Raw genomic sequence first — 82,976 nt, forward strand, 5'->3', positions numbered from 1 at the left:
GACGGTGTCACCGAGGTACTCGGCGGGGTAGTCGCGCGCGAACAGCGCGATCGCCCGGGAGTTCGCGCCGCGGAACCCGGACGTGGTGTCCGTGAGGCGGGTGGCCGCGGTCCGCGACAGCACGGCCGACAGCAGGCCCATCGCCCAGCGCCGCGGGCCGCGGACGCGGTAGTCACCCTCGCCGGCGAATCGCGCGCCGATCGCGACGTCCGCGCCCTCGTCGAGCAGGGCGACGACGCGCGCGACGTCGGCGGGGTTGTGCTGCCCGTCCGCGTCGAGCTGCACGACCCGGTCGTAGCCGTGGCGCTGCGCGAACCGGAAGCCGGCGCGCATGGCCCCGCCCACGCCGAGGTTGAGGGGCAGGTCCAGCAGCATCGCCCCGGGGTGCGCGCGCACGGCCGCCGCGGTGCCGTCGGTGGAGCCGTCGTTGACCACGAGGACGTCGGCCTCGGGGACGTGCGCGGTCAGCTCGTCCAGGACCTGCGGCAGGACGGCCTCCTCGTTCCATGCCGGCACGACGACGAGGAGACGCGGGTGGACGGGTGCGGTCACGGCCGCCCAGCCTAACGGCCCGCGGCCCCGCACCGGCCGCACACGGCTAGCCTTCCCCCGTGCCGCTCGACATCCTCGTCCCGTACTGGGGTGACCCGCGCCTGCTGCAGGAGACCGTGCGCAGCGTGCTGGCCCAGGACAGCCCGGACTGGCTGCTCACCGTGGTCGACGACGCCTACCCCGACCGGACCGTCGAGCAGTGGATGGCGACGATCGACGACCCCCGGGTGCGCTACGTCCGCAAGGACGGCAACGAGGGGATCACGGCGACGTTCCGCACGTGCGCGGAGCTGGCCACGCAGGAGCGCGTCGTGCTCCCGGGCTGCGACGACGTGCTGCTGCCGGGGTACGTGCGCACCGTGCTCGCGGCGCACGCGGCCCACCCGGACGTGGCGGTGATCCAGCCGGGCGTCCGGGTGATCGACGCCTCGGGGGCGCCCGCGACGCCGCTCGCCGACCGGGTCAAGGCCGTGCTGCGGCCGCGGGGCACGGGGCGGCTGCTGTCCGGCGAGGATCTCGCGGTGAGCCTGCTGCACGGCGACTGGATGTACTTCCCGTCGCTCGCGTTCCGGCGCGAGACGCTGCTCGCCACGCCGTTCCAGGAGGGGCGTGCCGTCATCCAGGACCTCGCGCTCGTCATCGACATGGTCGCGGCGGGCGAGGGCCTGCTGCTGGAGTCGGAGGTCTGCTTCCTGTACCGCCGGCACGCGAGCGCGTCGTCGCCCGGGACGGACCGGTTCGACGGCGAGGTGGCCTACTTCCGCCACGCGGCCGCCCAGATGCGGGCCCTCGGGTGGCGGCGTGCGGAGCGCGCGGCGCGCTGGCGGCTGACGTCGCGGCTGCACGCGCTGGCGACGCTGGCCGCGCCGCGGGCGGTCGACCGCCGTGCGCTGTGGCGGCTCGCCGTCTCACGCGGGTGAGGCGGCGTCCGTCAACCGGTCGTCGGTGACCTGCTCGGACCCGAGCACCCGGGCGCGACGGGCGGGGTCGGCCCGCAGCTCGTCGGCCGTGGTGCGGTCGACGAGCACGACGGAGCCGTCGGCGGCCCAGACCTGCAGGGCGGCGCGCAGCAGCGTCGGCAGGTCGTCGGCGACGAGCGCGGCCCGGACCGCGGGGCCGCCCGGGTCGGTGACGAGCCCGGCGTGGCCCACCGTCGCGCCTGCGGTGACCAGGGCGGGGGAGCCCGGGTCGGTCGGTGGCGCCCAGGTGACCACGTCCGCGTAGGACAGCACCGCCGCGCCGTCGACGACGTCGGGGGGCAGCGGCGCGTCGAAGGAGCGCGCGAGCGCCGGCAGCGCGACGGCGACGACCAGCGGCGCGCGCTCGGTCGCCGGCGCCGGGCGGTCGGTCACGACGACGTCGACCGGTACGCCGTCGGGGGCGGCGCCGTCCGCGTCCAGCACCACGCACGCACCGGCGCGCCACGACGCGAGCGCCCACACGAGCGCGCGCCAGTGCGGCGGCAGGTCCAGCAGGACGCGCACCCCCGGTGCGGCGTCGACCTCCTCGACCAGGAGGTTGGTGGACTTGCTCACCCAGTTCGCCAGGACGGCGCCGGAGAGCTCGACGCGCTCCCCGCCGGTGCCGTACCACGTGATCCGCGGTCGTCCCGGGTCGCGCTGCAGGAGCTCCAGGAGGCTGCTGACGTCGGTCGGCGGGCGGTGCGTCGGAGTCCCCATGGGGCCCAAGGCTAGACTCGCGGGCACGCCACGCCGACGTCACGGAACTTTCACCCGGACAACTCGGGCATCTAGCACGTCCCCGGTTGACGAGCGCGAACGACACGCGTGTAATTCCTGAGAAGTGGTTCATCGACGCGTTGCACGTCGCGGCCTCCGCGCCGCACACGCCGGGTCGGACGCCATCAGCAGGACGACGCACCTGGCACCACCCGGCCGGCACGAGCACCACCGAGCACGACTTCCCGCGGAGGCACGTATGTGGCACCTGCTCGACGACGAGAGCTTCCCCAACGACGTCGCCACACCCGCACCCGTCCAGGCCGCGTCCAACGTGCTGCCGATCTTCGGCACCCCCGACGACGACGGCCCCATGGGGTGGCAGGAGCGCGCGCTGTGCGCCCAGACCGACCCCGAGGCCTTCTTCCCGGAGAAGGGCGGCTCGACCCGGGAGGCCAAGAAGGTCTGCACGCAGTGCGACGTGCGCTCCGAGTGCCTCGAGTACGCGCTGGAGAACGACGAGCGCTTCGGGATCTGGGGCGGGCTGTCCGAGCGCGAGCGGCGCAAGCTGAAGCGACGCGTGGTCTGACGGTGCTCGCTGCGTCGCCGCGGCGCGCCACGACCGGGCGGCCTGCCGCTCGTCGTGGCCCCACGACGGCATGATGGCGCGAGCATGACTGAGACGCTGTCCCCCGTGGACCCCATCACGACCGCCGCGGTACCGGTGACGACGCCGGTGACCGCGGTCGTGGTGACGCGCGGTGCCACGACGTACCTCCCGGTGACGCTGCGGGCGCTCGCCGAGCAGTCCCGGCGTCCGCTGCGCGTCCTCGTCGTCGACGTCGCGCCGGACGACGAGCACGTCGGTGCCCTGCTCGACGCGGCGTTCGTCGGCGTCTCCGCCCCCACGCCGCGGCTGTCGACGGTCCGCGTGCCGCAGGCCCGCACGTTCGGTGAGGCGGTGCGGGCCGGTCTGGAGATCCTCGCGCAGGCCCTCGACGAGCGTCCGACGCCGTGGCTGTGGCTCCTGCACGACGACAGCGCGCCGGCACCCGCGGCGCTCGCGCGCCTCGTGCGCACCGTCTCGAACGCGCCGTCCGTCGCGGTCGCCGGGTGCAAGCAGCGCACGTGGACCGACCCCGAACGGCTGCTCGAGGTCGGGGTCCGCACGACGCGCTCGGGCCGCCGCATGACGGACGTGGAGCCGGGCGAGCTGGACCAGGGCCAGCACGACGGCCGCACGGACGTGCTCGGTGTCGGTCTGGCCGGTGCGCTCGTGCGGCGCGACGTGTGGGACGCCCTCGGCGGCACCGATCCCGCGCTGGGCCCCTACGGCGACGGGCTCGACCTGTCGCGCCGGGCGCGGCTGGCCGGTCACCGGGTGGTCGTGGTGCCGACCGCGGTCGTGCGGCACGCCCAGGCGGCGTACCACGGCCTGCGCCCCGCCCGCGGGGGCGCGGCCCGCGCGGACCGGGTACCCGGACGTGAGGTGGACCTCGACGGTGACGGCGAGCCCGACACCGCCGACCCCACCCGCTCCTTCGCGGGCCGCCGGCGCTCGCTGCTGCACCAGCGGCTCGTCGGTGCCCCCCTGCCCTTCGTGCCCGTGGTCGTGGCGCTCACCGTCGTCGCCGCGGTGCTGCGCAGCCTGGGCCAGGTCGCCGCCAAGCACCCGCAGCTCGCGGTCGCGGAGCTGCGGGTGGCGCTGGTGGTGCTCCTGCGCCCGCGCGACGTCGTGCGGTCCCGGCGCACGGCGCGCGCCACGCGCGTCCTGTCCCGGCGCACGCTGCGCCCGCTGCAGGCCACGTGGCGCGACGTGTGGCGCCAGTCCCGCGACCGCAGGCTCGCACGCCTCGAGGCCCGGCGGGTGGTCCGCGCGCCCAGCGAGCTCGAGCTGCGGGAGCTGGCGGGCGTCGCGACACGGCGCCGCGTCACGCTGGCCGTGCTCGTGGGTGCGCTCGCGCTGCTGTCCGTCACGGCCGTGGGACGGCTCGTGGGACCGGTCGCCGCCGGCGCCCCGCTGGTGGGGGACGCCCTTGCCCGGACGACCACCGACTGGCAGGACCTGTGGGCGGCGGCCACGTCCGGCTGGGTCGCGGGCGGACTCGGTGCACCGGGCCCGGCCGATCCGTTCCTCGTCGTCCTGGCCGCGCTCGCGCTGCCGGTCGGCGGGTCGCCGGGTGCGGCCGTCGGCGTCCTCGTCCTCGGCGGCGTGGTCGTCGCGGGTGCGGGCGCGTGGGCCGCCGCGGGCGCGGCCACGCGCTCCGCGGGCGTGCGCGCGTGGGCGGCGGTGGTCTGGGCGACCGCGCCCGCGCTGCTGCTCGCGATCGGCGACGGGCGGGTCGGCGCCGTCGTCGCGCACGCCGCCCTGCCGTGGGTCGCCCTGGGTCTCGCGCGCGCCGTCGGGGTCCAGCGCGTCGACCAGGTGCAGTCCGCGGTCGCGACAGCGCGCCGCGACGACGGTGCCCCCGACGCGGACGCCGCGGCGGAGGAGCGCGCCGCCCAGGCGGCGGCACGCGCCGCCGGCCGGCGGTGGATCGATGCGGCCGTCGTCGACGGCTCCGGTCCGGTGCCCGCGGACGACGCCGACGGCGAGATCGACGTCGTGACACCGGTGCGCGGGGTGCCGGCCGTCGCCGCCGTCCCGTCGCCGCGTGCGCCGGTCTCCGGTGTCGTGCCGGTGGCGTCGACCCGTGCCACGGTCGCGCAGGTGCCGCAGGACGTGCCGGCGCTCGTCGGCGCACCCGACCCGACGGGCTCCGTCGCGGCGGCCGCCGGTGCGGCCCTCGCGCTCGCGGTGGCGGTGGCGGCGGCCCCGGTGCTGCTCGTCCCCGCGGTCGTGCTGCTCGCGGTCGTCGCGTGCGCCGTGCCCCGCTCCCGGGTGCGTGTCGTCGGCGTCCTGGTCCCCGCCCTGGTCCTGCTCGCACCCCTGCTCGCGGAGGCCGGGGTCCGCGGCGTCGCCGGGGTGCGCCTGCTCCTGGCCGACCCCGGACCGACCGCGGCGGTGCCGCCGGCGCCCGCGCTCGCGCGCGTCCTCGGGGTGCCCGCCGACCCGTCGGCGCTCGTCCCCGACGTGCTCCCCGACGCGCTCGCGGCGGCCTGGCCGTACCTGACGGGTGCCGTGCTCCTGGCGCTCGCGGCCGCGGCGCTGCTCCGGGGGCGCAGCGTCGCCCGCGGAGTGCGCGTGTGCTGGGCGGTCGCCGCCGCCGGGGTCGCGTCCGGGGCCGCGGTGGCGGTCCTGCCCGCGTCGGTGACCTCGGACGCGGTCGTCCCCGCGTGGACCGGTGCCACCGTCTCGCTGACGACCCTCGGGCTCCTCGGGGCCGCGGTCCTCGGCAGCGACCGCCTCACCGCCACGCTCGCCGAGCGCTCCTTCGGCTGGCGGCAGCCCGTGGTGGCGCTCGCCACCGCGGTCGCCGTGGCCGCCGTCACGACCGCGACCGTCGGGTGGGCGTGGACCGCCCGCACGGGCGACGCCGTCCCGCTGCGGGCCTCGGCCACCCCCGTCGTGCCCGTCGTGGGCCAGCAGGGAGCCGGCTCCGCGGCCTCGTCGCGGGTGCTCGCGCTCGGCGTCGGGGCCGACGGCGCGGTCGACTGGTCCCTGCTGCGCGCCGACGGCGACCAGCTGGTCGACCACGCCGCGAGCGTCGCCACGCGCACCCTGCGCGGCACGCTCTCCGCCCCGCTGCCCGAGGGGCCGGACGCCGCGAGCGACGAGGTCGGTGCGCTCGCCGCCCGTCTCGTGCAGGGCGCCGCCGGCGACGTCGCGCCCGACCTCACGGCGCTCGGGGTCGGCGACCTGCTCGTGCCCGCGGCGGGCGACGACGCACCGGCGAGCCGCGACGCCCGCGCCCGCCTCGTCGGGGTCCTCGACGCGACCGCGGGGCTCGAGCGCGTCACCCACGAGGGATCCGGCACGCTGTGGCGCGTCCGCGCCGCGCAGGACGGGCCGGACGCGTCCTGGGCCCGCGTGCTGGCGGACGGCGCGGACCCGGGCGCCGCCGACGTGGCGGCTGCTGACGCGTCGGCCGTCGCGGCCGACCGCCGCACCGTCGACACGGTCGTGCCGGCGGGTGACGGCCCCCGCGTGCTCGTGCTCGCGGAGCGTGCCGACGCCGGCTGGCAGGCCCGGCTCGACGGCCGCCGCCTCGCGCCGGTGGACGCCGGGTGGCGGCAGGCGTTCGAGCTGGGTCCGGACGGCGGCGCGCTCGAGGTGCGGTACGTCGTGCCCTACCGGACCGCCTGGCTCGCCGCCCTGGGGCTGACCACGCTCGTGACGGTGCTGCTGGCCGTCCCGCTGCGGCGCCGGCGGGGGGTGCGGACGTGACCGGACCGACGAGTCCCACGGCGACGCCCGCAGCGCCGGCGCGCGAGCGGGTCGTGGCGCGCGTGCTGCGTGCCGCGTCCGGGCTGCTGGTGCTCGGCCTGACCGGAGGTGCCCTCGCGGGTGCCGCGCACCTCGGTGCCGCCGACCCGGTCCCGCGGCCCGCGGCCGAGGTGGACGTCGCACCGACCCCGGCGACCCTGCAGTGCCCGGGACCCGTGCTGCTGTCGCAGCGGACCGAGCGGGGCGACGCAGCCTTCGACCCGGCACCGGTGGCTCCCGAGGTGGGCCTCGACGCGGTCACCACCCCGGGATCGGGCTCGCTCGCGGTCCTGCCCCTCGGCGGCGCCGACGCCGTGGGCGACCTGGCGGCGGGGGGCGGTGCCCTGCACCTCGACGGTGTCGCCGCGCCCCTCGTGGTCCGCGCGCAACCGCAGGACGCACCGCCGGTCGTCGCGGCCACCAGCACGTCGGTCGTCTCCGCCGGCGACGCCCGCGGCCTGGCGGCGGCGTCGTGCCGCGCGCCCGCGAGCGACGACTGGTTCGTCGGGGGGTCGACGGCCGTCGGGGCGACCGCGACCCTCGTGCTCGCCAACCCCGGCCTGACGGCCGCCCAGGTCGAGCTCGAGCTCTTCGGTCCCAACGGGCGGGTCGAGCCGACCACGACGCAGCACGTCGTCGCCCCCGGGGCCACCAAGACCGTCGACCTGGGCGGCGCCGCGGCCGACCAGGCCGCGCTGGTCGTGCACGTCACGGTCACCGGCGGCATGGTGTCCGCCCACGTGCAGGACACGGCCGTGCGCGGGTTCACGCCCGCGGGCACGGACCTCGTCGTGCCCGGCGCGCCGCCGGCGACACGCCAGGTGGTCACGGGCCTCGTCGCGGCGGAGTCCGAGGTCGGCGGCCCGGACGCGCCCATGCTGCGTCTGCTGGCACCCGGCGACGCGAGCACCACCGCGAGCCTCGTGCTCCTCGGCGCCGACGGCCCGGTGGACCTGCCGGGCGCGCAGCGCGTGCCGCTCACCGCCGGCGAGGTCACCGACGTCCCGCTCGGGGGGCTGCCGGCCGGTGCCTACACCGTCGTCGTCGACGCGGACGTGCCCGTCGTCGCCGGTGGCGTGGTGTCCGCGACGGGGGCACCCGGCGTGCTCGACGACGCCCCGCGGGTCGAGCGGGCGTGGTCCCCGGCCACCGTGGTGGGGGAGCACGGGACCGTCGCCCTGCCGCGGGACGTGCAGGCGCGCGTCGTCGTCGGTGCCGTCGGCGGGTCGGCGGACGAGGACGGCGAGGGGTCCGCGACGCTGCGTGTGCTGGGCCGCGACGGGCGCGTGCTGTCCGAGCACCGGGTGCGGGTCGACGCGGGCACGACCGGGGCGTGGGACGTCGCGGACCTCGCGCCCGACGCCGCCGCCGTGGAGCTGGAGCCGGACGGCGGTGTCCCGCTCGCGTGGGCCGTCGCGCTGACGGTGCAGCAGGAGGACGGCCCCCTGCTCGCGACGCTGAACCCGGTGACGGTGCCGCGCACGTCGCCCGCCCTCGCGGTCCGGGAGGACGCGCGGCTCGCCCGCGGCTGACACCACGCGGGAGCCGGCCGGGGCTCAGCCGGCGGCGTCGCGCATCTGCAGCCGCTCGCGCACCCCGAGGCCGGTGCGCAGGGCCCAGCGCACCGGCGCCTGGTACCAGCGGCCGTACCGCCGCTCGAGGTACTGGCGTGCGCTGGCGTGGTGCGCACGGATCATCGGCGCGGGCCGCTCGCGCCACGACGTGCCGCCCACGTGCGTGACACGCACGTCCGGCACGTAGAGGTTCTCCCACCCGGCGCGGCCGAGGCGCTCGCCCAGGTCCACGTCCTCGAAGAACATGAAGTACGACTCGTCGAAGCCGCCGACCTGCTCGAACGCCTCGCGTCGCAGCAGCAGGCACGCGCCGGACAGCCAGCCGGCCTCGCGCAGGTAGCCGCCGGTCGACTCCTGCCGTGCGTGGTAGGCGCGCGTCCACGGGTTGCCGGGCCAGATGCGCGCGAACAGCGCGTGGCCGGCGCCCTGCCGCAGCGACGGCAGGGCCCGCGCCGACGGGTAGGTGGTGCCGTCCGTGTTGAGCAGCATCGGGCCCAGGGCGCCGGCGCTCGGCTGCTCGTCCCCGGCGGCGACGAGCCGCTCGAGCGCGCCGGGCGTCCACTCGATGTCCGAGTTCGCCACGACGATCCAGGGCGTCCGAGCCCCCGCGGCCCCGAAGTTGGCGGCGGCGCCGTAGCCGACGTTGGTGCCGGGCACCACGAGGCGTCCCCCGACCCGGTCGACGACGGTCCGGGCGACGTCGTGGTCGGTGCCGTTGTCGACGACGACGAGCTCGACCGGCGCGCTCGACGCTGTGGCCAGGGTCGTCGTGAAGCGGTCGAGCTCGTCGCCCGGGTGGTACACGACGCAGACGACCCGCACGAGCGGGGCAGCCGTGTCACGCGCGGGGGTGCGCACGTCGACCGGCTCGGGGGAGGGGGGCGTGGTCATCGACGGTCACCTTAGTGCGCGCACGTCAGTGCCCGTCGTCGTAGCCCGGGTCGACCTCCTCCGGGCTACGGCCGAGGAGGTGCGCGACCTGCTCGACGACGACGTCGCGCACGAGGTCCGCCAGGTCCGCGGGGTCGGACGCGCGCGCCTCCACGGGCCGTCGGTACACGACGACGCGGTGCGGCAGGCCGGCGTCGGCGGGGAAGTAGCGGCCCAGCGGGACACCGCCGTGCTCCCACGGGGCGGGGTTGGACGGGGGGACGTCCTCGACCGCGAACTCCGCACCGTCGATCTGGCGCGCCCACCGCCGCTCCAGGTCCTCGACGGCGTCGAGGACGAGCTCGTCGAAGCGCTCGGCACGGGTCCGGTAGCCGGGCGTGCTCATCGGCAGGACGGGGCCGCGCAGGCCGCGCCCACGACGGTCGCGCCGGCGCACGGGGGCCGCCGCGACGACCGGCGGCGCGACGCCCGTGGAGCGGCGCCGCAGCGCGGGCGTGCGGCCGCCCTCACCGGGTGCGGACGGGCGACGGGGGCCGAGCGGACTCACCCCGTCACTGTAGCCACGGGCCCCGCCGGCGCGCGCGCGTCCGACACGCGGCACGTGCGCGTGACGCCCGACGGGCAGTCAGGGGTACCGTCTGCTCGTGAGATCCGTCCGGCAGTGCTCGCGCACGGCGTGCCCGCACGCTGCGGTCGCGACGCTCACCTACGTCTACGCCGACTCGACGGCCGTGCTGGGCCCGCTCGCGCAGCTCGCCGAGCCGCACTCCTACGACCTGTGCGTCGAGCACGCCGACCGGCTGACGGCACCGCGCGGGTGGGAGGTCGTGCGGCTGCTGCCCGACCTGCAGGCCGCGGCACCGAGCCACGACGACCTCGTGGCGCTCGCCGAGGCGGTGCGGGAGGCCGGACGGCGCCGTGCGCCCGAGCCGGCGCCGACGCTGGCGCCCGTGAGCACCCCGGCGGCCGAGACGTCGCGCCGGCGCGGCCACCTGCGGGTCGTGCCCGGGTCGGCCCAGGGCGAGCAGCCGTGAGCGCCCCGCGCGACCGGCGGCCCCCGGCGGACGAGCCCCTCGGCTCGATCACCCGGCCCGTGGTCGACGACTCCGCGACCGCGCCGGCGTGCTACGCGTGCGGCGCACGGGACCTGACCCGGCTGCGCCTCGCGCTGCCGGACGGGCGACCCGCCGTGTTCGCGTCCTGCCCGGACTGCGAGGCGACCGCGTGGTTCGTCGTCGACGGCGACGGCACCGCCCTCGGCCCCGACGGTGCCCCGCGCCGCTGACGCACCCCGGCCGGCCCCTCGCGGCCGCAGGACCACCCCGACCCTGGAGATCGCATGACGTCGACCGACCGCCCCGCGACCGACCTCGAGCCGTGGGCGCGCGCCCTGCTGCGGTGCCCCGTCTCGGGCGCCGAGCTCGTCGACGGCGTGGCCGCGGACGGGTCGCCCGTCCTCGTCTCGACCGATCCGGAGCGTCCGCTGCAGTACCCGGTCGTCGACGGCATCCCGGTGCTGCTCGTGGACGAGGCGCGCCCGGCCTCCTGAGCGGGTGACGGGCCGCCGCGCGCGGTCAGACGTCCGGGTCGGGCACGCCGTGCGGCAGCCGTCGCAGCAGCACGGCCTCGACCTGCTCGCGGCGGACGCGCTCCAGCTCGACGACCGTCTCGCGGCGACCTCGCTCGGCCAGCACCGCGGACAGGAACGCCTCCGGGTGGGTGCCGGCCGGTGGGGGCGGGCTCACGTACGGGCGCAGGTCGGCGGCGAGACGGGTGCCGAGCTCCGCCCGCGAGCCGGGGTGCAGGAGCGCGGCCCGCCCGAGGAACTGCCGGACCGCGAGCGCGAGCCCGTCCGGCAGCCGTGCCACGTCGGCGTGCGCCGCCCAGCCGGCCAGCTGCGGCGGCATGACGGCCGAGGTGCGGACCGGCGCGGCGGCGCGCACCCGCGAGCCGTACGTGCCCGCCAGGACGTCACCGACGCGCTTGCCCCGGGGGTGGGCGATCGAGCAGATCACCGCGACGGACCCGAGCGAGAGCCACAGCTCGCCGACCCCGGTCAGGGCCCGCACGAAGGCCTGGCGGAAGGTGATCGCGCCGCCGTCGTCCCGGACGATCCGCACGCCCGCCGCCAGCTTGCCGAGCGACCGGCCGCGCGTGAGGGTCTCGACCGTCGTCGGCAGCACGACCGTGATCGTGACGAGCGTCACGATCGCCAGGATGCGGCTCGTGTACTCGTCGAGGCGGATCGCCAGGTTGTCGGCGACGACCAGGGCCACCACGCCGAGGACGAGCAGCACGAGCACGTCGAGGATCGCGGCCAGGAGCCGCGAGGCCACCGACGCCGGCCGGGTGTCCAGTACGACGCCCTCGCCGATCACGACGCCGTCCTGCAGCTGCGTGGGACGTGGGGTCGCGGCGGTCACCCGCGCAGACTATCCGGCGTCGCACGGACACGGTCGGACGTCGGCGCAGGGCGCGGACGGTGGCAGGCTGGGGGCGTGGACCTCGATGCCTACACCCGCGCGCGGACCCCGACGTGGCAGCGTCTCGACGAGCTCGCACGTCGCCGCGACCTCACCGGCGCCGAGGCCGACGAGCTCGTCGCGCTGTACCAGGCGACCGCCACCGACCTGTCGGCGGTGCGGTCGGCGGCACCCGACCCCGAGACCGTGGCGCGGTTGTCGCAGGTGCTGGTCCGTGCGCGCAGCCGGCTGTCCGGGACGCACGCCCCGTCGTGGTCCGAGGTCACGTCCTTCGTCGTGCTGCGCCTGCCCGCGGCGCTCTACCGGATCCGCTGGTGGACGGTCGCGGTCATGGCGGCGTTCCTGGCGGTCGGCGTCGCGACGGGCGTGCTCGTGGCGACGTCCCCGGAGGCGCTCGCGCTCATGGGGACGCCCAGCGAGCAGCAGCAGTACGTCGAGCACGCCTTCGAGGAGTACTACGCCCCCGGCGCCGGGTTCGCCGCGATGGTCTGGACCAACAACGCGTGGATCGCGGCGATGTGCGTAGGGACGGGCATCACGGGGTTCCTGCCGGTCTACGTGCTGTTCACCAACGCGGTGGGCGTCGGCGCCGCCGGCGGTCTCATGGCGTCGCACGGCCGGCTGGACGTGTTCCTCCAGCTCATCGCCCCGCACGGGCTGCTGGAGCTCACCGCGATCTTCGTGGCGGGAGCCGCGGGGCTCCGGGTGTTCTGGACGTGGGTCGACCCCGGGGGCCGGACCCGCGGACGCGCCCTCGCGCAGGAGGGACGCGCGCTCTTCACGGTCGCGATCGGCCTGGTCGGGGTGCTCGCCGTCTCCGGCCTCGTGGAGGGCTTCGTCACCGGGTCCGCGCTGCCGTGGCCCGTCAAGGTCGCCGTGGGCGTCGTCGTCCTCGCTGCGTTCTGGGTGTACGTGCTGGTACTGGGCCGGCGGGCCGTGGCCGCGGGCCACACCGGCGACCTCGACGCCGACCGCGCGGGGTACACGGTGGCGACCGCCGGGTGAGGACGCCGCCGGTCCGCGGTCAGTCCGCGAGCCGGACCACGTGCGCGTCCGCGTCGTCGGCGACGAACCGCACCGCCGGCTCCGCCGCGGCGAGCACGTCGCGCCGCTGCGCCGCCGACAGGGGCTCGAGCGGTGTCAGGGTCAGCGTCGCCGTGCCGCGGCGGCCGGCCCGGCCGGTTCCCGTGCGTGCGCGGTCGACCGCCCACGTGGCGCGCACGCGCCCGTCGACGAGGACGACGGCGGGCAGCCGGCCGTTGCGCGTCTGCAGGCGGCGGCGGTGCTCGTCGTCGATGACGCGGGTGCGCTGGGCGTGGGCCAGCCAGAGGTTGTCGAAGTCCGGCAGGAGGCGCACCGGCGCGGGCACCTCGGGGTCGGGGCGCGGCGCGTCCGGCAGGTCGAGCAGCACCCGCGGGCGGCCACCGGGGCGGACCGGCGCCGCTGGCACCTCGACGAGCCGGTCGCGGAGCCCGGCGACGACGTCGCGCAGGCCGGTCAGACCCGACCAGGCCTGCACGTCCGCCACGCTCGCCGGACCGAACGCGCCGAGGTAGCGCAGCACGAGGCGCTCGAGGGCCCGCCGCCGGTCGTCGTCGCACGGGAGAACCTCGTCCTCGCGGACCGCACCTGGGACCCAGGCGTCGAGCAGCGTCCACGCTGTGGCGGCCGGCCGTCGCCACAGACCGCGCGGGGTCACCTGGACCAGGGGCAGCAGCGCACGTGCGAACGCCGACAGGTCCTGCGGGTGCGCCGCCGGCCACTCCTGGGCGAGCAGCGCCCCGAGGTCGGTCGTCAGGCGGGGCCCCGCGCGCAGGTGCGCCGCCGCCAGGCTCGTGAGGCGGTCGACGTCCACGGCCGCCAGGGACGCCCGCCGCCGCTCGTTGGCGGCCGGCTCGCGGGCGAGGACCGGTCGGGTCAGGGCCGCGAGCACCGGGGCGTCGCGCGCCGTCACCAGGTGCACGGTCGAACGCATCACCGCGATCCGCACGACGGTGCGGTCCGTCAGCGCCGCGTCGAGGTCACCCGTCGTGAAGCCGGCGACCCGGCTCCACAGCCCCAGGAACGGCGACCACGGGTGCTGCGCCTGCAGCCCGACGAGGTGCTCGAGCACGGTCGGCACGTCGTCGCGGGTGCGTGCGAGCAGGTGCTGGCGCGCCAGCAGGGCACGGTTGAGGGCGCGGTCGTCCAGCACGTCCCGACCGTAGACCCCGGCACCGACACCACGGGCCCGCGCCCCTACAGGCGTCCGGCGGCCTTCAGCGCGAGGTACGTGTCGGCGAGCCGTGGCGCGAGCTCGTCGGGGGTGGCCTCGACCACCTCGACCCCCCGCTGCCGCAGCCGCATGCCGACCGCGGCCCGCTCGAGCGACGTGCGCTCCGCGGCGGCGGCGTCGAACACCTCGTCGACGGTCCGCCGCGACGCGCGCAGCTGCTCCAGCTCGGGGTCGGCGACCGACGCCAGGACGACCTGGTGGCGCCGCGTCAGCCCACCGACGACGTCGAGCAGGCCCTGCTCCACGGACGCGGGGTCCAGCGACGTCAGCAGGACCACGAGCGCCCGCCGGCTCAGGCGCGAGCGCACCTGCCCCACGAGCCCCGGCCAGTCCGTCTCCACGAGGGCGGGCTGGACGCCGGCCAGGGCCTCCGCCAGCGCCGGGAGCACGCGGGAGGAGTGGGAGTCGGCGGCGCGGGCGCGCACGCGACGGTCGTAGGCGAGCAGCTCGACGCGGTCGCCCGCGTGCGCGGCGAGCACCCCGAGGAGCAGCGCCGCCTCGACCGACGCCTCGAGCCGCGTCCCGTCGAGCACGCGCGCCGCGCTCGTGCGGGAGGTGTCGACCACGAGCATGACGTGGCGGTCCCGCTCGGGGCGCCACGTGCGCACGACGACCTCGCGCCGGCGGGCGGTCGCGCGCCAGTCGATCGACCGGACGTCGTCACCGTCGACGTACTCGCGCAGCGAGTCGAACTCGGTGCCGGCGCCCCGCACCTGGACCGCGGCGCGTCCGTCGAGCTCACGCAGGCGCGCGAGGCGCGACGGCAGGTGCCGGCGGGAGGCGAACTCGGGCAGGACCCGCAGCCGCCCCGGCACGTCGAGCGACGCCTGCCGCCCGGCGACCCCCAGCGGGCCGAGCGTGCGGACCGTCACGCGGTCCGCCACGGCGTCACCCCGCCGGGTCGGCACCAGCCGCGTGGTGACGCGCCGCAGCTCGCCGGGGGGCACGTCGACCCGGTGGCGCGGCGTGCGGACGCCCGCGGGGTCGTCCCCGCCCGGCAGCGTCGACGGCGGCCACGCGTCGCGGACCACCGCGCGCGCCGTGCGGCGTCCCGCGTTGCGCAGCGTGAGCACGGCGTCGACCGTGCCGGACAGGCGCACCGAGGTCGGCAGGCGCCGTGCGACGGCCAGCTCGCGCGGCGAGGCCGCCAGTGCGACGTCGACGCCGCACAGGACCACCACGACGAGCGCCCACACCAGCACGGTCAGGGGAGCGGGCAGCAGGGCCACCGGCACGAGGCCGGCGAGCGCGACCAGCACCGCGCGGGACGTCAGCGCCACGGGCTCAGCGGGGGACCGGGACGGAGGCGAGCACCGTGTCGAGCACCGACTCGGCCGTGACGCCCTCGATCTCGGCCTCCGGGCGCAGCTGCACGCGGTGGCGCAGCGTGGGGTGGGCAAGCGCCTGCACGTCGTCCGGGGTGACGTAGTCGCGGCCCGAGAGCCACGCCCACGCGCGTGACGTCGCCAGGAGCGCCGTGGCCCCGCGCGGCGAGACGCCCAGGCTCAGGGACGGGGACGTCCGGGTCGCGCGGCACACGTCGACGACGTAGCCGAGGACCTCGGGCGAGAGCTGGACGCGGGCGACCTGCGCCCGGGCACGGGCCAGGTCGTCGGCGCCCGCCACCGGCCGCAGGCCCGCAGCGCCGAGGTCGCGCGGGTCGAACCCCGCCGCGTGCCGTGCCAGCACCTCGACCTCGTCGGTGCGCTCGGGCAGCGGCAGCAGCAGCTTGAGCAGGAAGCGGTCGAGCTGGGCCTCGGGCAGCGGGTAGGTGCCCTCGTACTCGACGGGGTTCTGCGTCGCCACCACGACGAACGGGTCCGGCAGGTGCCGCGGCTCGCCGTCGACCGTGACCTGCCGCTCCTCCATGGCCTCGAGCAGGGACGCCTGGGTCTTGGGGGGAGTGCGGTTGATCTCGTCCGCCAGCAGCAGGTTCGTGAAGACCGGGCCCTCGCGGAACGAGAACTGGGCGGTGCGGGCGTCGTACACGAGCGAGCCGGTGACGTCGCCCGGCATGAGGTCCGGGGTGAACTGGACGCGCTTGGTCCCCAGCGACAGGGCACCGGACAGCGCCCGCACGAGCAGGGTCTTCGCGACTCCGGGGACGCCCTCGAGGAGCACGTGCCCGCGGCACAGCAGGGCGATGATCAGGCCGGTGACCGCGGCGTCCTGCCCGACGACCGCCTTGGCGACCTCCGTCCGCACGGCGGCGAGCGACGCCCGCAGGTCCCCGCCCGCGGCCATGGCCGGGGGTGCAGCGAGGGAGGACGACGGCGCCGGGTGGCCCGCCGCCGACGCGGGCGGGCCCGCGGGGGTCGCCGGGGGTGCGGCAGGCGTGCCCTGCGGCACGCCCCAGGTGCCGGGGGGTCGCGGCGTCTCGTCGGTCACGGTCGGTGTACCTCGCTCTCCAGGTGGTGCAGGTCGTCGGCGAGCCGCAGCAGGCCCGCGTCGTCAATGGGGGGCGGCCCGTAGAGCAGCGACTCGACGTCGACCGCCCGTCGCCCGGTCGCCCGGGCCAGCGCGTCGACGAGCGACGGCGCGTCGGCGGACCGCGGCAGGCCCAGCCGGTGCGCGACCCGTGCGGCCGTGCCGGCGCGCAGCGCGGCCGCGGCGTGCCCGTGGGCGCGTGCCCGCCGGTACAGGCGCCCGCGCCCGCGGGTCGCCTCCGCGGAGCGCACGACCACCGGCAGGGGCTCGGCGACGACCGGTCCGAGCCGGCGGCCGCGCCACACGACGGTGACCAGCAGCACCAGCACCAGCCAGGCTGCGACCGGGCGCACCCACGGCACGAGGTCCGGCAGCGACGTGCCGGACCCGGGCTCGCCGACGACGCCCATGTCGTCGAGGCTCGGCACGTACCACACGAGGTGGTCGTGCCGGCCGAGCGCCCGCAGCGCGAGCGCCGCGTGGCCGTCCTCGTCGACCGCGTCGTTCGTCAGCGGGTGCAGGTCGGACAGCGCGGTGATCCGCCGGCCGTCCCGCTCCAGCACCAGGTACGCCCCGCCCCCGCCGCCGGCGGGGAAGCACGTGGTGGCGGCGCCGCTGAGGTCCTCGTACCCGCCGGCCGCGGTGAGGGTGCCGGCCGCGACGGCGTCGGGGTCGTCGCAGGACGCCTCGCGCCGCGTGCGCGGCACGGCCTCACCGCTCGTCGCGACGTCCGGCGCGAGGCGGGACAGGGCCCATCCCGCGTCGACCAGCACGAGGTCGTCGTCGAGCGCGGCGAGCGCGTCGACCTGCTCCTCGACGAGCCACTGGTCGCCGACGACGAGCACGGTGCCGTCGCCCCGGGCGGCCGCGAGCGCGGCGGCCGTCGTCGTCACGTGGTCGACGGTGACGCCCTGGCGCTCCAGGACGCGTGCGACGGCGCGGGCGCCCGAGGCCCCGGGGTTGTCCGGGGCCCCCGGCGTGCTGCTGACCGGCGGCGCGGGCAGCGTCAGGACCAGACCGCCCACCAGCACGACACCCAGCACGACGAGCCACGGACGGCCACGCCGCCACCGGTCGGCCGCCCGGGAGCGCCCGGTCGACCCGTCACCGAGGACCTCGCCGACGGTTGCGGTCGTGGCGCTCACGCGGGGACCGCCGTGGGGCGCGCGGCGCGCACGGCCTCGTCGAGGGCACGCAGGGCCGCGTCGTCCTCGGAGGTGGCCGACCGCTCGCCGTAGACGACGTCGTCGAACAGGTCGCCCCCGCGTGCCAGCTGGTCGGCGTGCGCGGGCAGGGCGGCGCCGGCGACCCGGGCCGCCTCGTGCGCGGTGCGACCCGGTCGCTCGTCGAGCAGCCCACGGTCCTCCAGGTCGCGGACCACGGCCCGGTACCGCTCGGCGACGGCCAGGGACCACGTGCCGGCGCGTGCCGCCGCGTCGGCGGCGTCGCGCAGCTGGGCGGCGGTGCGGCGGTCGTCCGCGTGCAGCACCCCGGAGCGTCGCCGGCGCGCGGTGGCGCGGACGGGCCCGGCCACGCGCAGCGCGACGACGACGACCAGCACGACCACGGCGACCACCACCAGCAGCGCGGCGCCGTGGGACATGCCGATCCCCGGCATGGTCTCGAGCTGCTCGACCACCCACGCCAGCGCACGCTGCAGCAGGGACTCCTGGCGGTGGTAGACGGGGTCGAGCAGCTCCTCCTGCAGCCACCGGCGCGCCTGCGCGGGGTCGGGCTCCAGGGGCACCCGGGCGAGGCCGATCACGTCACCACCGCCCGGCGCCCTGCGGGCAGGTCATGCGCCACCGGTCGCCGCGCGGGCGAGCTCGAGGTCGAGCCCCTCGCGACGGATGCGGACGTCGACGTACAGCAGCGCGACGACCGCGGCGAGGAACGTCGTGGACAGCGTGAGGCCGACGACCTGACCCAGGGCCGACACCAGGATCGTCAGGCTCTCCGAGCCCGAGGTCGCGGTGACGAGCCCGGCCACGACGGCGGCCGGCACGAGGAAGAGGTACATGAGCACGGAGACCAGCAGGTTCGACAGCAGGTAGATGCCGAGCAGGCGCCAGAAGCTCCCGCGCGTCAGCCGCCACGCACGCGCCACCGTGGGCCAGAAGCGCTTGCCCTCGAGCATGAGCGCCGGCGGCACGAGCAGCGTGCGGGCGGTCACCCACACGACGGCGGCCAGCAGCCCCAGACCGCCCAGGAGGGCGACGCCGAACGCCTCCCAGTCGGCACCCGCGGCGGCGAGCCCGACGACCGCGCCGATCCACAGGGCGAAGGCCAGCACGGACGCGAGCAGCTGCAGCAGGCCGAACCCCACGAGCAGCCAGACGCGGCGGGTGCGCCACACCTCGCGCAGCGCGACCTTCTCACCGATCACGGACCGGCTCACGGAGACGATGAGCAGACCGGTCAGCACCGACGTGACGGGGACGAGCAGCGGGATCGTCAGCACCTGCCCGCCGCTCGTCGAGAGCATCTCGGAGATCATGGCCGAGTCGGCGGCCGTCATGGCGCCGTCGAGCGTGGCGTCGCCCAGGGCGGCGCCGATCAGGCTCGTCACGTACAGCTGGACCAGGGTCTGCAGCGCGACGGCCACGGTCACCACGACGGCCGAGAGGCCGAACATCACCGCGGGGTTCGCCCGCACGGCGCGGACGGCGCCGTCGAGGATCTCGCCGAGCCCCAGCGGGCGCAGCGGGATGATGCCGGGCTGCACGGCCGGCAGGTGCCACGCGGGGGGACCCGCGGCCGGTGCCGGCGCGCCCCAGCCCGGCGGCGGCGCCGGCTGGCCCCAGCCCTCCGGCAGCGGCGCGGCGGGCGGCGGGCCGCCCCAGGCCGGTGGCGCGGGAGGGGCACCCCATCCGGCGCCGGGCGGCGCCGGCGCGGGCGGGTGGGGCGCGGCGGGCGGGCCGGTGCGCGACGGGTCCGCGGCGGGGCCGGCGGGGCTCGTCCACGGCGCGGGCCCCGGGCCGTCGTCCTGCGGGGAGGTCATGCGTCCGGCTCCTCGTCCTGTCGCGTGCGGCGGCCCGACCGCGTCGGCGGATCGGCGGTCCCATCGTGCCACGGTGCAGGTCGTCGACGGCCGAGGATCCACCGGTCACCCGGCTGCGCGGCGCGGCCGCCCCTGCGGAGCCCCGGACGATGAGAGGATCGGCGGCATGAAGGGACGCGTCCTGGTGGTCGACGACGACACCGCCCTGGCCGAGATGATCGGCATCGTGCTGCGCTCCGAGGGTTTCGACCCCGTCTTCTGCGAGGACGGCGACGAGGCGCTGGGGGTGTTCCGCGCGACACAACCCGATCTGGTGCTGCTCGACCTCATGCTGCCCGGCAAGGACGGCAACGAGGTGTGCCGGCAGATCCGCGGCGAGTCGGGCGTCCCCATCGTCATGCTCACGGCCAAGAGCGACACGGTCGACGTGGTGCTCGGGCTGGAGTCCGGGGCCGACGACTACATCTCGAAGCCGTTCAAGCCCAAGGAGCTGGTCGCCCGCGTGCGGGCCCGTCTGCGCCGCAGCGACGAGCCCGCGCCCGAGCACCTGGCGATCGGCGACCTCACGATCGACGTGCCCGGTCACCGCGTCGAGCGGGCCGGCCGGTCGATCTCGTTGACGCCGCTCGAGTTCGACCTGCTCGTCGCGCTCGCGCGCAAGCCGTGGCAGGTGTTCACCCGTGAGGTCCTGCTCGAGAAGGTCTGGGGCTACCGGCACGCCGCCGACACCCGGCTCGTCAACGTCCACGTCCAGCGGCTGCGCTCGAAGATCGAGACGGACCCGGAGCGTCCGGAGATCGTCGTGACGGTGCGGGGCGTCGGCTACAAGGCAGGCGTCGCGGGGACGTGAGGGCCGTGCACGCACCGGCGCGCGGGGGTTCGCCGTGCCCCGGCTGACGTCCTGGGGGCGGCTGGGCAGGGCCCGGGCACGACGTCGCGTCCGCGGCATGGTCCGGCGGTGGCGGTCGTCGCTGCAGCTGCGCGTGCTGGCGTCCACGCTGACGATCGGGCTCGTGGCGCTCGTCGCCATCGGGGGGTACGTCGGGGAGCGCACCCGGGCGGGGCTGTTCGACCAGCGGCTGCAGCAGATCCTCAGCGAGACGTGGCGGGGCACCGAGCAGACGCAGGAGTCGCTCTCGGCGTCGGCGGCGAACACCTACAGCGAGGTGGCGCTCCTGCTGGAGGACGTGACGACCGCCCAGCGCAACGGCGGCTCGGGCGAGCGGGACGTCTTCCTGCTGCGGGCGCCCGGGCAGACGGGCATCGCACTGGGGGCGACGGCGACCAACGAGGCGCTCGTCACGCTCGTGAGCCGCGAGCTCAAGCGGGCCGTCGTCGACGGGGGCCAGCACTGGCAGTCCGTCGCGATCCCGACCGCCGACGGGCGGGTCGAGCCCGGCATCGTCGTGGGGCAGGACGTCGACGTGCCCATGGCGGGCACCTACCAGATGTTCTTCCTGTACAGCCTGCAGGCCGAGCAGGCCCGGCTGGACTTCCTGCTGCGCACCCTGACCTTCGCGGCCGTCGCGGTGGTGGCTCTGCTCGGGGCGATGACCTGGCTGGTGACCCGCCGCACGGTCCACCCCGTCCGGCGGGCGGCGCACGTCGCCGAGCGGCTCGCCGACGGTCACCTCTCGGAGCGGATGACCGTGCGCGGCCAGGACGAGATGGCGACGCTGGCCCGCACGTTCAACGAGATGGCGGAGAGCCTGCAGGACCAGATCCGCCGCATGGAGGAGCTCTCGACGCTGCAGCGCCGGTTCGTCTCGGACGTGTCCCACGAGCTGCGCACGCCGTTGACGACGATCCGCATGGCGGGTGAGGTCATCCACGGCGCGCGCGAGGACTTCGACCCCGCCATCAAAAGGTCGGCGGAGCTGCTGGCCACGCAGCTCGACCGGTTCGAGGACCTGCTGGCGGACCTGCTGGAGATCAGCCGGTTCGACGCCGGGGCGGCCGTGCTCGACGCCGAGGGCCGCGACCTGCGGGACATCGTGGTGCAGGCCGTCGACAACGCGACGCCGCTCGCGGAGCGCCGGGGGTCGTGGCTGCAGGTCGAGCTGCCGGACGTGCGAGCGGACGCGGACGTGGACCCGCGGCGCGTCGAGCGCGTCCTGCGCAACCTCCTGGTCAACGCGGTCGAGCACGCCGACGGCTCGGCGGTCGAGGTGCGGGTGGGCGTCGACGCGACCGCCGTGGCCGTGACGGTCCGTGACCACGGTGTGGGCATGACGGCGGACGAGGCGCTGCACGTCTTCGACCGGTTCTGGCGGGCGGACCCGGCGCGGGCCCGGACCACGGGCGGGACGGGGCTGGGGCTGGCCATCTCGCTCGAGGACGCCCACCTGCACGGCGGCTGGCTGGAGGCGTGGGGCCGTCCCGGACGGGGAGCGTGCTTCCGCCTCACGCTGCCACGGCGGGCCGGCATCCGGCTGGACGGGTCGCCCCTGCCGCTCGTGCCCGTGCAGGACGTCACGCCCGCAGCCGACGAGCCGCGCCGCAGCACGGACCCGGCGGCGCTGCCCGACCTGCCGCCCATGACGGGGGAGATCGCGATCGTGAGCAACCCGACCGACCCGGTGCGCACCGACGTGCGGCTCGACGACCCCGCCCCGGCGGGTGCCGACGCCCGGCGGCGGGTGTGAGCGCCGTGGGTCGCGCCCGGGCCGCGGCGTGCGCCGCCCTGGTGGCCGGCGCGCTCGCGGGGTGCGTCGCGATCCCGACGGGTGGTCCGGTGACCGCGGGCGGCGACGGGGAGGTCCGCGAGCAGGACGGCGTCGTCGTCCTCGCCCAGGGCCCCCAGTCCGACGCCGACCCGACGGGCATCGTCGAGGGGTTCCTGTTCGCCGCCGACACCGAGGTCACCGGGGAGTTCGACGTGACCCGGCAGTTCCTCGCGGCCGGCGAGCGCACCGAGTGGGACCCGGGCGCGGAGACGATCGTCGTGAGCGCCACCAAGGTCGAGCAGACGGGCGAGGCCCAGGTGACGGTGTCGTTGTCGGTCACCGCGAAGGTCGATCGCGACGGTCGCTACCTCGAGGCGCCCGCGGAGGCGGTCGAGACGCTGCGGTACGAGCTGGTGCAGGACGCCCGCGGGGACTGGCGCATCTCGCACGCCCCGGACGTCGTCGTGGTGAACTCCCGCCGGTTCCTGCAGCAGTTCCGTGCCACGTCGCTGTATTTCCTCACGCCGGACTCGCAGATGCTGGTGCCGGAGGTGCGGTGGTTCCGCAACCGCAACGTGCCCACGGCGGCCGTGCGGGCGCTGCTGGCCGGACCGTCGCCGTGGCTGCAGGACGCCGTCACGACGGCGCTGCCCCCCGGGACTGAGCTCAAGCCGGAGGCCGTCTCGTTCGAGCGCGGCGGTGTGGCCGAGATGACCCTCGAGCCCGCCCTCGCGGTCCAGGACGCGGATCGCGGGCTGCTGCTCGCGCAGCTCGACGCGTCGCTGCGTCCGCTGGGGGTGACGACCCTCAACGTGCGTGCCGGGGCGGGTGGTGCCCTGCTCAAGGGCGCCCCCGACACGCTGTCCGTGCCGGACCCCGGCGACCTGGAGATCCTCGTCGGTGGCCAGACGTGGGAGCTCGTCGACGGTGTCCCGGGAGCGGTCGAGGGCGTCCGCACGGTCGACGGCGCCCAGCCGGGCAGCCCGGCCCGGTCGGCGGACGGCCGGGTGCGCGTCGCGCTGGCGGACCCGACGACGCTCGTGGCGGTGCCGTCCGGGGACGCCGAGCAGCGGACCCTGCTCACCGGCAGTGCGCTCGCCGCGCCGTCGGTCGACCGGTACGGGTGGGTCTGGACGGCGCGCGCCTCCGCGCCGGGCCGGTTGGACGCCGTCCGGCTCGAGGGCACGGCGGTCGAGGTGACCGCGGACTGGCTGACGGGGCGCTGGGTGCGGGCGGTGCGGGTGTCCCGCGACGGGACGCGCGCCGCCATCGTGTCGAGCGGACCGGACGGCGTGACGCTCGACGTCGCGGGCGTCGTGCGCGACGAGGGCGGGGTGCCCCTGACGATCGGACCGGGCGTGCGCGCGGGTGCACCGCTCACCCCGACGGCCTCGGTCGTGTGGGTCGACGACGTGACCCTCGGCGTGCTGTCGGGCGGCGACGCAGGACCCACCCCGTACCTCGTGCCGGTCTCCGGCAGCAGCACGCCGCTGCCGGCCGTCGCGGACGCCATCGAGCTGGCCGTCGAGCGGGGGACGCGCACGCTGTACGTCGTGACCGCCGCCGGTGACCTGCTGCGCTACGAGGGCGGCACGTGGGTCGCGGTGCCGGGGGTGACCGGGGTGCTCGAGGTGACCGGGGCGGCGTTCCCGGGCTGAGCCCGGGCGCTCTGCGTGCTCGAGCCGACCACAGCCCCTCGCCCCGCGACCGCGCTCCACGGACCGCGACGGCCACGCCACGCCCGGGGGACCGCCCCGACAGCGTGGGACCGTGCCGTCACCCCCCTCGCACCCGGCCGCGTCGACGTCCCCGCCGCGACCCGCGCCGTCGGGTCCGCCGTCGTCCCGGGTGATCGCCGCGCGCGCGGCGGCGGTGACGGTCGCCGCGTGGCACGACCTCGTGGGCCTCGTGGTGCCCGTCGCGTGCGGCGGCTGCGGAAGGCCCGACGTCGCCTGGTGCCCGCGGTGCGCCGAGGCGCTGACCGGGCCGGTCGTGCGCCGCGACCACGGAGCGGGCCGGCTGGACCTCCTCGAGGGTCGGACCCTGCTGCCCGTGTGGGCGCCCGCCGCCTACGCCGGCCCGGTGCGGCACGCCGTGTCCGCGTGGAAGGACGCGGGCCGGGCGGACCTCGACCGACCCTTCGGCGCGGCGGTCCGGCGCGTCGGTGACGTGGTGGCGGGGCACCTCGTGCACGGCTCGTCCGGGCCGGTCCTCGTGGTCCCGGTGCCCTCGACGGGACGGGCGCGACGACGGCGCGGCCGTGCCCCGGTCGACGTCCTCGCGGCCGCCGTGGTCGCGGGGCTGCGCGACGCCGGGGTGCCGGCGGCCCGTGCCCGCGTGCTGCGCAGGACGGGCGGACCCGACCTGGCGGGACTGACGGCCCGTGCCCGGTCCGCGGCCCTCGTCGGCCGGGTGCGCGTGCGACGGGGCGCTGCGGTCCGCGGGCGCGACGTGCTCCTCGTGGACGACGTGCTGACGACCGGTGCGACCCTCGTGGCGTGCCACCGTGCGCTGGTCGCGGCCGGTGCGCGCGTGCGCGGGGCCGCCGCGCTGGCGGCCACCGCGCCCCCCGCGGGCGCGGTCACCGACGGGTTCGTCCGTCCGGACCAGCGCGTCGTGCGCACGAGCGGCGAAGAGGGTTAGCGTGGGGCCCTGGGAACGTCGCCGTGACCACCGGCAGCAGTCAGGCAGGTGGGCGCGGCGGAGGAGGTGATGCCGCCCGCCCCCCTCGTGGGGCCGCAGACGTACGTCTCATCCGGGCGGGCACGGCCCGCCCCCGACCTCCCAGGAGGCCCACATGGAGATCGTGGTTGCCGGCCGGCACACCGAGGTGTCCCCGCGGTATCGCGCCCACCTCGAGAGCAAGCTCGCGAAGATCGAGCAGCTGGCCCCGCGCGCCCAGCGCGTCGACGTCCTCGTGTCGCACGAACCGAACCCGCGCCAGTCCGGAAGCAGCGAGAAGGTCGAGCTGACGGTGGTCGACAAGGGTCCCGTCATCCGGGCGGAGGCGTGCGCCGACGACGCGTACGCGGCCCTGGACGTCGCCCTCGGCCGTCTGCTCGAGCGCCTGCGCCGCGCGCGCGACCGGCGCAAGGACCACCGCAACCACACTCCGCTGGCGCCCGTGGACGTGCGTCCCCCGGCCCCGACGCCACCGCCGCCGGTCGAGGTCCCCAGCGAGGACGGCGTCACCGAGACGGTGCTGGGAGACTCCCCGGTCCTCATCCGCGAGAAGGTGCACCGAGCCGAGCCGATGACGGTCGACGACGCGCTCTACGAGATGGAGCTCGTCGGGCACGACTTCTTCCTGTTCGTCGACGCGGAGACGGCCCAGCCGGCGGTGGCCTACCGCCGTCGTGGCTGGAGCTACGGCGTCATCAAGCTGGACGCACCGGTCGTGACCGGGGGCACGGGGCGCGCGGTCGGCTGATCGCGCGGTCGTGGACGGGGCGGCGGGCCGACGGGCTCGTCGCCCCGTGGCGTGAGGCGACACGGCCGCCTGCCCGTGGAGCCCCGGTGCCGGACGGCGCGGTCCGTCCGGCACCGGGAGAGCGGGGGAGCGCCGCACCTGGTGTGCCCGGGCTGCGGCTCCGGGGCACGACGTTCGCCCGCGGCGGGCGGGTGCGTCAAGGCCTGCGAGGAAGTTTCGGAAATGTTTCGAGATGCCGCTCGCCATCATGAAGCGATTCGCGCCCCTCTGGAGATGAGGGAGGGCGAGCGGGGATGGTGCTGCAGCGCACTGAGCAGGGCGCGCGTCGCGGCTGGTCGGCCGAGCCTCTCGTCCGAGCAGCACGCCCGCGCGTGGGGGACGTCGAAACTTGCGGACGGTGCGAGGTGATGTCGGAGGTGCCGGGCAGGATCGAGCCATGGTCCACGGTCCCGAGCACCTGACCCTCTCGCAGGCCCGTCGCGCGGTCCTGCACGCGTCCGGGCTGGACCGACCGCGGCAGGCCCGCGCACGCCCGGCCGCCGACCGCGCCCTGCAGCAGGTGGTCGACAGGCTCGGCCTGCTGCAGGTCGACTCGGTGAACGTCCTGGCGCGCGCCCACCTCGTCCCGGTGTACTCCCGGGCCGGCGCGTGGGACGTCGGGGCGCTGGAGCGTGCCACCGCCCGGTCCCCGCGCCGGCTGGTCGAGACCTGGGCCCACGAGGCGTCCCTCGTCACCCCGGCCACGTTCCGGCACCTGGCCTTCAAGCACGCGGACAACCGTGCCCGCGTCGAGCGGCGTGGCGACGCCCTGCACGGCGTGCCGATCGGGCGCTCGCCGGAGGTCGCGGCCGTCCGTCGCGTCATCCACGAGCAGGGGGCGATGACGGCCCGCGAGGTGCAGGAGGAGCTGGGGGGCTCGGGTCGGCGCGCCGAGGCGTGGGGGTGGGCGTGGACCGATGCCAAGCGCGCGCTCGAGCACCTGTTCCTCGTGGGCGAGCTGACGACCGCCGGCCGCAACGCGCAGTTCGAGCGGCGCTACGACCTGCCCGACCGTGTGCTGCCGCCCGACGTGCTGCTCGCCCCACCGCTCGACGAGGCGGCCGCGCGGCGTCACCTGGTCGAGCTCGCGGCCCGGGCGCACGGCGTGGCCTCCGTGCGGTGCCTGGCCGACCACTGGCGCACGGCGGTCGCCCCCACGCGCACCGCCGTGGCCGAGCTCGTCGCCGAGGGCGTCCTGGCCCCCGTCGAGGTCGACGGGTGGCGCGGACCGCTGTTCCGGCACCGCGACGCGCGGATCCCGCGCCAGGCACGGGGTCGGGCGCTGCTCAGCCCCTTCGACCCGCTGGTGTGGGAACGCACGCGGACCGAGAGCCTGTTCGGGCTGCGCTACCGCATCGAGATCTACGTCCCGCAGGCCGCACGCGTCTGGGGGTACTACGTGCTGCCGTTCCTGCTCGGGGAGCGGCTGGTGGCCCTGGTCGACCTCAAGGCGGATCGTCGAGCCGGCGTGCTCCGCGTGCCGGCGGCGCACCGCGCCCCGGGCGCCGGGTCCGACGTCGACGCCGGAGCCCCGCCGGACGTCGAGGTCGCCCGGGAGCTCGCCGCGGAGCTGAGAGCCGTGGCCGCGTGGCTCGGCCTGTCCGACGTCCACGTGGGGCCGGACGTCGTCGGCGACCTCGCCGCCGCGCTGGCGCGCGAGCTCGCGCCGGCCGTTCGCTGAACGGCGACACCGCAGGTCCTGCGCCTCGCCTACGATGGTCGGGCCCGGCCGAGCGGTCGGGCGACACGCACCGCCCCGACGCCGCACGCGGACGGGCGCCAACGACGTCGGGAGAGTTGCGTGACGGCGATCCTCGAGAAGGTCCTCCGGCTGGGCGAGGGGCGGATCCTCAAGAAGCTGTCCGGCATCGCGGCCCAGGTCAACGCGCTGGAGGACAGCTTCACGGCGCTGTCCGACGCGGAGCTGCGCGAGGAGACGGACCGGTTCAAGGCGCGTCTCGCCGAGGGGGAGAAGCTCGACGACCTCCTCCCCGAGGCGTTCGCCGCGGTGCGGGAGGCGTCCCGTCGCACGCTCGGCCAGCGGCACTTCGACGTGCAGCTCATGGGCGGGGCCGCCCTGCACCTGGGCAACATCGCCGAGATGAAGACCGGTGAGGGCAAGACGCTGGTCGCGACCGCGCCCGCCTACCTCAACGCGCTCACGGGCCAGGGCGTCCACGTCGTCACCGTCAACGACTACCTCGCCGGCTACCAGGCCGACCTCATGGGACGCGTGTTCCGGTTCCTCGGGATGTCCACCGGCACGATCCTGTCGCAGATGACCCCGGCCGAGCGCCGCGAGCAGTACGCCGCCGACATCACGTACGGCACCAACAACGAGTTCGGCTTCGACTACCTGCGCGACAACATGGCGTGGAGCGTCGAGGACCTCGTCCAGCGCGGGCACCACTTCGCGATCGTCGACGAGGTCGACTCGATCCTCATCGACGAGGCCCGCACGCCGCTCATCATCTCGGGTCCGGCGTCCGGTGACACCAACCGCTGGTACGGCGAGTTCGCCAAGGTGGTCCGGCGTCTGCAGGCGGAGCGCGACTACGAGGTCGACGAGAAGAAGCGCACCGTCGGCGTGCTGGAGCCGGGCATCGCACGCGTCGAGGACTACCTGGGCATCGACAACCTCTACGAGTCGCTCAACACGCCGCTCATCGGGTTCCTCAACAACGCCATCAAGGCCAAGGAGCTGTTCAAGCGCGACAAGGACTACGTCGTCATGAACGGCGAGGTCCTCATCGTCGACGAGCACACGGGGCGCATCCTGGCGGGCCGGCGCTACAACGAGGGCATGCACCAGGCGATCGAGGCCAAGGAGGGCGTGGCGATCAAGGCCGAGAACCAGACGCTCGCCACGATCACCCTGCAGAACTACTTCCGCCTGTACGACAAGCTCGCCGGCATGACCGGCACGGCCGAGACCGAGGCCGCCGAGTTCCAGGGCACGTACAAGCTGGGCGTCGTGCCGATCCCGACCAACCGGCCGATGCTGCGCCTGGACCAGAAGGACCTCGTCTACAAGTCCGAGGAGGGCAAGTTCGACGCCGTCGTGGCGGACATCGTCGAGCGGCACGCCAAGGGCCAGCCCGTGCTGGTGGGCACGACGAGCGTTGAGAAGTCCGAGCTGCTGTCGTCCAAGCTGAAGAAGCAGGGCGTCCCGCACGAGGTGCTCAACGCCAAGCAGCACGCGCGTGAGGCGTCGATCGTGGCGCAGGCCGGCCGCAAGGGCGCCGTGACCGTCGCGACCAACATGGCCGGCCGTGGCACGGACATCATGCTCGGCGGCAACGCCGAGTTCATGGCCGTGAACGAGATGGCCGAGCGCGGGCTCGACCCGGCGGAGCACGCCGACGAGTACGAGGCCGCGTGGCCCGAGGTGCTGGAGAAGGCCAAGCTGGCCGTGGCCTCCGAGCACGACGAGGTGACCGAGCTCGGTGGTCTCTACGTGCTCGGCACCGAGCGCCACGAGTCGCGCCGCATCGACAACCAGCTGCGCGGCCGGTCCGGCCGCCAGGGGGACCCGGGCGAGTCCCGGTTCTACCTGTCGATGCAGGACGACCTCATGCGCCTGTTCAACTCCGGGCTCGCCGAGTCGATGATGACGCGCGCCGGGTTCCCGGAGGACATGCCGCTGGAGTCGAAGATCGTGACGCGCGGCATCCAGTCCGCGCAGTCGCAGGTCGAGGCCCGCAACTTCGAGATCCGCAAGAACGTCCTCAAGTACGACGACGTGATGTCCCGCCAGCGCGAGGTCATCTACGACCAGCGCCGCCGGGTGCTGCACGGCGAGGACCTGCAGGAGCAGGTCACGCACTTCCGCACCGACGTCCTCACCGAGTACGTGGCGCTCGCGACCGCCGAGGGCCGTCCCGAGGACTGGGACCTCGAGGCACTGTGGACGGCGCTGCGCGCGGTGTACCCGGTGTCGATCACGCCGGACGAGGTGGTCGAGGAGGCGGGCGGCCCGACCCGGCTGTCGTCCGAGCTCATCACGCGCGAGGTGCTGTCCGACGCCGAGCACGCCTACGCGGAGCGTGAGGAGAAGCTGGGCGAGGCGAACATGCGCCAGCTGGAGCGCCGTGTGGTGCTCTCGGTCCTCGACCGCAAGTGGCGCGAGCACCTCTACGAGATGGACTACCTCAAGGAGGGGATCGGCCTGCGCGCGATGGCGCAGCGCGACCCGCTCATCGAGTACCAGCGCGAGGGCTTCCAGCTCTTCACCGCCATGACCGACGCCATCAAGGAGGAGTCGGTCCAGTACCTGTTCAACCTCGAGGTGCAGGTGGCCCAGCCCACCGACGGCCAGCCCACGGACGCGCCCCTCGTCAGCGCGGACTCCGCTGCGGCGGCGGCCGGCTCGGCCGGTGCGTCTGCCGCGTCGCGCCGCCCCGCCGACGCGCCCGCAGCGGCCGGTGCCCTGGTGGCCAAGGGCCTCGACGGCCCGGCTGAGCGTGCTCCGCTGCAGTACTCGGCGCCGTCGGCGGACGGCGACGGCGCGGTCGTCACCCGTGCGGACGACGGGACGGGCGCCCCGCGCCCCGAGTCGTCGGGTGCGGGCGGTGCGAACCGCGCCGACCGCCGCAAGCAGGCCAAGCAGCGCAAGCGCTGAGGCTCCCTCCGGTCGCGGCCGTGGCACGACGCCACCGCCGCGACCGGCGGCGTGCCACGGGTCAGCCGATCTCGAGCGTGGCCACGCGCCACGCGCCGCGGTGCGCCTCCAGCCGCAGGGCCACCGCGCGCACCCGGACACCGTCGTCCACGACGAGGCACGCCTCGGCGGTGTGGCCGTCGACCGGGCACACCCGGACCCGTCGCGCCGTCGGCACCCGGGAGTGGGTGAGCACACCGCTGCGCCGGACCAGGTCCGCACGCTCCTGGAGCGACTCGAGGACCGCGGGCACGACCCAGCGTGCGAGCTGCGCCGCCGGCCGGCGACCCAGCGCGACCTCGACGCACGCCAGCCCGACCCCGTGCGCGAACCGGCCGGCGTCGGTGACCGGCTCGGCACCACGGTCGTCGTCGTCGTCGACCGGCGTCCGCAGCCGGGTGGCGGCGACCAGCCGGGCCCGGTCGCGCAGCAGGGGCGGGGGCGCCGAGGGACCGGTCGGGTGCGGTGCGGGGGTGACGGGCAGCGTCGGCACCAGCCGCAGTCGGGGCGGGCGTCGGCGCGTCGCGGCCGCCGCACCGACGGGCTGCGCCGGTGGCAGGGTGCGGTCGGCGTCGAGGCGCGCCACCGCGTCCTCCACGGCCGTGGGGACGTCGTCGTGCTGCATCGTGCTCATCGCGCACCCCCGTCGGTCGTCGTCGGGACGGTGAGCACCTGGCCGGGCTGCAGGACGTCGGGATCGGCGCCGATCGTCGCCGCGTTCGCGGCGTACCAGCGCGGCCACTCCGCGGCGATGGCGGCGTCCGACGCGTCCGGTCCCAGGGCGCGGGCGGCCAGGCCCCACAGCGTGTCACCCGGTCGGACCGTGACCGTCCCGGTGGGTGCGGACACCGGGGCGGACGGTGGAGCGCCGGGCGTCGTGCCGCCGACCGCCGGCAGCGGGGCGGCGACCGGGACCGCTCCCGTCGCGCCGCCGTCGTGGGTGGTCGCTCCCGCCGCGGGGGCGTCCGCCGGCGCAGGGGAGTCGAGCCGGGCGTCCGCGTCGTCCGCCACGCCGGTCTCGGCACGGGCGGGATCGGCCGGGGAGTCGGGGACGGCTGCCGCGTCGACGGTCGTGGGGGTGTCGATCGACGGCGTGCCGAGCGTGGTGCTCGTCGGCGTCCAGCCGAGGTCGGCGGCGGCGACGGTCGCCGGAGGCGGTGCCGGGGTGCTGGCGGTGGCCCCCACGGCACCGCCGAGCCCCACCCCGGCCGCGAGGGCGACGACGAGAGCGCGGCGCACGAGCCCCGGGGCCCAGCGCTGGACGGCGACCTCGCCGAGCCGCCACGCCCCGCCGGCGGCGCGGACGGCGGCACAGGCCCCCGCGACCGACGCCGAGACGCCGACCCACGCCGCGGCGAGCGCGCCGACGGCGACGACGAGGGGCGCCACGACCGACTCGACGCGCCACAGGCGCGTCGCCCCGACCTGGTCGGCGACCCAGAGCCCGAGCCCGGCGGCGACGAGGAGCGCCACCGCGCCGACCAGCACCAGACCGAGGGCGGCGGCGGCGGGCCGCGGCGGACGCGGGAGGCGGGACTGCGGCTGGTCGGTCACGATGCTCCTCGATGATGCAGTTTGATGTCGTTTGATGAAGTCTGGTGGGGACAGGTGTAGTCGAAGCGTGCCGGGTATGTCCAGTAGGGTCCGATCCGTGACGGGCGAGACGACGGGATCCCGACCTCCGGGCGGCACGCACCGCTGGGAGCAGCTGTTCACCGACCTCGAGGCGCAGCTCGCCGCCGGGCGCGCGGACGAGGCCCGGTGGGACGTGGCGGAGCTCACGCGCGCGGAGAGGTCCCGGGTGACCCTGACGGACCGGCTACGGGCCGCCACCGGGTCGCGCCTGCGCCTGGTGACGGCGCTCGGCGAGCGGCTCGAGGGGATCGTCACCGACGCTGCCGAGCAGTGGGTCCTGCTCGACCTGGGGGCCGGGAGCCGGGCGGTGGTCCCGACCGCCGCCGTCCGCACCGTGGAGGGCCTGGGCGCACGGGTTGCTCCGCCTGCGGGCAGGCTCGAGTCGGCACTCGGCCTCGGTCACGTGCTCCGGGCGCTCGCGCGGGACCGCGAGCGGGTGTCGCTGCACACGGACGCGGGCGTCCACACGGGACGCCTCGACCGCGTCGGCGCGGACCACGTCGACCTCGCCCTCGAGTCACCGCCCGGGCGCGGGATCAGCGTGCCGTTCCACGCCCTGCTCGCGGTGGTGTCGCGGTGAGCGCGACCTGTCAGACCGTGCCCTCGGACGTCGCGCCGTGGGCGTTGCGCGCGCGGGTCTCCGCGTACATGCGCGCGATGTACGACTCCAGCTCGCTGGACTCGACGCGCCACTGCATGCGCCCGCCGATCTGGATCGCGGGCAGCTCTCCGGAGCGGACGAGCGCGTACGCCTGCGGCGCCGAGATGTTGAGGATCTCGGACACGTCGGCGAGCGTCAGGAACCTCGGTGCCATGCCCGAAGTCTCGCACGGCGTCACCCGGTCGGACGGTTGTCCACAGGCTCGTCCCGACCCGCCCCACGAGCCCCCCGGCGCACGCCACACTCGTCCTGCCGCCCCTGCCGGGCGCCCGCCGCGGTGAGCGGCCCGCACCGCACCCGGCCCCGGCGCCACCGCCGTCCCCGCTGACCAGGAGCCCCCGTGGACACGTCCGTGCTCGACCTCCCCGCCCCCACGGCCGCACGCCTGCGGCGACCCGGCTGGCGCGACCCCCGGCTGCTCGTCGGGCTCGCGCTCATCGCGGCGTCCGTCGCGCTCGGCAGCTGGGCCGTGACCACCGCCCAGCGCACCGTCCCGGTGTACGTCGCGCGGGACGTGCTCGTGCCGGGCGCTGCGCTGAGCACCGCCACGCTCGTGGTCGCGGACGTGCGCCTCGCGGACCACGTCGACGGCTACCTGCGCGCCGACGAGCCGCTGCCCGAGGCGTCGGTGCTCCTGCGCACGGTCGGCGCCGGCGAGCTCGTCCCGGCCGCGGCCGTCGGGTCCGCCGCGGACCTCGACGTCCGTGCCGTCCCCGTCACCCTGTCCGGTCCCGCCCCCGGCGGCCTGGTCGCCGGCTCGCGCGTCGACCTGTGGTTCACCCCGGCGGCCCCGACGAGCGCGCTGGCCCAGGAGCCGGCCGGCGACACGACGCCCCGCGAGCTGGCCGCAGCCCTCACCGTCGCCGAGCTGAGCAGCTCCGACGGGGCGTTCGCGAGCGGAGGCGCCCGGACGGTGCACGTGCTCGTGCCCGTCGAGGACCTGCCCACGGTGCTCGGTGCGCTGGCGGGCGGGGGCACGGTCGACGTCGTCCCCGTGCCGGGGGCCTGACGTGGGCGTCGGGGTGCTGTGCGCGGTCCAGGGAGCCGCCGAGTCGGCGATCGTCCAGGCGGTGGAGGGGTCCGGTGGTCGGCTGTCGGTGACGCGGAGGTGCGCCGACCTCACCGAGCTGCTCGCGGCCGCCGAGGCGGGCCTGGGTGGTCTGGCGGTCGTCTCGGGCGACCTCGAGCGGCTCGACCGGGAGGCGGTCGCGGTCCTGCACCGGTGCGGGGTGCGGGTCGTCGGCCTGGGTGACCCGACCCGGCCGTGGCTCGCGGAGCGGCTGGCGGCGAACGGCGCCGACCTGGTCGTCGACATGACGGGCGACGGCGACGTCCCCGACGTCGTGCGCGAGGCGCTCGCCGTGCTCGGCGACGGACCGCTGGCGCCCGTCGCGGCACCGGCCCCCGTGACGCCCACGCGACGCGGGACGACGGTCGCGGTGTGGGGGCCCACGGGGGCGCCGGGGCGCACCCTGGTGGCCGTCAACCTCGCCGCGGAGCTCGCGGCGCTGGGTCGCTCGACGCTGCTGGTCGACGCCGACACCTACGGCGGCGTGGTCGCGCAGGTCCTCGGGGTGCTCGACGAGGCGCCGGGCGTCGCCGCGGCCGCCCGCGCCGCGGGGCAGGGCGCGCTGGACCTGACAACGCTCGCCCGCCTGGCGCCGGTCGTGCTGCCGGACCTGCGTCTGCTCTCGGGCATCTCGCGCGCCGACCGCTGGCCGGAGCTGCCCGCGAGCTCGCTCGAGGTGGTGCTCTCGCAGGCGCGGGCGCTCGCGGACGTCACGGTCCTCGACACGGGCTTCTGCCTGGAGCAGGACGAGATGCTCAGCTACGACACCCGCGCTCCGGCTCGCAACGCGGCGACCCTGACGGCGCTGGAGCAGGCCGACCTCGTCGTCGTCGTGGGGGCCGGCGACCCCGTGGGCGTCCAGCGCCTCGTGCGCGCGCTGGCCGACCTCTCGGACCGCGGGCTGGCCCCGGCGCGCCGCGTGGTCGTCAACCGCGTGCGACCGACCGTCGCGGGCGTGCGCCCGGGGGAGGCGGTCGCCGCGGCGCTGGCGCGGTACGCGGGCGTCGAGGACGTCCTGCTCGTCCCCGAGGACCGTTCCGCCGTCGACACCGCGATGCTCGAGGGGCGCGCGCTGCGGGAGGTGGCGCCGGGCTCGCCCGCGCGCCGGAGCCTGGCCGCGCTCGCGGCCGACGTGGCGGCCATGGTGCGGGCCGACGCGCCGGGGGTGCGGGTGCCGGTCGGCTGAGGCGCCCGGTGCGGGCACACTGGTCGCGTGCGCGTCTACCTGCCCGTGACCCTGGCCGAGCTCCAGCGCGTCGACCCGGTGCTGCCGGCACCGCGCGTCGCCCACGCCGTCACACCCGCGCTGCGCGCGCTGTGGCCCGAGGAGGACGACGAGGGCTGGGAGTACGCGGCCCAGGCCGGCGCCGCCGACGGGTCCCTCGTGCTGCTCGCCGGTGCTCCGGAGGCGCCCGCGCTGCGCGTCGTCGTCGCGGCCGACGTTCCCGACGCGTACGTCCGCGCCCTCGACGACGCGCCCGTGCCGTCGGCCGTCGAGGTGGTGGGCGACGTCGACCTGGGCCAGGTCGTGAGCGTGCACGTGGACGAGCCCGCGGCCGCGCCCGACGTCGCGGCTGCCGCTGCCGGTGACGAGGCGGCGCTCGAGCGCCTCGACGAGCGCGACCTGCTCTGGTACGACGTCTCCGAGATCGCGCAGATCCCCGTCCCCTGACGGTGACGCCCCGAGGGCCGGGGGTGGGGGCCGAGGGCCGGTTGGACCGAGCGGCCCTCGCTCGGGTAGTGTTCACCGCCGGTACGGGGCCGCAAGGCGCCGACCGGATGGTGCTGTGCTCGGGCCCCCGTGGCCTGTCACAGCCCGTGGGGTATGGTGTAATTGGCAGCACGACTGATTCTGGTTCAGTTAGTCTAGGTTCGAGTCCTGGTACCCCAGCGCCGTCCATCGGGTGAGAACCTGGTGGCAGCACGGACGCGTCCGCCCTGGTGGCGGGCCCGCGGACGCCGCGAGTTGTCAGCTCACGGTGATCGTCGGGTAGAGTATCCACTCGGCACACGACTTACGGGTCGTGCGCAAGGCCCCCGTTGTGTAGCGGCCTAGCACGCCGCCCTCTCACGGCGGTAGCGCCGGTTCGAATCCGGTCGGGGGTACGGTCGAAGGCCCGGTCACCACAGGTGACCGGGCCTTCTTCGTGCGTGGCCGAGGCCTGCAGCGCCTGACCCCTCCTGCTCCTCCGGGAGCGACCCGGAGCCTGCGGCGAGGCCCCGGGTCGCTCCCGACGCTCAGTCGGCAGTCCGCCGCAGGACCTCGGTGAGGCGGTTCGCCGCCGAGGCCACGGCGGCCGCGTGCAGGCGGCCCGGCTGCCGGGAGAGCCGCTCCAGCGGTCCCGAGACGGAGACGGCGGCCACGACGCGCCCCGAGGGCCCCCGCACCGGCGCGGAGACGGAGGCGACACCGACCTCGCGCTCCGACACGGACTGGGCCCAGCCGCGGCGGCGGACGCCGGACAGGATCGTCGCGGTGAACTTGGCGCCCTGCAGCCCGCGGTGCAGACGGTCGGGCTCCTCCCAGGCCAGCAGCACCTGGGCGGCCGACCCCGCCTGCATCGTGAGCGTCGCTCCGACGGGGATCGAGTCGCGCAGCCCGATGGGTCGCTCGGCCGCGGCGACGCAGATGCGCTGGTCGCCCTGCCGGCGGTACAGCTGCGCGCTCTCCCCGGTGTGGTCGCGCAGCAGCGTGAGCACCGGACCGGCCGCGGCCAGCAGCCGGTCCTCACCGGCGGCCGTCGCGAGCTCCGAGAGCCGCGGCCCGAGGACGAACCTGCCCTGCAGGTCGCGCGCCACGAGGCGGTGGTGCTCGAGCGCCACGGCGAGGCGATGGGCCGTCGGGCGGGCAAGATGGGTGGCGGCGACCAGCTGTGCGAGGGTCGCGGGTCCGGCCTCCAGGGCGCTCAGCACCGACGCGGCCTTGTCCAGGACGCCGACTCCGCTAGAGTTGTCCATAGGTCGATATTGGCGTCTCGCAGGCTGAGATGCAAGCCGGGGGACACACGCCCCCCGGCAGACAGTCATCGGCACGGTGACCCGGGAGACCCCCGCCCGGACGAGAGGAACGACGAACATGGCCGGCACGCTGGCGGAGAAGGTCTGGGAGGCGCACGTCGTGCGCCGCGGCACGGACGGTGCCCCGGACCTGCTGTACATCGACCTGCACCTCGTGCACGAGGTCACGAGCCCGCAGGCCTTCGAGGGGCTGCGGCTCGCCCACCGGCCGGTACGTCGTCCCGATCTCACGCTGGCGACGGAGGACCACAACACCCCGACGCTCGACATCGACCGCCCCATCGCCGACCTGACGAGCCGCACGCAGATCGACACGCTGCGCAACAACGCCGCGGAGTTCGGCGTGCGGATCCACTCCCTCGGCGACGCGGACCAGGGGATCGTCCACCAGGTCGGTCCGCAGCTCGGCCTGACGCAGCCGGGGCTGACCGTCGTCTGCGGCGACTCGCACACCTCGACGCACGGCGCCTTCGGTGCGCTCGCGTTCGGCATCGGCACCAGCGAGGTCGAGCACGTGCTGGCCACGCAGACGCTGCCCCTCGCCCCGTTCAGGACCATGGCGGTCACGGTGAACGGCGAGCTCCCGATCGGGGCGAGCGCCAAGGACATCATCCTGGCCATCATCGCCAAGATCGGCACCGGCGGCGGTCAGGGCTACGTCCTGGAGTACCGCGGCGAGGCGATCCGTCGGCTCTCCATGGAGGGGCGCATGACGATCTGCAACATGTCGATCGAGGCCGGCGCCCGCGCGGGCATGATCGCACCCGACGAGACCACGTTCGAGTACCTCAAGGGACGCCCGCACGCGCCCGAGGGCGCCGACTGGGACGCCGCCGTGGAGTACTGGCGGACGCTGCGGACCGACGACGACGCCGTCTTCGACGCCGAGGTCGTGCTCGAGGCCGCGGACCTGGAGCCCTTCGTCACGTGGGGGACCAACCCCGGCCAGGGGCTGCCGCTCTCCGGCAACGTCCCGGTCCCCGAGCAGATCGCCGACGCCAACGAGCGGGTCGCCGCCGAGCGCGCGATCGAGTACATGGGCCTGACCCCGGGCCAGCCGCTGCGTGACATCAAGGTGGACACCGTCTTCATCGGCTCGTGCACCAACGGCCGCATCGAGGACCTGCGCGCCGTGGCCAAGCTCGTCAAGGACCGCAAGAAGGCGCAGGACGTGCGCGTCCTGGTCGTGCCCGCCTCGGCGCGCGTGCGGCTGCAGGCCGAGGCCGAGGGGCTCGACCGGATCTTCCTCGACTTCGGTGCCGAGTGGCGCAACGCCGGCTGCTCGATGTGCCTCGGCATGAACCCCGACCAGCTGGCCCCGCAGGAGCGGTCGGCGTCGACCTCCAACCGCAACTTCGAGGGTCGGCAGGGCAAGGGCGGGCGCACCCACCTCGTCTCGCCGCTCGTCGCGGCCGCCACCGCGATCCGCGGCACGCTCTCCTCGGTCGCCGACCTCGGCGCCGACGTGCCCGTGCCGGACGGCAGCCCGCTCGACCCCGACGACGCGCTGCAGTCCGTCTGACGCCCCCTCGAGACCCCAGGTAGGACCATCATGGAGAAGTTCACCCAGCACACCGGGGTCGGCGTCCCGCTGCGACGCAGCAACGTCGACACCGACCAGATCATCCCCGCCGTGTACCTCAAGCGGGTCACGCGCACCGGCTTCGAGGACGCCCTGTTCGCCGCGTGGCGCGGCGACCCGGGGTTCCTGCTCAACCAGGACGCCTACAAGGCCGGCTCGGTCCTCGTCGCCGGCCCCGACTTCGGCACGGGGTCCTCGCGCGAGCACGCCGTGTGGGCGCTGAAGGACTACGGCTTCCGGGTCGTGATCTCGGCGCGCTTCGCCGACATCTTCCGTGGCAACTCGGGAAAGCAGGGGCTCCTCGCCGCGCAGGTCGCCCAGGAGGACGTCGAGCTGCTGTGGAAGATCCTCGAGACGCGCCCCGGCACGGAGGTCACGGTCGACCTCGCGTCGCGCACCGTGACGTGCGACGACGTGGTCGTGCCCTTCCAGGTCGACGACTACACGCGCTGGCGGCTCATGGAGGGCCTCGACGACATCGGCCTGACGCTGCAGCACGCCGACGAGATCACGGCGTTCGAGCAGCGCCGGGAGCCGTGGCGGCCCGCCACGCTGCCCGCGAAGCACCTGCCGCCGGTCGAGGTGCGCCCGGCCCGCCCGGTCGTGACGCTCGACCTGGGCCCCACGCGCGGCGTCTGACCTGCGCCATCACCCGGACGGGCACGCGGAGGACCCGCGTGCCCGTCCGCGCGCGTTGTGAGGGTTCTGCGAGAACCGCCGACCGGTGCCCGCGGATGACGCGCGCACCCCCCGAGGTGGGGGACGATGTGTCCATGAGCGACCTGCTGTACGTCGACGGTGGCAACCCGCTGCGCGGCGAGATCACCGTCCGAGGAGCCAAGAACTTCGTCTCCAAGGCGATGGTCGCGGCCCTGCTCGGCGAGACGCCGAGCGAGCTGCGCAACGTCCCGGCGATCCGCGACGTCGCCGTCGTGTCCGGCCTGCTGCGCCTGCACGGCGTGCGCGTCGACATCGACGACGCGGCCGGCACGATCAGCCTCGACCCGACGGACGTCGAGTCCGCCCACGTGGCCGACATCGACGCGCACGCGGGCTCCAGCCGCATCCCGATCCTCTTCTGCGGCCCGCTGCTGCACCGGCTCGGCGAGGCGTTCATCCCCGACCTCGGCGGGTGCCGCATCGGGGACCGTCCGATCAACTTCCACCTCGACATCCTGCGGCAGTTCGGTGCGGTGGTCGACAAGACCGACAACGGCATCCACATCCGCGCGCCGCACCGCCTGCAGGGCACCAAGATCGCGCTGCCGTACCCCAGCGTGGGAGCCACCGAACAGCTGCTCCTGACGGCCGTGCGCGCCGAGGGCATCACCGAGCTGGCGAACGCCGCCATCGAGCCCGAGATCATGGACCTCATCAACGTCCTGCAGAAGATGGGCGCGATCATCTCGGTGGACACCGACCGCGTCATCCGCATCGAGGGCGTCGACCGGCTCATCGGCTTCCAGCACACGGCGCTGTCCGACCGCATCGAGGCGGCGTCCTGGGCCTCCGCGGCGCTGGCGACGGGCGGTGACGTCTACGTGCGGGGCGCGACGCAGCCCGAGATGACGACGTTCCTCAACACGTTCCGCAAGGTGGGCGGCGAGTTCACCATCGACGACCACGGGATCCGGTTCTTCCACCCCGGCGGCGACCTGCGCTCGATCCAGCTCGAGACGGACGTGCACCCCGGGTTCATGACCGACTGGCAGCAGCCGCTGGTCGTCGCGCTGACGCAGGCGCGTGGCCTGTCGATCGTGCACGAGACGGTCTACGAGAACCGGTTCGGGTTCGTCGACGCGCTCGTCGGCATGGGCGCCACGATCCAGGTCTACAAGGAGTGCCTCGGGGGTCGGCCGTGCCGCTTCGGCCAGCGCAACTTCTACCACTCCGCCGTGATCTCCGGCCCGACGCCCCTGTCGGCCGCCGAGATCGAGGTCCCCGACCTGCGCGGCGGGTTCAGCCACCTCATCGCGGCGCTCGCCGCCAAGGGCACCTCGGCCGTGCGCGGGATCAGCCTCATCGACCGGGGCTACGAGCGCTTCGCCGAGAAGCTGGAGGCCCTGGGCGCCCAGTTCAGCCGTGAGGAGGACGCGCGGCGCTGACCCGGACGGCGGACGGATCGTCCCGCCGCCGCGGCTACCATCGGTTCCCGTGCCGTCGCCGCCGCGTTCCAACCTCGCCTACCGCAACGTCGCACGGATCGTGCGCACGTTCCTGTTCGCGACGACCCGCCCCGACTGGCACGGTGCCGAGCACCTGCCGGCCGACGGCGGGTTCATCGCCGTCGCCAACCACCTCACCGAGGTGGACCCGCTGACGTTCGCCCACTACCTCTGGGACCACGGGCACGTGCCGCGAGTCCTGGCCAAGGCCTCCCTGTTCCGGGTGCCGGTCGTCGGGCCGGTCCTGCGCGCGACCGGCCAGATCCCGGTCCACCGGGAGACGGCAGCCGCCGGCGACTCCCTGCGGTCGGCCGTGACGGCCGTCGAGCAGGGCGAGTGCGTCGCCGTCTTCCCCGAGGGCACGCTGACGCGCGACCCGGACCTGTGGCCGATGGTCGGGCGCACGGGCGTGGCGCGGCTCGCCCTCACCACCCGGGCGCCCGTCGTGCCCGTCGCGCAGTGGGGCATGCAGGACCTCCTCGCGCGCTACGGCAAGGTGCTCAGGCCCGTCCCGCGCAAGAAGGTCGTGGTCGTCGCCGGCCCTCCGGTCGACCTGTCCGACCTGTACGACCGCCCGCACGACACCGCGACGCTGCGCGAGGCGACCGAGCGCGTCATGGCGGCCATCACGGAGCTGCTCGAGCAGGTCCGGGGCGAGCAGGCACCCGCCGAGCCGTTCGACATGCGCCGGCGGCGCGCGACCGGCGAGGGGAGCGCGACGTGACGCCGGCGGACGCGCCGCTGCGCGCGACCGTGCTCGGGTCGGGCAGCTGGGGGACGACGTTCGCTGCGGTGCTCGCGGACGCGGGCTGCGCCGTCACCGTCTGGGGCCGCGACGCCGCGACGGTCGAGGAGATCGCCCGCGACGGCCGCAACTCGCGCTACCTGCCCGGCATCGACCTGCCGGCCGGCGTCACGGCGACGGGCGACGCGCGGGCTGCCGTGGCCGACGCCGACGTCGTGGCGGTCGCCGTGCCATCGCAGCGGGCGCGCGACGTGCTCGTGCCGCTGGCGGACGCCGTCCCCGGGCACGCGGTGGTCGTCTCGCTCATGAAGGGCGTCGAGCTCGACACCGACCAGCGGATGAGCGAGGTGGTCGCCCAGAGCCTGGGCATCGACGCGGACCGCGTCGCCGTGCTGTCGGGCCCCAACCTCGCGCGCGAGATCGCGCAGCGGCAGCCCACGGCCACCGTGGTCGCCTCGACGAGCGACGCGACCGCCCGGCTCGTGGCGCAGGCGTGCGCCTCGTCCTACTTCCGCCCGTACACGAACCCGGACGTCGTCGGCGTCGAGCTGTGCGGTGCGGTGAAGAACGTCATCGCGCTGGCCGTCGGCATCTCCCAGGGCCGCGGCATGGGGTACAACACGATGGCCACGGTCATCACCCGGGGCCTGGTGGAGATCACCCGGCTGGGCCTCGCGCTGGGCGCCGACGCGGACACCTTCCCCGGGCTCGCCGGCATGGGCGACCTCATGGCCACGTGCGCGTCGCCCGACTCGCGCAACCACACCCTCGGGGTGCACATCGGCCGGGGGATGAGCCTCGACCAGGCCGTCGTGGCGACCGGAGGCACGGCCGAGGGGGTCAAGTCCTGCCGCTCGGTGCTCGAGCTGGCGACGTCGCTCGGCGTGGAGATGCCCATCACCTCCGCCGTGGTGCAGGTGCTGCACGAGGACCTGCCGGTCGACCGCCTGGCAGGTCTGCTCCTGGCGCGGCCCCACCGGGCCGAGGGCGTCTGACGCCCCGCCGCCGACGACCTGACCGCGTCGGGCGGACCCGCCGCGGTCAGCTCCCCGCCGCGGCGCTCAGCGCACGGTCGAGGTCCGCCCACAGGTCCTCGACGTCCTCGATGCCGACGGACAGCCGCACGAGGTCCTGCGGGACGGTCGCGGACTCGGTCGCGAAGCGGCGGCGACGCTCGAGCGTCGACTCCACCCCGCCGAGGCTCGTGGCCGGCACCCACAGGTCGACGGCGGCGACGAGCGCGTCGGCCCCGGCAGGACCGCCGACGGGTCGCAGCCCGATGATGGCACCGAAGCCGTCCATCTGGGCCGCCGCCCGAGCGTGCCCCGGGTCGTGCGGCAGCCCGGGGTAGCGGACCTCGACGACGTGCGCGTGCTCCGCGAGCCTGCGGGCCAGCTCGCCGGCGTTGGCCTGGGCGCGCTCGACCCGCAGCGCGAGCGTGCGCAGGCCCCGCAGCGCGAGCCACACCTCGAACGGTCCGGCGATCGCGCCGTGCGTCGTGCGGTGCGCCACCAGCCGCGCGTGCAGCGCCGGGTCGTCGGTGACCGTGGCGCCGAGGACGACGTCCGAGTGCCCCGCCAGGTACTTGGTGACGGAGTGCACGACGACGTCCGCGCCGTGCGCGAGGGGGCGCTGCACGAGCGGCGTCGCGAACGTGCTGTCGACGACGACGAGGCATCCCGCGTCGTGCGCCGCGGCGACGAGCGCCGGCACGTCGGCCACCTCGAGCATCGGGTTGGTCGGCGACTCCAGCCACAGCATCGCCGCGGGCTCGCCGTCACCGCGTACCGCCGCGACGACGGCGTCGGTGTCCGCGACGTCGACGGCGTCCACCCGCAGCAGGCCGCGCTCGGCCTGCTCGCGCAGGAGCACGAGCGTGACCTGGTAGGCGTGGCGCGGCACCACGACGCGACCGCCCACGGGGACGAGCGCGAGGGCGGCGTCGATGGCCGCCATCCCGGAGGCGAAGACGGTGGCCGGGGGACCGCCGCCCGGTCGCCCCGTCGCCGCGTGGTCGGTCCGCTCGAGCGCCGCCAGGGCCTCCTCGAAGGGCTCCCAGGCGGGGGTGCCGATCCGCCCGTACAGGTGCTCCCCGGCCGGCGGCGTGCCCTGCGAGACGAACGTCGACGTCAGCACGACCGGCGGGTTGAGCGACCCGCCCGGCGCGCGCGGGGGGCGTCCCGCGCTGACCGCGAGCGTGCGCGGTGACGGGCCGCCCGCCGGGGAGCGGTGCGGGCTCGGGGGCGTGGGTGCCGGGGTCGTCACGCGTCGCAGGGTACGCCGGACGGCGGTGGTGCGTGCGCGGCACCCGGGCGCGGTCGGGAGGGTAGGGTCTGTGCGCGATGGACGCCACGAGGATCGCCCCGACCGACGACGGCAGCCCCACCGCGAGCGGCGGTACCTCGGGAGGTCGGCGCCCCCGGGTCATGGTGCTGTTCGGCGGCCGGTCCGGCGAGCACGCGATCAGCTGCGCGACCGCGGGCGGCGTGCTGCGGGCGATCGACCGCGACCGGTACGACGTCGTCGCGGTCGGCATCACGCGGGCGGGCCAGTGGGTCCTGGCGGACGACGACCCGGACCGCTGGGTCATCCGCGACGGGCGTCTGCCCGAGGTCGAGGACACGGCCACCCACGTGCTGCTGCCGCAGGGCACCGCGGACCGCGAGGTCCGGGTGGTGCGCGACGGCGAGCTGGCCGCGCCCCTGGGTGCCGTGGACGTGGTCTTCCCCCTGCTGCACGGCCCGTTCGGGGAGGACGGCACCCTGCAGGGACTGCTCGAGCTGGCCGACGTCCGCTACGTGGGGTCGGGCGTGCTGGCCTCGGCGGTCGGCATGGACAAGCACATGATGAAGCTCGTGCTGGCCGGCTCGGGGCTCACCGTGGGCCCGTTCCGCGTCCTGCCCGCCGGTCGCGAGGTCGACGCCGCGACGTACGGCGCGGTCGTCGCCGACCTCGGTCTGCCGCTGTTCGTCAAGCCGGCCCGCGCGGGATCGAGCCTGGGCATCTCCCGCGTCGACGACGCGGCGGACCTGCCGGCCGCCGTCGCCGCCGCGCGGGAGCACGACCCCAAGGTGATCGTCGAGGCCGCCCTCGTCGGCCGGGAGATCGAGTGCGGCGTGCTCGGCGGGCGCGCAGGTGCCTCGCCGCGCGCCTCGCTGCCGGGCGAGATCCTCGTGACCGACACGCGGCACGCGTTCTACGACTTCGAGGCGAAGTACCTCGACGAGGCGGGCGTGACCCTGGCGTGCCCGGCCGACCTGCCGGCCGACGTCGTCGCGCGCGTGCAGGACGTCGCCGTGCGGGCCTTCGAGGCCGTGGGGTGCGAGGGCCTGGCACGCGTGGACGTGTTCGTGGCGGACGACGGCAACGTCGTGGTCAACGAGATCAACACGATGCCCGGCTTCACGCCGTACTCGATGTACCCGCGGATGTGGGACGTCACGGGCGTCGACTACGCGACGCTCGTCGACGAGCTCGTCGGGCTGGCCCTCGAGCGTCCGACGGGTCTGCGCTGACCTCACCCGCGCCGTGCTCGCGCCGGCGCGGGCACGTCACAGGCACCGGCGCTCCTGCTCCGTGAGCGCGACGGCCGGTCCCAGCAGGTCGACGAACGACGTCGAGCGCGTCGTCGCGACCGCCTGCGGCACGACCAGCTCGACGGCCGGCACCCGCCCGTAGGTGGTGAACGTCCACCGCCCGTCGTCCTCGACCACCACCCAGTCGACCGTCGGGCCCTGCGGTGTCGTGACGGACTGGCACCGCTCGGTCGTCGGCCCCAGCGGCTCGACGCCGCACCGCAGGACCACGGCCGCCCGGGGGTCGCCCCACGCCGCGGTCGCCTGCGCGTCGGTGTCGACCCGGTCCAGGCCGTCCCCGAGCGAGGCGGGCAGCGCGAGCACGACGGACGCGCAGACGGGGTCGGTCGCGTGGGGGGCGACGGTGACGTGCGCCGTGGACGCGCACGCCGACAGGGCCAGGAGCGCACCGCACGCGGCAGCCGTCGTGGTGGTGGGACGGTGGGGCACGCCGCCACGCTACCCGCCGCCGCGGTGCGCGGACCGCCCCGCGCGTCGGGCGCCGCTGCGGCCGGGCGCGCGGAGCGTCTAGCGTGGGCGCGTGCCTGCCGAGAGCCCCGTCGTCGCCGATCTCGCCGAGCAGGACCTGCTCGACCGCATCTTCCCGCACCTGCCCGTCGGGTCGCGGACCCTCGTGCCGCCGGGGGACGACGCCGCGGTCGTCGTCGCACCCGACGGGCGGTACGTCGTGACGTGCGACGTCCTCGTCGAGGACGTGCACTTCCGTCGCCGCTGGTCCAGCGGCGAGGACGTGGGGCGCCGGGCGGCGATGCAGAACCTCGCGGACGTGGCCGCGATGGGCGCCCGGCCCGTCGCGCTGGTGGTGGGGCTCGTCACGCCGGGGAGCACGCCGGTGGCCTGGGTCGAGGGGCTCGCCCGCGGTCTGGGCGACGCGTGCCGTCCGCTGGACGTCGGGGTCGTCGGGGGTGACCTGTCGTCGGGACCGGTCCTGGTCGTGGCGGTCACGGCGCACGGCGACCTCGAGGGGCGGGCGGCGGTGCGGCGCAGCGGGGCGCAGGTCGGTGACGTGGTCGCCCACGCCGGGCGCCGGGGGTGGTCGGCGGCCGGGCTCGCGCTCCTGACGGCCTCCCGCGCCGAGCTGGACCCCGGCCTCGTCGCCGCCTACCGGTCGCCCGAGCCGCACCTGGCCGCCGGGCCGGCCGCCGCGCTCGCCGGGGCGACCGCGATGCTCGACGTGTCGGACGGTCTGCTGCGGGACGGCCGCCGTCTCGCGCGTGCCAGCGGGGTCACCCTCGACCTCGACGAGCCGACTCGAGCGTTCGCGGCGGACGCCGAGCGCCTCGCGTCCGCCGCCGGGACGCTGGGCGTCGACGTGACGGAGTGGCTGCTCACGGGCGGGGAGGACCACGGGCTCCTGGCGACGTTCCCGCCGGACGTGCCGCTGCCGGACCCGTTCGGCGCGATCGGGACGGTGACCGCGAGGACGTCCGACCTCGTGCTGGTCGGCGGGCGTCCGCCCCGCGGCGGCACGACGGGGTGGGACCACTTCGGCAGCTGACGACGCCGGTCAGCCGCGGCGGTACCGCACCTCGAGCAGGTCCGCCCCGCCGAGCGTCTCCAGGCGCTCGACGCCGTCGGGGGAGAAGCCGTGCCGGCGGTAGAAGTGCCGGGCGCGGGTGTTGTCGGACAGCACCCACAGCGACATCGGGGTGTGCTCGCCCGCCTCGGCCAGGACGGTGCGGATCAGGTCGCGTGCGACGCCGTGGCCCCACGTCCCGGGGTCGAGGTAGATCGAGTAGATCTCCCGCTCACCACGGCGCGCGTCCTCGTCGCGGCTCGGCCCGTACGACGCGAAGCCCAGCAGGCGCCCCGCGGACTCGGCGACGAAGGTCCGCACGTGGTCGGTGGGTCCCTGGGCGAGGTGCTCCGCCCACCGGCCGGCGCGTTCGTCGACGTCGAGGGCGCGCAGGTGCTCGTCGGGGACGATGCCCGCGTACGCCTCCTGCCACGACCGGACGTGCACGCCGGCGATGGCGGCCGCGTCGTCGGTGGTCGCGGGACGGATGGTGACCTCGTCGATGTGCTCGACCATGGCGCCCACCCTGCCACAGGACACCGGCAGCACGAAGGCCCGCGAGCGGATGCTCGCGGGCCCTCGGCGTGTCGTCCGTGTCCCCGTGGTGTGCCGCCGCCGTGCGGCGGGGTGCGACGGGGCGGTGCGGTCGTGTCAGACCGCGCGCTGCACCTTGCCGGCCTTCAGGCACGAGGTGCACACGTTGAGGCGCTTGGGGGTGCCGGCGACGACCACCCGCACCCGCTGGATGTTGGGGTTCCAACGCCGCTTCGTACGCACGTGGGAGTGCGAGATGCTGTGCCCGAAGCTCGGGCGCTTGGCGCAGACGTCGCAGTTGGCAGCCACGGTCTTCTCCTGGTTCTGTCCTGTCGCGGGCCGACGGGCGGCCCGGGGGGTCGTGCACGTGTCCCGCGCTCCTGCGCGTCGACCCGGCCCGGGGGCCGGGACCGCACGACGGTGCGTCGGAAGGTCTGGGGGGGTCCCGGACGCAGGTCCGGGCAACCGGGCAAGACTAGCCCATCGCCGCGGTAGCGCCCAAATGTCGGCGCGGTGCGGCACAGTAGCGGCACAGTGGGCGCGGACGGGAGCGGGTGGACACGAGGAGGACACGGGTGGAGGTCGCGGCGCGGCAGGGCGTGCTCGACGTCGGCGCCGTGCGTGCCTGGGCCCACGGGGCCCTGACCGCGAGCCGGGCGGCGCGTGAGCGCATCGACGCGGTCAACGTCTTCCCCGTTCCTGACGCGGACACCGGGTCCAACGTCGTGCAGACCGTCGCGGGAGGCGTCGCGGCGGTGGAGGCGGACCTCGGCGGCGGCGGGGCGGCGGCCCTCCTCGCGGTCTTCGCGCGCGGCGCCGCGCGGTCCGCCCGTGGCAACTCCGGGATCATCCTCAGCCAGTGGCTCGTCGGGCTCGCCGGCGGTCTCGCCGACGAGGGGGCGACGCGGGCCGACGGCCCGTCGGCGCTGGTCCACGCGCTCGAGCGCGCCGCGCTCGCCGCCCGTGCCGCGGTGCCCGACCCGCAGGAGGGCACGGTCCTGACGGTGGCCCGCGAGGTCGCGGGGCACGCGCGGCGCGCGGCGGCCGGGGTGCCCGGGCCCCCGGCGGACGTCCTGGCGGTCGCGGTCGACGCGGCGCGGCGCGACCTGGGGCGGCTGAGCGCGAGCCACGACGTGCTGCGCGCCGCCCACGTCGTCGACGCCGGGGCGTGCGCGCTGATCGTCGTGCTCGACGCCCTCGTGCACACCCTGCGCACCGGTCGGCCGCTCACCGGGTCCGAGGTCGACCTGGGCTGGTTGCCGCAGGCGGGACCGGGCGTGGTCGCCGGGTGCGCGCCCGCCGCCGGAGGCGCGTTCGAGGTGATGATGCTGGTCCGTCCCACGTGGCCCGGCGCGGACCACCTAGCTGCGTCGTTGGCGCAGGTGGGCGACGCGGTGGCCGTCGTGGACGACGGGTCGTCGCGCCACGCGCACGTGCACTGCGACGACCCCGCAGCGGCGATCGCCCTGGTGCCCGCGGACGCACGGGAGCAGGTCGTGGTCCGGCGGGTCGACGAGCCCGCCCCGGCCGCGCGCGGCCTGGTCGTCCTCACGTCGTCCCCCGGCCTGGCGGCCTGGTACGCGACGTGCGGCGCCGTCACCCTCGTCGGCACGCGGCCCACCGCCCCGCAGGTCGCGCGCGCCGCGGCCGACACCCGTGCCGGGCGCGCCGTCGTGGTCGACGCGGGCCTGGGGCTCGCGGCCTCGGCAGTGCCCCCGGACGGGTGCGACCTGCTGACCGCGGCGGGGGACGGCCCCGCCGTCGTCGCCTGCCTCGCGCTGGTCGCCGACCCGGACGTGTCGCCGGACGCGGGTCGCGAGGCGCTGCAGCGGGTCCGCGGCGCAGGCGCCCTGCAGGCGGAGCCCGAGGTGGTGCACGCGCTGCTCGCGGAGCTGCTGCCCGGCGCGCACGCGGCCCAGGGCGTCACCCTCGTGCACGGGCGCGACGTCGCAGCCGGCCCGGCGCGCGCCGTGGGCGACGTCGTCGCGGCCGCCCACCCGCAGCTCGAGGTCGTCGTCGCCGGGCCGTCGGCCGGTGCCGCGTGGTGGGTGGGGGTGGACTGACGTGCTCGCCTCCGACCCGCTCGACGTCCCGCTGACGCGCCTCAACGCCCGCACCGCGAAGGCGCTCGGCAAGCTCGGTCTGACGACGTCCGGCGACCTGCTGCGGCACTACCCGCGACGCTACGCCGAGCCCGGCACGCTCACCGACATGGCCAGCCTGCGGGTGGGCGAGCACGTCACGGTCGTGGCCGAGGTCGTCCGCACGTCGCTGCGCCCGACCGGCCAGGGACGCGGCCTGCTGCAGTCGACCATCACCGACGGTCGCAGCCGGATCGAGCTCACGTTCTTCGCGTCGCACGTCAAGAAGCTCGAGTGGCGTCAGGGGCAGCTGCGTCCCGGGCGGCGTGGGCTGTTCACGGGCGAGGTCTCGGTGTACCGCGACACGCTGCAGCTCATGCACCCCGAGTGCCGGCTGTTCGGCGGCGACGACGACGCGCAGGACGAGGACGAGGCCCTGGTCGAGGCGGGCCGGCCGATCCCTGTCTACCCCGCGGTCGCGGGCTTCGAGTCGTGGAAGATCGCGCAGGCCGTGCGCACCGTGCTGGACCCGCTGCGCGAGGAGGAGGTGCCGGACCCGGTGCCGCCGCACCTGCGGGAGCGCGACGCGCTCCCCACCCTCGTCGAGGCGCTGCGGCTGGTGCACGTGCCGCACGACGAGGCGGACTGGCAGCGGGGACGCGCCCGGCTGCGGTACGAGGAGGCGCTCGTCCTGCAGGCCGAGCTCGCGCGGCGACGCGCCCGCGTCGCCCGCGAGGAGGCGGTGGCGCGTCCGCCCCTGACCGGTGGACTGCTCGACGCGTTCGACGCCCGGCTGCCCTTCACCCTCACGACGGGGCAGCGCACCGTGGGCGACGAGGTGGCCGGAGAGCTGGCCGCCCCCCGGCCCATGCAGCGGCTGCTGCAGGGCGAGGTCGGGTCGGGCAAGACCGTGGTGGCGCTGCGCGCCATGCTGCAGGTGGTCGACGCGGGCGGGCAGGCCGCGCTGCTCGCGCCCACCGAGGTGCTCGCCGCCCAGCACGCCCGCACGCTGCGCGGCCTGCTGGGGGACCTCGCCGAGGGCGGGTTCCTCGGCGGTGCGGCCCTGGCCACGCGCGTCGCGCTGCTCACCGGCTCCCTGCCGACCGCGGCACGCCGCGCGGCGATGCTCGACGCGGCCAGCGGGGCGGCCGGCATCGTGGTCGGCACCCACGCCCTGCTCTCGCAGGACGTGCAGTTCGCCGACCTGGGGCTCGTGGTGGTCGACGAGCAGCACCGCTTCGGGGTCGAGCAGCGCGACGCGCTGCGGGCCAAGGCGGGGCGCACGCCGCACACGCTCGTCATGACCGCGACTCCCATCCCGCGGACCGTGGCGATGACCGTCTTCGGCGACCTGGAGACGTCCGTGCTCAGCGAGGTCCCCGCCGGTCGGCAGGGGATCACGACGCACGCCGTGCCCGCCGACAACCCGCGCTGGACCGACCGCACCTGGCAGCGCGTGCGCGAGGAGGTCGACGGCGGCGGCCGCGCCTACGTGGTGTGCCCGCGCATCGACGGCGACGCGCCCGCGGGCGACGCCGCGGACGAGGACGGCACGGACCTGGTGCTCGAGGCCGACCCGACGGTCGGGTCGCCGGACCCCGGCGCGCGCCGGCCGTTGCGGGCCGTGCTCGACGTCGCCGCGGAGCTGCGCGCGCGCGAGGACCTCGCGGGCGTCGGCATCGGGGTGCTGCACGGCCGGCTGTCGCCGGAGGAGAAGGACCGCGCCTTCGCGGCGTTCGCGTCGGGCGAGGCGCCGGTGCTCGTGTCGACGACCGTGGTCGAGGTGGGCGTCGACGTCCCGGACGCCACGGTCATGGTGGTCCTCGACGCCGACCGGTTCGGCATCTCGCAGCTGCACCAGCTGCGCGGCCGGGTGGGGCGTGGCACCCGACCGGGACTGTGCCTGCTGGTCAGCGCCGCGCAACCGGGGACCGACGCGCACGCCCGCCTCGAGACGCTCGCGGCGACGACCGACGGCTTCGAGCTCGCGGCCCTCGACCTCGAGCTGCGCCACGAGGGCGACGTGCTCGGAGCCGCGCAGCACGGGCGCGGCAGCTCCCTGCGGCTGCTGCGCGTCACGCGGGACGCCGACGTCATCGCGCGCGCGCGCACCGACGCGCGTGCCCTGGTCGAGCAAGATCCTGACCTCGGCGGTTGGCCGGCCCTGCAGGGGGCGATCGAGGCGTCGCTCGCCGGGGAGCGCGAGGAGTTCCTCGACCGCGCGTGAGCGGTGCGCCGCGCTGACTACCCTGGCCGCATGGCTCCGGTGGTGCGTGCACGTGATCTGCAGGTCGGCTACGGGGCGGCACCGGTGTGCGCCCCCGTCTCGTTCGACCTGGGGCCGGGGGAGGCCGTCGCGCTCGTGGGCGCGAACGGCTCCGGCAAGTCCACGGTGCTCAAGACGGTGCTGGGGCTGCTCGAGCCCGTCGCCGGTGGGGTCGAGGTCCTCGGCAGTCCCGTCGACGAGCGCGAGGTGCAGTTCCGGCGCGAGGTCTCCAGCGTCCTCGACGACGACGCCTACTTCCCGGCGCTGACGGTCTCCGAGCACCTGTACCTGACGGCGCGCGGGCACGGCGTGCTCGGCGCCCAGGACGAGGTCGCGGACCTCCTCGAGGAGTTCGGGCTGGCCGACCACGCCCGCGCCACGCCGGTGTCCCTGTCGTCCGGGCAGCGCCGCCGCCTGCTGCTCGCCGCCGGGTTCGCCCGGCCGCGCTCCCTGCTCGTGCTCGACGAGCCCGAGCAGCGCCTCGACCAGCGCATGCGCGCGCGTCTCGCGGACCGACTGCGCGCCGAGCGCGACGCCGGCGGGGCGGTGCTCATCGCGACGCACGACCCGGACCTCGTGGCGGCGGTCTGCACCCGGGCGGTGCACGTCGCCGACGACGAGTCGCGCGTCCTGGCCCCCGCGGAGGCGGCCGACCGGATCGCGCGGGTCGCGCTGTGACGGGTGCCGCCGCGACGCCCCGCACCCCGCCCGGGGACCCCGCCACGGCAGCCGACGACGCGCGCGACGAGCTGCCCGACGACCCCCGCGTCGGCGACTTCGACCTGGGTGAGGTGCCGTCGGCACGTTCGATCCGCCGGTTCACGGCGCAGGCGGCCAGGTCACGCGCCGGAGCGAGCATCGGTTCGCTGCTCACGGACGTCTACACGACGGTCACCAGCGTCGTGATCTCGGTGCTCATCGTGCTCGGCGTCGTGCAGCAGCTGGGGGACTCGCTGCCCCCGGCACCGCCCGTGCACGCGCCCGGCGGGTTGAGCCTGCCGATGCTGGTCGCGCTCGTCCTGCTCGCGGCGGCCGGCGCGCTCCTCTCGACGGCCGGGCGGCTCGGGCCGGTCGGGGCGGAGGGTGCGCAGGCTGCCTGGTGGCTGCCGCTGCCCGTCGACCGGCGTGCCCTGCTGCGGCCCGCCGCCCTGCGGGTGCCGGTCGTCGCCGCGCTCGCGGGTGCGGCGGTCGTGGTCGTCCTGGAGGCGGGGCTGCTCACGGGCGGCGGCGCCGGCCTCGTGCGGGCCGGGCTGCTGGGGGCGCTGGGTGCCGCCGTCGTCGTGCTCGGTGCCGCGGTCGCGCAGACGCGCGGGGTGCCGCGCCGACGCATCGCGCTCGCGGGCGACCTGGCGCTCGTCGCCGCGCCGGTGCTGGCGGCCCTCGTCGTCCTCGCCGGCCGGACCCCCGCGTCCCTGCCCTCCCCGTCCTGGCCGGTGGTGGTGGGCGCGGCGGTGCTCGCGTCCCTCCTCGCGGTCGTGGTCGACCGACGGCTCGGCGTCCTGCCGGGCCGGACGCTGCGCGAGGGCGGCTCGGTCGCGACGCAGGCGGTCGGTGCGGTCGTGTCCCTGGACTCGCGCGAGCTCGGCCGGGCCCTGTCCGGCGGCGTCGCGGCGTCCGCGCGTCGCCGGTCCTCGCGGCTGCGCACCGCGCGAGGGCCGGCGACGGCGCTGGTCACGGCCGACCTCGTCGTGCTGCGTCGCTCCGTGCGTCACCTCGTCCAGGTCGTCGTCGCCGCGGGGCTGCCGGTGCTGGCCACGGTGGTCCCGCAGCTGGCGAGCCCGGTCGGTGTGCTGGTGGCCGTGCTGCTGGGCGGGTGGATGGCGTCGAGCGCCAGCGCGGAGGGCGCCCGCTGGGCGGAGGTGGCGCCGGTGCTCGACCGCCTCCTGCCGCTCGGGGACCGCACCGTGCGGCGTCTGCGGATGGTGGTGCCCGGGGTCGTCGCGCTCGCCTGGTCGCTGGTCGTCTTCGCCGCGGTGGGCCGCTGGGCCGGGGCGACGCTCGACTGGCTCCTGCTCGCCGTCGTCGCGGCGCCCGTGTGGGCCGCGGCCGCCGTGCGTGCCGCCTACCGTCCGGCGCCGCGGTGGGACAAGCCCCTGGTCGCGACGCCGGCGGGCGCGCTGCCGACGGGGGTGCTGCAGGTCATCGCCCGCGGACCGGACCTCGTCGCGTTCTGCCTGCTGCCGCTGTGGGTCGCGATCGGGTTGGGGACGGTCACCACCTGGATGGTGACGGCGCAGGTCTGGCTGTCGGTCATCGCGGTGATGGTCGCGTCCTCGACGGCCGAGAAGGGCTGGATGGAGCGCCTGCTCGAGGAGCAGGACCAGCGCAAGGGGGGTGCCGCGTGACCCGGATCGTCGCGGGCACAGCAGGCGGTCGCACGCTCGCCGTCCCCCCGTCCGGGACCCGCCCGACCAGCGAGCGGGTGCGCGAGGCCCTGTTCTCGCGGCTCGAGCACCTCGACGCCGTCGACGGTGCCCGCGTCCTCGACCTGTACGCCGGCTCGGGGGCCCTCGGCCTCGAGGCCGCGAGCCGGGGCGCCACCCACGTGGTGCTCGTCGAGACGGCGCGCTCTGCCGTGGAGGTGTGCCGCCGCAACGCGCGCGCGCTCGGCCTCGGGGACCGCGTCGACGTCGTCGCCGACCGCGTCGACCGGTACCTCGCGCGGGTCGCGCCCCCGGACGGTCCCGCCGTCGGGTCGTTCGACCTGGTCCTGCTCGACCCGCCGTACGACCTGCCCGAGGAGTCCCTCGCGGCGGCCGTGGCGGGGGTCGCACGGTGCACGGCGCCCGGGGGCGTCGTCGTCGTCGAGCGCTCGTCGCGTGCGCCCGCCCCGGCGTGGCCCGCGCCGCTGGTCGCGCTGGACGACCGCCGGTACGGCGAGACGCGCGTGTGGTTCGCGGAGCACGCGCCGTGAGGCGCGCCGCTCCGGGAGCGGCTGTCAGAGCACCGCGACGGTGACCACCGCGATGTCGTCGCGCGCGTCACCGGACTGGTAGCGCAGCACGTCCGCGAGGATGGCGTCCGTGACGTCCGCGGCCGGGCCGCGGTGCTCGGCGACCACCGCGGCGAGGCGGTCGTTGCCGTAGAGCTCCCCGCGACGGTGCCGACCCTCGGTGACGCCGTCGGTGAACAGCACGAGCGTGTCACCCGGTGCCAGCGTCACCTCGGTGTCGGAGAAGACGGGCTGCGGGAACACGCCGAGCAGGGGACCGTGGCGACCCACGGGGGCCGGGTGGCCCGCCGACGGCCGCAGCAGCGGCAGGGGGTGCCCGGCGCACGCGACGCTCGCCCGCCACGTGCCGTCGGTCCGCCGCAGCCGCGCGAGCACCGCCGTGCAGAAGCGGTCGGTCGCGGCGCCACGCAGCACCTGGTCGAGCGTGTGCAGGACCTGCCGCGGAGCGTCGTGGTCGACGGCCGCGGCCCGCACGGTGTGGCGCGCGAGCGCGGTGACGACGGCCGCCTCGACGCCCTTGCCCTGGACGTCGCCCAGGACGACGACCCAGTCGTCGGTCGCGACCTGGAAGACGTCGTAGAAGTCGCCGCCCACGTGCCGTCCGTCTCCCGCGGGCCGGTACGCGGCGGCGACGTCGAGGCCCGGGACCTGCGGCGGCGTCGGCGGGATGAGGGTCTGCTGCAGGGTCTGCGCGAGCTCGACGGCACGCGCCTCGGACGCCTCCGCGCGGCGGGTGGCGGCGAGCATCTCCTGCTCGTAGCGCCGGCGCTCGGTCGCGTCGAAGACGGCCGTGCGGATGAGGCGCGGGGTGCCGTCGGCGTCGCGCTCGAGCACCGAGTTGACGAGCACGGGCAGCCGGCGACCGTCGGCGCAGACGACCTCGAGGGCGATCTCCCGCGCGGTGCCCTGCAGGCGCAGCGCCGGTGCGTAGTGGGTCTCGTGGTAAATCCGGCCGCCGACGGGCAGCAGGTCCACGAAGCGCCGGCGCCCGACGAGGTCCTCGCGGCGGTGGCCGGTCCAGGCGAGGAACGTGGCGTTGACGCGGACGAGCACGCCGTCCGGCGTCGTCGACAGGTACCCGCACGGCACACGGTCGTCCAGCATCTCCGTGTCCTGCTCCTCGGGGGACCCGTCGACCCCGGGACCTCGGGGCGCAGGCCCCGTCACGGGTGCCCGGCGCGCACGAACCCGGCGATCGCCGCCGTGGTCGCCTCGGGTGCGCTGAGGTTCGGGCAGTGACCGGTCGCGTCGAGCAGCACCATGCGCGCGCCCGGGATCGCGTCGCGCACGTACTGCCCGACGGCGACCGGTGCGATGACGTCGTCGGTGCACTGCAGCACGAGCGTCGGGACGGGGACACGGGCGAGGTCCGCGCGGTTGTCCGACAGGAAGGTCACGCGGGCGAACCGCCGCGCGATGTCCGGGTCGGTCCGGCAGAAGCTCGCGGTGAGCTCGGCACCGAGCTCGGGGCGGTCCACGTTGCCCATGATCACGGGCGCCATCGCGCTCGACCACCCCAGGTAGTTGCTGTCGAGCGACTCGAGGAGCTCGGCCACGTCGGCCCGCGTGAAGCCGCCCGTGTACCCGTCGTCGTCGAGGTAGCGCGGGGACGGGCCGACGAGCACGAGCTTGTCGAACCGGTCGGGCTCGGCGGCCACGGCGAGCACCCCGATCATGGCCGAGACCGAGTGCCCCACCAGCACGACGTCGCGCAGATCGAGCTTCCGGACGATCTCCAGGACGTCCTGCGCGTACCCGTCCAGCGTCCCGTACCGCACGGGGTCGTACGCGGCGAGGTCGGAACCCCCGGCGCCGACGTGGTCGAAGGTGACCACCGTGAACGCGTCCTCGAACCGTGGCGCGACGTGCCGCCACATGTGCTGGTCACAGCCGAAGCCGTGCGCGAAGACGATCGGCTGCGCGCCGGGCACGCCGGAGACGCGGATGTCGTGCCGGTCGACCACAGTCACGCGACGAGGTTAACGACTGCGCCCGCCGGCGCCACGTCGGGCGGTCGACCGTCCGGGTCACGGTCGCCGCGGGCCGGCCTCGTACGTGTGCCCCGCCGCCCGCAGCCGCTCGACGAGGACGTCCCCGATCCCCGTCGCCGGCGTCAGCGAGCCGGCCCGGTCGGGCAGCCGGTCGCCGTCGAGCGCCAGCGCCAGGGCGGCCTGTCCCAGCATGACCGCGGTCGCGGCGTACCCGGGGTCGCCGGTGCCGGCGGCCAGCGCCCGGTACTGCCGACCGGTGGTCGTGACCGCGTGGACGTCCATCCGGAACCAGCCGGTGCGGCGCGTGTCCTCGTCCGGGCCGGAGCCCGGGGCCGGCAGCAGGCGGTCGAGCAGCCGGCCCGCGCCGGGGACGGCGAGCGCCGCCAGACCCAGCGGCAGGCCGGCCGTCAGCGCCGTCGCCGCGGCGGCTCCGCGGACGCCGCGTCCCGTCGCCGCGACCTCCTCGTACGCCAGGCCGTGCCCGTACGCCCAGCCCTGCAGCGCGTTGGAGCGCCGGACCACGCGGCTGTTGAACGAGCCCATGGGCGAGGTCGCGACCCACCGGCCGTCGACGGTGCGCCCGGGCAGCGGCGCGTCCGGCGGCTGCGGCGTGGCGGGCTCCTCGCCGCGGTCCGGGCTCAGGGAGAACGGGTCGGCGAGCAGCCGCCGGACGGAGGCGTCCTGCGCGGCCAGCCGCGCGATCCCGCGCACGGACGCGATCGTGCCGCCGCTCACGCCGCCCCGGGCGCTCGCGACCAGGCGGACCCTCCCCAGCGTCCCGGAGCCGTCGGCCGTCACCTGCCGGTGCAGCAGGAGGACCGCCAGGTCCGACGGCACGGCGTCGTACCCGCACGCGTGGACCAGGCGTGCCCCCGTCGCCCGCGCGACCTCGTCGTGCGCGTCCGCGGCGCGCCGGACGAACGGCACCTCGCCCGTCAGGTCGGCGTAGTGCGTCCCCGCGCGGGAGCACGCCTCGACGACCGGCAGGCCGTGCCGCAGGTAGGGCCCGACGGTGCTGACGACGACACGCGCCGACGCGGCCAGGGCGCGCAGGGACGGGTCGTCGTCCGTGTCCGCCACGACGAGCGGCCAGTCGTGCGCGCGGTCGGGGAGCGCGGCACGCACCCGCGCCAGCCGCTCGCGCGACCGACCCGCCAGGGCGACGCGGGTGCCCGCGGGCGCGTGGTGCGCGAGGTGCTCGGCGACGAGCGCACCGACGAACCCGGTCGCGCCGAGGACGGCGACGTCATGGTCCCGTGCGGTGTCGGCCATCCGGTCAGGCTGTCGTCCCGTCGCGGGCAGCGCAACCGGGTCGGCGGGTCGTGGTCCCGTGCAGGACGGCCAGACGCGGCCCGTCGTCGCCGAGCCGGTGCGTGCCCGTCGTCGTGAACCCGTGCCGCTGGTAGAACGGCACGTTGCGCGGGTCGGTGGTCGCGAGCCACGGGGTGCCCGCGTCGTCCCCGTGGGCGCTCAGGCCGTGGCGCAGCAGCCGACCGCCGAACCCTCGCCCCTGGTGGGAGGGGTGCACGGCGAGGTAGTTGAGGTACGGGCCCGGACGTGCGGGGGCGAGCGCCGCGGCCCCGCCGAGCGCGCCGAGGACGTGCGCGGCGTGCGTCCGGCCCACCAGGGCCGCCAGCACCCCTGCGGATGAGGGCAGGGTCGACGGCGTCGCGCCCGGGGCGCCGGGCAGCCGCCACGCCGCCACCGCGACGACCTGCCCGTCCACCGTGAGCACGTCCACGCGGCCGGCCTCGAGGTAGCGCTCGAGCGACGGCCCGAGCCAGGCCGCGCAGGCGTCGGCGCGCGTGGCCGCGTCCGGCAGCGCCCAGCGCACGAGGGGGTTCTCGAGGTAGGCCAGGGCGCATGCCGTGCGGACGACGGGCAGGTCCGCGGCAGCCGCCGGCCGGATCGTCGTCATCCCGCCACGCTACGGGGCCGCCGCCGGGTCCGGAACCTGCCCGTGACGTAGGTTGGCGTCCGTGAGCACCGCCGTCTGCCCCGGGTCCTTCGACCCGATCACGCTCGGCCACGTGGACGTCGTCCGGCGCGCGCGGTCGATGTTCGACGAGGTCGTCGTCGCCGTCGCCCACAACGCGTCCAAGCGGTCGCTGCTGCCACCCGAGGAGCGGGTGCGGCTCGCCGAGGACGCCCTCGCGGGCGTGGACGGCGTGCGGGTCGTGGCGACCGACGGGCTGCTGGTCGACCTCGTGCGGGACGTCGCCGCATGTGCGGTGGTCAAGGGCCTGCGCAGCGGCGCCGACCTGGACGCGGAGCTCGCGATGGCGTTGATGAACCGGCACCTGTCGGGGGTCGAGACCGTCTTCGTCGTGGGGGACCCGGGGCGGGCGCACATCGCGTCCTCCCTGGTCAAGGACGTGGCGCGGCACGGCGGGCCGATCGAGGACATGGTGACGCCCGCGGTGGCGGTGGCGGTGCGCCGCGCGCTGGCGCCCGACGGCGGGGGAGAGGACGGACGATGACGGAGCACACGGACGACGGCGAGGAGCGCACGGAGGGTGTCGGGGGTGTGCTGGACGCGATCGAGGACGCGGTCGCCCAGGCACGCGCCATGCCGATGTCCTCGTCGGTGCTGGTGAACCGGGCGGAGTTGCTCGAGCTCGTCGACCAGGTGCGGGAGGCGCTGCCGAGCCAGCTGCACCGCGCCGACGAGGTGCTGGCCGACGCGGACGCCGCCCGGGCGGCGGCGCACGCGGAGGCCGAGGCGGTCGTCGCCCGGGCCCGGGCGCGGGCGGCCGAGCTGGTCGAGCAGGAGAGCGTCGTGACGGCCGCTCGGGAGCGTGCGGCGCAGATCCTCGCCGACGCGCAGGAGACGGCGCAGTCGCTGCGCCGGGACGCCGACGACTACTGCGACCGCCGGCTCGCCGACTTCGAGATCGACCTGGGGAAGGTCCTGTCGCAGGTGCAGGCCGGTCGCGCGAAGCTGGCGGGTCGGCTCGCGCCCGGGGAGGACGGCTAGGACCGGTTCGGGCCGCCGTTTGGGACAGGGGCCCGCCGTGCCGTAGAGTTCTCGGTTGGTCCTGCCGGTCGTGGCGTGGGCCGAGTCGTCATTGCCGCAACACGGCACCGCGCGCCTGCGCACGGTGCCACCTGGAACGAGGGGACCGGACCGTGCGCCCATCCCACCTCGATCCCCGTTCGCCGTTCGTGCTCGAGACCCACGAGCTCGGCCGACGTCCGGGATCGATGCGGACGGTGCAGCGGACGGTCGCGGCGCCCGACGAGCTCGGCAGCGGCATGATCGGCATCCCCTCCGGGAGCGACCTCGAGCTGGATCTGCGGCTCGAGGCGGTCATGGAGGGGGTCCTGGTCTCCGGTTCGATCCGCGGCGAAGCCGTCGGGGAGTGCGTGCGGTGCCTGGAGCGGGTCGTCGAGCCTGTCGACGCGACGCTGCAGGAGCTGTACGTCTACCCTGAGCGCGCCGACGCCGCGGTCGCGAGCGGTGACGAGGACGAGGACGTGCGCGAGCTGGAGGGCGACCTCGTCGACCTCGAGCCCGCGCTGCGTGACGCGGTCGTGCCCGTGCTGCCCTTCCGGCCCCTGTGCCGGCCGGACTGCCCGGGCCTGTGCTCGGAGTGCGGGGAGCGGCTCGCCGACGACCCGGAGCACGCGCACGACACGATCGACCCCCGGTGGGCGGCCCTCGGCGGCCTGCAGGGCACTGACGACGAGAAGAGAGAGAGCTGACCGTGGCGGTTCCGAAGCGCAAGATGTCGCGCAGCAACACCCGTGCGCGTCGGTCGCAGTGGAAGACCACTGCCACGACGCTCACCAGCTGCCCCCAGTGCAAGTCGCAGACGCGACCGCACATCGCCTGCCCGACGTGCGGTGCGTACAACGGCCGACGCTACGTCGAGGCCGTGCGCAGCGAGCACGAGGCCGTCTGACCGACGCGTCCGATGACCGGCACACCCGTCGACACCGGCGTCGCGTGAGCACGGCAGCGCAGTCGCTCCTCGAGAAGCTCGGGGTCCACCTGGACCCCGAGCTTCTCGTGCTCGCCCTGACCCACCGCTCCTTCGCCCACGAGGCCGGGGGGATCCCGACGAACGAGCGCCTCGAGTTCCTCGGCGACACCGTGCTCGGGCTCGTGGTCACGGAGCACCTCTACCGCGCGCACCCGGGGCACTCCGAGGGGGACCTCGCCAAGATGCGCGCCGCGACGGTGTCGCAGCGCGCCCTGGCGCAGGTCGCCCGGACGCTCGACCTCGGCGGCTACGTCCTGCTCGGCAAGGGCGAGCTCGCCACCGGCGGCACGGACAAGGACTCGATCCTGTCGGACACGCTCGAGGCGATCTTCGGGGCGGTCTACCTGTCGCACGGCCTGGAGCCGGCCCGCACGCTCGTCGACCGGCTGGTCAGCCCCACGCTCACCGCGGCCGCCGACCTGGGCGCGGGCCTGGACTGGAAGACCTCGTTGCAGGAGCTCTCGGCCGCCCTCGGCCTCGGTGCGCCGTACTACGAGGTCACGGGCGAGGGTCCGGACCACGCGCGCACGTTCACCGCGCACGCGGTCGTCGGCGGGCAGGTGCGCGGCTCGGGCACCGGCTCGGCCAAGAAGATCGCGGAGCAGGAGGCCGCGTCGGCCGCCTGGGCGACCCTCAGCGCGCTGCGCGACGCCGAGCAGCACGAGATCCCCGCGACCGACCCGCGCTGACGCGTGCCCGAGCTGCCCGAGGTCGAGACCGTCCGGGACGGTCTGGCACGGCACGTCCTGGGGCGGACCGTCACGGACGTCGAGGTTCGACGGGACTACTCGGTGCGCCGCCACGAGGGCGGGCCGGCGGACTTCGCCGCGCGACTGGTCGGCCGGCGCCTCGAGGCGGCCGTGCGCCGCGGCAAGTTCCTGTGGCTGCTGCTCGACGAGGGCGCGAGCCGCGGCGACGACGCGCTCATGGCGCACCTCGGCATGAGCGGGCAGCTCCTCGTGCGCGGTGCGGACGTCGCGCCCGGCCACGCCGGTCCGGACGTGGTCGCCGCTCCCGGGCCGGGCGGCTGGGTGGAGCACCCGCACCTGCGCGTCCGGCTGGCGCTCGACGACGGCTCCGCGCTCGACTTCGTCGACCAGCGCACCTTCGGCCACCTGTCCGTGCCGGACCTGGAGCCCACGCCCGACGGTGCCCCCGGAGGGCAGGGGTCGCCGCGCCCGGTCGTCCCCGTGCCCGTCGCGCACATCGCGCGGGACCTGCTCGACCCGGCCCTCGACCGGACCGCGCTCGTCGCCGCGGTCCGGGGCCGGCGCACCGAGGTCAAGCGCGCGCTGCTCGACCAGACGCTGGTGTCCGGCATCGGCAACATCTACGCCGACGAGGCGCTGTGGCGCGCGCGCCTGCACGGGGCCCGTCCGACCGCCACGCTGCGACGTGCCGAGGTCACGGCCGTGCTCGACGCCGCCGCCGAGGTCATGGCCGAGGCGCTCGTGCAGGGCGGCACCAGCTTCGACGCGCTCTACGTCAACGTCAACGGCGCGTCCGGGTACTTCGACCGGTCGCTGGCCGTCTACGGCCAGGACGGACGACCGTGCCGACGGTGCGGGACGACCGTGCGACGTGACGCGTTCGCCAACCGGTCGTCGTTCACGTGCCCGCGCTGCCAGCCCCGGCCGCGCGCTCGACGTCGCTGACGTGCGGCGCGCACGGGCGGCGGACGGTCCCGCGGGCGGGGCCCGGACGGGTGGCGGCGCGCCGTCGGCGGCCGCACCGGCAGGGATCGAGCCCGCAGGTCGATACGATGCCTCCGTGTCTGCCACGAGCCAGTCGACGCCGCCGCCGCCCACGGGCGGCCGGCCAGGGCCCATCTCCGTCATGATCGTCGACGACCACGAGGTCGTCCGTCGCGGCATCGCCGAGGTCGTCGAGCGCACCGACGGCATGACCGTCGTCGCGGAGGCGGGGTCCGTCGCCGACGGCGTCCGGCGCGCGACCCTGGTGCGGCCCCAGGTGCTGCTGGTCGACCTGCAGCTGCCCGACGGCACGGGCATCGACCTCATGAAGGCGGTGCGCGAGACGCTCCCGGCGGCACGCGCGATCGTCCTCACCTCGTTCGACGACGACGACGCCCTGGCGGCCGCGCTCGACGCGGGCGCGTCGGCCTACCTGCTCAAGAGCGTGCGCGGTGCCGAGATCACCGACGTCATCCGGGCCGTCGCCGCGGGTCGCACGCTCCTCGACGACCGCACCGTGGCCCGCCGCCGTGCCGGTCACGAGGACCCGACCGAGTCGCTGACCCCCAGCGAGCTGCGGGTGCTCGACCTCATCGGCGAGGGCCTGTCGAACCGGGAGATCGCGGAGCGGCTGGGTGTCGCGGAGAAGACCGTGAAGAACCACATCACGTCGTTGCTCGCGAAGATGGGGCTGCAGCGCCGCACGCAGGTCGCCGCGTGGGTCGCCTCGCGCAAGAACTCCGGCTGGCGGGCCGAGCCGGGGCACTGACCCCGGTGGTGCGCGCGGACGGGCGCTCAGCCGAGCGGTGCCTGCCACGTCAGCAGGGTCCCTTTGCCGGTGGGGGAGGCGCCGAGGCTGAACGTGCCGCCGTGCTGCCGCGCGCGCGAGGCGAGGTTGCCCGTCCCGGAGCTGCGCTCCCGCTCGGCCGGCAGGCCCACGCCGTCGTCCTCCACGTCGACCTCGACCGATCCGGTGGGTCCGGACCCCCGCACGACGACACGCACGCTCACCGAGGACGCGTGCGCGTGGCGGGCGGCGTTCGCGAGGCCCTCACGGACCACGGCGACCACGTCGTCCGTCAGCTCCTGCTCGAGGCGCTCGTCGATCCGGTCCTCGCCCTCGCCGTCGCCCGGGGTCAGCCCGTCGCCGTCGAGCGAGAGCACCAGCGACGGGGCGAAGCCGAGCCCGGTACGCGCGAGCGACGTCTCCCGGCGCAGGCGCTCCACCAGCCCGGTGGCCGCGTCCGGGTCGCGCAGCGCGTAGACGATCTGCCGGATCTGACGCACCGAGCTGTCGACGTTGTCGAGGGCGTCCTCCACGATGCTCATGAGCTCCTGGGGGTCGACGCCCCGGGCGGCGCGACGACGCACCGTCTCGAGCTGCATGCCGGTGGCGAAGAGCTGCTGGATCGCCAGGTCGTGCAGGTCCCGTGCGATGCGCTCGCGCTCGTCGAGGAGCGCCGCCACGTCCTGGGCGTGCCGCGCCTCGGCCAGCACGTACGCCAGGGCGGCCTGCGCCGCGAACGACTCGGCGGTGGCGAGGTCGCTCTCGTCGAACGGCGTGCCACCGATGCGCCGCAGCAGCACGAGGACCCCGACGCCGCGCCCCGAGGAGTGCAGGGGCGCGAACATCGCCGGCCCGAACGCGCGCATCTCGTCGAGCTTGACGGTCCGGGACGCCGACAGCGACGGCGTCAGCAGGCCCCGGCCCTCCTCGAGCACCGTCCAGGCGCGCCCGCCGCGCGGCATCACCAGGCCCGTGAGCGCGTCCGCGCGGTAGCCGTCGGCGAGCTCGATGTACAGCTCGCCGCCCATGCCCGGCAGCGCCAGGGCCGCGGAGTCGGCCCCGGCGACCTCGCGCGCGGTGCGCGCGACGTGCTCGAGCGCGGACTCCTCGTCCACGCCCTCGAGCAGCATCGTCGTGATGTCCTGCCCGGCACGCAGCCAGTGCTCGCGACGCTCGGCCTCCGCGTACAGCTGCGCGTTGGCGACCGCCACGCCGGCGGCGGCCGCCAGTGCGACGACCATCTGCTCGTCACGTGCCGTGAAGGGCTCGCCGCCGTCCTTCTCGGACAGGTACAGCTGGCCGTAGACGTGCTCGCCGACCTTGACGGAGGCACCGAGGAACGAGCCCATCGCGGGGTGGTGCGCGGGCCACCCCGCGAACGCCGGGTGCTGGGTGAGGTCGTCGAGCCGCAGGGCCCCGTCGATCGGGATCTGCCCCAGCACGCCCTGGGCGTGCGGGGGGTGGCGCATCGCGCGGGCCACGGCGGTGGGGACGCCGGTGTACACGAACGTGGTGGAGGCACCGGCGTCGTCCAGGACGTTGATGGCCCCGTAGCGGGCGCACGTCAGCTCCGCGCTGACCTGCACGAACCGGTCCAGCACGGCCGGCAGCTCGAGGTGCCCGGCGACGGCCAGCATCGCCCCGAGCAGGTCGGTCAGCGCGTCCCCGGTGAGGGCCGCGGGGTCCGGGGGGGCGTCGCGCAGCACCCCGCGCTCGAACGGCGCGCCGGCCGTCGGGAGCCGCGGGGCGACCTCGCGCATCTCGCCACGGTGCTCGCTCACGACGTCTCCTGCTGCTCGGCCCGCACGGCCTCACCGTAGCCCGCGACGTGGGCCAGGAGCTGCTCGTGCGTGCCGCGTGCCGCCACCTGCCCGTCCGCGAGCCACAGGACCTCGTCCGCGGCGGCCAGCGGGCTGAGACGGTGGCTGACGACGAGCACACCGCGGGCCGTGCCGCGGCGCGTGGGCGGCGCGTGCCACAGCTCGCGCAGCACACCGTCGGCCGTCGGGCCGTCGAGGTGCTCGGCGGGTTCGTCGACCAGCAGGAGAGCGGCGTCGGCGAGCAGGGCGCGTGCGAGCAGCAGGCGGCGCCGCTCGCCGCCCGAGACGGTGCGGGCGTCGGATCCCAGCGCTGTGTCGAGCCCGTCGGGCAGCGCGTCGAGCCACAAGCCGAGGCCGGCGCGCCGCAGGGCGTCGACCGCCTCGTCGGGTGTCACGTCACCGCGGGCCACCCGCAGGTTCTCCAGGACGGACGTGCCGAACACGTGGGCGTCCTCGCCGGTCATGACCACGTCGCGGACGACGCCGCCCTGCGGGAGGCCCGCGAGGGGCACGCCGTCGAGGGTGACCTCGCCGGCGACCGGGGGCAGGAGCCCCGCCAGGGTCAGCAGGAGCGTCGTCTTGCCCTCGCCGCTGGGCCCGGCGACGGCGAGCCGCCCTCCCGCGGCGAGCGTGAGGTCGACGTCGCGCAGCACGGCCGGGCGGCCGGGCCACCCGCACGCGAGACCTGTCGCGACGAGGACGGGCCCCGCCGTCGTCCCCGTCCCGGCGTCGGGGCGGTCGGTGGCGTCGCCGGACGGCTGCTCCCCGACGGCCGCGGTCGAACCCGGACCGGCGCCGTCGACGAGCGCGAGCACGCGGGCCGCGGCGGCACGTGAGCGCTGGACCTGCACGGCAGCGGCCGGCAGCAGCGACGTCGCCTCGAAGGCCGCCAGCGGGGTGAGCACGATCACCGCCAGCTCGACGGGTGCGAGCAGCCCGGCCGCGACGGCCGGGACGCCCGTGACGAGCGCCGCGACCACGGCCGCGCCGACCGCGAGCTGGCCGATCGCGGCGGCGAGCGCGGCGGGACGCGCCCCGGCGTCGGCCGCGCGCGCCAGGTCGGCGTCCGCGGCACGCAGCGCGTCGAGCTCGCCGTCGAGGCGGCCGGACACCATGAGCGGGCCGGCGTCGTCGAGCACGCCCAACGACGTCGCGCTCATGCGGGCCCGTGCCCGCACACCCCGCTCCTCGGCGGTGCGGGCGCCGTGCGCCGTCAGCCAGGGAGCGACGACGCCGGCCGCGACCAGGCAGGCCGCGAGCGCGAGCCCGGCGGGTGGCCAGAACAGCGCCATCGCGACGGACGTCCCCACGCCCAGCGTGAGCGCGACGGCGGCCGGCAGCAGACCACGGACGACGACGTCGCCGACCGCGTCGACGTCGGCGCCGACGCGGGCCAGCAGGTCACCGCGTCGGACGGCGAGCAGCGCACGCGGCGATCCCGCGGCGAGCCGGTCGTAGACGGTGGCGCGCAGGTGCGCCATACCGCGCAGCGCGATGTCGTGCGACACGAGGCGCTCGAGGTAGCGCATGAGCCCACGCCCGATGCCGAAGGCGCGGACGGCGACGGTGGCGACGGACAGCTCCAGGACGGGGGGCATCTGGGACGCGCGGGCGATGAGCCACGCGGCGACGGCCGCGAGCGCGACCGCCGAGCCGAGCGCGAGCGTCCCCAGCAGGACCGCCAGGGCCGCGCGGCGGGGGTCGACGTCGAGCAGACGCAGGGCCCGCCGCAGGGTGCCGCGCGGCGGCCGCGGCGCGGCGGGCGTCCAGGACGTCGGGGCGCTGGAGGCCGGGGTGCTCGAGGCCGGGGCGCTGGAGGTCGGTGCGCTCATCGGACCTGCTCCGGTGCCCCGGCGCGAGCGGTGTCGGACCCTGGCACCCCGGTGACCTGCACGACCTGGTCGGCGCGCGCGGCCAGGGAGGCCCGGTGCGCGACGAGCAGGACGGCGCACCCGGCGTCGCGCAGCGCGTCGAGGGTCGCCAGGACGACCTGCTCGCCGGCGGCGTCGAGGTGCGCGGTCGGCTCGTCGAGCACGACCACGGGGGTGGGCCGCAGCAGCGCGCGCGTCAGGGCGAGCCGTTGGCGCTGGCCCACGCTCAGGCCGGCGCCGCCCGCGCCCAGGACGGTGCCCCACCCGTCCGGCGCCGCCGCGACGACCGCGTCGAGCCCGGTGAGGGCGGCGGCGCGGTCGCGGTCGGCGGGCGAGTCCGCGCCGAGCACGTCGGCGATCGTGCCGGGTTCCAGCAGCGGGCGCTGCGGCAGCCAGGTCACCTGGCGCCAGTAGCCGGGCAGGTCGACGTCCCGCAGGTCGGTCGACGTGCCGTCGGCGGCCTCGAGCGTGACGTGCCCCAGGTCGGGGGGCAGCAGCCCGAGCAGCACCTCGACCGCGGTCGACTTGCCGGCGCCGGAGGGGCCGACGAGCGCGACGACGCGACCGGCTGCGAGCTCGACGTCCAGCGGCGCCGGCGCCCAGCCGCCGCGCCCCTGCACGGCCACCCCGTGGGCGCGGACGCGGCCCCGGGCGAGGTCCGGTGCCGGGCGCGTCCCCGCGTCCGGGACGGGCACCTCGAGCACCGCGAAGGCGCGGTCGGCCGCGGCGACGCCGTCCGTGGACGCGTGGAAGTGCGCGCCGACCTGACGCAGGGGGAGGAAGACCTCCGGGGCCAGCACGAGCACCGCGAGTCCGGTGACGAGGTCCACCTGCCCGTAGACCAGGCGCAGGCCGATCCCGACGGCCACCAGGGCGACGGACAGCGTCGTCAGGAGCTCGAGCACCATGCCGGAGAGGAACGCGACGCGCAGCGTGCCCATGGTCGCCCGTCGGTGCGCGTCGCCGAGCTCGCGGACCCGGGCGACCGGGCCGCGCTCGCGCCCGAACGCGCGCAGGGTCGTCAGCCCGGCGAGCAGGTCGAGCACCTGGGCGCCGAGCCGCTGCATGGTGGCGAGCCCGCGCTCCGAGCGGCCCTGGGTCATGACGCCGACGAGCCACATGAACACCGGGACGAGCGGGACCGTGCCCGCCAGGACGGCCGCCGACACCCAGTCGAGGCCGAGCACGACGAGCAGCGTCGCGGGCGTGAGGGTGGCGGCGAGCACCAGCTGGGGCAGGTACCGCACGAAGTACGGCTCGAGGGCGTCGAGCCCGCGTGTCGCGAGGGTCACCAGGCTCGCGCCGTCGGCGGGTGCGGCGCGTCGCGGCCCGACCGCGGCCGCGTGCGCGACGACACGCTCCCGGAGCTCGGCCACGGCTCGCGTCGCGGACCGGTGGGCGTACCGCTCCTGCATCGCGGCGACGAGGGCGCGCACGACCACGACGCCGGCCAGCACCCCCACGAGCGGCGCGATCGCCGACAGCGTGGCACCCTCGGCGACCGCCGAGCCGAGCGCGTGCGCCAGGAGCAGCGCCTGCGCCACGACGAGGGCGCCGGTGAGCAGCCCGAGCGCGACGGTCAGGGCGAGGTAGCCGCGCGCCGACCGTGCGTACCGCAGGAGCCGCGGGTCGAGGGGCTTCACGCGGTCCAGCAGACCACGTGTCAGGACCGCGAGACGACGCGGTCGAACGTGAGTCCGGTCGCCTCCGGGATGTGCTCGATGGTCAGGCGCTTGCGGAACACCCAGTACGTCCAGCCCTGGTAGAGCAGGACGAGGGGCGTGAGGATCACCGCGACCCACGTCATGACCGTCAGCGTGTAGTCCGTGGACGAGGCGTTGTCGACGGTCAGCGAGTTGGCGGGGTCGAACGCCGGCATGACGTCGGGGAACATCGAGCCGAAGATCAGCACGACGGCGGCGACGATCGCGACGGCCGAGGCGGTGAAGGCCAGGCCCTCGCGGCGCAGCCTGGTCGCCGCGACGACCAGGACCAGGGCGGCTGCGGCGACGAGCACGGGCGCCCACGTCCAGCCCTTGCCGCTGTACGCGAGCTGGGCCCACACCGCCCAGACGCCGGCGACGACGAGCGTGACGACGGAGCTGCGCGCGGCGAAGGTCCCGGCGCGCTCGCGCATCTCACCGTCCACCTTCATGGCGAGGAAGATCGCGCCGTGCGTGAGGAAGATGCTGAGCGTGACGAGCCCACCGAGCAGGGCGAACGGCGACAGCAGGGCGAGGAAGCCGCCGACGTACTGGTGGTCCGCGTCGAGCTCGACACCGCGCACGAGGTTGGCGAACGCGACGCCCCACAGCAGGGCGGGGACGAACGAGCCGAAGATCAGCGCCCGGTCCGCCCACCCGCGCCAGGCGGGGGAGTCGATCTTGCCGCGCCACTCGAACGCGACGACGCGGACGATGAGGGCGATGAGGATGAGGAACAGCGGCAGGTAGAAGCCGGAGAACAGCGTGGCGTACCACTCGGGGAAGGCGGCGAACGTCGCACCGCCCGCGGTGAGCAGCCACACCTCGTTGCCGTCCCAGACCGGGCCCACGGTGTTGATCATCAGCCGGCGCTCCTTCTCCCGGCGGGCCTTGTCGCCGCGGGGGAGGATCGCGAGCAGCATGCCGACGCCGAAGTCGAAGCCCTCGAGCACGAGGTAGCCCGTCCACAGGACGGCGATGAGCAGGAACCAGACGACGGGGAGGTCCACGACGGTCTCCTCAGTAGGCGAAGGACAGCGGACGGGCGGTGCCGTCGGCGTCGTCGGCGGGCGGGTTGGCCTCGGGGCTCGGGTCGTGCTCGGTGTCCGCGACGCCCTGCACGGCGTACCGCTTCATCAGCCGGAACCAGGCGACCATGAGCACGCCGTACAGCAGCGTGAAGCCGATCATCGAGAACAGCACCATGCCGGGGCTGACGACCTCGCTGACCCCGCGGGCGGTCAGCAGCCACACCCCGTCGACACCGGACGTGTTGGGGTTGGGTGCGACGACCCACGGCTGACGTCCCATCTCGGTGAAGATCCACCCGAACGCGGACGCGAGGAAGGGGGTGGCGATCGCGGCGATGCCGAGGCGGCCGAACCACACCTTGTCGGTGACCGCCCCCTTGCGGCGCAGCAGCCACAGCGCGGCGAGCGCGAGCGCGGCGGACCCGGCACCGAACCCGATCATGAGGCGGAACGACCAGTAGGTGATCGCGAGGTTCGGGTAGAAGCGCGTGTCCTGGGGGTCGAACGTCGCCTCGACGCCGTTGGCCTCCTCCCAGCTCGTCACCCACTCGGTGTAGTACTCCTGCAGCTCGTCGACGCCGCGGATCCGGGCGTCGAAGTCGCCGGTCGCGAGGAACGAGGTGAACCCGGGGAGCTCGATGAGGTGCCGGACCCCCGCGCAGTCGTTGGTGAGGTCGCCGACCGCCAGGATGGAGAACGCCGCGCCGTCCTGCGTCTCGCACAGCCCCTCGGCCGCGGCCATCTTGGCCGGCTGCTGGTCGAACATGAGCTTGGCCTGCCAGTCGCCGCTGGCCGCGACGCCCGCGCCCGAGACGAGCATGGTGACGAGGCCGAGGACGACGGCGGGGCGGTAGACGTCGCGCGCCCGCTCCTCGTCGCCGCTGCGGACCAGACGCACCATCCACCAGGCCGCGATGCCCGCGACGAACGTGCCGGCCGTGAGGAAGGCGGCGGCGATCGTGTGCGGGAACGCGGCCAGGACGGTCGGGTTGGTGAGGACGGCGACGATGTCGGTCATCTCGGCGCGGCCGGTCTCGAAGTTGTAGGTCGTCCCGACGGGGTGCTGCATCCAGGAGTTGGCGGCGAGGATGAAGAACGCCGACAGGTTGGTCGCGATCGCGACGGCCCAGATGCACGCGAGGTGGATCTTCTTCGGCAGCTTGTCCCACCCGAAGATCCACAGCCCGAGGAAGGTCGACTCGACGAAGAACGCGGCCAGCGCCTCCATCGCGAGCGGCGCACCGAAGACGTCGCCCACGAACCGCGAGTACTCCGACCAGTTCATGCCGAACTGGAACTCCTGCACGATCCCGGTGGCCACACCGATCGCGAAGTTGATGAGCAGGAGCTTGCCGAAGAACTTCGTCAGCCGCAGCCAGCGCTCGTTGCCCGTGCGGACCCACGCGGTCTGCATGATGGCGACGAGCGGGGACAGCCCGATCGTCAGCGGGACGAAGACGAAGTGGTAGACGGTCGTGATGCCGAACTGCCAGCGGGCCAGGTCGAGGGCGTCCACGCGATTCTCCGTGCGGTGCGAGGGGCGGGCGGTCGTGCTGCCGGGACGGGCGCGGCGGCGCCGCGCGGGGCGCGCACCACGGTGCCCGCCCCTGCGACGACGCTAGGACGGCGGCCCGCCGGGGGGCAGGACGAAGGTCCCGGGTGCTGACGACACGTCGTGAACTCACCCCGTGCCCGAACGGCGGCGGCGGGGTCCTGTGCGATACTCGTCACGGTCCTGGCGCCCACACCGTCGGGACCGACGAGCTCGCCGCAGCAGTGACCGTGCAGGCCAGCCGCCGCCCCGCCCTCGGCGGGCTCCAGCCTGGAGCCCCGAGACGGCCTGGCAGGCGATGGCGCCGGAGGTTGCGGCGGCCGCGACCGACGACTTCCGTCGCCGCGCCGGGTCGACCGGCCGTGAGCGACGACCGACCGCCCGGGGGCGCACGTCGTGTGGGCGGGGTCCCCGGTGCTCAGGAGTACACGCTTGTCTCCCGTGAACAGCCCCGAGAACGCCGACGCCGCCCTCACCGCCGAGGTGGCACCGAAGAAGCGGCGACGCCGCGTCGTCCGCGACGTCGTGACCCCGCAGGCGCCCGACGTCGGCACGTCGACCGGGGTTGGCGCCGACGTCGCCCCGCCCGAGCCGCCGGCCGACGCGCCGTCGCCCGGCCCGGACCCCGTCGAGGACGTGGTCCCGGCCGCCTCGCCCGCACCGACGCGGGCACGCCGCTCGCGCCGCGTGACGCGCACCGTCGTCCTCGACGACGTCCCGGCCCCGCCGGCGCAGGACGAGCCGGTGCAGGACGAGCCGGTGCAGGACGAGACGGTGCAGCAGGACGCGTCCGACGGGTCGACGGCAGCGTCCGCCACGGACGACGTCGCGGACGGCGACGACGCCGGGAGCACCGAGCCGGAGGCCGCCGCCGAGGTGGCCGAGGAGCGCACGCCGCGCCGCCGCAGGTCCGGACGCCGCAGCGGACGCGCGGGCCGGTCCGGCCCGGAGACCGTCGCGGACGAGGGGACGGAGACGCCCGACGAGGACGCGGCCGCTGAGCGGTCCCGCACCGAGGCGCCGCTCGACGTGCTGGCCGAGCTGGGACCGGTGCGGACGGACGAGGAGCCGACCACGCGCGGGCGGCTCGCGACCACGGCGCTGCTCTTCCAGGCGCCCGAGCCGACGTCGCGTCCGCGTCGACGCCGCGCGCAGGCGTCCGCGGGGTCGCCCCAGGAGATCTCGGAGGCCGCACGGACCGAGGCCGAGGGCGAGCAGACGCTCGACCTCGGGGAGTCGGCCGCGCCGTCGGAGGTCGCCCCGGAGGAGACCTCGGTCGTCACGAGCGAGGACGCGCCCGAGGAGGGCGGTGGCCGCTCCCGTCGTCGTCGCGGCGGTCGTGGCCGCAAGGCGACGGCGGAGGACGCACCGGCGCCGGACGTCGAGGACGAGGACGAGCCCGGGCGGACGGACGCCGCGGCCGACGCGGACGCCGAGGGGCGCGAGGCGGACGACAACGGCGACGACGACCCGGCCGACGACGACGGCACGTCGCCGCGCCGCCGGCGGCGGCGCGGCGGTCGTGGACGGCGTGGCCGCGCCGACTCGCCCGAGGACGACGCGGACGAGCAGCCGGGCGAGGACGAGCCGGAGAGCCGGACCGAGGCCGAGCCGGGTGAGGACGCGGGGGACGACGAGGGCTCCGGCTCGAGCCGTCGTCGCCGGCGTCGTCGCCGCGGGGCGCGCGGTGAGGCTCCCGAGGAGCCCCGCCGCCGCTCGACCGGCGACGAGGTGACGGCCCTGCGCGGCTCGACGCGGCTCGAGGCGAAGCGCCAGCGCCGCCGCGAGGGACGTGACGCGGGCCGCCGTCGCCAGATCATCACCGAGGCGGAGTTCCTCGCACGCCGCGAGGCCGTCGAGCGCGCCATGGTCGTGCGGGAGGTCGACGCGCGCACCCAGATCGCCGTCCTCGAGGACGGCGTGCTCGTCGAGCACTACGTGTCCCACCAGGCTCAGGCCTCGATGGTCGGCAACGTCTACCTCGGCCGCGTGCAGAACGTGCTGCCCAGCATGGAGGCCGCGTTCGTCGACGTCGGCAAGGGGCGCAACGCGGTGCTCTACGCCGGTGAGGTCAACTGGGACGCCGCCGGCATGGACGGGGGCCAGCCGCGACGGATCGAGCAGGCCCTCAAGTCCGGTGACGCGGTGCTGGTCCAGGTGACCAAGGACCCCATCGGGCACAAGGGCGCGCGTCTGACGAGCCAGATCACCCTCGCCGGCCGGTACCTCGTGTACGTGCCGGGCGGCGGCATGACCGGGATCAGCCGCAAGCTGCCCGAGAACGAGCGCTCGCGGCTCAAGAAGATCCTGCGCGACCTGGTCCCGGACTCCGCGGGCGTGATCGTCCGCACGGCCGCCGAGGGCGCCAGCGAGGACGAGCTGCGCGCCGACGTCGCACGCCTGCAGGGCCAGTGGGAGGCGATCGAGAAGAAGCGGCGGACGGCGAACGCGCCCGCCCTGCTCCAGGGCGAGCCGGACATGGCGATCCGCGTGGTCCGTGACATCTTCAACGACGACTTCTCCTCGCTCGTCGTCCAGGGGCAGGACGCGTGGTCGACGATCTCGACGTACGTCGGTGACCTCGCGCCCGACCTGGCCGCCCGCGTCGAGAAGTGGACGGGGACCCAGGACGTGTTCACGGTCCACCGCGTCGACGAGCAGCTCGCCAAGGGCATGGACCGCAAGGTCTGGCTGCCGTCGGGCGGCTCGCTCGTCATCGACCGCACCGAGGCGATGACGGTCGTGGACGTCAACACCGGCAAGTTCACCGGTGCCGGCGGCACGCTCGAGGAGACGGTCACCCGCAACAACCTCGAGGCCGCCGAGGAGATCGTGCGGCAGCTGCGGCTGCGGGACATCGGCGGCATCATCGTCATCGACTTCATCGACATGGTCCTCGAGTCCAACCGGGACCTCGTCCTGCGTCGGCTCGTCGAGTGCCTCGGGCGCGACCGCACCAAGCACCAGGTCGCCGAGGTGACGTCGCTGGGCCTGGTCCAGATGACGCGCAAGCGCGTCGGCCAGGGCCTCGTCGAGGCGTTCAGCGAGACGTGCGAGCACTGCCACGGGCGGGGCTTCATCGTGCACACGGACCCGGTGGGCAAGGGCGGGCGTCCGGAGGTCCACACGCCGCCCGCGTCCGAGGCGGGGGAGTCCAAGCGCTCGCGGCGCAAGCGCGGCGCGGCCGAGACCGGGTCCGGCGCTGCGCCGCACCCCGCGGTGCCCGTGCTGCCCGAGGCGCGCGAGGCCGTCAAGGCCACGCTGGCGACGATCGCGGCGGCCGCCGCCCACGCCCACGAGCACGACGTCGCGCCGGACGGTGCCGACGCGCCGGCCGTCGAGGAGGCGGTCGCACCCGTCACGCCCGTGGTGGAGGCGCCGCAGGACGAGGCGTCCGGTGACGCGTCGAACGACGACGTCGCGGCTCCGGCCGGGACGTCGGGCCTCGACGTCCTCGCGGAGCTGCGGGCCGCCGGCGCCGGGCCTTCCGCGCCGGCACCGGTCGTCGAGACGGACGCGCCGCTCGAGCTCCACGCGGTCGCGCCCGAGGTGTTCGACGAGGACGTCGCGGAGACGGACGCCGCTGCCGAGCCCGACGCGGCCGCCGTGCCGCCGACGCCCGGCGACGACTGACGCGGCGCGCGACCACCGGCCGACGGACCCGCTCGCACCCGCTCGTTTGACCGGGCGCGAGCGGGTCCGTACGCTAGAACGTCGGTGCGTCGCGCGCGTGCCGGGAACCGTGCGTGCCGTGATCCGAGGAGACTCGGGGTCGGCACCACCCAGGTCCCCGGCGCAGGCGCCGCGGATGACACCGCCGACGCGAACCCCCTGCCCCCGTGGCTGGGCGGTGCGCGGGTCCCGGCGGGTCGCGCGGCACCGACGAGCAGGACGCACGAAGCACCGATGAGCAGGTCCGACGAGCAGAGATGAGCAGCAACGTGGTGTACGCGATCGTGAAGGCTGGCGGCCGCCAGGAGAAGGTCGCCGTCGGCGACGTCGTCGTCGTCGACCGCCTCGCCGCCGGGGCGGGGTCGTCGGTCCAGCTGCCGGCGCTCCTGCTCGTCGACGGTGACAAGGTCACCACCGACGCCGCGGCGCTCGCCAAGGTGACGGTGACGGCCGAGGTCGTGCGGGACGAGAAGGGTCCCAAGATCGACATCCTCAAGTACAAGAACAAGACCGGCTACCGCAAGCGCCAGGGTCACCGTCAGAAGCTGACCCGCCTGAAGGTCACCGACATCACGTGAGCCCGCGCCGCTCACGCGGCCGTCCACCCTTTCGCAGCACCCGGAGAGCAGGTCAGTCATGGCACACAAGAAGGGCGCGAGCTCCTCGCGCAACGGTCGCGACTCGAACGCGCAGCGCCTCGGCGTCAAGCGCTTCGGTGGTCAGGTCGTCAAGGCCGGCGAGATCATCGTCCGCCAGCGCGGCACGCACTTCCACCCGGGCGAGAACGTCGGCCGCGGTGGCGACGACACGCTGTTCGCACTGGCTCCCGGTGCGGTCACGTTCGGCACCCGTCGTGGCCGCAAGGTCATCGACGTCGTCGCCTCCCTCTGAGGTCGCGACACACCCCAGCTTCACGGTCGGAGGGGCGCACCGGTGCGGTGCGCCCCTTCGTCGTGTGACGATCGAGATCTGCACCCGCAGACGAAGGAGGACCAGCCGTGGCGACGTTCGTCGACCGTGTCGTGCTGCACGCGACCGGCGGTGACGGTGGGCACGGCTGTGCATCCATCCACCGCGAGAAGTTCAAGCCGCTCGCCGGCCCCGACGGCGGCAACGGCGGCAACGGCGGGTCGGTGATCGTCGAGGTCGACCCGCAGGTCACGACCCTGCTGCCGTTCCACCACCTGCCGCACCGCCGCGCGGCCTCCGGCACCCAGGGCATGGGCGACCACCGCAGCGGGGCCACCGCCGAGGACCTCGTGCTCGGCGTGCCGGACGGCACCGTCGTCAAGTCGCCCGACGGCACGGTGCTCGCCGACCTCGTCGGTGCCGGGGCGCGCTACGTCGTCGCGGCCGGCGGCCGGGGCGGGCTCGGCAACGCCGCGCTCTCCTCACCCCGCCGCAAGGCCCCCGGGTTCGCCCTCCTGGGTGAGCCGGGTGACGAGGCCGAGGTGGTGCTGGAGCTCAAGACGATCGCCGACGTCGCGCTCGTCGGGTACCCGTCGGCGGGCAAGTCGAGCCTCGTCGCCGCGATCTCGGCCGCCCGCCCCAAGGTCGCGGACTACCCCTTCACCACCCTCGTGCCGAACCTCGGGGTCGTCCAGGCCGGTGACGCCCGCTACACGGTCGCGGACGTGCCCGGGCTGATCCCCGGGGCGTCCCAGGGCAAGGGGCTGGGCCTGGAGTTCCTGCGGCACATCGAGCGCTGCGCCGTCGTCGTGCACGTCCTGGACTGCGCGACGCTGGAGCCGGGCCGTGACCCCGTCACCGACCTGGACGTGATCGAGGCCGAGCTGGGCGCGTACGCCGAGGACCTCGAGGTCGCCTCCGGCGGGGTGCCGCTCGCGGAGCGGGCCCGGGTGGTCGTGCTCAACAAGATCGACGTGCCCGAGGCGCGGGAGCTGGCCGACCTCGTGCGGGCCGAGCTCGAGGGGCGTGGCCTGCCCGTCTTCGAGATCTCGGCGGCGAGCCACGAGGGTCTGCGGGCGCTGACGTTCGCGCTCGCCGAGCGCGTCGCGGAGGCCCGCCGGGCCGCACCGGCGCCGGAGGTCACGCGCGTCGTGCTGCGCCCTCGCGCGGTCGACGACTCGGGGTTCACCGTCACGCGCCGCGAGGGCGGGGGACAGGTGTGGTTCGCGATCCGCGGCGAGAAGCCCGAGCGGTGGGTCCGCCAGACGGACTTCACGAACGACGAGGCCGTCGGGTACCTCGCGGACCGTCTCGCGCGGGCGGGCGTCGAGGAGGCGCTCTACAAGGCCGGTGCCGTGGCGGGCGACGAGGTGCGCATCGGCCCGGACGAGAACTCGGTCGTGTTCGACTGGGAGCCGACGCTGCTGACCGGCTCGGAGCTCCTCGGCGGGCCTCGCGGGAGCGACGCCCGCCTCGAGGACCGGGCCCGGCCGACGCGCGGCCAGAAGCGTCGGGAGTACACCGAGCGCATGGACGCCAAGGCCGCGGCCCGTGCCGAGCTGTGGACGGAGCGCGAGCAGGGCGTCTGGACCGATCCGGACGCGTGACCGTCCGCCCCCGGGCGCCGCAGGGCGCGTCCGGGGGGCGGTCGGTGCGCGGGTCGTGCGACGGGGACAGGCATCATGGGTGCCGTGAGTGCCGCCGCCCTGTCGGGACGTGACCAGCTGCCCCGCGCGGGCCGGATCGTCGTCAAGGTCGGCTCGTCGTCGCTGACGACGCCCGAGGGGCACCTCGACCCACGGCGGCTGTCCGCGGTCGTCGACGTGCTCGCCGCGCGGCGTGCCGCCGGCACGCAGGTCGTGCTGGTGTCCTCCGGCGCCATCGCCGCCGGGATCGGGCCGCTGGGCCTGGCGGCGCGCCCACGGGACCTGGCCACGCAGCAGGCGGCCGCCTCCGTGGGGCAGGGGCTCCTCGTCGCCCACTACACGCGCGCCTTCGCCGCGCACGGGCTCACGGTCGCGCAGGTGCTGCTCACGGCGGAGGACACCTGGCGTCGCGGCCGGTACCGCAACGCCCACCGGGCGCTGACGCGGCTCCTGGACCTCGGGGTCGTGCCGATCATCAACGAGAACGACGCGGTGGCGACCGACGAGATCAGGTTCGGCGACAACGACCGGCTCGCGGCGCTCGTCTCGCACCTCGTGCACGCGGACGCCCTGGCCCTGCTGACGGACGTCGACGCGCTCTACACCGGCCCGCCGTCGCGCGCCGGCTCGCGCCGGGTCGCGGAGGTGCGGGCGCTGGGCGAGCTCGAGGGCATCGACGTCACCGCGCGCGGCAGCGCGGTCGGGACGGGCGGCATGGTGACCAAGCTCGAGTCCGTCGCGATCGCCACGCAGTCGGGCATCCCGGTGGTGCTGACCTCGGCCGCGCAGGCCGGGTCCGCGCTGAGCGGCGACGACGTGGGCACCTGGTTCGCCGCCACCGGCAGGCGGCGCTCGATCCGGCTGCTGTGGCTCGCCCACGCGGCACGCACGCGAGGGCGGTTGGTGCTCGACGAGGGCGCGGTGCGCGCCGTGGTGGAGCGGCGCACGTCGCTGCTGCCCGCCGGCGTGACGGGCGTCGAGGGGTCGTTCGAGGCCGGTGACCCCGTCGAGCTCGTGGACCAGGCCGGTGCCGTGGTCGCCCGCGGCCTCGTCGCGTACGGGGCCCAGGAGGTCCCGCAGCTGCTCGGACGCAGCACGGGCGACCTGCGCGACGAGCTCGGTCCGGGCTACGACCGCGAGCTGGTGCACCGCGACGACCTCGTGCTGGTGCGTCGGCGCCGCTGACCTGGCCGCGGACGACGCGCGGGCGACGCGCACGACGCGCGGACAGGGCGGCGCCGTGATGCCGTGCGCGGTTAGCCTGAGGGTATGACCACGTCGCTGGAGGACCTGACTCCTGCCGCCCTGGACGACCCCGAGGTCGCGGTGCTGGCCGTCGCACGCCGAGCCCGCGAGGCGTCACGCGCGTTCGCGACGGCGACCCGGGCGACCAAGGACGGTGCGCTGCGCGCGCTCGCCGAGGCCCTCGTCGCCGCGACGGACCGGCTCCTGGCCGCCAACGCGCAGGACGTCGAGCGAGGACGGGCGAACGGCATGTCGCCGGGTCTGCTGGACCGCCTCACCCTGACGCCGCCGCGGGTGGCGGCGATCGCGGACGCGTTGCGCGAGCTGGCGGCGCTGCCCGACCCGGTCGGCGAGGTCGTGCGCGGCTCCACGCTGCCCAACGGCCTGCGGCTGCAGCAGCTGCGGGTGCCGATGGGCGTCGTCGGGATGATCTACGAGGCGCGCCCGAACGTGACGGTCGACGCCGCGGGGCTGGCGCTCAAGAGCGGCAACGCGGTGATCCTGCGGGGCGGCTCCGCGGCGGCCAGCAGCAACGAGGTCGTCGTGCAGGTCCTCGCCGAGGCGCTCGTCGCGCAGGGCCTGCCCGCCGACCTCGTCCAGTCCGTCGACGCGTGGGGGCGTCCCGGCGGCGTCGCGCTCATGCACGCGCGCGGTCTGGTGGACGTCCTGGTGCCGCGCGGCGGTGCCGACCTCATCGCGACCGTCGTGCGCGAGGCGACCGTTCCCGTCATCGAGACGGGCGTGGGCAACTGCCACCTGTTCGTCGACGCGAGCGCCGACCAGGGTGACGCGCTGGCGATCCTGCTCAACTCCAAGACGCAGCGCGTCGGCGTCTGCAACGCGGTCGAGACCCTGCTCGTCCACCGCGAGGTCGCCGGGTCGTTCCTGCCGTCGGCCCTGGCGGCCCTGGGCCACGCCGGCGTCACGGTGCACGGTGACGAGGCGACCCTGCAGCTCGCGCCGCAGGGCGCGGCCACGGTGCCGGCGACCGACGTCGACTGGGCGACCGAGTACCTGTCCCTCGACCTCGCGGTGCGGGTGGTCGACTCCCTGGACGACGCGATCGCGCACGTGCGGCGCTGGTCGACCGGCCACACCGAGGCGATCGTCACGCAGGACCTGCGTGCGGCCGAGCGGTTCGTCGCCGAGGTCGACTCCGCGGCGGTCATCGTCAACGCCTCGACGCGGTTCACGGACGGTGGGCAGTTCGGCCTGGGCGCCGAGATCGGCATCTCGACGCAGAAGCTGCACGCCCGCGGGCCCATGGGCCTGGCCGAGCTGACGACGACGAAGTGGGTGGTGCACGGCGACGGCCACGTGCGGCCGTGAGCGGGCCGACGCCCTCCGTGGTCGGGGGGGCACGGCCCCGCGTGCGACACTGGGTCGCTGCGGCACCGGGTGACCGGGGACGCCGCGACGGACATGCATGACCGACGAGCACCAGCAGGAGGACGACGTGCACGCCACCCTGATCGCCGCGGCCGGGACGGCCGCTGAGCACTCCGACGCGCTGCCCTTCCCGCCTGTCGTCTTCGGCGTCGGCGCGTTCGTGGGCCTGCTGGCGATGCTGCTGGTCACGTACGCGTTCCGGTCCGTCGGGACGCGCCACTGACGGTGCCGGTCACCGCTGGGGTCCCCTCCCGCCCACGCCTCGGTGTGATGGGCGGCACGTTCGACCCCGTGCACCACGGGCACCTGGTGGCCGCCAGCGAGGCCGCCGCCCGGTTCGACCTCGACGAGGTCGTCTTCGTCCCGACGGGGCACCCGACGTTCAAGCAGGACATGGACGTCTCGCCCGGCGAGCACCGCTACCTGATGACGGTGATCGCGACCGCGTCGAACCCGAGCTTCACCGTGAGCCGGGTCGACATCGACCGTGCGGGGCTGACGTTCACGGTCGACACGCTCCGGGACCTCAAGACCGAGCGTCCGGACGCCGACCTCTTCTTCATCACCGGTGCGGACGCCATCGCCCAGATCCTCACGTGGAAGGATGCTGCCGAGCTGTTCGACATGGCGAGGTTCGTCGCGGTCACGCGTCCGGGCCACGCGCTGTCGGTGGACGGCCTGCCCGCCGGGCGGGTCGACGTGCTGGAGATCCCGGCCCTGGCGATCTCCTCGTCCGACGTCCGTGCGCGTGCGCGTGCAGGGGAGCCGGTGTGGTACCTCGTCCCGGACGGGGTGGTCCAGTACATCGCCAAGCACAGGTTGTATCGAGGTCGTGATGAGTGAACCCGGAGAGCGTCGCCGCCGTCGAGAGATGGAGCGTGCGGCCCAGGACGGTGGGCAGGGCCCTGGCGCCCCGTCCCCCGGCGACGAGCAGGGCGCCCCGAGCTCGCGGCGCGCCATGCGCAGCCGGCTCGTGACGCCCCCTGCCGGCACCCGGTCGGCGCCTGCGACGGGCACGCCCGCGTGGTCGTCCGGCCCCGGGCAGCAGCCCGGCCGGCCCGGACCCGTCTCCGCCGGTCCCGCCGCCCCGGCCGCACCGCCGGCCGGTGACGGCTCGCGGTCGCGGCGCTCGTACCGCGACTCCGCGCTCGACCCGACGTCCGCGCCGCGGTCGGCCGCGCCGTCGGCCCCGCGCCCGGCGGCGCCTGCGCCGCGTGCGGCGACCCCGCCGCCCGCGCCGCGCCCCGCGACACCGGCGATGCCGCAGCGACCGGCGTCCGCTCCCCGTCCGGCCCCTGCGTCGTCCGCCGCGGCGGCGCCCGCGGCCGCACCGCCCACCGGGCCCGCCTGGGGAGCCGGGGGAGCGGGTGCACCCGATCAGCGGTCGACACCGCGTCCGCCGGTCTCCGCGCAGCCGACGGCACCTCGCCCGTGGGGACAGTCGCCCGCGGGTGCCCCCGCGCCCGGTGACGGGTCCGGCTGGGCGCGCGACCGGGGTACCCCGCCCGCGTCCGGGGCCCCCAGCTGGGCGGGCGGCACGGCAGCGCCGGGACCTGCCGCTCCTGCGCGGACGTCGGCGTGGGGAGGGGGGACGTCGGCACCGCCGGCCCCCGCCCCGGCGCCGTGGACGCCGTCGAGCCCATCCGCCGCACCGTCGCAGCCGCCGGCAGCGGCGCCCTCCGTGAGCTCCTTCCAGGCGGCCGCGCCTGCACCGACGGCCCGACCCGCGGCTGCGCCGCCGTCCGCGTGGCCGGCCGGTGGCGCGCCGTCCGGTCCCGCGGCGTCGCCCGACGTCGCCGGGTCGTCGGCGCCCGCCCCGGAGCCGGCCGACACCTGGTCCCGCACGGCGCCCCCGGACCCCGTCGTCCGCCCCACGGACGGTGCGACAGCGCCGCCCTGGGCGGCGGCGCGTGCGTCCGCGGTCGCCACGCACGACGACGACGAGGACGAGGACGACGAGCCGTCGCGTCGGCTGCACCCGTACACGTGGCTGCACGTGCTCGTGCTGGCCGTGGTCGCGTTCGTGCTGGGGTTCCTCATCATGCTGCTGGTCATCCAGACGCGCTCCGGCGACGACGGTGCCGAGGCCGCCGCGGCGCTCGCGCTGTGGGCGGCCGGTCGCGCCGGACCGTTCTGACCCCACCTGCACGCCTGCGGCGTCCCACCAGCCGGTGGGCGCCCGTCCACCGACCCGAGGAGCCCACGTGCCCGCGAGCCCCCGTGCGACCGAGCTGGCCCATGCGGCCGCCCGCGCCGCCTCCGACCTCAAGGCGCAGGAGATCATCGCGCTCGACGTGAGCGAGCAGCTGGTGCTCACGGACGTCTTCCTCATCGCGTCCGGCACCAACGAGCGGCAGGTCGGCGGCATCGTCGACGCCGTCGAGGAGGCGCTGCACCACCTGGGTGCCAAGCCCGTGCGCCGCGAGGGCAAGGCGCAGGGGCGGTGGGTGCTCATCGACTTCGGCGAGATCGTCGTGCACGTGCAGCACGCCGAGGACCGCGTGTACTACGCGCTCGAGCGGCTCTGGAAGGACTGCCCCCTGATCGAGCTCCCTCCCGAGGAGCGGGGCGAGCAGGCGGACGCGTGACCCAGCACCTGCTGCTGTGGCGGCACGCGCGGACCGCCTACAACGCCCAGGCGCGGCTGCAGGGGCAGATCGACATCCCGCTCGACGAGGTGGGCCACTGGCAGGCGCGCACGTCGGCGGCGCGGCTCGCGGGCCGGCCGCGGCCGGCCCGGATCGTGGCGTCCGACCTGACGCGCGCGGCCGAGACCGCGGGCTACCTGGGGCGCGCCCTGGACGTGCCCGTCGAGCTCGACGCGCGGCTGCGGGAACGCGCGTTCGGGGCCTGGGAGGGGTTGACGGGGCAGGAGATCGAGGCGCGCTGGCCCGGTGAGTTCCAGGCGTGGCGAGCCGGTGGGGATCCCGCGGGCGTCGGCGCGGAGTCGCGGGCCGACGTGGCCGCGCGCGTCTCGGCCGCCGTGCTCGACCAGGTGGACCGCACGGCCGGGCGTGGCGGGCTCGTGGTCGTGTCCCACGGGGCGGCGATCGGCTCGCTGGTCGCCGAGCTGCTGGGGCAGGACCCGGCGTGGCGGGGGGTCGCGGGCATGCACAACGCCCACTGGGCGGAGATGGTGCGGTCGGGGGCGGACGTGGTGCCGGCCTGGCGCCTGCTCGGCTACAACATCGGCCCCACAGACGCCTCGTCGGACTGGAACGCCGGCCCGGACCCGGAGCCCGCGGAGCTGGACGCCGACGACACGACACGCGACCCGGACTGACGTGATGCCGCACGTCACACGCTGCGGGTGGCGGCGCGATTGGCGCTTCGCGGCTCGTTCGTCCTAGACTCTCGGGGCGCCCCTCGGGGCGTCGGGGTCCGTCCGCGGGCCACGGGGCTGTGGCGCAGCTGGTAGCGCACCTGCATGGCATGCAGGGGGTCAGGGGTTCGAGTCCCCTCAGCTCCACATCATGACGAAGGCGGGACACCGGTCGGTGTCCCGCCTTCGTCGTTCCCGGCAGAGGCACCCACCCGGGCGCCGCGCGCAGCAGTCGTAGACGGATTTGACTCCAGTGTCAGGACCTAGCACACTCGCCGGGCGGCCACGGCCCGTCGGCGGGAGCCGTCGGCCCGGCCGTCCGGAAGACGCGGGCTGCCGGTCCCGATGGGGGGACGCGGCGGACTTCCGAGGACGATCGACCCACGCACGAAGGAGTGCACCATGTCCTCAGCTCCCACCCGCACGGCTGCCCGGACGCGACGTCCGGTCCGCACGCTGATCGGCGCCGTCGCCGCCGGCGCGATGATCGCGGG

77 protein-coding genes and 3 tRNA genes (1 of these 80 only partly in view) are annotated in these 82,976 nt (G+C 76.0%); 52 read left to right on the top strand and 28 right to left on the bottom strand.

The window, feature by feature from the left end; all coding sequences use genetic code 11:
- On the bottom strand, positions 1-552 hold the 5' portion of the coding sequence (locus Cph01nite_RS07060) for a glycosyltransferase family 2 protein (protein ID WP_203672644.1). The gene continues 204 nt to the left of window position 1, outside the view; only the first 552 of its 756 coding nucleotides appear in the window; the start codon lies at positions 550-552; the stop codon falls past the left edge of the window.
- A 59-nt stretch (positions 553-611) separates the two neighbouring features.
- Between Cph01nite_RS07060 and Cph01nite_RS07065 the strand changes: the two genes are divergently transcribed.
- Positions 612-1,472 (top strand): glycosyltransferase family 2 protein, encoded by an 861-nt coding sequence (locus Cph01nite_RS07065; RefSeq protein WP_203672646.1) that lies wholly within the window; start codon positions 612-614, stop codon positions 1,470-1,472.
- Here Cph01nite_RS07065 and Cph01nite_RS07070 read toward each other — a convergent pair.
- Entirely contained in the window at positions 1,461-2,231 is a 771-nt protein-coding gene (locus Cph01nite_RS07070) for a TIGR03089 family protein (protein WP_203672648.1), read from the bottom strand. The two genes, Cph01nite_RS07065 and Cph01nite_RS07070, sit on opposite strands and share 12 nt — an antisense overlap.
- A gap of 259 nt (positions 2,232-2,490) precedes the next feature.
- On the opposite strand from Cph01nite_RS07070, the gene Cph01nite_RS07075 reads away from it, so the two are divergent.
- The 3 genes from Cph01nite_RS07075 to Cph01nite_RS07085 all read left to right on the top strand — a co-directional run bounded on the left by Cph01nite_RS07075 (position 2,491) and on the right by Cph01nite_RS07085 (position 8,129).
- A complete protein-coding gene (locus Cph01nite_RS07075; protein ID WP_275407388.1) occupies positions 2,491-2,820 on the top strand; it encodes a WhiB family transcriptional regulator in 330 nt (109 codons plus the stop codon).
- Between the two features lie 84 nt (positions 2,821-2,904).
- A complete protein-coding gene (locus Cph01nite_RS07080) occupies positions 2,905-6,558 on the top strand; it encodes a glycosyltransferase (RefSeq protein ID WP_203672650.1) in 3,654 nt (1,217 codons plus the stop codon).
- Positions 6,555-8,129, top strand: coding sequence for a DUF5719 family protein (locus tag Cph01nite_RS07085; RefSeq protein ID WP_203672652.1), 1,575 nt, complete (start codon positions 6,555-6,557; stop codon positions 8,127-8,129). The genes Cph01nite_RS07080 and Cph01nite_RS07085 overlap by 4 nt, the downstream gene beginning before the upstream one ends.
- 24 nt (positions 8,130-8,153) lie before the next feature.
- Here the strand turns inward: Cph01nite_RS07085 and Cph01nite_RS07090 are convergent, their stop codons facing one another.
- Together Cph01nite_RS07090 and Cph01nite_RS07095 are read right to left on the bottom strand one after the other, a co-directional pair.
- The gene (locus Cph01nite_RS07090) at positions 8,154-9,062 is read right to left on the bottom strand and encodes a glycosyltransferase family 2 protein (protein ID WP_203672656.1); all 909 of its coding nucleotides are present in this window, start codon (positions 9,060-9,062) and stop codon (positions 8,154-8,156) included.
- Between the two features lie 25 nt (positions 9,063-9,087).
- Entirely contained in the window at positions 9,088-9,609 is a 522-nt protein-coding gene (locus Cph01nite_RS07095; RefSeq protein WP_308439423.1) for a metallopeptidase family protein, read from the bottom strand.
- A gap of 97 nt (positions 9,610-9,706) precedes the next feature.
- Here Cph01nite_RS07095 and Cph01nite_RS07100 point away from each other — a divergent pair, with 97 nt between their 5' ends.
- Genes Cph01nite_RS07100 through Cph01nite_RS07110 form a run of 3 tightly spaced genes read left to right on the top strand, consistent with a single transcriptional unit; the run spans position 9,707 to position 10,611 of the window.
- Complete coding sequence (locus Cph01nite_RS07100; protein ID WP_203672657.1) at positions 9,707-10,096, top strand: DUF3499 domain-containing protein; 390 nt, start codon at positions 9,707-9,709, stop codon at positions 10,094-10,096.
- Positions 10,093-10,347 (top strand): hypothetical protein, encoded by a 255-nt coding sequence (locus Cph01nite_RS07105; protein WP_203672658.1) that lies wholly within the window; start codon positions 10,093-10,095, stop codon positions 10,345-10,347. The genes Cph01nite_RS07100 and Cph01nite_RS07105 overlap by 4 nt, the downstream gene beginning before the upstream one ends.
- A 54-nt stretch (positions 10,348-10,401) precedes the next feature.
- Positions 10,402-10,611, top strand: coding sequence for a Trm112 family protein (locus Cph01nite_RS07110; RefSeq protein WP_203672660.1), 210 nt, complete (start codon positions 10,402-10,404; stop codon positions 10,609-10,611).
- Between the two features lie 25 nt (positions 10,612-10,636).
- Here Cph01nite_RS07110 and Cph01nite_RS07115 read toward each other — a convergent pair whose 3' ends face one another.
- Entirely contained in the window at positions 10,637-11,485 is an 849-nt protein-coding gene (locus Cph01nite_RS07115) for an RDD family protein (RefSeq protein ID WP_203672662.1), read from the bottom strand.
- A gap of 75 nt (positions 11,486-11,560) precedes the next feature.
- Here Cph01nite_RS07115 and Cph01nite_RS07120 point away from each other — a divergent pair, with 75 nt between their 5' ends.
- Positions 11,561-12,550: a stage II sporulation protein M gene (locus tag Cph01nite_RS07120; protein ID WP_203672664.1), complete on the top strand. Its 990-nt coding sequence runs from the start codon at positions 11,561-11,563 to the stop codon at positions 12,548-12,550.
- 19 nt (positions 12,551-12,569) lie between these two features.
- On the opposite strand, the gene Cph01nite_RS07125 is transcribed toward Cph01nite_RS07120, so the two are convergent.
- Genes Cph01nite_RS07125 through Cph01nite_RS07150 form a run of 6 tightly spaced genes read right to left on the bottom strand, consistent with a single transcriptional unit; the run spans position 12,570 to position 19,248 of the window.
- Positions 12,570-13,739 carry a winged helix DNA-binding domain-containing protein gene (locus Cph01nite_RS07125; protein WP_203672672.1) on the bottom strand — a complete coding sequence of 390 codons (1,170 nt, stop codon included), beginning with the start codon at positions 13,737-13,739 and terminating at the stop codon, positions 12,570-12,572.
- 44 nt (positions 13,740-13,783) lie between these two features.
- A complete protein-coding gene (locus tag Cph01nite_RS07130; RefSeq protein WP_203672674.1) occupies positions 13,784-15,100 on the bottom strand; it encodes a DUF58 domain-containing protein in 1,317 nt (438 codons plus the stop codon).
- Between the two features lie 4 nt (positions 15,101-15,104).
- Positions 15,105-16,208, bottom strand: coding sequence for an AAA family ATPase (locus Cph01nite_RS07135; RefSeq protein ID WP_275407389.1), 1,104 nt, complete (start codon positions 16,206-16,208; stop codon positions 15,105-15,107).
- The gene (locus tag Cph01nite_RS07140; RefSeq protein WP_203672675.1) at positions 16,205-17,392 is read right to left on the bottom strand and encodes a DUF4350 domain-containing protein; all 1,188 of its coding nucleotides are present in this window, start codon (positions 17,390-17,392) and stop codon (positions 16,205-16,207) included. The genes Cph01nite_RS07135 and Cph01nite_RS07140 overlap by 4 nt, the downstream gene beginning before the upstream one ends.
- Positions 17,389-18,012: a DUF4129 domain-containing protein gene (locus tag Cph01nite_RS07145; protein WP_203672677.1), complete on the bottom strand. Its 624-nt coding sequence runs from the start codon at positions 18,010-18,012 to the stop codon at positions 17,389-17,391. Before Cph01nite_RS07145 ends, Cph01nite_RS07140 begins: the two co-directional genes overlap by 4 nt.
- 30 nt (positions 18,013-18,042) lie before the next feature.
- The gene (locus Cph01nite_RS07150) at positions 18,043-19,248 is read right to left on the bottom strand and encodes a glycerophosphoryl diester phosphodiesterase membrane domain-containing protein (protein WP_203672679.1); all 1,206 of its coding nucleotides are present in this window, start codon (positions 19,246-19,248) and stop codon (positions 18,043-18,045) included.
- 166 nt (positions 19,249-19,414) lie between these two features.
- Between Cph01nite_RS07150 and mtrA the strand changes: the two genes are divergently transcribed.
- The 7 genes from mtrA to secA all read left to right on the top strand — a co-directional run bounded on the left by mtrA (position 19,415) and on the right by secA (position 30,004).
- Entirely contained in the window at positions 19,415-20,098 is a 684-nt protein-coding gene (gene mtrA / locus Cph01nite_RS07155; protein ID WP_203672681.1) for an MtrAB system response regulator MtrA, read from the top strand.
- Positions 20,099-20,195: 97 nt separating this feature from the next.
- Entirely contained in the window at positions 20,196-21,893 is a 1,698-nt protein-coding gene (gene mtrB / locus Cph01nite_RS07160; protein WP_239069105.1) for an MtrAB system histidine kinase MtrB, read from the top strand.
- Between the two features lie 5 nt (positions 21,894-21,898).
- Positions 21,899-23,572: an LpqB family beta-propeller domain-containing protein gene (locus Cph01nite_RS07165; protein ID WP_203672685.1), complete on the top strand. Its 1,674-nt coding sequence runs from the start codon at positions 21,899-21,901 to the stop codon at positions 23,570-23,572.
- A 112-nt stretch (positions 23,573-23,684) separates the two neighbouring features.
- Positions 23,685-24,557 (top strand): ComF family protein, encoded by an 873-nt coding sequence (locus Cph01nite_RS07170; protein WP_239069106.1) that lies wholly within the window; start codon positions 23,685-23,687, stop codon positions 24,555-24,557.
- A 154-nt stretch (positions 24,558-24,711) separates the two neighbouring features.
- Positions 24,712-25,344 carry a ribosome hibernation-promoting factor, HPF/YfiA family gene (hpf, locus tag Cph01nite_RS07175; RefSeq protein WP_203672687.1) on the top strand — a complete coding sequence of 211 codons (633 nt, stop codon included), beginning with the start codon at positions 24,712-24,714 and terminating at the stop codon, positions 25,342-25,344.
- A gap of 436 nt (positions 25,345-25,780) precedes the next feature.
- Positions 25,781-27,064, top strand: a complete 1,284-nt coding sequence (locus Cph01nite_RS07180; protein ID WP_203672689.1) for a winged helix-turn-helix domain-containing protein — start codon at positions 25,781-25,783, stop codon at positions 27,062-27,064.
- 120 nt (positions 27,065-27,184) lie between these two features.
- On the top strand, positions 27,185-30,004 hold the full coding sequence (gene secA, locus Cph01nite_RS07185) for a preprotein translocase subunit SecA (RefSeq protein ID WP_203672692.1): 2,820 nt from the start codon (positions 27,185-27,187) through the stop codon (positions 30,002-30,004).
- Between the two features lie 61 nt (positions 30,005-30,065).
- Here the strand turns inward: secA and Cph01nite_RS19060 are convergent, their stop codons facing one another.
- Both Cph01nite_RS19060 and Cph01nite_RS07195 read right to left on the bottom strand, forming a co-directional pair.
- A complete protein-coding gene (locus tag Cph01nite_RS19060; RefSeq protein ID WP_239069107.1) occupies positions 30,066-30,677 on the bottom strand; it encodes an Rv3235 family protein in 612 nt (203 codons plus the stop codon).
- Complete coding sequence (locus tag Cph01nite_RS07195; protein ID WP_239069108.1) at positions 30,674-31,597, bottom strand: LysM peptidoglycan-binding domain-containing protein; 924 nt, start codon at positions 31,595-31,597, stop codon at positions 30,674-30,676. Before Cph01nite_RS07195 ends, Cph01nite_RS19060 begins: the two co-directional genes overlap by 4 nt.
- Positions 31,598-31,694: 97 nt before the next feature.
- Between Cph01nite_RS07195 and Cph01nite_RS07200 the strand changes: the two genes are divergently transcribed.
- Complete coding sequence (locus tag Cph01nite_RS07200; RefSeq protein WP_203672694.1) at positions 31,695-32,258, top strand: hypothetical protein; 564 nt, start codon at positions 31,695-31,697, stop codon at positions 32,256-32,258.
- A gap of 10 nt (positions 32,259-32,268) precedes the next feature.
- On the opposite strand, the gene Cph01nite_RS07205 is transcribed toward Cph01nite_RS07200, so the two are convergent.
- Positions 32,269-32,493, bottom strand: coding sequence for a helix-turn-helix domain-containing protein (locus Cph01nite_RS07205; RefSeq protein ID WP_203672696.1), 225 nt, complete (start codon positions 32,491-32,493; stop codon positions 32,269-32,271).
- Positions 32,494-32,679: 186 nt separating this feature from the next.
- Between Cph01nite_RS07205 and Cph01nite_RS07210 the strand changes: the two genes are divergently transcribed.
- The 5 genes from Cph01nite_RS07210 (at position 32,680) to Cph01nite_RS07230 (ending at position 35,514) form a co-directional block, all read left to right on the top strand.
- Positions 32,680-33,348, top strand: a complete 669-nt coding sequence (locus tag Cph01nite_RS07210; protein WP_203672701.1) for a hypothetical protein — start codon at positions 32,680-32,682, stop codon at positions 33,346-33,348.
- A 1-nt stretch (position 33,349) separates the two neighbouring features.
- Complete coding sequence (locus Cph01nite_RS07215) at positions 33,350-34,594, top strand: CpaE/TadZ family protein (protein WP_239069109.1); 1,245 nt, start codon at positions 33,350-33,352, stop codon at positions 34,592-34,594.
- Positions 34,595-34,621: 27 nt separating this feature from the next.
- Entirely contained in the window at positions 34,622-35,080 is a 459-nt protein-coding gene (locus tag Cph01nite_RS07220; RefSeq protein ID WP_203672702.1) for a DUF6912 family protein, read from the top strand.
- A 147-nt stretch (positions 35,081-35,227) separates the two neighbouring features.
- Positions 35,228-35,299 (top strand) — tRNA-Gln (locus tag Cph01nite_RS07225).
- Positions 35,300-35,441: 142 nt separating this feature from the next.
- Positions 35,442-35,514 (top strand) — tRNA-Glu (locus Cph01nite_RS07230).
- Positions 35,515-35,646: 132 nt separating this feature from the next.
- Here Cph01nite_RS07230 and Cph01nite_RS07235 read toward each other — a convergent pair.
- Entirely contained in the window at positions 35,647-36,366 is a 720-nt protein-coding gene (locus Cph01nite_RS07235; protein ID WP_203672703.1) for an IclR family transcriptional regulator, read from the bottom strand.
- Positions 36,367-36,484: 118 nt separating this feature from the next.
- On the opposite strand from Cph01nite_RS07235, the gene leuC reads away from it, so the two are divergent.
- From leuC to Cph01nite_RS07260, 5 genes are all read left to right on the top strand, one after another.
- The gene (gene leuC / locus Cph01nite_RS07240) at positions 36,485-37,948 is read left to right on the top strand and encodes a 3-isopropylmalate dehydratase large subunit (protein WP_203672704.1); all 1,464 of its coding nucleotides are present in this window, start codon (positions 36,485-36,487) and stop codon (positions 37,946-37,948) included.
- A gap of 30 nt (positions 37,949-37,978) precedes the next feature.
- Positions 37,979-38,647 (top strand): 3-isopropylmalate dehydratase small subunit, encoded by a 669-nt coding sequence (gene leuD / locus Cph01nite_RS07245; RefSeq protein ID WP_203672705.1) that lies wholly within the window; start codon positions 37,979-37,981, stop codon positions 38,645-38,647.
- Between the two features lie 134 nt (positions 38,648-38,781).
- A complete protein-coding gene (gene murA / locus Cph01nite_RS07250; RefSeq protein WP_203672710.1) occupies positions 38,782-40,113 on the top strand; it encodes a UDP-N-acetylglucosamine 1-carboxyvinyltransferase in 1,332 nt (443 codons plus the stop codon).
- 49 nt (positions 40,114-40,162) lie between these two features.
- Positions 40,163-40,897 (top strand): lysophospholipid acyltransferase family protein, encoded by a 735-nt coding sequence (locus tag Cph01nite_RS07255; protein ID WP_203672712.1) that lies wholly within the window; start codon positions 40,163-40,165, stop codon positions 40,895-40,897.
- Positions 40,894-41,913, top strand: coding sequence for an NAD(P)H-dependent glycerol-3-phosphate dehydrogenase (locus Cph01nite_RS07260; protein WP_239069110.1), 1,020 nt, complete (start codon positions 40,894-40,896; stop codon positions 41,911-41,913). The genes Cph01nite_RS07255 and Cph01nite_RS07260 overlap by 4 nt, the downstream gene beginning before the upstream one ends.
- 46 nt (positions 41,914-41,959) lie before the next feature.
- Here Cph01nite_RS07260 and Cph01nite_RS07265 read toward each other — a convergent pair whose 3' ends face one another.
- The gene (locus tag Cph01nite_RS07265) at positions 41,960-43,183 is read right to left on the bottom strand and encodes a trans-sulfuration enzyme family protein (protein ID WP_203672714.1); all 1,224 of its coding nucleotides are present in this window, start codon (positions 43,181-43,183) and stop codon (positions 41,960-41,962) included.
- 77 nt (positions 43,184-43,260) lie between these two features.
- Between Cph01nite_RS07265 and Cph01nite_RS07270 the strand changes: the two genes are divergently transcribed.
- A complete protein-coding gene (locus Cph01nite_RS07270) occupies positions 43,261-44,433 on the top strand; it encodes a D-alanine--D-alanine ligase family protein (RefSeq protein ID WP_203672716.1) in 1,173 nt (390 codons plus the stop codon).
- 36 nt (positions 44,434-44,469) lie between these two features.
- Here the strand turns inward: Cph01nite_RS07270 and Cph01nite_RS07275 are convergent, their stop codons facing one another.
- Complete coding sequence (locus Cph01nite_RS07275) at positions 44,470-44,943, bottom strand: DUF3515 family protein (RefSeq protein ID WP_203672718.1); 474 nt, start codon at positions 44,941-44,943, stop codon at positions 44,470-44,472.
- 91 nt (positions 44,944-45,034) lie between these two features.
- Here Cph01nite_RS07275 and Cph01nite_RS07280 point away from each other — a divergent pair, with 91 nt between their 5' ends.
- Positions 45,035-46,012, top strand: a complete 978-nt coding sequence (locus Cph01nite_RS07280) for a thiamine-phosphate kinase (RefSeq protein WP_203672720.1) — start codon at positions 45,035-45,037, stop codon at positions 46,010-46,012.
- Between the two features lie 9 nt (positions 46,013-46,021).
- Here Cph01nite_RS07280 and Cph01nite_RS07285 read toward each other — a convergent pair whose 3' ends face one another.
- A complete protein-coding gene (locus Cph01nite_RS07285; RefSeq protein WP_203672722.1) occupies positions 46,022-46,546 on the bottom strand; it encodes a GNAT family N-acetyltransferase in 525 nt (174 codons plus the stop codon).
- Between the two features lie 135 nt (positions 46,547-46,681).
- Positions 46,682-46,873, bottom strand: coding sequence for a 50S ribosomal protein L28 (rpmB, locus tag Cph01nite_RS07290; RefSeq protein ID WP_046528726.1), 192 nt, complete (start codon positions 46,871-46,873; stop codon positions 46,682-46,684).
- Positions 46,874-47,139: 266 nt separating this feature from the next.
- Between rpmB and Cph01nite_RS07295 the strand changes: the two genes are divergently transcribed.
- Genes Cph01nite_RS07295 through rsmD form a run of 5 tightly spaced genes read left to right on the top strand, consistent with a single transcriptional unit; the run spans position 47,140 to position 53,825 of the window.
- A complete protein-coding gene (locus Cph01nite_RS07295; RefSeq protein WP_203672724.1) occupies positions 47,140-48,627 on the top strand; it encodes a DAK2 domain-containing protein in 1,488 nt (495 codons plus the stop codon).
- 1 nt (position 48,628) lies between these two features.
- Entirely contained in the window at positions 48,629-50,872 is a 2,244-nt protein-coding gene (locus Cph01nite_RS07300; protein ID WP_203672726.1) for an ATP-dependent DNA helicase RecG, read from the top strand.
- A 30-nt stretch (positions 50,873-50,902) separates the two neighbouring features.
- Positions 50,903-51,589 carry an ABC transporter ATP-binding protein gene (locus Cph01nite_RS07305; protein WP_203672728.1) on the top strand — a complete coding sequence of 229 codons (687 nt, stop codon included), beginning with the start codon at positions 50,903-50,905 and terminating at the stop codon, positions 51,587-51,589.
- Positions 51,586-53,256 (top strand): DUF6297 family protein, encoded by a 1,671-nt coding sequence (locus Cph01nite_RS07310; RefSeq protein WP_239069111.1) that lies wholly within the window; start codon positions 51,586-51,588, stop codon positions 53,254-53,256. The genes Cph01nite_RS07305 and Cph01nite_RS07310 overlap by 4 nt, the downstream gene beginning before the upstream one ends.
- Complete coding sequence (gene rsmD / locus Cph01nite_RS07315) at positions 53,253-53,825, top strand: 16S rRNA (guanine(966)-N(2))-methyltransferase RsmD (protein ID WP_203672733.1); 573 nt, start codon at positions 53,253-53,255, stop codon at positions 53,823-53,825. Before Cph01nite_RS07310 ends, rsmD begins: the two co-directional genes overlap by 4 nt.
- A gap of 24 nt (positions 53,826-53,849) precedes the next feature.
- Here rsmD and Cph01nite_RS07320 read toward each other — a convergent pair whose 3' ends face one another.
- Genes Cph01nite_RS07320 through Cph01nite_RS07335 form a run of 4 tightly spaced genes read right to left on the bottom strand, consistent with a single transcriptional unit; the run spans position 53,850 to position 57,773 of the window.
- The gene (locus Cph01nite_RS07320; protein ID WP_203672734.1) at positions 53,850-54,968 is read right to left on the bottom strand and encodes a PP2C family protein-serine/threonine phosphatase; all 1,119 of its coding nucleotides are present in this window, start codon (positions 54,966-54,968) and stop codon (positions 53,850-53,852) included.
- A gap of 59 nt (positions 54,969-55,027) precedes the next feature.
- Positions 55,028-55,834, bottom strand: coding sequence for an alpha/beta fold hydrolase (locus Cph01nite_RS07325; RefSeq protein ID WP_239069112.1), 807 nt, complete (start codon positions 55,832-55,834; stop codon positions 55,028-55,030).
- Between the two features lie 57 nt (positions 55,835-55,891).
- On the bottom strand, positions 55,892-57,127 hold the full coding sequence (locus Cph01nite_RS07330) for a saccharopine dehydrogenase family protein (RefSeq protein ID WP_203672740.1): 1,236 nt from the start codon (positions 57,125-57,127) through the stop codon (positions 55,892-55,894).
- Positions 57,128-57,131: 4 nt separating this feature from the next.
- Positions 57,132-57,773: a GNAT family N-acetyltransferase gene (locus Cph01nite_RS07335; RefSeq protein WP_203672741.1), complete on the bottom strand. Its 642-nt coding sequence runs from the start codon at positions 57,771-57,773 to the stop codon at positions 57,132-57,134.
- Positions 57,774-57,834: 61 nt separating this feature from the next.
- On the opposite strand from Cph01nite_RS07335, the gene coaD reads away from it, so the two are divergent.
- The 7 genes from coaD (at position 57,835) to Cph01nite_RS07370 (ending at position 62,304) form a co-directional block, all read left to right on the top strand.
- Positions 57,835-58,335 carry a pantetheine-phosphate adenylyltransferase gene (gene coaD / locus Cph01nite_RS07340; RefSeq protein ID WP_203672742.1) on the top strand — a complete coding sequence of 167 codons (501 nt, stop codon included), beginning with the start codon at positions 57,835-57,837 and terminating at the stop codon, positions 58,333-58,335.
- Positions 58,332-58,832 carry a hypothetical protein gene (locus Cph01nite_RS07345; RefSeq protein WP_203672744.1) on the top strand — a complete coding sequence of 167 codons (501 nt, stop codon included), beginning with the start codon at positions 58,332-58,334 and terminating at the stop codon, positions 58,830-58,832. Before coaD ends, Cph01nite_RS07345 begins: the two co-directional genes overlap by 4 nt.
- A 227-nt stretch (positions 58,833-59,059) precedes the next feature.
- Positions 59,060-59,560: a YceD family protein gene (locus tag Cph01nite_RS07350; protein ID WP_239069113.1), complete on the top strand. Its 501-nt coding sequence runs from the start codon at positions 59,060-59,062 to the stop codon at positions 59,558-59,560.
- Between the two features lie 2 nt (positions 59,561-59,562).
- A complete protein-coding gene (gene rpmF / locus Cph01nite_RS07355; protein ID WP_191781891.1) occupies positions 59,563-59,760 on the top strand; it encodes a 50S ribosomal protein L32 in 198 nt (65 codons plus the stop codon).
- 44 nt (positions 59,761-59,804) lie between these two features.
- The gene (rnc, locus tag Cph01nite_RS07360) at positions 59,805-60,530 is read left to right on the top strand and encodes a ribonuclease III (RefSeq protein WP_203672746.1); all 726 of its coding nucleotides are present in this window, start codon (positions 59,805-59,807) and stop codon (positions 60,528-60,530) included.
- 3 nt (positions 60,531-60,533) lie between these two features.
- Complete coding sequence (gene mutM, locus Cph01nite_RS07365; protein WP_203672747.1) at positions 60,534-61,496, top strand: bifunctional DNA-formamidopyrimidine glycosylase/DNA-(apurinic or apyrimidinic site) lyase; 963 nt, start codon at positions 60,534-60,536, stop codon at positions 61,494-61,496.
- A 181-nt stretch (positions 61,497-61,677) separates the two neighbouring features.
- Positions 61,678-62,304 carry a response regulator gene (locus tag Cph01nite_RS07370; protein WP_203672818.1) on the top strand — a complete coding sequence of 209 codons (627 nt, stop codon included), beginning with the start codon at positions 61,678-61,680 and terminating at the stop codon, positions 62,302-62,304.
- A 26-nt stretch (positions 62,305-62,330) separates the two neighbouring features.
- On the opposite strand, the gene Cph01nite_RS07375 is transcribed toward Cph01nite_RS07370, so the two are convergent.
- Genes Cph01nite_RS07375 through Cph01nite_RS07395 form a run of 5 tightly spaced genes read right to left on the bottom strand, consistent with a single transcriptional unit; the run spans position 62,331 to position 70,263 of the window.
- Complete coding sequence (locus Cph01nite_RS07375) at positions 62,331-64,082, bottom strand: sensor histidine kinase (RefSeq protein WP_373307550.1); 1,752 nt, start codon at positions 64,080-64,082, stop codon at positions 62,331-62,333.
- Positions 64,083-64,099: 17 nt separating this feature from the next.
- Positions 64,100-65,974, bottom strand: a complete 1,875-nt coding sequence (gene cydC, locus Cph01nite_RS07380; protein WP_203672754.1) for a thiol reductant ABC exporter subunit CydC — start codon at positions 65,972-65,974, stop codon at positions 64,100-64,102.
- On the bottom strand, positions 65,971-67,656 hold the full coding sequence (cydD, locus tag Cph01nite_RS07385) for a thiol reductant ABC exporter subunit CydD (protein WP_203672757.1): 1,686 nt from the start codon (positions 67,654-67,656) through the stop codon (positions 65,971-65,973). The genes cydC and cydD overlap by 4 nt, the downstream gene beginning before the upstream one ends.
- A 20-nt stretch (positions 67,657-67,676) precedes the next feature.
- Entirely contained in the window at positions 67,677-68,726 is a 1,050-nt protein-coding gene (cydB, locus tag Cph01nite_RS07390; RefSeq protein ID WP_203672758.1) for a cytochrome d ubiquinol oxidase subunit II, read from the bottom strand.
- Positions 68,727-68,736: 10 nt separating this feature from the next.
- Positions 68,737-70,263 carry a cytochrome ubiquinol oxidase subunit I gene (locus tag Cph01nite_RS07395; RefSeq protein WP_203672761.1) on the bottom strand — a complete coding sequence of 509 codons (1,527 nt, stop codon included), beginning with the start codon at positions 70,261-70,263 and terminating at the stop codon, positions 68,737-68,739.
- A gap of 468 nt (positions 70,264-70,731) precedes the next feature.
- On the opposite strand from Cph01nite_RS07395, the gene Cph01nite_RS07400 reads away from it, so the two are divergent.
- The 12 genes from Cph01nite_RS07400 to Cph01nite_RS07455 all read left to right on the top strand — a co-directional run bounded on the left by Cph01nite_RS07400 (position 70,732) and on the right by Cph01nite_RS07455 (position 82,629).
- The gene (locus tag Cph01nite_RS07400) at positions 70,732-73,932 is read left to right on the top strand and encodes an Rne/Rng family ribonuclease (protein WP_203672763.1); all 3,201 of its coding nucleotides are present in this window, start codon (positions 70,732-70,734) and stop codon (positions 73,930-73,932) included.
- 308 nt (positions 73,933-74,240) lie between these two features.
- A complete protein-coding gene (gene rplU, locus Cph01nite_RS07405; RefSeq protein WP_203672820.1) occupies positions 74,241-74,549 on the top strand; it encodes a 50S ribosomal protein L21 in 309 nt (102 codons plus the stop codon).
- A 58-nt stretch (positions 74,550-74,607) separates the two neighbouring features.
- On the top strand, positions 74,608-74,862 hold the full coding sequence (gene rpmA / locus Cph01nite_RS07410; RefSeq protein ID WP_203672765.1) for a 50S ribosomal protein L27: 255 nt from the start codon (positions 74,608-74,610) through the stop codon (positions 74,860-74,862).
- A gap of 107 nt (positions 74,863-74,969) precedes the next feature.
- A complete protein-coding gene (gene obgE, locus Cph01nite_RS07415; protein ID WP_203672767.1) occupies positions 74,970-76,487 on the top strand; it encodes a GTPase ObgE in 1,518 nt (505 codons plus the stop codon).
- Positions 76,488-76,562: 75 nt separating this feature from the next.
- On the top strand, positions 76,563-77,711 hold the full coding sequence (gene proB, locus Cph01nite_RS07420; protein WP_203672768.1) for a glutamate 5-kinase: 1,149 nt from the start codon (positions 76,563-76,565) through the stop codon (positions 77,709-77,711).
- An 84-nt stretch (positions 77,712-77,795) separates the two neighbouring features.
- On the top strand, positions 77,796-79,100 hold the full coding sequence (locus tag Cph01nite_RS07425; protein WP_203672769.1) for a glutamate-5-semialdehyde dehydrogenase: 1,305 nt from the start codon (positions 77,796-77,798) through the stop codon (positions 79,098-79,100).
- 97 nt (positions 79,101-79,197) lie between these two features.
- The gene (locus Cph01nite_RS07430; RefSeq protein WP_203672822.1) at positions 79,198-79,383 is read left to right on the top strand and encodes a hypothetical protein; all 186 of its coding nucleotides are present in this window, start codon (positions 79,198-79,200) and stop codon (positions 79,381-79,383) included.
- 2 nt (positions 79,384-79,385) lie between these two features.
- Positions 79,386-80,003 (top strand): nicotinate-nucleotide adenylyltransferase, encoded by a 618-nt coding sequence (nadD, locus tag Cph01nite_RS07435; RefSeq protein WP_203672770.1) that lies wholly within the window; start codon positions 79,386-79,388, stop codon positions 80,001-80,003.
- Between the two features lie 838 nt (positions 80,004-80,841).
- Complete coding sequence (locus tag Cph01nite_RS07440) at positions 80,842-81,297, top strand: hypothetical protein (RefSeq protein ID WP_203672771.1); 456 nt, start codon at positions 80,842-80,844, stop codon at positions 81,295-81,297.
- A 67-nt stretch (positions 81,298-81,364) separates the two neighbouring features.
- Positions 81,365-81,748 carry a ribosome silencing factor gene (gene rsfS, locus Cph01nite_RS07445; RefSeq protein WP_203672777.1) on the top strand — a complete coding sequence of 128 codons (384 nt, stop codon included), beginning with the start codon at positions 81,365-81,367 and terminating at the stop codon, positions 81,746-81,748.
- A complete protein-coding gene (locus Cph01nite_RS07450) occupies positions 81,745-82,443 on the top strand; it encodes a histidine phosphatase family protein (protein ID WP_203672779.1) in 699 nt (232 codons plus the stop codon). Before rsfS ends, Cph01nite_RS07450 begins: the two co-directional genes overlap by 4 nt.
- 113 nt (positions 82,444-82,556) lie before the next feature.
- A tRNA-Ala gene (locus Cph01nite_RS07455) sits at positions 82,557-82,629 on the top strand.
- Positions 82,630-82,976 lie beyond the last annotated feature (347 nt).

Source organism: Cellulomonas phragmiteti, assembly GCF_016862775.1.
Classification (GTDB): domain Bacteria; phylum Actinomycetota; class Actinomycetes; order Actinomycetales; family Cellulomonadaceae; genus Cellulomonas; species Cellulomonas phragmiteti.

Excerpts from the sequence above, each read along its gene's own strand:
- Cph01nite_RS07070 (WP_203672648.1), bottom strand. The coding sequence starts at position 2,231 with ATGGGGACTCCGACGCACCGCCCGCCGACCGACGTCAGCAGCCTCCTG.
- Cph01nite_RS07075 (WP_275407388.1), top strand. The coding sequence starts at position 2,491 with ATGTGGCACCTGCTCGACGACGAGAGCTTCCCCAACGACGTCGCCACA.
- Cph01nite_RS07080 (WP_203672650.1), top strand. The coding sequence starts at position 2,905 with ATGACTGAGACGCTGTCCCCCGTGGACCCCATCACGACCGCCGCGGTA.
- Cph01nite_RS07090 (WP_203672656.1), bottom strand. The coding sequence starts at position 9,062 with ATGACCACGCCCCCCTCCCCCGAGCCGGTCGACGTGCGCACCCCCGCG.
- Cph01nite_RS07110 (WP_203672660.1), top strand. The coding sequence starts at position 10,402 with ATGACGTCGACCGACCGCCCCGCGACCGACCTCGAGCCGTGGGCGCGC.
- Cph01nite_RS07150 (WP_203672679.1), bottom strand. The coding sequence starts at position 19,248 with ATGACCTCCCCGCAGGACGACGGCCCGGGGCCCGCGCCGTGGACGAGC.
- mtrA (WP_203672681.1), top strand. The coding sequence starts at position 19,415 with ATGAAGGGACGCGTCCTGGTGGTCGACGACGACACCGCCCTGGCCGAG.
- mtrB (WP_239069105.1), top strand. The coding sequence starts at position 20,196 with ATGGTCCGGCGGTGGCGGTCGTCGCTGCAGCTGCGCGTGCTGGCGTCC.
- hpf (WP_203672687.1), top strand. The coding sequence starts at position 24,712 with ATGGAGATCGTGGTTGCCGGCCGGCACACCGAGGTGTCCCCGCGGTAT.
- Cph01nite_RS07180 (WP_203672689.1), top strand. The coding sequence starts at position 25,781 with ATGGTCCACGGTCCCGAGCACCTGACCCTCTCGCAGGCCCGTCGCGCG.
- Cph01nite_RS19060 (WP_239069107.1), bottom strand. The coding sequence starts at position 30,677 with ATGAGCACGATGCAGCACGACGACGTCCCCACGGCCGTGGAGGACGCG.
- Cph01nite_RS07205 (WP_203672696.1), bottom strand. The coding sequence starts at position 32,493 with ATGGCACCGAGGTTCCTGACGCTCGCCGACGTGTCCGAGATCCTCAAC.
- Cph01nite_RS07235 (WP_203672703.1), bottom strand. The coding sequence starts at position 36,366 with ATGGACAACTCTAGCGGAGTCGGCGTCCTGGACAAGGCCGCGTCGGTG.
- leuC (WP_203672704.1), top strand. The coding sequence starts at position 36,485 with ATGGCCGGCACGCTGGCGGAGAAGGTCTGGGAGGCGCACGTCGTGCGC.
- leuD (WP_203672705.1), top strand. The coding sequence starts at position 37,979 with ATGGAGAAGTTCACCCAGCACACCGGGGTCGGCGTCCCGCTGCGACGC.
- murA (WP_203672710.1), top strand. The coding sequence starts at position 38,782 with ATGAGCGACCTGCTGTACGTCGACGGTGGCAACCCGCTGCGCGGCGAG.
- Cph01nite_RS07270 (WP_203672716.1), top strand. The coding sequence starts at position 43,261 with ATGGACGCCACGAGGATCGCCCCGACCGACGACGGCAGCCCCACCGCG.
- Cph01nite_RS07285 (WP_203672722.1), bottom strand. The coding sequence starts at position 46,546 with ATGGTCGAGCACATCGACGAGGTCACCATCCGTCCCGCGACCACCGAC.
- Cph01nite_RS07305 (WP_203672728.1), top strand. The coding sequence starts at position 50,903 with ATGGCTCCGGTGGTGCGTGCACGTGATCTGCAGGTCGGCTACGGGGCG.
- Cph01nite_RS07320 (WP_203672734.1), bottom strand. The coding sequence starts at position 54,968 with ATGCTGGACGACCGTGTGCCGTGCGGGTACCTGTCGACGACGCCGGAC.
- Cph01nite_RS07330 (WP_203672740.1), bottom strand. The coding sequence starts at position 57,127 with ATGGCCGACACCGCACGGGACCATGACGTCGCCGTCCTCGGCGCGACC.
- Cph01nite_RS07335 (WP_203672741.1), bottom strand. The coding sequence starts at position 57,773 with ATGACGACGATCCGGCCGGCGGCTGCCGCGGACCTGCCCGTCGTCCGC.
- Cph01nite_RS07345 (WP_203672744.1), top strand. The coding sequence starts at position 58,332 with ATGACGGAGCACACGGACGACGGCGAGGAGCGCACGGAGGGTGTCGGG.
- Cph01nite_RS07350 (WP_239069113.1), top strand. The coding sequence starts at position 59,060 with ATGCGGACGGTGCAGCGGACGGTCGCGGCGCCCGACGAGCTCGGCAGC.
- Cph01nite_RS07370 (WP_203672818.1), top strand. The coding sequence starts at position 61,678 with ATGATCGTCGACGACCACGAGGTCGTCCGTCGCGGCATCGCCGAGGTC.
- Cph01nite_RS07375 (WP_373307550.1), bottom strand. The coding sequence starts at position 64,082 with ATGCGCGAGGTCGCCCCGCGGCTCCCGACGGCCGGCGCGCCGTTCGAG.
- cydC (WP_203672754.1), bottom strand. The coding sequence starts at position 65,974 with ATGAGCGCACCGACCTCCAGCGCCCCGGCCTCGAGCACCCCGGCCTCC.
- rpmA (WP_203672765.1), top strand. The coding sequence starts at position 74,608 with ATGGCACACAAGAAGGGCGCGAGCTCCTCGCGCAACGGTCGCGACTCG.
- proB (WP_203672768.1), top strand. The coding sequence starts at position 76,563 with ATGGGTGCCGTGAGTGCCGCCGCCCTGTCGGGACGTGACCAGCTGCCC.
- Cph01nite_RS07425 (WP_203672769.1), top strand. The coding sequence starts at position 77,796 with ATGACCACGTCGCTGGAGGACCTGACTCCTGCCGCCCTGGACGACCCC.
- Cph01nite_RS07430 (WP_203672822.1), top strand. The coding sequence starts at position 79,198 with ATGACCGACGAGCACCAGCAGGAGGACGACGTGCACGCCACCCTGATC.